This window comes from Chryseobacterium sp. Bi04 (assembly GCF_918698085.1).
Taxonomy (GTDB): domain Bacteria; phylum Bacteroidota; class Bacteroidia; order Flavobacteriales; family Weeksellaceae; genus Chryseobacterium.
In genome coordinates, this window is record NZ_CAKKLP010000011.1 from 1 (window position 1) to 115,343 (window position 115,343).

Consider the following 115,343-nt stretch of genomic DNA (forward strand, 5'->3'; position numbering starts at 1 on the left):
GTATAATGTATAATGTATAATGTATAATGTATAATGTATAATGTATAATGTATAATGTATAATGTATAATGTATAATGTATAATGTATAATGTATAATGTATAATGTATAATGTGATCATTAAACACTATTTTCTGCATCAATAGGAACGGACTTTAGTCCGTTCACTTTATAAATCAGCCAATCTGGCTTTAGCCAAAACCTAAAAATAAAATTTTTTCAAAAAAAAACATCTACGCAAAATGACAGCGTAATACTACGATTACTTTGCATCAGAAATCAGAGAGGAAGATATAGATTCCCAAATGTTTAACAAAAAACAGTAATCATGAAATTTAATTTTTTAAGAAAAGAGACTAAAGTAGTCATGAACTACGAAGGTGAAAAAGCATATATGATGACACCTGCTGAAGAATTATATAGTGCTGTTGTTACAACAGGACTGTCCAATACAACCTATGAGAAAGGAAATGACAGGTTGGAAAGAATCCAATCTCTGATTAAAAAAAATGATCCGGAATTCGTAGCGAAATTAGCGGTCTATGCAAGAAGAGATATGTACCTGCGTTCCATACCATTGGTTTTGACGACTGAGCTGGCAAAGCAGACTTCAGGTACGGATTTAGTAAGCCGGACAGTAGAGGGCATTGTTCAAAGAGCGGATGAAATCACAGAACTGTTGGCTTACTACCAACTTGCGAATGAAAGAACAGAAACAAAAAAACTGAATAAATTATCAAAACAGATTCAGAAAGGGTTGGCAAACTCATTCAACAAATTTGATGAGTATCAGTTTGCAAAATACAATAGAAAAGCTGAGATCACACTGAAAGACGCGTTGTTCCTGGTTCACCCAAAAGCTAAAGATGAAAATCAACAGGCTGTTTTCAATAAGATTGTAAATGGTACTCTGGAAACTCCTTATACTTGGGAAGCTGAACTTTCTGTCTTAGGTCAGAAGAAATTCATTAATGACGAAGAAAGAAAAGTGGCCTTCAAAAACAAATGGGAAGAATTGATCTTCAGTAATAAGCTGGGCTATATGGCAACCTTGCGAAATCTGAGAAATGTTTTAGAAGCAGAAGTATCATCCGCAGCAATGGATAAAGTATGCCACTACCTGGCCGATGAAAAAGCGGTTCGCAACTCAAAACAGCTCCCATTCAGATTCCTGGCAGCTTATAGAGAATTAAAAAGGACCGGTTCTCCATACCTGTCCTCTCTTTTGGAAGCACTTGAAAATGCAGTAATGATAAGTGCAAAGAATATTAAAGGCTTTGGCTTTGATACTTCGGTGGTCATTGCAGCGGATGTTTCAGGTTCAATGCAGAAACCGGTGTCTAATAAAAGTAAAGTTTTATTGTATGATATTGGGTTGCTGATGTCTATGATCTTACAGTCTCAGTATAACAATGTGGTAACAGGTATATTCGGTGACCGTTGGATGCGTGTTCCGATGCCAAAGAACAGCATTTTAAGAAATGTTGACGAATTCTATAAGCGTGAAGGAGAAGTAGGTTATTCTACGAATGGTTACCTGGTCATTGAAGATCTGATCAAAAGAAATGAAAAAGTGGATAAAATAATGCTGTTCACCGATACCCAAATGTGGGACAGCAGAGGTCTTAAAAACTCTTTTGAAGACTCTTGGAACAGGTACAAAGCTATGGCTCCCAATGCGAAACTGTATATTTTTGATTTGGCAGGTTATGGCAGACAGCCTCTGGATGTCAGAAAAAATGATGTATATCTTATTGTAGGTTGGTCAGACAAAATTTTCGATGTGCTGAATGCTTTGGAAGACAAAAAATATGCAGTAGAAATGATAAAAAAGGTAGTGCTGTAAAAGGCACTGCTTTAAATAAAAGATAATAAAAAATAAAAAACAACTGCGTAAAAAGAATGCGCAGAAGCTGCATAAATTTGTAACAAGAAATTAATAACCATGAAATCATTGCCTTGCTCAAATTATATCAAGTGTCGTTTTAGGATCATACTTCGGATTTTAATCATCGGGTCGCAGGTTCGAATCCTGCCTTCTCCCCCGAAAAGGAGAGGTAGCTCAGAAGGTAGAGCAAATGCACGACAGATCTTAAGAATATTACCTTGATTATTCTCAAAAAAGAACAATGACTATAAAAAATGTATACTCAAGTCAAGTGTCGTTTTGGAATCGGGACACGGGTTCAAATCCCGTCTCTTTCACAAAATTACGATGTGTAGTAGGAAGAGTAGCTCAGAGTTAGAGCACGACATCACTTTTTGCTTATTGCCTTGTTTTTATAAAAAGAAAAGCTGGAAGCTGTGAGGCCCCTTTGTATCATAATTTTCTACAATGTCCGTCTTTGCACTTCCAGCCTTATTGTAATAATGATTATATAAGTGTCGTTAGGAAAAATTTCATCGTTACGCAATTATGGGAGGAATAGCGAAATCGGTAACTCCGGTAAGGCTATCCGGTTCGATTCCGGCTAACGTACAGCCCGCTTTTTCCTTATCATTACCTTATAAAAATGCCGGTAGATTATTTACCGGCATTTTTCATTGTATTTTCGAGATCTTCCTCAAACATCATTCTCCATTTTGAGAGCGTGGTTCTGCTTATTTTATATTTTTTAGACATATAGCTGGTAGAATACCCGTGCTTCTTTTGATACTGAAGAAGCTTTAGCATTGTCTTTTTATCGTATGTTTTTAGCTTTTGGTTTTCTCTGGACTGTTGAAATAATTTTTCATTGAACTTCAGAACATCTTCAGACGTGTTAAGTTTTTCAAGAAGTTCTTTGATTTTAGGATCTTGTAACTTCTCAGGATGTTCCAGTTTAAGCATGTCATGGTAAATCTTTTTGTAATTCGGGCGCATTCTGTATCTGTTTATCCGTTAGTAGTATCAACCTTTTGAAGCCATCGGTGAAGTGTGCTTTTAGGAATGGAATATTCTTTAATAACATCAGTTGGGGTCATTTCTCCGGAAAGAATTCTTTTCATGATAAATTCTTTAATCTCCTGAGTATAAATATTTTTTCTGAAATAAGGAATTTTATCAGATTTCTGCTGGTTTTTATTTACTGCTGAAGGAGGAGCATATAATATTAAATGAGAACTGTACAGTCTGAAAAAATCATACTCTAATAGTTTGCTCCATCGTAGAAGAATATCTGCCTCCAGTGATTTTTTTTCGTACATCTTTTCAACAGACTCTTCATCCTTTCCCAAAAACTTGCATATTCTCTCAATAGGTATTTCATTTTCATCAACTCTCTCTTTAATAAACTTTCCTATATGGATCTCTTTATATAACATTTTTATTGAATATTATCTTGATTAAACTTATGCATTGAAAAAAATAGGTAGTATATATTAAAATAGAACCGAGTGGATTGGCTTGAATTTGAAGTCAACAGAATATTGGAGTATCATACTCCAAAAGATGTTCAAGATGAGTTAATATCTTAAAAGAATGGAGGCACTGCCACTTTAATTGATCTTAGAATATATTCCTTATTTTCATTTGGTTGATCAACTCTCTTCTCTTTCAAACCTCTTTTTTCTACCATTTGTGTAAATAATATATAACCTATTAAAGTTTCTTCATGCAATCTATCTGTTTAAGTAGTTATTTACCAGGGACTATGTGTTTTTTAGTAACGAAAACTTTACGTAAATATTCCCCATCAATGGTAAATAAATTGCTTAATTGTTTTCAAATTTAAACAAAAATTGGAAGTAAGCAGAATAAGAAGTGTAAAAAAGTTTATTTATAGTAAAATTTTAATTAAAATTAACATATTGTATAACAGTAATGTGAATTTTTTAAAAAGATCGGAAGAAAGATAAAGTAAAACAATTGTATACTATTGTACAAGTACATACCTTTGCCAATCAATGAAAAATACCATAAGTTTATTCGATTTTTCGAAGAAAATCAATTATAAAAATGAATTGCTGGCAGGCTTTACCGTAGCCATGACCATGATTCCGGAATCTCTTTCATTTGCTATTCTGGCGGGTCTTTCTCCACTTACAGGTCTGTATGCAGCTTTTATAATGGGACTGGTGACCGCTGTTTTAGGGGGACGTCCCGGAATGGTGTCAGGAGGAGCCGGAGCTACCATTGTTGTTCTGATTGCATTGATCCAATCTCATGGGATAGAATATCTTTTTGCAACCGTAGTATTGGCAGGAATATTTCAAATGCTGGTAGGCCTCTTTAAGCTGGGAAAATTTGTCAGGCTCATTCCACAACCTGTTATGTACGGATTTCTGAACGGATTGGCCATTATTATTTTTATGGCACAGGTTGAACAGTTTAAAATTATAGGCAGTAATGGTGCTGTTAGCTGGCTTCAGGGACTTCCTTTATATAGTATGGGAGGATTGACTGCCTTAACGATTGCCATAGTATATTTTTTTCCAAAGGTCACAAAAGTTGTGCCCGCTTCTTTGGTAGCTATTATAGTAGTTTTTGCAGTGGTTCTTGGCTTTAATATTCCGACAAAAACTGTGGCTGATATTGCACACATAAGTGGAAGTCTTCCCAGTTTTCATATTCCACAAATTCCTTTCTCTTTAGAAACTTTACAGATTATTTTTCCTTATGCCCTTATTATGGCCGGAGTAGGGCTGATAGAATCGCTGCTGACATTGTCTATGGTAGATGAAATTACAAATTCAAAAGGAAATGCTAACAAAGAATCTGTTGCGCAGGGTCTTGCCAATATGACCAATGGCTTTTTTTGTGGAATGGGAGGCTGTGCAATGGTGGCGCAAACACTGGTGAATCTTAATGCAGGATCAAGAGCCAGATTATCAGGGATTATCGCCTCTGTGATGATTCTGATGATCATTCTGTTTGGAGCTCCTGTTATTGAGAAAATTCCTATGGCTGCTTTGGTAGGGGTGATGATGATGGTGGCCATCAGTACTTTTCAGTGGGTTTCTATCAGAATTATTAATAAAATGCCGAAATCGGATATCGTGGTAGGAATTACTGTAGCTCTAATAACCGTCATCCTGCATAATCTAGCACTGGCAGTTTTGGTGGGAGTTATTATTTCAGCCCTGGTTTTTGCCTGGGATAATGCTAAAAGAATACGGGCAAAGAAATATACAGATGAAAACGGAGTAAAGCACTATGAAATATACGGTCCATTATTTTTTGGTTCTGCCACGGCGTTTGCAGATAAATTTGATCCAATGAATGATCCTGATGAGGTGATCATAGATTTCAAAGAAAGCAGGGTTGTAGATATGAGCGCCCTTGATGCTCTTGATAAGCTGTCAAAACGATATAAACAGGAAAATAAGACCTTATATCTTCGCCATCTGAGTGAAGACTGCCGTAAAATGCTGAAAAATGCCGAAGCAGTGATTGAGGTTAATATTCAGGAAGACCCAACATATAAAGTAATGCCTGAATAGTGAATTTTGCTTCGCAAGTGAATGGTGAATAGGCGCAGGTGAAAATTGACAAACACAGCGATTGACCATTCACTATTCTCACAAATAATTAACCAAGGACCATAAAATAGAATTATGGTCCTTGGTTTTTGCTTTGATTTCGTTCCTTAAATCATAAAATATCTTAAAACAGGGAACTAAAGTAATGCATTTATGATAAATATTTTATCTTTGGAAATAAGTAGAAAACCAAACACTTGTTGATGATTAATAAAATTTAAATCTTTTTCAAAAAAGCTAAATAAAACTTTTAACTAAAACATATTGAAAACAGATATCGACATTCATAACCACTGTCATTTTTCCTTTGACCTGTGGCTCACATTAATCAAATCTCATCCTGAATTTAAAACAAAAAGAGTTGAGCTCTTCTCCTCGTTTTTTAATGTCAGCAAACCCATAGAGGATGTTGCCAAAACTGTAAAATATTACGATGATCTTTGTAATACAATTAATGAAGTAACAGGAGGGAATATCGATACCTTTGAAATCTATCTGATGATCTTGGGAGCATTGGATGTTGATGTAAAGCTTTTAAATAAAGAAAAACTGAATGAATTTTATCTTAAAAGTGAAGAGCTTTTTTTAGAATACAAACCGGTAATTATTTTTGAAAATATCCATGATTTTTTTGACGATATCAAAAATCAGGGTAAAACTATTAATATTCTAAGCAACACCGGATTTATCAAAGGGAAAACGATGAGAAAGTTTCTGATTCATGAAAATCTGGATCAGTATATAGATTTTCATATCTACTCCGATGAGATAAACTTTTCTAAGCCGAACCCACTTGTTTTTCAGGAAGTGAAAAACAAGATTAACGATCAGGATATTCCGATGCATCAGATTCTGCATATTGGAGACAATCCTGTAGCAGATTACAAAGGAGCGAAAGACTTCGGTTTCAGTGCACATTTACTTAAACACTAAAATAAACATGAGTACAAGATACAGCTTACACCACATTCATTCCGCAGATGAGTTTACTTTCTCACCGGCAGAATACAGCTATTTCAAATATGGCGATAAGTCGTATGCAGAAAAATTTGCAAAAGAATTATTCGAAGGGTTTATCTCTCAGAATAAGGAGATTTTAGATACAGATAAAGAAATTGTGGTACTGCCAAGCCCCTATATGGCAATTCCTACCGCTTCCAATTTTTTATGTTTCTTCTTTAAAAAATACCTGGATTTTTATCTTTTTCAAAAAGGAAAAAAATCAAGTGTTTTGTCTAAGATCAACAGGAACCATACCTATATTACAGATTATGGGAATCTTAATTTTGAAGATCGTAAAAATCTGATTGCCAATGATACTTATTATATAGATAAAGATTTTTTAAGAGGAAAACTTTGTATTTTTATAGACGATATAAAAATTACAGGAAGCCATGAATATACAGTGAACAGAATCCTGAATGAATATATGGTGGAAGCCGATTTTATGTTCCTGTATTATGCTGAGCTGATTAATTTTGACCTTGATCCTAAGATTGAAAATTATTTCAATTACTATGCAGTACAAAATGTACAGCATATTGCAGAAGTGATGGGGAAATCAAGTTTTGAATTCAATACAAGGATTGTAAAATATATTTTAGGCCTTAATTCAAGTAATTTTGATTATCTTACGTCTAAAGTAAAAAAAGAACAGATGGACCTTCTTTTAGAGCTGGCCATCAGTAACAATTATCATTTAATAAAAGAATACGAAAATAACATCAATACTTTAACGCAAACGGAATTATATTATGGCTATTAACTTACAAAAAGGACAAAGAGAAAATATTAACGCACCTAAATTTACTGTAGGTTTAGGATGGGATATCAATAATACTTCTACAGGAACAGCATTTGACCTTGACGCTTCATTATTTTTATTGGGAGAAGACAAAAAATTAGTGTCAGACAGCCACTTTATTTTTTATAACAACCTTGAATCTCCGGATAAATCAGTAATTCACACCGGAGATAACCTTACAGGAGAAGGCTCAGGTGATGATGAGCAGATTAAAATCGATCTTACAAAAATTGATCCTTCGATTCAGGAGATTACAGTAGTAGTCACTATTCACGATGCTGATACCAGAAAGCAGAACTTTGGACAGGTAAGAAATTCTTTCATTAGAATTTTTAATACAGATACGAATGAAGAGATCTTAAAATATGAATTGGATGAAGATTTCTCAATCGAAACCGCTGTAGAATTCGGAAGAATCTACAACAGAAACGGAGAATGGAAATTTGAGGCTGTAGGAGCAGGACAAAGAGACGGCCTTGAGAAGTTTGTATCAATTTATCAGAAATAAGTATGGATAATCAGGAAAATCAACCCATAGATCCGCTAGGATCAATTGAACCTCTTAAAACATTTGAACCTACGCCAATGACTCCACCAAGTCAGCCTGTTCAAAATGCAGCACCGGCAGTTCTTGTAGACAGGGAAGGAAATGTAAGCCTTAGTCAGTTACAGCCGGAGGAACGTCAGAAGTATGAACTTCTTGCCAACTCCATTGACGAAGCTAATCCGGGATCTATTGTGAATTTTGGAGCTGAGCTTCAGAAAACATTATCGAACCAGAGTGACAGTTTCTTAGGAAATGTAAGAAGATCAAACTCCGGAGAAGTAGGAGTACTTATCAATGATCTTTTGGTAGAACTTAATTATGTAGACGTAGAAGAGCTTAACGGAAATAAAGTAAAGAGTTTCCTTAGCAAACTGCCTTTTATGAAAAAGATCATGACTCAGGTGGAAAACTTATTTACGAAATACGATAAGATCATCAACAATATTGAACAGATCTCTTATAAAGTAAATGCGGGGATTATTACTTCTACAAAAGATAATGCTGTTTTGCAGACTATTTTTGAAAGTAACGTAAACTCCATTAAGCAAATTGAAGAGCTGGTAATTGCAGGAAATGTAAGAATGGAAAGAGCTGCAGGAGAACTATCCTTGATGGAAGCCAGCCCTGAAAGCTATCAGGACTATCAGATTGCGGATAAAAGAGATTTTATTGCCAGATTAGACAGAAGAATGGCTGATCTTAAGGTAGTACGTGTCATCATGATGCAGTCGCTGCCACAGATTAGATTAGTACAGAATAATAATGTTTCTATTGCTGAAAAAGCACAAACAATTCTTACCACTACACTTCCGGTATGGAAAAATCAGCTTTCTCTGGCTGTTGCTATGTACAGACAGCAGCAGAATATTGAAATTCAGCAGAAAGTATCTTCCACTACTGAGGCTATCTTAAAAAAGAATGCAGAACGTCTTGGTCAGAACTCAGTGAATGTAGCCAGAGCCAATGAACAGACAATTGTATCTGTAGAAACATTGAGAGAAACAACTTCAATGCTTATCAATACACTGAATGAAGTGAAACAGATCCAGAAGCAAGGTGCTGATAACCGAAGAAAACTGGATCAGGATCTTCAGACATTGGAGCATGAATTAAAAGCTAATGTCAGAGGTTAATTAACAGGGTACCAAGGTGGGGGATGATGCAGCAACCATATTGTCGCAAAGCAAAAGAAGGTTAACAAAGCTTAAACTTCTGGCTAATTTTTTTGAACATATTGACATAATATCCATTTACATCAAAACAGATATTATCCACAATCTGTTCCAGGAGAATACTGCTTTGGATTATAGCAAGCTGGAACTTTTTCACCTTCAATATACCGACAGCCTTATAGAATTGCTCACCAAGATCAAAAGACAGAAGGAAAATGATATGCTGACTGTCATTAATGAAATTGGTATTAATAAAAAATATATTTCAGGTTTTGAAGAAAGAAGAGTAGACAGTTTTCAGACGGACAGGAAAATGTACAGTGGTGTATTTTCTCAACATTTGAAAACACTGTATAAAGATCTTACAGAAGATGTTTTTACAGCCAATTGGGATAATGTACTGTATTTCCACAAGAAATATGCTCAGGAGTTTTACAGGACCGAAGCAGACGAATCTCTGCTCAAGGCCGATTCTTTTCCTGGTTATAAGTACCTGGACTATTCTATTGAAAGAAAACTTTTGGGAAGACTTAATATACAGGGATTTAAAGTCCGTTTTGTTTGTGGTTACCTTATGGGAATTCATGAGTATGAACTTTTTAAGATCTTTCAGTCTGATGATTATTTTATTTTCAGTGTAGACGAGAAGAAACTTTATCTTTTTGATAAAGAACTGGATCAGCTCGATATTTCTGAAAATCAGTCGAATCAGGGAACTATTATAGATCAGCTGAAAAGGAAAAATGAATACCTGGAAAATACTATGAACGAAAGAAAACGCAGTATACCCACAGAGGTGGAAAGTGTTTTGAAAGACTATTTAAAAAACCTGGAAAATATAGATATTATGAGCAAAATATTTGATTTCGATGAAGAAACAAATATCCTGCGGGCAATGCTTAATTTGAATTTGAATAATAACTGATACGAAATTTGAAAAGTGAAAAAGCAAATCTGCTCTTTCACAAAAAAAGTAAATAACAACTAAACATACAAAGATGGCTATCAACTTACAAAAAGGTCAAAGAATAAACCTTAAAAAAGAAAACGGCGCTGAACTTTCCCAAGCTTGTGTAGGAATCAACTGGGGAGCAATTGAAAAAAAAGGCCTTTTTGGAACTAAAAAAGAAGCAGTAGACTTAGACGGAAGCTGTATTTTATATGATTCAAATAAAAATGTAACGGAAGTAATTTATTTCGGAAACCTGAAATCCAGAAATGGAGCTGTAAAACACAGTGGAGATGATCTTACAGGTGATATCAATGGCGATGACGGATTGGACAACGAAGTCATTACTGTAGATTTCAGCCAATTGGAACCCAATATCGAACATGTTGCAATGGTTTTAAATAGCTACCAAGGCCAGGATTTCGGAACAATTCCTTTTGCTTCTATCCGTATTTATGAGGGATCTCCTACCAACGTAAGAGAAGTTTTTGCTAAATATGATATTGCAAACGACGCTTCTTTCAAAGGACATGTGGCTATGGTAATGGGAGTATTCTATAAGAGAAACGGAGAATGGAAGTTCAATGCTATCGGAGACCCTACAGCAGATAGAAAACTGGAACAGACCATTCAGACTGTACAGCTGAATTACTTATAATCAATTATCAATCAACAGATAAATAAAATAGCAATATTTGTACCTTGTACACTTATTGCTTTTATCATATAATAACATATACAAGTGGAACATCAAAGTATTTTAGAACTACACCCTGGCCTGGTCTGGGGATTTGCGATAACGGTTGTTATCATGCTGCTCCTGGATTTAGGAGTATTCAATAAAAAAAGTCACGAAGTCTCGTCCAAAGAAGCCACCATCTGGTCTATTGTGTGGATCTCACTTTCCATGATCTTTTCAGGAGTCGTGTATTGGGTTTTCAATACAGACGGAACACCGGAAAGCCATGGTATTGCCGTAGAGAAATTTACACAGTATCAGGCTGCCTACTGGATAGAGAAAGCCCTTTCTGTGGATAACTTATTCGTATTTATCCTTGTTTTCGGATTTTTTAAAGTTCCGAAATACCTTCATCATAAAGTACTGTTCTGGGGAATTATCGGTGCACTGATATTCAGAGCCATATTTATCTTTGCTGGAGTAGGACTTATTAACCTTACTTACCTTCCTGAAATGAACGTTTTCGGAAAACCTGTACAGATCAATGTAGTAATGGCCCTGTTCGGACTGTTTCTCGTGTATGCAGGGATTAAATCCTGGGGCGACGGAGCTGATGATGACGATGAAGATTACAGCAATACAGCTGGAGCAAGGCTGATCAAAAGCTTCTGGAAAGTTTCGGATAATTATGATGGTGACAAATTTTTCACCATTCAGAATGGGATCAAGATGGCAACACCTCTTTTAGTAGTGGTAGGAGTTATCGAATTTACAGACGTTCTTTTTGCCGTGGATTCTATTCCGGCGATCTTTGCGATCTCAAATGACCCTTTCATTCTTTATACATCAAATATCTTTGCTATTTTAGGGCTTAGATCATTATATTTCCTGCTGGCAAACTTTATTCACATGTTCAGCAAACTTCCATATGGTCTGGCCATTATCCTTTCATTTATTGGAGTTAAAATGCTTATAGCACCGTGGATTCACATTCCATCTCCTGTTTCTTTAGGAATTGTAGGAGGAGTATTGGTGATCTCGGTTCTTTTATCCATTATATTCCCTGAAAAAGAAGTAGCGGAAAAAGAAAAATTAGAAGAAGAATAATCATCATTAAAATAAAAAGGAAGCCTCTGGAATTGTAATTCTGGAGGCTTTTTTGTTAATAAGTTTTTTTGTTGGAAAACGCAATGATGCAAGAAATATAATCATAATTCCTGCTTTTAGGGCACAAGAAAATCAAAGATTTTCAGCAAGGATACTTATTAATTATTTACCTTATTCAGAATCATATTATTAGAGATATTTAAATTTTATCGGAGATAAAAATTCTTGCGTCTTTAATACATGGCATTAGTAAAAATTTTGCGCTTTTGCGTTTTCCAAAACTCTCAAAGGGAAAAATTTTAAAATAAAATAGACAGATCAGTCTGTTCGTTATTTTTTTTCATACATTTGTTTCATAAAAGAAAACAATATGAAATCTCCAAGAGAAAGAATAATAGAAACCACCTTTCAATTGTTTGCGAGACAAGGCTATAACTCTACCGGAATTAATCAGATTATTTCCGAAGCAGAAGTTGCCAGAGCCAGTTTCTATCAGTATTTTAAATCAAAAGAAGATTTGTGTGCGGAATTTCTGAAGGTAAGACATGAATATTGGTTCAATGAACTCCATAATTTTTTAACGAAAGAAAAAGAGTCAAAATATAAAATCATCAAAGCTTTTGATTTTTTAATCTATATGAATCAGAAGGAAAATTTCAGAGGATGCAGCTTTCTGAATATTTTATCAGAAATTCCAATGGATAATGTCAAAATACTCAGTGTAATCCAGTCGCATAAGGCTGACCTTAGAAACTACTTTTTAGAATTATTGGCGGATGATATGCTTTCAGACCATATTTATATGCTTTTTGAGAGCAGTATCATCGAAAGTCAGCTTTTTAAGTCTGATGAATCGATTGAGAAAACAAAAAGAATAGTTATCAATTTAATACCATAAACAATGGAACAGAAACATCCGCTTCCCCCTTTCACTTTTGAAACGGCATTGGAAAAAATTCAAATGGCAGAAGATGCCTGGAACAGTCAGGATCCTGAAAAAGTATCAAAAGCATACACTATAGACAGTGAGTGGAGAAATAGGGATACCTTTATCAATGGCAGAGAAGAGATTGTTGTATTTCTTCGTAAGAAATGGGAAAAAGAACTCCATTATACGCTCAAGAAAGAATACTGGGCGCATACTGATAACCGTATTGCGGTTCGTTTCGAATATGAATATCAAACAAAAGACGGCAGCTGGTTCCGAGCGTACGGAAATGAAAACTGGGAATTTGATGAAAACGGACTCATGCAGAAAAGATATGCAAGCATCAATGATCTGGCTATCAAAGAAGAAGATCGAAAGTTTAAATAAAGTAAAAGACTGTTGTTGAGACAGTTTTTTGTTTTATAGACAAAAGAAAATCTCTACTGATATTGCCATGAATATAATGGATATCAACAAATTTTATCGAAGATAAATCTTTGTGCCCTAAAAGTATAACGTTTGTCAGAAAATTTTGCGTCCTTACGTTTCCAAAATTATAATTCATCTTTTATTTCCCATGCAGCAGCTTATTAATTTTCCTCCTCGTCTGTACAGAAACTTTATAAGCTTCATCACGCAGTTTTTGTATTTTTCCTACAGGCTGAAAAATAGTTTTGCTTTCAAAAGGATTGAATGAAAGGAGTTCATTGGTACAGGTTTGCGAATTAAGCAAAGCACCTTTATTGATCTTCAGTTCGCCAATTTTAATATAGGGTGAGTTTTTCCATTCTACATTCAGCTTATTAATAGGCTGATCTTTTAAATCATAGCAAAACTGGATTAAAACATCCGCTGTGAAATCATGAGTCTGAAAATAAGTTTTCAAGGTGTCTTTTATTTTTTGATTCTTACCTATATTCCTGTCTACAGATTTGGGAGCTAATTTTATTTTGATCATATAATCCCCCAGACGGTAGGCTCCTACCGAATGATAATCAAAAGACAAAATAAAATCATTTTTCTTGCGCAGAAGCTTTACAATATTTTTCAAAAAAGAGCCCGATAAAACCGTAGGAATTGTTTTAATTGCCTGGGCGAGTATGGGAAATATACCGCTCCATTTTTTCAGATATGATCTGTTGATAGCGGTAAATAGCTTTAAAAAGGTGGAAACAGAATTGACGGGAAATAAAGGAAAATTGACCAATGGATAATTGGCGAGAATACCTCCATTTTCATCTTTAATCTGTACTGCCATTCCATAAGCAGGAATATCTTTTTTAGCATTATTAATGGTGAGCTGAGCATTGGAAAACCTGATGATAAGATCAAATTTCTCTTTATCAAAAAAAGCATGAAGAGGTTCAGGAATATTGGGATTAATCCATAATGTTCCTTCAGCTACAGCATAGGTTTTTGCATGAGCATTTCTTGTAGCATAATTGACATCACTGATAGAAGAGGATTGCTCAACAAAATCTGCAATCGATTTTTTATTGATCTCCAGAAGCTTCTTTTCCTCTTCATTGAGTTCATCAAATTTCTTATTATATTTTAGTGGCTTTGGCATTTAGTTTTTAAATTCAATTATAACGCCAAGTTTTGGAAATTGTGTTAACTGAGTATTACAAATGTTTGAATTTTACTGAGATAACGGGACGAAAGTGGATATATTGAATGCTATAAAGTATCCGGATTAGAATACATACTTTAAGTACTTGATTAATAATACTTCCTGTTTCTGATTCCCAACTTCCGGCAACAAATCTTATCTTTGCAAAAAAAATTAAAGTATGGGAGTAGCAGATTTGTTATTTAAACGCAAAAAAGAATTGGCAGAAAAAAACCTTAACGACGGTAAGGAATATATGGTAGAGTACGGTAAAAGAGAAAGTGTTGTACAATTGCCAAGCGGTTTGCAGTATGAAATTATTACTGAAGGGGATGGTGCAAAGCCAGGACCTAAATCTACTGTAAAATGTCATTATCATGGAACTACTATTTCAGGTAAAGTTTTCGATAGCTCTGTAAAAAGAGGTACTCCAGCATCTTTCCCTTTAAACAGAGTAATTTCAGGATGGACAGAAGCGCTTCAGCTTATGGCTGTGGGAAGTAAGTGGAGATTAATCATTCCTCCGCATTTAGCCTATGGAGATCAGGAAATCAGCAAAGAAATCGGACCTAACAGTACACTTGTGTTTGAAGTTGAATTACTGGATATTAAATAGTCCTTTTTAAAATAGATTAAAAAATTTACCTGAACTCAGGTAAATTTTTTTATTTGTATTATATTCGTATAAATGAATCATCATAAAAACAGAACAGCTTCACAACTGTTAATCATGATTATGATCATCCAGATACTGCACAAACTTATAAATGAATGAAAAATCTATTCTACCTTTTGGCTATTTTTAGCTTATTGACATCTTGTGTTTCCAGGAAAAATCAAACTATTCAACAGAATATATTGACCCTGAAGGATAGTTATTGTAAGGCACCATTTAAATATGACTTTATTAATAAACTTCCGTCGTATAATTCTGATTCCATTCTGACAGCTAATAAAGAGCTTAAAAATGTACTTTCTGAGCAAAGTATCCTGATCCTGAATGCCCTGAATAATTTGGATGAAGTATATAAAATTATAGCACTCAAAAAAGACTCTTCTATTGCTTCTCAACTTAAAGTTTTACAGCTAAAAGGAAAAATCAACAACAAAATTGCTATTTCCTTAACAGAATTAGATGCGGTAGCAGCAGAGTTTGACTGTGAAGGAGAAAGGGTAGAGCAAATTGAAAATTATGTGAATGATCTTAATAATTCCAGAAATAACAAGATGATTTTGTATTCTATTATAACAGGAGCCGCTGCTTCCATAGCAGGGGGTATTATAAAAAGTGATGGATGGAGCAATGCAATTGATATTGGTGGTGGAGCTTTAGGAGCGGGTTTTGGACTGGCAACACTTAATCCGAAAGGTAAAAAAGTGGAATTTATCCATAAAAGAAATCTGCTGAGAGATATATGGAGAGGAAAACTGGAATCGTCAAATTTCCCACCGTTCATCTGGTACATGTACACGGAGAGAAGGTTTTCAAGCATGGAAACAAAATCTATTATCGCCAATATAAAAGAGATATGGCTCAATTATCAGTTCGATGGTAATAAAGAAGCTGCAGACCAGTCGGTGATCTTCAGTGACGGGGGGATCTACAGAGCTGATGATCTGCACAGCCGAGCATCGATGCTCAACCAGATGCAGTCTGCTACCCGGAAGATCAATCAAAATATCAGCTATCTTCTGTTAGATCTGGACCGTCTTATACTCTAAGAAAAAATAATTGTAATAAAATTTGTTACAATTAAAAAAATGCTTATCTTTGCCATGTAATTACAATGAACAATACAAGATTTGCTACGGCAGTACATATTATGACCTTATTGGCGAAAAGTCCTCAGGAGTGGCTCACTTCCGAATGGATTGCTGGAAGTATCAATGTAAACCCGGTTATTGTCCGAAAGGAGATGAGTGTATTAAGAGAAGCGGGCCTTATTATGAGCAGACAGGGAAAAGAAGGAGGAAGCCAGCTGGCAAAGAATGCTGAACTGATTAGCATTTCTGAAGTGTACAAAGCGGTAAAAAATACAGAAGTATTAGGCAAAAAAAATCAAAACCCCAATCCTGCATGTAGTGTGGGAAAGGAAATCAATGTTCATTTAAATACATTATTTGAAGAAACAGATCAATTGGTAGTTAACTTTTTAGGAGATAAATCATTGAGAGAATTCGCTGATCAGTTCGAATAAAATTTTTTTAACTATAAATGTAACAAATTTTATTACAATTTAATTTAAAATATAACATTATGAAAAAAGTAGCAGTAATTGGTGCAACAGGATTTGTAGGAGCACGCATAGTAACAGAATTAACTGAAAGAGGATATGCTGTAGAAGCTTTAGTAAGGGACGCATCGAAGGTAAAAACACAAGAGAATGTAACAGCAAAAAGCGTTGACGTAAACAATGTAGATGAATTGGCAGAAGCCTTAAAAGGAAGTGACGCTGTAATTAGTGCTTTCAATGCCGGATGGACGAATCCAAACCTTTACAATGACTTCTTAAATGGTTCCGTAAACATTGAAAAAGCAGTAGGGCAGGCAGGAGTAAAAAGACTTATCGTAGTTGGGGGAGCAGGAAGCCTATACACACCAGACCACGTACAGATTGTAGATACTCCTGATTTCCCGGAGGCATACAAACCGGGAGCAACAGCGGCAAGAGATTATCTGAACAAGATCAAAGAAAATAATACATTGGACTGGACTTTCTTCAGCCCGGCAGTAGAAATGAACCAGGCTAATGTAGGAACAAGAACTGCACAGTACAGAACATCATTGGAAACTCCGGTATTTGACGAAAACGGAAGAAGTCGCCTTTCTGTTGAAGATGTAGCTGTAGTTTTAGTAGATGAATTGGAACAGAATAATCACATCCGCGAACGTTTTACAGCAGCTTATTAATTATAAAAAATAACAAAAATGTTTAAAAAGAAATTATTATCCTTGGCAGTAATGCTTGGTTTCGCAAGTCTTGTATGGGCTGGGAATCTTAAAGTAAAAGTTTATAATCCCGGATCTAAAGCGATTTTTTCCATTACCTCAACAATCATTTATGGAGATAAAGATGCCATGCTTGTTGATGCTCAGTTTCAGAAGCAATATGCGGAACAATTGGTAAAAGAAATAAAAGCGACAGGCAAAAACCTGAAAACCGTCTATATCTCACACAGTGACCCCGATTTTTATTTTGGATTGGATGTGATCAAAAAAGCCTTTCCCAATGCTAAGATTATTTCAACAGCTCAGACTGCTTATTTGATATCTGCTTCAAAAGATGATAAAATGGCTGTCTGGAAACCGCAGATGAAAGGAGATGCTCCTTTAGAAATCATAATTCCGGAAGCCGTTACTGCAATTCCTGATCTTGAAGGAAATAAAATTGAGTTCAGACAGAATTCTGAAGACCCTGCCCATAGTTTTCTTTGGATTCCGTCTTTAAAAACAGTAGCGGGAGGGATCTCGGTTTCTACGGGTTCACATCTTTGGATGGCTGATACTCAAAATCTAAAAGCTATTGATCAGTGGATTGCACAGATTGATGCTATGAAAGCTTTACAACCTCAACAGGTGATTCCTTCTCATTTTTCAGAACAGTCTCTTTCTCCTCAGTCTCTGGATTTTGTTAAAGGCTATCTTGAAAACTATAAAAAAGCAGTTACAGAAAATAAAACAAGTTCTGCCATTGTAGATTTTATGGTGAAAAAATATACCACCCTTCCCGGAAAAGAAGAATTGGAAATGGGCGTGAAGGTTTTTATGGGAGAAATGGCCTGGGATTTAAAATCACCCTATCCGGCGATTGGAAATAAAGTAGAGGTAGATTTTGGAACAACAAAATTCATCCTGGATTTTAAAGATAACAAAACCATGTCGTTCCTAGGAACAGCCGGACCTTCGAAAGATGCCAAAGATACGGTGCAGTATACTGCAGTGGAAGTGGCTAAGAATGTCTTTATGGTATATTGGCATGAACCACACCTAGGTTTCAATGTAACCCATATTCAGGATTATAATAAAAATATAATATATTCAAATATTGCAGGACCTGATGGTACATTTACCCATCCGAAGGGGACTCTGAAGATTTTAAAATAAAAAAAATCTGCCTATTGATTCTATCTTTTAGCACCTTTAAGATGAAGATATAAACAATAAAACCTAGTATGAAATAAATATCAATTTCATAGCTCACAAAGTTTTTAATTGAATATAACAAGAAAAAGGCTGTTCCATCGGACAGCCTTTATTTTTATAGATTCATAAACAGCTTCGGATTAACCGGAGTATTGTTTTTGTGTACTTCATAGTGAAGATGAGGTCCCGTAGAACGGCCGGAATTTCCGGATTTAGCAATTACCTGGCCTACTTTTACCTTATCATTTACTTTTGAAACAAGCTGTGATAAATGTCCGTATAGAGTAGCTAATCCATTTCCGTGAGAAACAATAACGCAGTTTCCGTAGCCTCCTTTCTGCCCGGAGAAAATGATGGTTCCTGCAGCGGCAGCTCTTACATCAGAACCATAGGCCACCGCAATATCTAATCCTTTATGAAACTGCATCTGATCAGCTTCAGCAGGCGGGTTATTTTTTTCAGCAGTTGCGATGGTATTAGAAGAAGAAGCGGTTCCGGCAACAGCTTTTGCAGCTGTGGGAGCTGGAGTTGCAGCAGCAACTGGAGCGGCTTTTGGAGTTACCATTACCTTGATCTCCCTTTTAATACCATAACTGTCTGTCACTTCAATAATTTTTTCTACAGGTTCAGCTTTTACTTCCGGCTTTGGAGCTGCGGCCACTACAGGCTTAGACTCTGTTGCAGCATTGGTTTTTACAGAAGCATAAACGGTTTTATAGGGAATAGGATTTTTTCTAATTCCAAAGTTAGATGAAATATATCCGTCAGTAGGCATTCCCAGGGGAACCTGCATCAGTTTTTTCTGCAGATCCATTAAATACTGACTATATCGGTTGGCCTGTTTGGCGAGATAAACAGAATTTGAAATGCTGTCCTGGCTGAGAACCATTAGTTTTTCGTTGGAAATGTCTTTAGATTTCAGGAAAGAATTGAGCTGTGAAACAGTCTGATCTACAAGATTAAGATCTGTTTTCATTTTCAAATAATCTACACTGTCCCTTTCAGTGTTTATTTTTACAAGGTTGACTTCGTAGTTTTTGTCATCCTTCTCTGAGAATAACTTGGCAATACATATCCCTTGTGCAAAAACTACTAGTAAAAGCCCTCCGAGGAGAATGTTTACGTTCTTCTTGCTGTTTAGAAAATTTTTCATATTTCCTCTCTTAGTAAGTTTAAAACGGTTTGAAGCTGCAAATTTAATTAAAATTAATCTTTATGACTTATTTTTAATTAAAACTCATGATTTTCTGTATTTAACGTTTAATTAGATATTTAATTGTGTTGAAGTGTTAATTTTTTCAGAAAACGGCTTTTATCATTGTTTCAAAAGCGTTGTTACGTCTATGTTTTAATATCTTTGCATTTCACATTCCAATTATGGCTAAAAAGAAAATAATGTCAGAATCTTCTCATCCAAAAAAGAATAAAAAGGATATTTCTGTAGGAGTAGTAGGAAGCGGAAGTTTTGCAACCGCTATCGTAAAAATGCTTGTTGAAAACTGTAAAGTTGTACACTGGTGTGTAAGAAGTGAGTTTGTAAAAGGAGCTATTGAGCTTCGTGGACATAACCCCACTTATCTTACAGCAGCTCATTTTAATCTTAAAAGTTTAAAACTAACCACGGACATCAATGAATTGGTTTCTGCCTGTGATGTTATCGTTTTGGCAACCCCGTCTATTTACCTGTCTGATACATTAGAAAAAATGACATGTGAATATTCAGAAAAAATCTTTATATCGGCTATTAAAGGGATTATTCCTAAAGTAAATGATGTGGTAGCGCATTATCTGCGTGATGAATTTAAAATAGGTTTCAGAAATCAGGCGGTTATTGCAGGACCATGTCATGCAGAAGAAGTCGCAATGGAAAGACTTTCTTATCTTACGATTGCCACGGTAGAAGATGAAACTTCTGAAAAATTAAAAGAAATTTTCAGTTCAGATTTTATTAAGGTTCAAACCAGTAAAGATATTTTAGGAAATGAATACAGTGCTATTCTTAAAAATATTTTTGCCATTGGGGCCGGTATAGCAAGTGGGTTGGGATATGGAGATAACTTTACAGCTGTTTTTGTATCCAATGCGATCCGTGAAATGGAAACCTTCCTGGAAGCCATTTATGAAGCCCCAAGAGATGTGAATGAAAGTGCCTATCTGGGAGATCTTTTGGTAACCGCCTATTCACTCTTTTCAAGAAACAGAAACTTAGGAAACCTTATCGGGAAAGGATATACCGTAAAATCCGCAATACAGTCGATGAATATGGTGGCAGAAGGATATTACGCTGCAGATTCCATCTATAAAACAGCAAAGCAGAAAAAACTTAAATTACCAATTATTGATACGGTGTACGCCATTCTTTATGAAGGTAAAAATGCTGAAAAGCAGTTCAAAAAACTGACAGCGAAACTGAATTAAAAAAAGAAGGTTGCATAAACCTTGTTTTAATATATTTGAATCCAAGCTTCCCAGCTTGGTTTTTTTTATGGGTTTATTTCTGTGATGATCAAAGGTATTCGCTGAGACCGGGAACTGTATTTTTGAGTTTTTACCTATTTGAGTTGTTGCTATTATCAATCATTTCAATGAAAACATATCGAAATTTTCCATGATTTTTTGTTGTATACTAAAGAAGTCTTTTTCCAAGCAAATTAACGTGTTAAAATCGTTTCTCTTTTTAAAACTTTTCCCGAAATTTGAAGTAAAATTTAAAAATATGCCACAATCGCTTACAAGCAGAACACCGAAACCTAAATATGACGTTGTACTGATAGGCGGCGGAATCATGAGTGCTACTTTAGCAACGCTGCTTCATGAATTTGATCCCAATCTTGAAATTGCGATCTTCGAAAGGCTAGGAAGATTTGCCAAAGAAAGTACAGCAGCATGGAACAATGCCGGAACAGGACATTCCGCTTTTTGTGAACTAAACTATACTCCTGAAAAACCGGATGGTACCATAGATATAACAAAAGCAGAAAGTATTGCTGAACAATTTGAAATTTCAAAACAGTTCTGGGCTTATCTGATTACAAAAGGCTATATCAAAGAGCCTAAAGAGTTTATCAATTCATGTCCGCACATGAGTTTGGTTTTTGGTGAAAAAGATGCTGCCTATCTTAAAAAGCGTCATGATAAAATGGAAAAATCAGTTCTTTTTTCCGGAATGGAATTTTCTTCCGATCATGAGAAGCTCAGAGAGTGGATTCCTTTGGTAATGAGCAAAAGAAATCAATCTGAAATAATGGCAGCCACGAAAATGGATATGGGAACAGATGTCAACTTTGGAACGTTAACCAGAAAAATGGGAAGACACCTGCTTGAAGATTCTAATGTAGAGGTCTTCTTATACCATGAAGTGAAGGATATTGATCCAAGAGAGGATGGGAAATGGGAAATGAAGGTAAAAGACAGAATTCATAGCCACAAACAGGAGGTTGTTGCTGATTTTGTATTTATCGGAGCTGGAGGATATGCCCTTCAGCTACTAGACAGCTCAGATATTAAAGAAAGTGAAGGCTACGGAGGTTTCCCTGTTTCCGGACAGTGGCTGGTAAGCCATAATCAGGAGCTGGTGGAAAAACATCAGGCTAAAGTGTATACTCAGGCAACAGTGGATGCTCCACCAATGTCTGTTCCGCACCTTGACCTTAGAATTATAGATGGTCAGAAAGCTCTTCTTTTTGGACCTTTTGCCGGGTTTTCAACAAAGTTCCTGAAAGAAGGAAGTTATCTTGATCTCCCTGAAAGTGTTAATACAAAAAATTTAAAATCATTATTTGGTGCCTGGTGGCATAATATCCCGTTGACAAAATACCTTATTCAGCAGGTAGCCATGACGAAGTCTCAGAGAATGCAGCATTTGAGAGAATTTGTAAAAGATGCCAAAGAAGAAGACTGGGAACTGAAAGTGGCAGGACAGAGAGTTCAGGTTATTAAAAAAGACGAAAAAGAAGGGGGTAAACTTGAATTCGGAACTGAAGTGGTGGTAAACAAGAGCGGTACTATTGCTTCTCTGTTAGGAGCTTCACCGGGAGCCTCCACAGCGGTATATGCTATGCTTAATGTTCTTGAAAAGTGCTTCCCGGAAAAACTTCAGGGAGAATGGAAAGATAAATTGCTTGAAATGGTGCCTTCTTACGGGAAGAAATTGGCAGAACATCCGGAACTTACCCAAGAGGTAAGGAATTATACAAAAGAGAAATTAGAATTAGAATATTAACATCAGTAGTGAGCAATGGGTAGTAAGCAATACAAGCAGAATTACTCATTGCTTATTATTTATTACTTATAAAAAAGGTGGAAGAAGTCGTTGTAAAGCCGCTCATAGCAAAAGAACTCCTGGAGTCTCTTCAGACAAAAATAGAAGAGGAGAAACAGGTGATTATACACTGTTGCTTCCCGGCATCACCATTCTTAGGGAATCTGATAAGAATCTGGCATTCCACTTATCTCTTTGATAATCAGTCTGAGCATAGAAGCAAGATGATTCATGCAGAAAACATCTCAATTTCCCCTTATTGGACACCGGTTCCTTTCATGAAGGATTTTTGGTTTACCCTGATATTTTCAGGGCTTCCGAAAGACTGTAAAAGTTTTGATTTAAAAGAAGTGATTCCTGAAGAAGGTGGTTTCTTTGTAGAATCCATTAAGAGAAATTCTTCAGATGTGTACCGTGTAAAAATATCAGAATCCTGATCAATATGAAGCTAAGAGAGAAAAAGCTGGAACAAATTATTCAGTGGGCTGAAAATAATCCCGATATCCGGGCTGTTCTTCTGACCAGTTCATTGGTGAATCCTTATGCTCCGGTAGATGACCTGAGTGATCTTGATGTAGAACTGGTTTTTGAAAGCCGAAAAGACTATGAAACTGATAATAGCTGGCTTCAGCTTTTTGGAGACCCCATTTCTATGATTGAGGAAGATGATACTGTTTTTGAGGGAAAACATGCCATGAAAATGGTCTTGTTCAGGGATCATGTGAAAATTGATTTTAAGCTGTACCAGGTATCTGAATTTATACAAGAAATGCAAAAAGAAACGCTTCCTGAAGATTGGGACGTAGGGTATAAAGTGCTTATTGATAAAGATGGTCTGACAAAAGATCTGAAACCTCCAACTTATCAGTCAATTATGATTCATAAGCCTGATGAAAAAGAATTTCAGCAGCTGATGAATGATTTCTGGTGGGATACTACCTATGTAGCAAAATGTCTGAAGCGGGGTGATATTTTTTATGCTAAATTCATGTCTGAAAATATCCTGAGAACAGAATATTTGGTTAGTCTGGTTGAATGGCATATTGGTAACGGCCATAACTGGGATAACATTACCACTAATAAGCATGGAAGGCTTTTTAAAAAATACCTGTCTGAAGATCTATGGAGTAGAGTGGAGGCTACATTTTCCGGAAGTTCCATTGAAGAAAACTGGACTGCCCTATTTGCTTTCGCTGACCTGTTTCATGAACTTGGAACTTTTTTAGCTCAAAAACTGAACTTTACGTACCCTTCTCAACTTGAAAGTGACATCCGGACTTATCTTCTTGAAGTAAAATCAATGCCGTGATTTAAGCAAATTCATTCCCTTTGATCAGGTTTTCAATACAGTATTCTGCAATGGCAGTAATGGTAACAAAAGGATTTACTCCAATTGTTCCGGGAATTAATGATCCATCTAAAACATAGAGGTTTTCATGTTCCTTTAGTTTACCATATTCATTAGTTGTTTCACCCAAAACACATCCTCCGAGCGGATGATAGCAGATATCTGCTCCAAAACCATTATTAAAAAGGAAATGACTTCTGGTTCCTCCATTGGCTTTATTCATTTTTCTGACAAAGTATTGGGCATTTTCCTTCATTTTGACCGTATGACTTTCATCCCAATTCAGCTTAAGAGACCGATTGATGGTATCATACGTTACTTCTCCTTTTTTATCAACCCGGTTAATTAATAAATATAAGGCCGTGGCCACATCCATTCCCATAGGCAAAGGAGCAATCTCCGTGAAGAAAGGATGCTCCTTATCATCCCAGTTGTCTATGCCACCCACCGGAATGGTAGATTGCTTTGCTCCCGTGCCTCCGGACAAAGGCTTTACCCAGTTTCTTCCGGTCATAAAGTTACCATTGTTACCCCAGTTTTTTCCGATACCTTCATGAAGAGGCAATCCGTTTACAGCATGGGATCGTAACAGAAGCTGTAAAGTTCCCATTGTGCCTGCCGCAAGAATAAGTTTTTTACAGTGGAACTTTTTATCAGCAATTAAAGCTCCTGATGTATCAGTTTGCTGTACGTTTACGGTATATGTTTTATCATCATTCAGTGTTATATCGTCTACCCGGTGAAGATCAAGAATTTCAAGATTTCCCGTTTCCAGTGCTTTTTTGATATAGGTTTTGTCTAAACTGTTTTTACCATGATTGTTTCCATAGATCACTTCAGTATTAAGAGCAGAGCGGGGAACTTCATTCAGAAATTCTTTCTCCATGTATTTAAAATCATATACATTGGGAACTCTCATTGTTTTAAAACCTGCTTTATGAGCTTCTCCTTCTCCCACCCGTGTAAATTTGTAATAAGGACAGGTTTTTAAAAATTCCTCATCAATCACGTTTACTTTAAGTTCTTTTTGTACCAAAGGAAAATAATGGTTATAGAACTTTTCTGCATCCAGATGGGGGAAAACCTCTTTGAAATAGCTCTCTTTAGGAGTTACGGCCATTCCTCCGTTAACGAGCGACCCGCCGCCAACACCCCGTCCAACCCAGATATTAATATGATCAAAATCCAGACGGTCCAGGGTCCCGGTAAAAGGAGTCAGAGAAAAAATATTCATGAACGGAGCAATGCTTTTCTTTTTAAGCCATGCAGAGCTTTTTCCAGGTTTTAGCAGGTTAGAAAAAGGAATACCTGCCTTTTCCCAGTTGAGCCCCATTTCCAGCAGCACTACTTTTTTCCCGGCTTCACAAAGACGTAAAGCAGATACAGCACCTCCATATCCACTGCCAATGATAACAATAGGAGCTTCTATAATTTCGTTTTGCTGATCGTCTTTCCGTTCCGCAGCCCGGAATAGATCAGATTGAAGAAAATAAAAGCCTGATACCGCTAATACACTTGTCTTAATGAATTGTTTCCTGTCCATGAGCTTTGCTTTTCAAAAATTATGCTAGATTCATGAATGGGTGTTTTATTTAAAACAGATTATACTTTTTTATTATAATTTTAACTGTTTATACCCTGAAAAATTCATAGTTTTACTTATAATTTATAGTATTTATGAAAAAGATTTTATTGTTCTTTTTGATCCTTCCTCTTTGGGCTTTTCCCCAAAAAACGACTTCTAAAGAAGTGATGGATGTGAAAAAATTTCAGAAAGAACTCAATGCTGAATATCTGAATCCGAAAGAAACGCCTTTACGGGGAGATGATTTAAAAAATTTTAAAGAACATCCTTTCTTTCCGATTGATACAAAATATAGAATTACGGCAAAATTTATTAAATCAAAAGATACAAAGCCTTTTGATCTTCCCACTTCTTCAGGGAAAACAAAGTCTTACCAGGAATATGGAAAGGCAAGCTTTGAGCTGGATGGAAAACCTTATACCCTTACTTTATACCAAAGCCTGGATTTAATTAAGCAGAAGAAATATCAGGACTATCTTTTTCTTCCCTTCCGGGATGCTACCAATGAAAAAGAAACCTATGGCGGTGGAAAATATATGGATCTGAAAATTCCGAAAGGAAATACAATCGTACTGGATTTTAATCAATCCTACCATCCTTATTGTGCTTACAATGCCTACGACTATAATTGTCCTATTGTGCCTGAAGAAAATAAACTTCCTGTGGAAATACGTGCAGGGGTAATGTACGAAGATATCTATCATCACTAAATTTGACTATGGTAAGCTTAGCATTTTTTAATCCGGAACATCTTTCAGCCATTACATATACGCTGGATGAAAAGCAGTCACAATTTACAGCAGTAGCGGGAGAAGCCTTGCAGAGAATAGCAGAAAGGGATGATCATGATGCATTTCCTGTTACCATTTTCGAGGATGGGAATCCTGTCGGTTTTTTTGTGCTTGATTTTGGACAGGATAAGTTTGAATTGACTGATAATAAAAATTCTGTTTTGGTGAGATCTTTGTCTGTAAATCCTGAAATGCAGGGAAAAGGAATAGGAAAGACAGCCATGATGAAAGTGGATGATTTTGTCAGAAGTCATTTCAAAGATTGCAATGAAATTGTACTGGCTGTCAATCAAAAAAATGAGTCAGCCTATCAGATTTATCTTAAAACCGGATATTCTTATGAAGGTAAAATGAGAATCGGAAGGAGCGGGCCTCAATACCTCATGTACAAAAAACTTTAAGAAAATTTTAAATTCAAAATTCCTGCCCTCCTGATTTCTTTCCATAACTTTGAGTAACATCAAATTACAAAACATGGAAATATCACTTCATAATCAGGTGGCTGTGGTTACAGGAGCATCCAGCGGAATAGGTTCAGGAATTGCAAAATCTTTGGCTGCTGCAGGCGCTTCAGTGGTTGTGAACCACTCTTCACAAAGATCTTTAGAAGAAGCACAGGCTGTTTTAAAAGAAATTACAGATGCAGGAGGGAAAGGTATCACCTACCAGTGTGATGTTTCTAAAGAAGACCAGGTAATGACAATGTTTCAGGATGTTGTCTCTCAATTAGGCACAGTGGATATACTGGTCAATAATGCAGGCATTCAAAAAGATGCTCAATTTACAGAGATGACAATGGACCAGTGGAATGCCGTGATAGGTGTCAACCTGACTGGGCAATTTCTCTGTGCAAGGGAAGCAATCAAAGAATTTTTACGTCGGGGCATTGATCCATCACGCTCCATTGCCTGTGGTAAAATTATTCATATCAGTTCTGTTCATGAAATTATTCCCTGGGCAGGACATGCCAACTATGCATCGAGTAAAGGGGCTATCAGAATGCTGATGCAGACCTTAGCCCAGGAATATGGAGCGGATAGGATCCGGGTCAATTCTATTTGTCCGGGAGCGATTCAGACTCCTATAAATAAAGCTGCCTGGGAAACTCCTGAAGCACTTCATTCACTTCTTACCCTTATTCCTTACAACAGAATCGGGCAACCACAAGATATAGGAAACTTAGCAGCATTTCTTGCCAGTGACCTCGCAGATTATATTACCGGAACCAGCATTTTTGTTGATGGGGGAATGACTACGTTTGAGAGCTTTTCAACCGGGGGATAGATGAGTAGGTAAGAGTTAAGAGTTAAGAGTTAAGAGTTGAGAGTTGAGGGTTGAGAGTTGAGGGTGATGGTTGAGGAGGAAAAGGTTTAAAATAAAGAGCATTGGGAAAGAGAAGATCATACATTAATGCTTGTTTTTTATAATTACTAATGATTTCACTATGTCAGAAAAAGAAAGAATTTCAGATATTTCATGGAAAAAATGGGGACCTTATGTAAGTAACCGGGAATGGGGACTTGTACGTGAGGATTACAGCGGGAACGGTGATGCCTGGAATTATACCAATCATAATACCGCAGAAGCTAAAACATACAGATGGGGGGAAGAAGGGATATGTGGGATCTGTGATGACGTACAGCAATTGGTCTTTTCTGTCGGATTCTGGAATAAAAAGGATGAAATGGTAAAAGAAAGGTTCTTTGGGCTTACCAACGGACAGGGAAATCATGGTGAAGATGTGAAGGAATATTTTTATTACCTGGATTCTACCCCTACCCATTCTTATATGAAAATGCTGTATAAATATCCGCAACATGTTTTCCCATATGCAGATCTTGTGAAAACCAATGCAGAAAGAGGGAAGACAGAACCTGAATATGAGCTCATTGATACAGGGATTTTTGATACTAATGAATACTTTGATATTTTCATTGAATATGCTAAAGAAGGCCCAAATGATATTTTGATAAGACTTACCATTATCAATAAAGCTGAAAAAGAAGCTGCTCTTGTTATACTGCCTACCGTCTGGTTCAGAAATACCTGGAATTGGGGCTATGACGATTATCAACCACAGCTGAGCGCTAATGAAGCTGACTGTATCAGAATAAATCATAAAGACCTTGAAGTAAAAAATATCTATGCAAAACAATCTATAAATACCTTGTTTTGTGATAATGAAACCAACAACAAAAGACTTTATCAGTCACCAGATAAATCAGAATACTGTAAAGACGGAATTAATAATTTTATACTGACAGGGAATTCACAGTCGGTTAATTCCCAAAATGTAGGCACAAAAGCGTCGTTCTTTATTGATGAGGATTTTAAAGGTAAAGAATCAAAAACTTTTGAATTCAGGATGACGGATAAAGAATTGAAAGAGCCGTTCAGTGATTTTGAATCAATTTTTGATCTGAGATGCAAAGAAGCAGATGAATTTTATGCTGAAATTCAGAAGGGAATTCAGTCGGAAGATGAAAAGATGGTGCAGAGACAGGCATTTGCAGGAATGCTTTGGAACAAAATGTTCTATCATTACAATGTTGAAAAATGGCTGAAAGGGGATCCTGCAGAAATGTCACCACCAAAATCCAGGGATAAAATAAGAAATTATGACTGGAAGCATCTTAATAATGCCCATATTATTTCCATGCCTGATAAATGGGAATATCCATGGTATGCAACCTGGGATCTGGCTTTCCATGCCATTAGCTTTTCGTTAATTGATCCTGATTTTGCCAAGCATCAGTTGAAACTCTTCTTGTTTGAATGGTATATGCATCCTAACGGGCAGCTTCCTGCTTATGAATGGAATTTCAGTGATGTTAACCCTCCGGTACATGCATGGGCTGTTTTCAGAGTATTTAAAATTGATGAATATATTCGAGGTAAGCCGGATCTTGAATTTCTTGAAAGTGCATTTCAGAAACTGCTGATGAACTTTACCTGGTGGGTGAATAAAAAAGATAACAATGGTAACAATATTTTTGAAGGAGGATTTTTAGGACTTGATAATATTGGTGTCTTCGACAGAAATTCTGCGCTTCCCAATGGGGAGCAGCTGGAACAATCCGACGGAACAAGCTGGATGGCTATGTTTGCCCTGAATATGATGAGAATAGCATTGGAGCTGGCATTATATAACAATGTGTATGAAGAGATGGCAATGAAGTTTTTTGAACATTTCCTGTCTATTGCGCACTCGTTGGATAATATGGGTGATGAAAACTTCAGCCTTTGGGATGAGGAAGATGAGTTTTTTTATGATGCGATTGCTTCCAGTGACAATACCCATATGTATTTAAGATTAAGAACAATTGTAGGATTGATACCCATGTTTGCTGTTGAGGTGATAGATGACGAAATGATTGAAAACCTTCCCAACTTTAAGAAAAGAATGAAATGGGTACTGGAAAATAAACCGGAACTCGCATCTCTGGTTTCAAGATGGGAAGTTAAAGGACAGGATTCCAAGCACCTTTTATCTTTACTTCGGGGCCACCGTTTAAAAAGACTGTTAAGCAGAATGCTGAACCCAGAGGAGTTTTTAAGCGATTACGGAGTCCGGGCTTTGTCGAAAGAATATGAGCATAATCCATATACTTTACAGCTTAATGAAACGGATTATTGTGTGAAATACACCCCTGCAGAAAGTGATAGTGGGCTCTTTGGCGGAAACAGCAACTGGCGTGGGCCCGTTTGGTTTCCTATTAATTTTCTCATTATTGAAAGTCTCCAACGTTTTTTCTTTTACTACAGTCCGGATTTTATGGTGGAATACCCTACAGGAAGTGGAAACTATTCTAATCTGGATCAGATTGCGGATTCTTTAAGTAAGAGGCTTTCGAAAATATTTTTAAAAGACGAAAATGGAAAACGTCCTGTGAATGGCCAATACGAAAGATTCCAGACGGATCCTGATTTTAAAGATTATATTTTATTTTACGAATATTTTCACGGTGATAATGGCCGTGGGGTAGGAGCTTCTCATCAGACAGGCTGGACGGGGCTGATCGCAAAAATTCTGCAGCCAAGATTTACCAAAAAAGAAATAGCAGAATCTGAAACTGAAATGCCGGAGGAAGCGAAATAGCTAAAAGTAAAGTTGCAGACTGGCTTTATTTTATTCAAATATCTGCTGGATGATTTCCAATGAGGTGGGTGTCTTAAAATCGGTAATGTGATAATGGTAATACACCAAAATACTATCCAGGAAATCTTTCCTCACAGAAGAATAGATTTTAGTGGTATAAAGGTTTTCGGCAGTGAGCGCTGTTTTCCACAGTAATGAAATTTCTTCATTGAAGATCTGATGGGTGGAACCGGCTGAAAAAGTACCTGTTTCCGGATCTAAAAATTTTCCTTCACCAAGTAAAGGAGCAACACCCTGAATCTTTAAAACAGCAAGTAAGAAAAGAAGATGTGACTGATAATTTTTGTTGATAAGCTGATCAATAAATTCATCAATACTAAAAAATATATTGAGATTTTTGTTTTCAAACTTAAGAATCTGACTTAGGAAATCTGAAATAAAAAAAATAACGGTATTTACTTTTATATCATTATAAATATCATTGTTTTTTACCAGTTCAAATTTTGAAACCGATGGTATGCCGTTACCCCTCACCGGGTTTATTGAAAAACTGAGTTTGCTCAACGGCTGCAGCAGGGCTTTCTTTTTATTTCTTTTGGAATAAACCCCTTTAAGAAAATAAGTCTGGAAGCCCTCCTCTTCTGTAAAACAATGCAGTACAGCATCATTTTCCCCGTACTTTATAAATGAAAGTAAAAATCCGTTTTGTGAATTCATTAATTGACTACCCCTATTTTGGCTGTAGCTTTATCAGAACCGTCTTCATTAGTCATTAATACAAAATAAATACCTGAAGCTACACGGGCTCCTTTTTGATTATTAAGATCCCATTCATAGTAACCTCCCCTTGCAACAGCTGAATGAACTACATTTCCTGCTGCATCTACAATTCTTATATTTGTTTTTTCTGCCAGCCCTTTAATGGTAACCTTTCCTTTGAAGTTAGAATACACTACAGGATTCGGGTAAACCAATACATCTCCAAAATTTGAATTGACATCGGCAACATCTCCCTGATAAGTTACAATACCGTTATAAGTAACGAAATATACTTTACCGGTTTTTTTATCTACCTTGATGTCTGTAACACTATTGGTAGGAAGCGGTGAGTTTTCTTTTGTAAAATGTTTTATGGTCTTTTCTCCATTAGAAGAAAGATAATATACACCACCTCCTTCTACAGATACCCACTTATAATCTCCTGCATCTACTTCAATCTGGAGAATCTGTGAATCTCTGAAAAGTTCTTCGGCAAGCCCGTTTTGTTCTATAATAATAGGGGATGCTGCAGGACTTGGTGTTTTTATTTCGGAAGCTGCATTAGCAAGGATCCTTAACCCATTATCACTACCAATCCATGCATCTCCGGATTTATCAAATGCTACAGATAAAGTTCCTTCACCTGCAATTCCGTTAGATTCTTTTAATAGATAATCGGTGTCATCAGAAAGATTGGCTGCATTTTTATAGTCATATACCCAGAAGTTATTTGTTCTCGGCAGCGGTGTCCAAAGCATGTTTTCATAAAAAATGGGTTTTTGTACCCCTGAACTTGAAATAGTATTCTTTTTTATGGTAAAATCATCTGCTGCTTTATCGTAAATTCCTATTGAAGGGTTTCCGTTGTCTGTAAATGCAATGGAAACAAAAAGGTTGCTTTGGGCATCTGTAGCAAAACCTACAGGACGTCTATAAAATGGTTGTCCTCCTATGTTATAATATTTTGCAAGCTCAAAGTCTTTACTGCCTGCATTGTATTTCATTTTGTAGACCCCATTGTTAAACATCGTATAATTGGTGAAAAATACTTCATTATTGTTGATAGGGCTCATAACTGCATCGAGCACATTGACTTGTCCTATATCCACTTTACTAAAATAAGAAGGATATATCCATTCTGTACCGTTAAAATAATAGAATCCTGGTTTTTTAGGATTTTCTACCGGAAAGTTATAAATATCGGCCCTTGCTCCACTGGAAACAAGCATCTGGTTGTTATCGTAAAGATTTATTTTGTAGGCAAAGTTAAAATATGGGCCAGAGGGTTTATAGGTGTTGTTGCCTTCATCCTTTATTCCGGATAATACAGTTCCACCCAGCACCTTTCCACCGGCCATGGTGGCCGTATTACAATCTTCACCAAGGCTTATCGCATTTAAAGAAATACCATTAAGACCAAAGGTATATATTCTGTTATCGGTTACTATAATGTTATTTGAGGTAATAACCACATCCTGAATTTTTGCAAAGCTTGCAGGAAGCGGAGTTGGAGTACCATTATTATACATGAATGCAGATGTGGCAGATGCAAATACCAATTCAGATTCAGCATCTATATTTTTAAATGATCCGGGAACTTCCGTTGTCCATGTAGAAAATACAGGGAATGTAGTATTGATCTCATGGCTTTTCAATCCAGTATTGGTTACAGAATAAATCTTGTTTCCAAATATTGTTGCTTCGTTACTGGCTTCATATATACCTCCGCTAAGGAAAAATGCAGAATCTCCAAACTCTTTCTTTTTAAGATCAAATATAGATACTCCATACCCTACAGAAATAACTGCCTTATCTCCTGTAATAGAAATATGGTTGACTTTTTTATTTCCGTTATAACCTGTGGCAATAGGAATGTCAACGATGTACTTAATTTCCTGAGGAGTAATGACATCCATAGATCCGTCAGAATAACCGATAAGACCTGTCTTGGTTTGTGAGTTATAATCAAAGGCGGTGATCCCGATATTATGGAGTCCGTTAGCTTTAGACAGCTTTGTAATCTCTCCACTTCCTATAGTATAATAGAATAATCCGTTTTCTGTGGCGGCTATTATTTTTCCATTGTCTTCTTTCATGGCCAGGACATTATTGTAGGAAAAAAGATCTGCCCATTTTTTTGATGAAATGACCTGCGCTTTTGTAAACTGCAGGGATGCTAAAATACCAAGAGAAATTAAAGAGAGTTTTTTCATATTATGCTATTATGCTGCTGTCTATTACCTGATTGTTCCAGGAGATATGCTGTACGTTTTTATTTGTATCAAAGTGAAAATCTATTCTACCCAAAAGAAGTCCTGCCCATCCAACCTGGTTCACCAGGACATTTTTACCTTGTCTGTTGGTGAAAGTTTGAGGCTCAGGAAGGAAAGTATGGGTATGGCCACCTAAAATAATATCAATATTTTCTGTACTGGCGGCTAAGATTTTATCACTTATTTTATTGGGTTCGTCTTTGTAATCATACCCAATATGGGAAAGACAGATTACAAGATCACATTGTTGGTCTTTTTTCAAAAAGTTCGAATAATGCTGTGCTACATCAACGGGGTTAGAATATACGGTTTCTCCATATTGTTTTTTACCTACAAGACCGTCCAGTTGGATTCCTACTCCAAAAATCCCTACTTTAATACCGTTTTTATTAAAGATTTTATATGGAGAAGTTTTTCCGTCAAGTATTGTATTTTTGAAATCATAATTAGAACAGATAAATGGAAACTTTGCTGTGGGAAGAACCTTAGAAAATCCATCTAAACCATTGTCAAAATCGTGGTTTCCCATAGTAGAAGCATCATACTTCATCATAGACATTAGTTTAAACTCCAGTTCGCCTCCGAAAAAGTTAAAGTACGGTGTTCCCTGAAAAATATCTCCGGAATCAAGAAGTAATACATTAGATTCCTGATTTCTGATCTGTTGAATTAAGCTAGCTCTTCTGGCAAAACCTCCCTGATTTGGGTTTTTGGTATAACTTGCATCAAAAGGCTCTATTCTGCTGTGCTGATCATTGGTATGAAGAATAGTTAGTTTATTTGCGGACTGTAAACCAGGAATAGCTAATCCTTCCGCCTTCATCATATTAGGAGCTAAAGCCATTGCTAAAGTTCCACCACCTATTGCTTTTAAAAAACTTTTTCTATCCATTACTTTTTACCGATAAAATTTAAACGAACATCCGTATTAGGCACTACTTCCGGAGTTTTTTTGAAATATTCAATGAATAAATCTCTAAGTTTTATCCCTGTCGGAATTGATTCTCCTTTGGCAAAGAATTTCATATTATCTCCACCCAAAGCAAGATAGTCTGAGGTAGCAATATAATAGTCTTTATCAGTGTCTATTTTTTTTCCGTTAATTAACGATTGATTAAGTTGTCCGTCTTTTGTTTCAATATACAGATGAGAAACAGGATTGTTCACCTGGGTTTTTGCATAATAATCAAAAAGACCCTGAAGATCCGTCCCTTTCATTTTCACAATAATTACCTCATTTTCAAAAGGCATTACTTCAAAAACGTTTTTCAGCATAATGTCACCTTTTCCAATGGTAGTACGGATTCCTCCGATATTGATCAGGGCAGCATCTACATTTTTCTTAAGATTTATTTTTGCCCATTCATTTCCTCCTTCAAATGTATAATCAGCTAAAAGATTACCGAGATTACTGTTGTCTCCCTGTTTGGTAAGGTCTACACTTGTATGAGAAATTTTCTGGTTCATTTCCCGGTCCAGTTTCTCTTTATAAGGTTCAATTACTTTTACAAACTCCTCATCATTCTTTAGCTCGTTATTAATAGAAATATTCTTCTGGGTCTCTACGTTTGCAAGCTGCAGCGTGGATGCTGTTTTGCAGGCGGTAAGCGATGCCAGAACAATTCCTAGTAACAAGAATTTATTTTTCATAATATCTTTTAGTATATGCAAATATAACCATATGAATAATAAAACATTATTATTTATTACAAATTCTTATTGTAAATTATTAAATTTGACAAAAATAATTCGAACAGATGAGCATTTTAAAAGGAGTAGGTGTTGCATTGGTAACGCCCTTTAATGAAGATTTATCCGTTGACTTCGATAGTTTAACAAAACTTGTTGAATACAATATTGAAAACGGAACCAATTATTTGGTAGTATTAGGAACTACGGCAGAAGCCGCTACGCTTTCTGATGAAGAAAAGAAACAGGTAATTGAGCATATCATTAAGGTGAATAATAAACGTCTTCCTCTGGTATTAGGAATTGGCGGTAACAATACTCTTGAAGTAAAGAAACAGATTGAAGAAGCAGACCTTTCTGCATTTGAAGCAGTGCTTTCTGTATCTCCATATTACAATAAACCTAACCAGGAAGGACTTTACCAACATTACAAAGTCTTGGCTTCCACAGGAAAAAAAATAATCATTTACAATGTGCCTTCAAGAACAGGACAGAATATTGATGCAGATACTACTATCCGCATTGCAAAGGAATTTCCAAATCTGTTTATGATCAAGGAAGCTGCACCCAATATTCTTCAGTATTTTGATATTTTAAGAAAAAAGCCTGAAGGGTTTTCATTGGTTTCCGGAGATGATGAATATACACTTCCGGTAACGTTGGCTGGTGGAAAGGGGGTAATTTCTGTGATTGGACAGGGATATCCTAAAGAGTTTTCCACAATGGTGCAGTTGGCTTTTGACGGAAAGGTGAAAGAAGCTTATGAAATTCATAATAGGCTGGTGGAAATTACACGTTTAATTTTTGCAGAAGGAAACCCTTGTGGTATTAAAGTAATTCTTGCTGAAAAAGGAATTATTAAGAATCATCTTAGACTTCCTTTGGTTCCTGCTTCAGAAGGACTTTATGCAAAGATCAAGGCTGAAATGGCAACTATTTAAATTGAATACCAATCATCAGTAGTGAATTTGTATTACAATTTATGAATTCACTGTTGAAAACAGATGATAATTGATATAATCTCATAAAGTGAAAAGTTCAGGCTTTTCACTTTTTTTAATCATAAAATGAAAATAATGAAATTAATAGAAGCGACAGTAAAGGACATTCCTTTGATTCAGGATTTAGCAAAAAGATCCTGGGAAAATGCGTATGCCGATATCCTTTCGGCGGAACAGATGGAGTATATGCTTGCAGAAATGTATTCTGAAACAGAAATTACAAACCATTTCCAAAATCCGTATTATCATTATTATTTGATTCAGGATGAACATAACAGTTCTTTTGAAGGTTTTATTGGATATGAACACCATTATGAAGACCAGACAACGAAACTTCACCGTATTTATCTGGTTCCGGAAAGTAAAGGAAAAGGTTTTGGAAAAGAAGCACTTCAATTTTTGAATCTTAAAGTAGCTGAAAATGGAGATGAAAGAATTATTTTGAATGTAAATAAATATAACGCTGCCAGAAATTTTTATGAATCCCAGGGATACAACGTGTTTGGAGAAGGAGCTTTCGATATTGGAAAAGGATTTATAATGGACGATTTTCTGATGGAGTTTCTAATTCACAAATAATTGACTTAAAATCTTGTAACTTTATCTTGTAATTCTATAACAAGTGATTTCTTTTTTTGAGTCATCTTTGTTTCAGAACCAAATCACTTTTTAATAATACATTCATATGCTTGGTTTTGAGCTGATTTAGCTTTTTATCAGTATATTTTTTTCATCCTTAGTGTTTAAATTCCTGTATTCTTGAATGCAGGAATTTTTTTGTGGGTCAATTCTTGAAAAAAATAAGGCTATTTCACATTCAATTGAAATAAATCATTATATTTACTGAAAATTTGACTTACTATAATAGGATGAAAATGTATGTAAAATTTGATTTCAACACTCTCTGTAAGAAGGTGTTAGATGAAAAACTTAGAGAACACGGGCTGAAATACAGGTTGCTGAACTTTGGAGAGGTAGAGTTTTACGAGCCCCTAACGCAGGAACAGCATCATCTTTTTAAGAAACATCTTGGAGAGTATGGTATCGAAATTATTGAAAGCCAGAAAACGGCTTTAGTACAAAAAATAAAAGATGCTATCGTAGAGCTTGTTTTTTCTGATGAGATTATTCCTGTAAAAGCATCTATTTATATTTCTGAAAAGCTGAATCACAGCTATGGATATCTTTCCAACCTTTTTTCAGAAGTTGCTTTTACTTCTATCGAGAACTTTATTATTTTGCAGAAAATAGAGCACGCTAAGGTGTTAATTATACGAAATAAGCAAAGTCTCACAGAAATTGCCCACAAATTGAATTACTCCAGTGTAGCCCATTTGAGCACACAGTTTAAAAATACAACTGGCATTACGCCATCCCAGTTTCAAAAAATACTAGGGAAAAGACGCAGGGCCCAAAATACGGCCATAAACCATAAAATGCAGTATGAATAAAGAATTTCTGAACGTAATCGTAGCAGATGATAATGAAAACACACTTACTTTTTTTAAAAATATATTTAAAGAGCTAAAAATTTCTATTAAAGTTCAATGCTTTAACAGTGGAATATCCCTGATGAAATATCTGAATAATGAAGAAGCTGTTATTCCTGAAATTGTTTTTATGAAATATGAAATTCCTGACAAAAATAGCCTGGAATGGATTGAAGAAGTTCGCGAAAACCTGAAGTTTAACAATATGGTAATAGCAGTATATTCTGAATCAATCCCTGAAAATGAAGTTGAAGATCTCTTTGTTAAAGGGGGGAATGTTTATATTAAAAAGCCTGAAACGTTTGAGAAATTGAAAAAAGTACTAACGGAAGTTATCACAATCAATTGGCAGTATCATACATCAGGACTGAATAAAGAGAATTTTATTCTGAAAGTATAAACGGTAATAGTTTTTTTAATTCTATTTTTTGATAATTTAACGATATTTATTACATAGTATTCACGAATAGGTGAAAATTTTATAACTAATAACTGAAATAATATAAAAAGGTTTTCAATAAAAATTCAGACTTTTGTAGTATAGAATCAGCGACACAAATTTGATATAAATAAAAGATACAGATGAATGAATAGTAATTGTTTCACAACAAGTATTTATATAAATCACGATGTTATTTAACAAAATGAATTATATTAATTTCCAATTATAAAGCATAGAAGATCTTTAAACAAAACGGTACAATCATGAAAACTCAAAAGTAGTTGGAGACCTATTTATTCGTTTCATTCCCTCGTCTCCTTCTATATTCAGTTAGTTTTTATAATAAGCAAGTTGGAAAAATAATTCATTTTGTTTTTTTTATAATTTATTTTAATAGTTATGGTTTGAAATCTATTCAAATAATATATAAATATTTTCACACCACATCACAAAATATTAAACCTAAACTATTAAAATAAATTTTCTTTAGGCAGACAAGAAGTAATTTCTTCTAAATAACAGTTTTATAAGGGGACCGCAGGAAAGATTTTCTGCGGTTTTTTTTATGAAATTTTACTCCACTTATTCTTTCCTTTGTAATACCTGATGTAATAATTTTTGATGACAAGGTTGTCAGGTCTTGAAAGCATTGGATCAGCCTCCAGAATTCTGTCTACTGTATTTTTGGTAGTCTTAATGATTGCTGAATCATTGATAAGGTCTAATCTTTTAAAATCTACCACGCCGCTCTGCTGAGTTCCCAGGATATCTCCGGGACCGCGAAGCTGCATGTCAACTTCAGAGATTTTGAAACCATCATTGGTTTCTGTCATTGTTCGGATGCGGGTTCTGCTTTCCTTAGATAATTTATCTGAGGTCATCAGAATACAGTAGCTTTGTTCTGCTCCTCTTCCCACACGTCCTCTAAGCTGATGAAGCTGTGAAAGGCCAAACCTTTCTGAACTTTCAATAACCATTACAGATGCATTAGGAACATTTACTCCAACCTCAATAACCGTTGTTGCTACCATAATTTCTGCTTTTCCTGAAGCAAAATAAGTCATGGCTGCATCTTTTTCATCAGGTTTCATTTTTCCATGAAGCATGGTAACATTATAATCTGAGAAGTATTCCATGACATGTTCAAGCCCCTCCATCAGGTTTTTATAATCCAATGTTTCAGATTCTTCAATAAGTGGATAAACAAAATAAATCTGTCTTCCTTTCTTTATCTCATCTTTACAGAAATTGTAAACATACGACCTGTCTTTTTCACGCCTGTGAGCCGTAATTATAGGTTTTCTTCCCACCGGCATTTCATCAATCACAGACACATCAAGATCCGAATAAAAACTCATTGCCAATGTTCTCGGAATAGGAGTTGCGGTCATTACAAGAATGTGAGGCGGAATTTTATTTTTTGCCCACAGTTTCGCCCGTTGGGCTACCCCGAATCTATGCTGTTCATCAATAATAGCCAGTCCTAAATTTTTAAATTTAACTTTATCTTCCAATATGGCATGGGTACCTACCAGAATAGAAAGACTGCCACTTTCAAGTTCTGCATGAATAATCTTCCTTTCAGAAGCCTTGGTAGAACCTGTAAGAAGACGGATGTTGATATTCGTTTCCTGCAATAATTCCTTCATTCCGTTATAATGCTGCTGGGCAAGAATTTCTGTAGGGGCCATCATACAGCTCTGAAAACCATTATCCAGTGCAATCAGCATGGTCAGTAGTCCCACCATTGTTTTTCCGGATCCTACATCGCCCTGTAAAAGCCTGTTCATCTGGATGGGCTTTTTCATATCCATACGGATTTCTTTTAAAACCCTTTTCTGGGCATTCGTAAGATCAAAAGGAAGGTGATTTTCATAAAAATCATTGAAATGATCCCCAATAATAGGAAAAGGATTGCCGTGTGACTGAGTTTTATGATGCAGTTTTTTCAAGCCATAACCTAATTGAAAAAAGAATGACTCTTCAAACTTTAGTCTGAAATCTGCCTTATCAAAATGCTCCATATCTTTTGGGAAATGCACATTCAGAAAAGCATGCTGCCTTGAGATAAAATTGAATGTTTTCATTAAATATTCCGGGAAGTTCTCCCCAATAAGCTGAGGAATCTCTTTGCAGATATTTTTAAGAGCATTTTGAAAGAACTTTTGACCCAACCCCCTTTTAGTAAGTTTTTCAGAACTTGGATAAATGGGCTTCAGGCGGGTGTCACCGTCTTTACTTTCTTCAGCTTCTATTTCCGGATGCGGCATAGAAAACTGCCTGTTGAAAACATTGATCTTTCCAAATATATATACATCACGATTGACGGGAATTTGCTCTTTCAGCCATTTTGAATATTGAAACCATACAAGATCTATACTGCCTGTATGATCATTAAATTTGGCAGAAAGTCTTTTTGTTTTTCCGGTCTGAATTTCCTGTATCTGGGTGATTTTCCCTTTTAGCTGGATATCAAGATTAGTTTCCTGAAGCTGGGAAACCGTATAGATTTTACTTTTATCCAGATAACGGATAGGGTAGAAGTTCAGAAGATCTTCCACAGTGGAAAGGCCCAGCACACTTTTGATGAGTTTGGCTCTTTCAGGACCTATTCCTTTTACGTATTCTATTGAAGTATCTAAAGTCATTTAAAAAACGAGCCCTAATTTCGGTAAAATAGCTGGAATTTGAAATTTTTAATACCAGAATCTTGAGGTAAATATCTAAAAAAGGCTTTCAGATTCTGAAAGCCTTTGATTTATATTAGTCTTTGATTTTAGATTTGAACTTTCTCTGGTAATCTTCCCACTGTTCTCTGGTACGGATTTTTTTAAATAAATCCTTTGATATCAGTTCCAGGTAGGGTTCCAGTTCTTTAGCAGATAACTCTCCCTGCAGAATAGTGATAGGATCTCCATGTTCATCCAGGAAAACAGTACTTGGTACAGCTCCTACGTTCATGTACTGGGTAAACTCATGCAGGGAATTTTTTCCTTTCTTCTGTTCCGTATTTGGATTTGAAAATGTTCTTCCAAAGATTTCAATACTATTTTTTTCTTCAGCATTAAATTTTACAGGATAGTAATTCTCATTTAAGATCTGGGAAATCACGGCATGGCCATATGTTTTTTTATCCATAATCTTACAAGGCCCACACCAGTCTGCATAAAAATCAATAAGAATTTTTTTAGGATGGGTCTTCTGGGCTTTTAAAGCCTCTTCAATAGTCATCCACTTTATTTGTGCAAAACTGAAATTCAATAATAATAAGAGTACTATGCTTAAAATTTTCTTCATAATGATTTGTGATATTTATGTAAAAATAAGCATAATAGTTTATTCTTTATTTTACATCCTGCATTAATTTTTTTACAAATGGAGAAATCAAAATTAATACTACTCCGGCAATTACAGCGTATAATCCCAATTGTTTATATCCATCAGTATAAGTGATCAATTCATCATAATTGGTAGAGCCCTGTTTTGCTGTAGCCAGGCTGGCTCCGATAATCCCTGCAACATACTGCCCATAAGCTGAGGCAAGGAACCACATTCCCATCATCATCCCCTGAAGGTTCTTGGTGGAAAGCTTAGTCATGATGGATAATCCGATAGGGGAGAGGCATAGTTCTCCAAGGGTAATAATCAATAATGCCAGTGTGAAGAAATTTAATGAAGTAATCCCCTGAAGATCGGCAAACAAACGGGTAGCAAATAAAACGTAATATCCCAGTCCAAGGAAAATAAAACCTAATCCAAATTTGATAATGGTATTAGGCTCAATTTTTCTTTTGTTCAGCCAGATCCAAAGAAGTCCGATAAGTGGAGCCAGGAAAATAATGAAAAATGCACCTCCGGAGTTATTCACTCCATTCGGGTCTAATCCAAAAAGATCTTTATTCAGGTTCTTAGCGGCAAAAATACTTAAAGAGCCGCCACTTTGTTCATAAATTCCCCAGAACACTATAGAGAAGATAATGAAGACCAAGGCTGCCCAAAGCTTCTTGCGTTCTGAAGCTGTTACTTTAGACATTTCATAGAATAAATAAATTAATGTTAATGGCCCGATAGTCCACATAAAATAATCTGTATATTCTGTTTTGGCAACCATGGTCATAATGATGGGTACAAAAACCAATGATAATACGTAGACTCCATATTCTTTCCATTTTGGGATCGGTGCAGATTTGATTTCTGCTAAAGGATGCCCCGGCTGAAGTCCAATAGTTCCTAATCTCCTTTGAGTAAATATGAAATTAATTAAACTGATAACCATTACTACTGCTGCAAGTCCAAAAGCAATATGCCATCTCATTTCTTCGGATATAATATTGCTTAGGAATTCTCCTTTACCAATTGCAATACATAAATAGCCACCTAACAGCGCGCCAAGGTTAATACCTGCATAGAAAAGTGAGAATCCGGCATCTGCTCTTGAATCATTAGACTTATACAGCTGTCCAACCATTGATGAAATATTCGGTTTGAAAAAGCCTGTTCCCACTACAGTAAATGCAATACCCAGAAAAAAGAATTTATGGGGATCGGTTGCTAATATTAAACTTCCGATAATCATCAGAAGCCCACCCCAAAACAATGATTTTCTGAATCCTAAGATTTTATCTGCAAAAAGACCTCCTATAAAAGTAAAGGCATATACAAAAGCCTGGGTGGCTCCGTACTGAAGGTTGGCTTCTTTTTCATGGAAGTTGAGTTGTGAGATCATAAAGAAAACCAGCATTCCACGCATTCCATAGAAACAGAAGCGTTCCCACATCTCAGAGAAAAACAGACTCCAGATTTGTTGGGGGTATTTTCCTTTGAAATTTTGTATTTCATCTAAAGTTAAGCTCATAATGATAATATGATTATTTTTAATTAAGGGTTTTTATTTTCCTGATCCAGCTCAAAACGGATTCTATCCTGGTCAATAATTTGTTTTAATTCTTCTTCTTTTGGGAGATACAGCAAATATTTGCTGGCGAATAAATTGTTTTTATCATTGAGAACGGAGTATTTTACAATGGTCTCATCCTTTTCTGAGCATAGTAGAATTCCGATGGTTGGATTATCTCCTTCACCGCGTTTAAGGTCATCATACATTCTTACATACATATCTATCTGCCCAATATCCTGATGAGAAAGTTCTCCGGTTTTTAGGTCGATGATGACAAAGCATTTCAATATGTAATTATAGAAGACAAGATCAATATAGAAGTCTGATGTATCAGTTGAAATATGTTGTTGTCTGGCTACAAAAGCAAATCCTTTTCCAAATTCCAGTAAAAACTTTTGAATATGATCAATGATTGCTGTTTCAATTTCTTTTTCGGAAAATTGTTCATCAGATCTTAAGCCAAGAAATTCAAAAATATAAGGATCTTTTAAAACACTGTGAATAGTTTCTGTGGAAGATTTTTTATGTTTTAAAACCCGTTCGTAAGCAAGGGAATTGATTTGTCTTTTTAGATCCCTGACATTCCAGTTATTTTGTACCGCTTCATTGAGATAATAATTTCTTTTATTTTTATCATCCTGACTTGAAAGCAGTCTGTAATGAGACCAACTCAATTGTAGAGACAATGTGTCAACAATTGGGAAAGACATATAAAATTTACGCATATTAGATAAATTTGTATAGTCAAATCCTTTTCCAAACTCCAAAGTTAGCTTTTGAGATAGATTCTTTAAAATATATTTTCCATATTCTGCACGTTCTTTTCCCTGTTGTTCATCTTCAACAATCAGTTTTCCAATCTGCCAGTAAGTAAGCAGTAAGGTAGAATTCGCTATCCGAAAAACCTTTTCGCGCGATTGTCTAATAATTTCCTTTACGGATTGGAATAAAGAATCTTCGGAAATTTCCATCGTACGAAATTAAAAAAAACCTCTGACTTAGCAGAGGTTTTATTCATATTTTGTTAATGCAGTTAGTTTACACCGTGCATCATTTTCTTTAAGATAGGTGAAATTAAACCTAGAATCACAGCAGCAATACCACAAAGTACCACGAATACCATAAAGAATTCAAATAAATTATGGATTTCAAATCCTGCGAATGTAGGGTTGTGTAACGGTAGCTGAGCTTTTTCAAATGCAGCTGCCTGATCAGCAGTTAATGTTATTTTTTTATCTAAAACATCCTGAAGATTTACTCCTATTTCCTGTGCTTTTGTAAATTTATCACCTGTTGCAGGGATCAAAGCCCCTAGTGAACCTGCTAAAGCATAGCCTGCAGCATTAGAAATAAAGAAAACACCATATAATAATGAAGCGAATCTTTTTGGAGCCAGTTTACCAACTAATGATAAACCAATTGGAGAAAGACAAAGTTCACCACATGTCTGAATGAAGTACAGTAACATCAGCCATTTGATAGCCAACAGGCCAGAGTTTCCTAAATCTTTTACGTTGTGCGCTATAATAAAATAACTTAAAGCTATTAATGCAAGTCCCATTGCCTGTTTGAATGGAGATACAGGCTCTTTTCCTTTTGCTCTCAGTTTATCCCAACACAAACTGAAAGGAACGGCTAGCAGAACAACGAAAATACCATTAAAGATCTGAACCATTGAAGGTGGCATATTCCATCCAAAAATGTTTCTGTCAGTTTGGTTATCTGCGATGAATGTTAATGAAGAACCTGCCTGTTCGAAAGCTGCCCAGAAGAAAATGATAAAGAATGATACGATATAAATTACCCATATTCTCTGTCTTTCAATTTTGTTTTCAGCAGAACTCATAATAAGGAAGGCCAAAGAAATACCTGCTGAATAAATGAAAGGATAAATAATTCCTTTGATCAATTGACCCATTTCTACAGCTTTAAATCCAAGTTCTCCTACCAGTAAATATCGGAAAGCAAAGAATAAAATAACAAATATAACTCCGGTAATACCTAAAGCCATACCTGAGAATTTTGCTGTTTGCGTTTCACCTTCTTCAAAATCTGCACTGGTATTGTTTTTTGGTAATCCACCGATAGGTCTTCCTTCAGGTGTTACTACATATTTATTTTTAAGGATAAAGAATGTAATAGTTCCAATCACCATGGCAATTGAAGCGGCTAAGAATCCCCATTTGAAGGCGAAGATATCTCTTACTCCTGTAGCAGCGTCTTTTACGTCTCCTACATAAGGACAAATAAACTGACCTAAAAATGCTCCAATATTGATTCCCATGTAGAAAATAGTGAAAGCAGAATCCAGTTTAGACTTCTCTTGTTTTGGATATAAGCTTCCCACCATAGATGAGATGTTCGGTTTGAAAAATCCATTACCAAAAATAATAACGAATAAAGCCAGCCACATGATAAGCTTGGCGCTTCCAAGATCTGCAGAAAAAGTGGAAGCACTAATGAATAATAAAAACTGACCAATGGCCATTAATGATCCTCCAATGATAATAGCAAACCTGTTTCCTATATATTTATCTGCAATAAATCCGCCTAAAAGGGGAGTTAAATAACATAAGGCCAAGAAGCCACCATAGATAATAGCTGCATCAGCTTCTTTTATCAATAAGGAATTTACCATAAAGAGCGTCAAAAGAGCTCTCATTCCGTAAAAGTTGAAACGCTCCCACATTTCTGTTCCGAACAGAACCCACAATCCTTTCGGATGTCTGGAATTCTTATTCTCTACAAATTCATCCGGTTTCGGACTTATTGCTTCAATATTATCCATTTCTATTGTTAATTTTTGTTAAGACTGACAAATATAGTTTATTTTGGGTTTTTGGCAAGGTTTTAATTTTATTTTTAAATAAAAAAGCTGCAGAACCATTCTGCAGCTTTATATTCTTTATAAATACCAAGGATTAGTGCCCTTTTTCCTTCATAATTTTATTTAATCTTTTTAACATAGAAAGGCCTAATAGCGTAGCAAATATTAACAAACCGAAATTAACAAGAAAATAATTCGTCTTATTTTCGTAGTTATACCATGTACTGGCAAGGATTCCTGAAAGCTTGTTCCCTACAGAATTGGCAAGAAAGAATCCTCCCATCATCAATGCTGTAATTCTTGCCGGTGACAGTTTTGAGACAAAAGAAAGTCCCATAGGAGAGAGGCATAATTCCCCAATAGTAATTACTCCATAACTGGCTACCAGCCATAAAGGAGAAACTTTTATCGCTCCGTTGTCTCCGGCCATTACCGCTAATACCATCACCAGACAGGATAGTCCTGAAATAAAAAGACCTAACACTATTTTGGTAGGGGTTAATGGTTCTTTTCCTTTTCGTCTTAAAAGTGCCCAAAAACCTACGATAACTGGTGTTAGGGCAATTACCCAAAACGGATTAATGGATTGAAACAGCTCGGTATTATATAAATATACTTTTTGTGGTGAGGTTCCTCCCAGGTCCTTACGATCTAATTCTGAAATATTTTCGAAATAAATATCCTTTCCTATTTTTTTTAAAGGTTTTCCATTTTCATCTTTTTGGGATCTGAATTGTTCATCATAAACGGGAACCTCTTTGTCCTCATAACTCTTGCCTTCCACCATGTAGATGCTTTCAAGAGGTTTTTCTAAAGAAGCGGGAACACTTCTGTCTGTATAATAATTGGCCCATCTTGTAAGGGCTGTACCATTTTGTTTGAATACCGCCCAGAAGAACATACTGATCAGGAATACAGAAAGTAATGCTCCAATTGAAGGTTTTTCGTCCGGTTTAGCTTTGAAATAAAGAGAGGCATAAAAGTAAATAACTGGAACACATGCAAATATAAAGGCATCTGTACTGTCACTACCAAAGATATTGTTAGGAATAAACCAACCGATTGCTCCGGCAATAATAGCAGGAACAAATACTTTAAGCATGATTTCTGAAAGTTTCGTGTCTCCTTCCTGTACAGGTTTCATCTGTGCAGCATGGATATAGTGTTTTCTTCCGATCGTGAAAATAACCATACCGATCAGCATTCCAACTCCGGCGGTGATGAATGCTTCACCCCAGCCAAATTTATTACGCATAAATGCAGCAATAATATTACAGATGAATGCACCGATATTGATTCCCATATAGAAAATATTATATCCGGAATCTTTATTGGCTTTATAAGGTTCTTCAGAATAAAGGTTTCCTAAAAGAGTGGAAATCGTAGGTTTAAAAAAACCATTTCCAATGATAATTAAGGCCAAAGAAGAATAAAATAAGGGTAAATCTTTGAAAACTCCCATCCCAATGTACCCTGCAGCCATTAAAAATCCACCAAGGTAGATGGACTTAATATATCCTAACACTCTGTCTGCCAAAAATCCACCAATGAAAGGGGTAAGGTATGTAAGGGCAATATAAGTTCCGAAAATATCATCTGCGGTCTTGTCGGGCAGTCCAAGACCTCCTTTCATACCCGTGGGCTCAATAACATATAGTACAAAGATTCCAAGAATCAGGTAATATCCGAAACGCTCCCACATTTCAGTGAAAAAGAGGAAGGGTAGCCCTTTAGGATGTTTAGTCTTCATATAATCAATTTTCAAATTTCCCAAAAATAAGTTTTTAATTTCAATTGATAAAATAAATAATACTTGACGAAATGATTAATGAAATAAATAGAAATTTTTTGTTTCGGATACTATAAATCAAATTTTGCAAAACCTGATCAATATGTATGTACAACGAGTTGATATTGCACATATTTCGAAAAGAAAAAACAAAAAATATACATGATGTATTTCTCTTTATGGTGATCATTGTTTTTAGTTTTGATAGGTCAATAATGACGCAAAAGAATTTTATAGAAAGCATTATGAAAAAAATCGATTTAAAAAAATTGAAAGGAAGCTTATCCAGAAATGAGCAGAGAAAAATTAAAGGAGGCGTAAGAGAAGAAGATCCATATACTGATCTGGGATGTGCATGTACAAACGCACAGTGTGCTGCTTCACATGGAGGCAATGGAGATTCTTATTGCAACGGGACTTTTTGTTGCGGATAATTAAGACTTATTTTTTAAAATGGCAACAGGAAACTGTTGCTGTTTTTTGAAAAGTAAATGACAAAAAAAAATGACACACAAAAGTTATACTGCTGTTATCAATTATTTAGAGAATCATAAAATATATGTTGACCGGGATGAATTTGAGCTCCAGTTGGAGGGGCATCCGGATTTTCCAAGTCTTTTAGCATTTTCTGATGCGTTACACTTTTTCAATATTGAAAATTACAGCTACAGAATAGATAATGATGAAAAAGATATTTTACCGGAAGATTTTCTGGCTTTAGTGGAGGGAGAGCTGGCTGCTGTGAAAAATAAGAATAATCAACTTATCATGAACGGTTCTCCGACAAATGATTTTTTTTCAAAATGGGAAAATATAATACTTGTTATTGAAAAAGAAAGAGAACTTGCAGCTACAAAATCAAGACTTAATTATTCCTACATCAATTGGGGAATCCTTATCATATTGTTTTTATTTCTATTAGGATACAATTCTTCCAATATAATTTTACAATCAACTTTCGCACTTACTTCTTTAATAGGATTTGTATTTGCTTACGAAGCTTATAAAAAGACGCATGGGAAGGGAACATTTATTCCGGTGGGAGTGTGCAAAAGCAATTATTTGAATACGGATTGCGATTTGGTTTTTAATTCTAAAAAATGGAAAATTTTTAACAAAATAGATTTATCTGAGATTTCACTTTTGTTTTTTACCAGTCAGATAGTTTGCTTCATTTTATTTTCTCTCGCAAGAAACATTGAATTCTTTTTTACGGTCTATAAATATGCTTTATTTACATTTATTCCCATGGCTTGTTTATCTTTATACTATCAGGTATTTGTGGTCAAAAAATACTGTCCGGTGTGTATGATCATTATAACCTGTGTGTGTATCCAATTACTCACAGCTAATCTTATACCTTTTGATGCCAAGAAAATAAATCCGGGTTCTGTATTCTTATTTTTAATTGGAATTTTTGGTTCTTTAGCTGTTTTGCTGAACTTAAGAACGAAAAATGGGATTGCACAGAAAAATGAAAATAGCATCAAGAAAAATCTGAAATTCAGGAGAAACTATTTGTTTTTTAAAAACAATCTATCCATTCAAAAGAAACTAATGGATACCGATTTTTCAGGTGCTTTTGTATTTGGGAATGAACATGCCGATCAAAGTTTAACCTTTATCACCAATCCTTTCTGTAAACATTGTAAAGAATTTTATCCTGTTTTTCTAAAGCTGGTTAAGATGTATTCTGATGAACTGAGAATTAATATTTTCTTCGATATAGACCTTAACAGAGGTGACGAGGACAACAAAAAAGTTCATGTCAACCTTACCAATATTTATCTCAATAGTAGAAATAAGGCAGAATTTTTAGAGGCTTTGAGCAATTGGTATGAAGTTCAAGCGTATAGTGAAAACAAAAATGGATGGTATACAAAATATTCTAAATACTTCGGAAGTTCAGAAGCTGCTCTTAATCTATTAAGAAGGCATGAAAATTGGGTGACGGCTAATAGCATTCACTTTACACCTGATATTTTCCTCAATGATACGGAATATCCCATTCAGTATGAAAGAGCGGATCTGGAGTATTTTATCCCCGAATTTTTATCAGAAAATTAAAACCGATTATGAAAAATTTATTATTTATATTGCTGGGAACTGTGATGTTTTTTTCTCAGAACAACAGGTTCATCTATGAGGTGAAATACAAGAAAGATTCAACCTCAAAAGAGATCATCAGGGAAAATTACTATCTGGATATCACAAAAGAAGATATTGCCTACTATAACAGACTGAATTATACTAATGATTCAATATTTAATGTTACTGGAAAATATTCGCCTGGTAGGTTGACTTCTTTTCTTATCAAAAAGAACAATAATAATGTCTATCAAAGCTATGAATATATCGGAGATGTGAATTTTTATAAAATGTCTGAGGAAGCCAAGCAACAATGGACTATTACAGACAGTACAAAAGTTTCTGATAATTTCCGGCTTCAGAAAGCTACTGCTCAATTCGGAGGAAGAAACTGGATTGCATGGTTTACTAAAGATATCCCAATGCCCTACGGACCTTATAAGTTTAACGGATTGCCAGGATTGATTATGGAATTGTATGACACTCAAAAGAATTACTATTTTAATGTGATTAAGAGTGAAAAGATTCCGGATGATTATAAACGTAATTCATTAAATAATTATATACCCAGAGCAATTCCCGTTACCCGGAAAGATTTAAATACACTAATGTTGGACCTCTATTCCAACCCTTTTAAATATGTGTTGAATGGAAATCTGACTATGCGCGAAGGGCAGAAATTATTGTTGGATGACGGAACGGTTCTCTCCAAAGAACAGCTGAAGCCTGCTGAAGGTAATGAAAGGAAAAAAATAAAAGCCTTTAATAATCCTATAGAACTGGATAAAGCCGTAAAATACCCTTGATGAATATAAAAATCCCTTTCAAAAACTTGAAAGGGATCTATAGTGAGTTTAGTTTGTAAGATATGTTTTCTTATAAATTGTTTAAGATAAAATCAGTCATTTTCTGATAAAGCTGCGGTCTTGTCTGACCTCCATAAATTCCATGATTCTTATCCGGATAAGCCATAAAATCAAACTGTTTTTTATTTTGAATTAAAGCTTCGGAAAACTCCATAGAATTCTGGAAATGTACGTTATCATCAGCTGTCCCGTGGATTAACAGGAATTTGCCTTTTAATAAATTAGCATATTCTGTAGGTGAGTTTTTATCATATCCGTCAGCATTCTCCTGAGGGGTTCTCATAAATCTTTCGGTGTATACAGAGTCATAATATCTCCAGTTGGTTACCGGTGCAACGGCAATTCCCATTTTGAAAACATCTGCTCCTTTAGTCATTGCCAAACTGGTCATATAGCCACCGAAGCTCCATCCGAACATTCCGATTCTGCCCTTATCAATATAAGATTGGGTACCGAACCATTTGGCAGCAGTAATCTGATCCTCAATCTCATATTTACCTAAGTTCATATACGTTACTTTCTTATATTTTGCCCCTTTATAGCCCGTTCCACGTCCGTCTACACAAGCAACAATATATCCTTTCTGTACCAAATGATTGAACCACATAGCATTTCCATTATCCCAGGAATTGGAAACCTGCTGCGATCCCGGACCTGAATATTGGAACATGAATAACGGGTATTTCTTGCTTGGATCAAAGTTTTTAGGCTTCATGATCCATGCATTCATCTGATCGCCCACTGCATTGGGAATGGTAATGAATTCTTTTTCAGTAAAATTATCAGCTTTTAATTTTTGTAACTGATCGTTATTGTTCTGAAGTTCTTTTACTGCCTTACCATTTCCGTCTTTTAAAACATAAGTATAAGGTTTTGAAGCTGTAGAAGAGGTCTCAATAAAATAATTGTAACTTTTACTGAAGTTGGCAGAATTGTTTCCTTCAGCATTAGAAATAAGCTGAGATTTTCCGTTTTCAATATTTACTTTAGAAATTACCTTGTTGATACTTCCTTTTTCAGTAGTCTGAACGTAGATTTCTTTAGATTTTGGATTGAAGCCATAATAATCCGTTACTTCCCAGTTTCCTTTAGTGATCTGTTTTTTAAGCTTGCCATCTTTGTCATACCAGTATAAATGACGGTTTTCGTCTCTTTCTGAAGCCCAAAGGAAGGAATTGTCTTCTAGAAATTCTAAAGTAGGGCTATCCGTATCAATCCACTTGTCATCCGTTTCAGTGAATAATTTCTGAACCGCTCCTGTTTTAGTATTTACTTTTAAAATATCGGAAGCGTTTTGAATTCTTTCGGAAGTAATCAAAACAATTTCATCTGCTTTTGCCGTTTGAAAAACGTTAGGGATATAATAATTTTTAAAAGAGGCTAAATTCAATGGCATTGTTTTTCCATTATCCAAACGGTATAATTGTGCAGAAACTACAGAGTTTTTTTCGCCGGCCTTAGGATATTTGTAACGCATTTCAGCCGGATAAAGATTTTTCCCATAGATAGGAATATAGATTTCCGGAACCTGGCTCTCATCAGATTTTACAAATACAATAGCATCAGAATTTTTTGTCCATTCATACTGTCTTGCATGTCCGAATTCTTCCTCATATACCCAGTCTGCCAATCCGTTAATGATGGTGTTTTTCTTACCATCGTTCGTTATTTGTGTGATCTTTCCAGAAGCCAGATCCTGATAGAATAAATTATTATCAGAGATGAAAGCTATTTTCGTAGCATCGGGTGAAAATCTAGGCTCCTGAACAGTCTTGCCGTCATTTAGGCTGATTACCTTTCCTGATTTTAAATCTTTTACGTCAAATTTTCCAAGGAAAGAGTGTCTGTAAATAGGTTGGCTTTCCACTTGTAAAAGAATTTTAGACTCGTCATCAGAAAATTCATAGCTTTCAAATTTTCCCTCTACAAGGTTTCCTTCTTTCTGAGAAGTCTTGTAAGAATATTTTGCGATTCCTGCCGGTTCTATAACCAGATAGTTTTCACCGTTTTTCATAGATGTAATCCCGGCAATACCTTTACCACGGTAATATCCTGAATATATTTTATCTAAAGTAATTTCCTGTGCCGATACAGTTTGGAATGCCGCAGCAATCGTAAGCGTTAAAAATAGTTTCTTCATTTCTAGCATTAATGGATTTCAAAGATAATAATTTTATTAAAATGTGTAAAAAAAGCTTTTAAATAAGACTTTTGGCAGAAAAATTGAATATCATTAAGTATAATCAAATCAAATAATAATTATGGAAACGAATGCATACAACCAGAAACTGAACCGTTATGTATTGAATGACAGAATTGTTTATACAGGTTTTTCCAGCTTTAAAGATGCTGAAGAATGTGCCAATAAAAAAGGAGGAACATTGGTGGAAGTGAGTTTTAAAGATGGAAATGATAACCCTCAGATTACAGATGAAGCCGGTTTGATAGAAAAAAAACTTCACTACTATGTGTATGCAGGCGATGAATACAAATTTATCCATTCATCAGATCCCGGATTTAGAAAATATGCTGATGAATTGCAGAAAATAAAAGCGAAAATGCGTCAGGATGCTCCTGATGAAAGATATTTAGCGAATTTTGAAATTGAAAATGCTGAGGATCCGATTATTGTATTAAAAAATGACCACTTTGAATCGGTCACTTCACGAGAACGTTCAAAATATTTGAAACATGCCTGTGTTTATGAACTAGGGGTATCCCTGTTAAAATCTTAAAAAAAATCTATTATGAGCAAGACAAAATATTCAGAAAAAGCTCAGGACAAAGTAGGAAAAGTAATGCACGAATTCAAGGAAGGGAAATTGAAATCTTCTTCCGGAAAAAAAGTGACAAGCAGAAAACAAGCCGTAGCAATCGGTATTTCTGAAGCAAGAGAAAAAGGCTTAAAAGTGCCTTCAAAAAAGAAAAGCAAATAATAGTTAATGAAAAGTCCGTGAAGAATTTCTCCACGGACTTTTATATTTTAATAGTTGGAACACTCTGGCAAGTATTTTTAATCCTGGCTATTATAAAGTATTTTATAGTATTCGTCTGCCATCCTATCGCTGTTGAATTGTTCCTTTACATCATCCATTGCATTGTGCTGAATTTTTCTCCATTGATCAGGATGGTCATAATAGGTGGGAAGGATTTCGTTCTCAAGGATTTCATATAATTTGTTTAAATCATAATTATCCTGCTCATAGATGCTCATATTCAGATAATCTGCTTTAGGAACCACAAAGGAATTTTCTCCATGTTTTGCAAATTCAGGAATCCATCCGTCATCAGTGGATAAATTGACCGAACCATTCATGGCGGCAGTCATTCCGGAAGTTCCTGATGCTTCCCTTGGAACTCTCGGATTGTTTAACCATAGATCCGAACCTTGCTTTAAAGATTTACTTAAAGAAAGCTCATACCCTGTAAGCACAGCTATATTTTTATGATTCTTACTTTCCTCAACGAGTGTGTTAAAGATGGAAATAGCAGAATAGTCCATAGGATAAGGCTTACCGGCCCAAATGATCTGTACAGGATATTTAGAATTGTTCAGAAGTCTGTAAAACCTGTCTTTGTCATGCAAAAGAAGTTCTGCTCTTTTGTAACCAGCAAACCTCCTGGCCCAGACAATGGTAAAAATATTAGGGTCAAATAAATTTCCTGTTTGATCTGCAACAGTACTGAAAAGTTTTTTCTTTAAATGCTTTTTTCTATAGTCGAAAACAGTTGCATCATTTTCATCTTTAGCGTTATAAAGAAGCTTATCTGCCCAATATTTAAATTCCTGAGCATTGGTAATAGATGTGATTTCACAAATTCCCGGATATTTACTCCACATTGTTCTGGAAACTGTTCCGTGAAGCTGAGAAACCCCATTGGCTTTTCTGGCCATTTTTAAAGCACAAAGAGAATGATTAAACCGTTCATCATCTGTTCCTTCTATACTTTTTATTTCTTCCATACTGTAGCCTGAGAAATAAGACATATCATAGCACAATTTGAGGTTATGCTTTTCATTTCCTGCTTCTTCCGGAGTATGAGTTGTAAAGACTAATTTTTCTCTTACTTTATTGAGGTCTCCATTATATTTTTTTAATAAATAGAACGCAGCCGGAAGTCCATGGGCCTCATTCAGATGATATACCTCTCTTTCGATATTCATCTCTTCCAGTAATTTAGCACCACCTTTTCCTAATAAAATATACTGAGCAAGCTTTGTAGATTCATTGGCGTCATACAATTTGTGACAGATTGTTTTGGAAACATGATCATTTTCCGGAACATCTGTTGAAAGAAAAAACATGGGAGCTGTATTGAAAGTCTCAGGATCAAGGTACCATACCTTTACCCAAACCGGGGAACTGTGGATTTCAATCTGAAATTTTATCCCTGTATCCACCAGAAAGCTATACATTTTTCTTGTCCATATCGGTTGTAGCGTTTGGTCATGATTTCTTGCCTGATCATAATAACCAAATTTCCAAAGAATACCGATTCCAATAAGATCCTGCTTCAGGTTATAAGCACTTCTCATATGGGAACCTGCTAAAAATCCAAGACCTCCGGAATATATTTTCAATACCTGCTCAAGGGCAAATTCCATTGAGAAATAGGCGGTTTTTTTTGAATATTGGGGATTAACGCTGTAAGGTATTTTGAAATTCCTGAAATCCATAAATGCTGATTTGTGTTAGAAGAGGCAAAGGTATTGATTATGAAAATAAACTTTACATTAATTATTTGATAAATTAAATTGGAAAGTAATTATGGGATTGTTTTTTTACTTACCTTTAGGAGTGTAAAAAATTGATTATCAAAAACTTTTAGTGGTGAAAACCGATGACTGCATGTGTTCTTTAATTCAATAAAAAAATCACACATGAAAAAGACATTTTCTGAAGAAGATCTGATAAAGAATCTAAGTTTATATTACCTGAACAGGCATTTGAAAAAAAAGCCCATAGAAAAGTACCACCGTACAATAGATGAATCTCAGCTACATGACCGTGAAAAATACAGAAAGAAGTCCGAAATATTACTTCTCAACTCTTTTATGCATCACTTTCCCGAGGTCAAATTTGAGGATTTCACTTGTGAAAGCCCTGATTTTATTGCCAAATTAAATGATAAAAAAATTGGAATAGAGCTGACTGAAGTGATCAATCATCTGGAAATGAAAAAGGTGGAAAGTACCCTGAATAAGATATTCCGTCAGGCAGAAATATTATTGGAACAAGAGGACACTACGAAATATCGTGGTGTTTATTTTTTAGAATTTCACACTAACGTAAGATTTGATAATCTGGAACAACAGGAAGAAAATATTATCAGTATTTATAAAAGTATTAAAAGAAATAAAGCTGTTGGCTGTGTGAAAAGCGTGCGGAAATCTTTCCACCGCAGGAATGTCTTTATCACCCACGAATATAATATGAATCTTTTTGATGAACTCTGTTCGGAAAAAATCCTGGAGCTTATTGAAAAGAAAAATGAGAAATTCCCATATTATGATACTTCTGTAGATGAATGCTGGCTGGTAATAGTTTCTGATATGAATTCTATAGCCTCACGATATACCTTTATTCAGGATAAAGAACATTTAAATGAGGTGAAAAGTCCTTTTCATAAAATATTCCATCTTGAAAATCTTTGTGGAAACATCACAAGCATAAAATAATTCATTTAATGAATTCTATAATGAATTATTGTTTTTATTTATAATATTTCAAAATTATTGCAATTTTATTATTTGTAATTAAATTATAGGTATATTTGGTATGGGTTGATATCAGCCTGATTTAAACTGATTTAACCATAAAAACATATATCTATGAGGAAACTTTTACTTTTCATTCTTTTTTGTATATCTCAAACTTTTTATTCCCAGGCAGATTGTGCAACAGCATTAGCTGTCTGTGGAAACTCAGATATTACCTACAGCCCTTCAGGATATGGCAATATTAAAGAATTGGTAAACTCAGGAAGCTGCATAGATGCAGTCGGTGAACATAATTCGATTTGGTACAAAATTACCATTGCCACAGGAGGAACACTTACCTTCGACCTGGTTCCTAATAATCCGGATGCTGATTATGACTGGGCTATTTTTGGGCCTAATGTTACCTGCGGAAGTCTGGGATCCCCCATACGCTGTAATGCAGCAACAGTGATTGGAGTAGGTCCTTCTACAGGGTTAAATATGACAAGTACGCTCCTAAGTGCTATTGGTGGTTCTTCCACTCCTTACTGTAAATATATGGATGTTTTACCCGGGCAAACGTATTATTTGTTTATTGACAACTGGGTGAGCAGCACCAGCAGCACAACAGCACCGTTTTCTTTGACATGGGGTGGTACAGCTACCTTGGCATCGCCATTTACAGACCCGAATATTCAGACGTATCCATTTATCCCTCCAGGTATTGTTCCTGTAAACCCGGCTGACCCAAGAGAAGTTATTATATGTGGAAGTACTGAATTGTTTGACTTTTCTACTTTATCCTCAGGAATTCTTAATGGAAATCAGAGCTTTAGCGTGAGCTATCATACCAGTCAGAACGAAGCGTTAACGGGAGCCAATCCTATTACCGCTCCCAGAACGGTGAACACCACTACTGTTTTTTATTATAGTATCAGTTATACAGATCCTACAAATCCGGATAACCCACTTAATAAATGTAAACAGATCGGGAAATTTAAATTCAAAGACGGTTCTATCAAGGTAAAAAATGCTACTTTGACAGCTTGTAACAATAATAACGCAGGTACGGCATTGTTTGATCTTACATCGGCAGATATTATTGGAAGTACTACTGTAGTTAAGAAATACTACCATTCCATGGCTGACCTCGATGCGGGAATGAATGAGATTACCACACCAATGGCATTTATATCTGCTGAAGCTACAATCTATGTAAAAGTAATTTCTGAGTTCGGATGTACTGCTGTTGCGCAGATTACTTTAAAATTCTATCCGGCAATCATTGTCAATGATGCTGTAATAAGATCATGTTTTATTGAAACGAATCCTTCTACGGCATTATTTAACCTTACCGGAGCGAGCGTAACTGCACAGCCGGGAGCAGGGAAAAAATACTACCCGTCCCTTACGGATGCCATCAATCAAACCAATGAAATTTCTAATGCTTCCAATTATATTGCTCCAAGCGGATATGTGTATGTAAGGGTTTACAATACACAAGGCTGTTATAATATTGCTAAGATTACTCTGACAGTTATCCCGCCGGTATATTCGGATATCCTTAAAGATAAAATCATTTGTGCAGAAGATACCACTACTTTAGATGCAGGCCCTGGATTTAAAAGTTATGAATGGAGTACAGGGGCTACTACTCAAAGTATAAGCAATGTAGGAATTGGAACCTATTGGGTGAAGCTTAAGACTGGAGACTGTACTGCGATACAGAACGTAAAAGTATTGCCGTCTGATCAGCCTGTGGTTTCAGGAATTGATATTGCGAATAATACAGTTACTGTATCTGTAATGGGAGGAAATCCTCCATATAAATACTCTATGGATAATATAAACTGGCAGGATTCCAATGTTTTCAAAAATATTTCAAGAGGTGATCATACAGTATTTGTAAAAGATGCTTACAATTGTGACCCTATTGAAATTGACATTGTAGTTCCGAATTTAGTAAATGTAATTACTCCCAATCAGGATGGCGTGAATGATGGTATTGATTACTCTGCATTAGCCGGTAAACAGAACTTTGTCATGGATATTTTCGACAGATATGGAAATAGAATTTTCCGAGCAGACAAAACCAACGGTTACAAATGGGATGGTACAGAAGGAGGGAAAAAAGTTTCGACAGGAACATATTGGTATTCTATAACCTGGAATGAAAGTGATAAGAAAAATACACCTGTCAAATTTTCCGGATGGGTACTGGTAAAAAACAGAGAATAAGTGACATAAATCAGTAAATACTATAGATAGACAAAACCACTTCGTTTGAGGTGGTTCTTTTCTTGAAAAATCTTATTTTAGAAATTAAAATTAAAATTAAAAGTATGAAGCAGCTCTTTATTAAGCGTTTTGAATATTACAAATCTCTTGGTGATAAAACATTCGGACAATTGTCTGATGAACAGGTTTTCTGGCAGTATAATGAAGAAAGTAATTCTATTGCGGTCATTGTAAAACATATTGCAGGAAATATGCTTTCGAGATGGACCAATTTTTTGACTGAAGACGGCGAAAAATCATGGCGTCATCGTGATGAGGAATTTAACAACACTTTTAAAACAAAAGAAGAAGTTACCGGATATTGGGAAAAAGGATGGAAGTGTCTTTTTGATGCCTTGAACCAGATCAGTGATGATAATATATATTCTACAATTTACATTAGGGGAGAAGCCCATTCCGTTATTGATGCTGTCTTCAGGCAGCTGGCTCATTATCCCTATCACATAGGACAAATTGTATACCTGGCAAAAATGATGAAAAATGATGAGTGGAAGACACTTTCTATTGCAAGGAATAAGTCACAGGAGTTTAACACAGAGATGAAAAATAAAATTTCCGGAGAAGAATCTGGACTTAATTCATCTCCCGTATGTTTTCAAAACAGCCCTGAAGTAAGGGACGAATACAAGCAATAGATTGAATCAATCTTGGCTTCTTAGTAAAAATTACTATCTTTGCACCCATAAAATTCAGGAGTAACAAATGTCTACTTTTCACAGAACTGCCGCGTTTCACACACTTGGCTGCAAATTAAACTTTGCAGAAACATCTACTATTGCCCGTCAATTAACAGATGCAGGTTATGATAAGGTAAGCTTTGATGATAAGGCTAATGTGTATGTCATCAATACATGTTCAGTAACAGAAAATGCAGACCGTGAATGTAAACTTCACGTAAAAAGAGCAATGAAGGCTAACCCGGAAGGGCTGGTTGTTATTGTAGGTTGCTATGCACAGCTGAAACCTGAAGAGATTTCACAGATTGACGGTGTAGATCTGGTATTGGGAGCGAAAGAAAAATTCAATATCCTAAGTTACCTTGACGATCTGGAGAAAACGGAAAACGAAGGAATCGTTCACTCATGTGAAATTGAAGAAACCGACTTTTTTATTGGAAGTTATTCAATTGGTGACAGAACCAGAGCTTTCCTTAAAGTTCAGGACGGATGCGACTATAAATGTACTTACTGTACCATTCCGCTGGCAAGAGGGATTTCCCGTTCTGATACCATTGGAAATGTCCTTAAAAATGCTACAGAAATTGCAGCCAAAGATATTAAAGAAATTGTTCTTACAGGAGTAAATATTGGAGATTACGGAAAAGGAGAGTTTGGAAACAAAAAACATGAACATACTTTCTTAGATCTTATTTCTGAACTTGACAAAGTGGAAGGAATAGAAAGAATCCGTATTTCATCTATTGAGCCTAATCTTTTAAAAGATGAAAGTATAGAACTGGTTTCCAAAAGTAAAAGCTTTGTTCCGCATTTCCATATTCCACTGCAGTCCGGAAGTGATGATTTATTGAAAAAAATGAAACGCCGTTATCTTACCAAGCTCTATAATGACAGGGTAAATAAGATTCGCGAAGTAATGCCTGATGCTGCTATCGGAGTAGATGTTATCGTCGGATTCCCTGGCGAAACTGAGGAACGGTTTATGGAAACGTATAATTTCCTGAATGAACTTCCTATTACTTATCTTCATGTATTTACTTATTCTGAAAGAGAAAATACAGAAGCTGCTGATATGGACGGAGTAGTTCCTATAGCTGAAAGAAAAAAACGTAATAAAATGCTTAGAATTCTTTCTGAAAAGAAGAAAATGGCATTTTATCAGACTCAACTGGGTAAAACGCTTCCCGTACTTTGGGAGCATGAAAATAAAGAAGGAAAAATGTTTGGCTTCACAGAAAACTACGTGAGAGTCCAGAAAGACTTTGATCCTGCCTTTGTCAATCAAATAGAATTTCTAAATTTAGAAAAAATCCTGTCAGATGGCACGGTTTCTGTGCAATCTTCCTACCAAAATTTTTTAGCAAAAGCATAGGCTCTTTGCAAAAATTCTACTAAATTTATTTTTAACTTTAAATACTACATTCATGAGAGATAAGTTTTTATCTTGGGGAATTGTATTAGTAACTGCTACGTGGATTGTAGCATTACTGATCAGAGCGCACTATTGGATACCCATCCTGCTGTCCGCCATCTATGCATTAGGTGTTTACAATGCGTACCAGTCTAAACATGCTATTCTGAGGAACTTTCCTGTATTAGGGTACTTCAGGTACTTTTTTGAAAGTATTTCGCCGGAAATGCAGCAGTACTTCATCGAAAGAGAGACAGATGGGAAGCCGTTTCCAAGGAATCAGCGTTCTGCAGTATACAGACGTGCCAAAAATTTAAGTGATACTGTTGCTTTTGGTACACAGCTGGAGGTTAATCATAGAAAATATGAGGGAATTAAGCATTCTATTTATGCAAAGTCACCATCAGAAGAGCTTCCAAGAGTTTGGGTAGGTGGAGAACAATGTACACAGCCTTACCATGCTTCTTTATTTAATATTTCAGCAATGAGTTTTGGTGCATTAAGTGACAGGGCCCAGATTTCTTTAAATAGAGGCGCTAAGAAGGGGGATTTTTACCACAATACAGGAGAAGGAGGAATATCGCCCCATCATATGGAAGGAGGAGATTTATGCTGGCAGATTGGGACCGGTTATTTTGGATGCCGTGATGAAGAAGGAAAATTTAACCCTGAATTATTCACAAAATATTCAAACCTGCCGAATGTGAAAATGATTGAGATCAAATTGTCTCAAGGGGCCAAACCAGGACATGGAGGAGTGCTTCCGGGAGTGAAAAATACTCCGGAAATTGCAGCAATCCGTCACGTTACCCCGGGGATGACTGTTATTTCACCTCCATCACACTCTTCTTTTCATGATGCTGCAGGATTGCTGAGGTTTGTACAGCAACTGAGAGAACTTTCCGGAGGTAAGCCCGTCGGGTTTAAGCTTTGTATAGGAGATACTAAAGAATTTGAAGATATCTGCGTACAAATGAATGTGCTGAAAATTTATCCTGACTTTATTACGATAGATGGAGCAGAAGGGGGAACAGGAGCTGCTCCGCCGGAATTTTCAGATGGAGTAGGAATGCCTTTGGAACCTGCGCTGATCTTTGTAAACAGAACACTGAACAGCTATAATGTAAGAAATAAATTAAGAGTAATTGCCAGCGGTAAAGTGCTTACCAGCCTGGACATTTTAAGGGCTGTTGCTATGGGAGCAGATATGTGTAACAACGCCAGAGGTTTTATGTTCTCTTTAGGATGTATTCAGGCTTTACGTTGTAATTCTAATAACTGTCCTACTGGTGTTGCTACTCAGGATAAAATGCTGATTAAAGGACTGGATGTTACTGATAAAAGCGAAAGAGTATATCACTTCCACAAAAATACACTTCATACCTGTAATGAACTGATTGCTGCTGCCGGAAGAAGTTCTTACGAAGAAGTAGATGCTACCATGTTTATGAGAGGAGATGAGTTTGATCATCTTGCAGATTTATACTTCCCGGATATTCTGGGTAATGTAAAGCAAAAAGCAAGATCTTAAATGTAAAACAAGTATAAAATAAAATCCCCACAATGGTTTTCATTGTGGGGATTTTTTATTTTTATTGAGCTTAATCAGCTGCCCTTGTTATATTTTTATAGACCTGGAAGTTGAAGACAAAAGTTCTGTTTCTGAAAGAATATCCACTGTAATTGTAATGAGGATCTCTTGCAAAAGCCGCTCTGGACGGTACTATAATAACCCCTTGAAGATTGTAGCTTTCTCCATCTGCTTTATCAAAAGCTTTATATTTCTGTAAAGCCTCATTAAAGCCTTCAATCATATAATAACTTTTTTGCTTCGCTATGTCTGTAGTGGCATTTTTGATTAATTTATTGTAATCTTTAATATAGTAGAATTTTGGATCAACTACTGGAATTCCGGTTTCACTAATGGTGTTGTAATTAGTTAAAGGTGTTTTTGCTCCATATACAACACTTCCGTTGTTATCAGTGGCTACAAAAGTCAGCGCGTTCATCATGATACGTAAACTGTCTCCTTTGGTAATTGCTACCCCATTGGTGGGCTGAGCATCAGGTCTTGTAATGAAAACGGTACCTGAAGGCAATGTTTCGTTAGGAAGAGCGGATAACTTCTTTTCATTATCATCACTGGCGTCTGTTGTACTGAAAGTTCTTACATTTCCCTGCGCATCGAGATAATTTTCATCCATAAACTTTTTAATCGCCTGATCATCATAGCTGTTTTGGACGTTAATGTCTTCAGGTTCATTAATGGTATCTACTACATCATCTTTTTTACACGCCGTAAAACATAAAGATCCTGCAAGGATATATAAAAATATTTTTTTCATTTCAAAAAAGTTTAATTACTTTACAAATAATATAACGGCAAAAGTATAAAAAATTATGAGAATAGATAAATTTTTATGGTGCATTCGTTTTTATAAGACGAGAAGTATTGCAACAGAGGAAATTAAAAAGAACAGGGTTTCGATGGGAACGTCCGCCGTAAAGTCGTCAAAAGAGGTAAAAGAGGGAGATGTTATTAAAATTAGGAAAAATCAGATTGATTATAAAATAAAGGTAGTTCAGATCCCTAAAAGCAGGATAGGAGCAAAGCTTGTCTCACTTCACATACAGGACGTGACAGATAAAGAACAGTATGAATTGCTGAAACTTCGTAAAATGTCCCAGGATTATTACAGAAATAAAGGAGAAGGAAGGCCTACTAAAAAAGACAGAAGGGAAATGGATGAATATGTAGGAAATGATATTGATGGAGACTTTACAGATTGGGACGATTTCTTTGGAGAAATAAATAATGAAACCGAAAAAGAAGATTAAAAATAAAAAGCTCTAGAGATAGAGCTTTTCTATTATTTCCTTAACGATGTCCTCAGGTTCTCTAGAATCCGTACTTAAACTATACTGTGCCTTGCTGTAAAATTGATTTCTTTCAAATAGGTGCTTGGCAATGAATTCGGGGAGATCTTCATCTGTAATAGTAGCAATTATTGGTCTTTTTTCTTTCTGTTTTGAAAGTCTTTCTACCAATGTTCCTACCGATGTTCTTAAAAATATGCTCTTTGAGTTATGATTAATGATCCCCATATTATTATAATACACAGGAGTCCCTCCACCAAGGCTTAAAACCACGTTTTCTTCAGACGCCAGAATCTCTTCCAATGCCTCTCTTTCCAGCTTTCTAAAGTAAATTTCCCCCTTTTTTTCGAATATTTCAGGAATGGTTAATTTATTTCTCCTGACGATCTCTTTATCGAGGTCAATTAATTTAAAATCTATTTTTTCGCTTAATATTTTGGAAATGTGAGATTTGCCACTTCCCATGTATCCAATCAGTGAAATTATCATGAATTTTTTTTGAACAAATTTGCGAAAAAGTTTTGAGATAAAGAAAAAAGTCATATCTTTGCACCACTTAAAACAAGGGACATTACTTAAATGAAACTTGATGCATAAGTGACCGACTCGGTAGCTCAGCTGGTAGAGCAATACACTTTTAATGTATGGGTCCTGGGTTCGAATCCCAGCCGGGTCACTAGCAATAAAAATTACTTATTTTTTTGTAATTTTATTGCCTGCGTGGTGAAATTGGTAGACACGCCATCTTGAGGGGGTGGTTTCCTAAGGATGTGCTGGTTCGAGTCCAGTCGCAGGCACTGCAAAGAAAATTTAATAATTAATAATGAAGTAATTCATGTTAATTGTGGCCGACTCGGTAGCTCAGCTGGTAGAGCAATACACTTTTAATGTATGGGTCCTGGGTTCGAATCCCAGCCGGGTCACAAGTTTACTGAAAAGTAAATTTTTTTCATATTAATATTTTGTGATTTGGTGTTTCAAAGGTCTCCTCAAGAGACCTTTGATTTTTTATATTAATAATCATAAGAAGTATGAGTGATATTAGTATTGTTGATGAAAAAAAACTCTGACGTTACCATCAGAGTTTGTATTTTATAAAAATTATATAGGTGTTATATAGTTTAATCTAAATGCATATTGTCAATTAATCTTACACCATCTACAACCACTACAATAAAGGCTCTGAAATTTCTGTCTTTATAGAAGAAATCAGTTTCTTTTAATGTATTTTCATCAGCAATCAGGAAATATTCCAGGTGCATTCCTTGCTGGTTGTCAAAAATATCCTTTACCCTTTCCTTAATTTCTGTAATGGTTACCGTTCGGAACCAGTCGTTTACTTTATTCAGGGTTTCGTAAATGATTTTTGAAGCTTCTTTTCGGTCTTCATGAAGTCTTTGGTTTCTTGAGCTTAGTGCAAGTCCGTTTTCTGCTCTATAGATGGGAACTCCTGTTATTTTAACCGGAAGATGTGTTTTTTCAACCATTTTCTTAATAATGGCTAATTGCTGGAAATCTTTTTCTCCAAAATAAGCGCTGTCAGGCTTTACCTGTCTGAAAAGTTCTTCTACTACGGTTCCTACCCCGTCAAAGTGTCCCGGTCGTGATTTTCCTTCCATTTCATTCTCAAGTCCGTCAAAATCATAATGCTTGCTTTCTGCTTTTTCAGGATAGATATCTGCTACTTCGGGGATATACACAGCATCTACAAGCCCAGAGTTTTCAAGGATTAAAATATCTCTGTTAATGTCCCTAGGATACTTTTCAAGGTCTTCAGGATTGTTAAATTGAGTCGGATTTACAAAAATTGATGAAATAACAAGATCATTCTCCTTTTTTGCTTCTTCATATAGAGAAAGATGCCCCTTATGAAGGGCTCCCATAGTAGGGGCAAAGCCTATTCTTTTTCCCATTTCTTTCTGTCTTTCAATGAAATCCTGAAGGACTTTCCTATTTCTTATAACTTCCATAGTTTATTTTAATACTATTTCAAAAATACTAAAAATATCACATAATAAAGTGTGTTTTTAATAATTTGGAAAAGGGAATTTTCGTAAAAAAATGTTAATTAAAATAATGTTGGATGTTTTTTTGTAATTTTGCACATTAAAGCATTTTTACAAAAAATTAGATAGAAAGTTTATGCCGAATCAAAAAATACTGTACATTACTACAGAGATGTATCCATATCAGGAAGATACCAATATGGCTGCAGTGGTAAACAAAATGGCACTTAAGATGCACAATGAAGGCAATGATGTAAGAGTTTTTATGCCAAGATTTGGACAAATAAGTGAGAGGAAATTCCAGCTTCATGAGGTAATCCGTCTTTCAGGAATGAATATTATTATCAATGACCTGGACCAGCCCTTAATTATTAAAGTAGCGTCTCTTCCGGGGGAAAGACTTCAGGTTTACTTTATTGATAATGAAGAATACTTCAAAAGAAAGCAATACTATTTTGACGACGAAGAAAATCCTTTCGAGGATAACGACGAAAGAGCTATTTTCTTTGCAAGAGGAGTTATTGAAACCATCAAAAAGCTGAACTGGGTGCCGGATGTTATTCACCTGAACGGATGGATGGCTTCTTTTGTCCCTATTTACCTTAAAACGTATTACGAATCCGATACTTATTTCAAAGACGCTAAAATTGTTCTTTCTCTGTATAACGAGAAAGACGCTGCCTTGGATAAAAAGATTGATGAAAAATTGAAGTTTGATAATATTTCAGGATTAAAAGCGTTAGATAATCCAACAATTAAAAGCTTTGTTATCGAAAGTATGAACTACGTGGATGCAGTTGTAAAGGGAGATGAGTTTCTGGATGAAGACCTTGATCAGGCTTTCAATGAAACAGCTACCCAAAAGTCAGAATATCTTGACGTAGATTCTATAAACCAACTTTATTAAAAACACATTTTTAATGACTCATAATCTTAAAAAGACTTTCGCCATGCTTTTACTGGCGATTTTCGGAAGTGCAATTCTTTATAACTGTGAACCGGATGCAGATGCCCTTGGAGAACAACTGTTTATAAAAGATGCAGCAGATGGAAATGAAACATTATATGATCTTATTGCATATAATATTAATAATCATGATTCCATCAGAAGTGATGCTTCCAAACTTATCAGTGAGCAGAATGCTGCAGGAGGATTCACAACCGTTGGTGTTCTGGGTGCCTTTACCGAAGGTCAGTTCGGAGGCCAGAAAGCATCTTATATTACACAATTGAGAATGCCTACCGATAACTTCGATTTTACCGGACCTAACGCAAAAGTAGACTCTGTTGTCCTGGTTATAAAAACACCAAACTATATCACAGATTCAGTAAAAGCACCAGGTGCTTATGACAGAAGTGATTTCCCGGTAGGGAACGAAACAGTACCTGTTTCTATAGATAAAAAGACATACCCGGTTTTTAAATATGGTAAAATAGGAGGTCAGTATAACTCTATGACCATAAATGTACATGAAGTGACAACTTTCCTGGATGCTAACGCTAAACCTTTCACCCGTTCAAATGTAGATGTGAGTACGGGCGGATTATTAGGTTCAGCAGTATTTGACGGAAGAGTAAGCACGGTAGCAGTGACTAAAAAATCTGATAATACCGCGTTATTCAATTCTACTAATGACTTTAGAATGAAGTTGGACAAAGACTTCTTCCAAACCAGAATTGTAGATAAAAAAGGAATGCCTGAATTGCAAAATACAGCTAACTTTATCAGATACTTAAGAGGAATTAAAATTTCAGTAAGTGAAACGGATAGATACCTTTTCCAGTTTTCACCTAATGATATGGAGCTTATTATGTACTATAAATATGATAAAACAGATAATGGTACAACGACAAGACCACAAACTACGCTTAAATTTAATTTAGGAGGAGGTAATGTTCACATAGGTCAGTATACTTATAACAGAACAGGATCTCAGGTTGAATCTGCATTAGCAGCAAGCAATGAAACCACTGGTGATCCGAAGCTTTATGCTCAGGGAATGGGAGGTCCTTCTATAGGAGTGAAAATTCCGGAAGAGGAGATTAATAAGCTTAAAAGTTTATATGCAAAAGATAAAGCAGGAATTATAAGTGCAAAGATCAGAGTTTATGTAGATCCATTGACATGGTCTAATAAGCATTCAAAATTTGGAGACAGCAGATTTACACTTCTTCCTGTAAATAAAGACAAAGGAAAAGACGGAGAATTCGTTTCGCCAGGCTTTACTGCAGATTTAACAGCAGGATTCCCTCTTTATCTGATCAATGAAAAACCATTATATTATGACTTTGTGGTAACAAAGACTATTAAAGGTATTGTTGAAGGACCTTCAGATGGTATTAAAATTACTACGGATAATGAGTATCAGTTTAAAAATAATCTATTAATTATCAATCAGGGTGCATTTGCAAGAGTTGTAAGTTCAGGAGCCTATTTTGGACCAACATTTACAACAAGAGCATTTGATATGAACAGAACGATATTGACCGGAAGTGACAAAAGTGCGAATAGAATTCAGCTGAGAGTTACATACGGTACAAAAAAATAAACAACAAACATAACACTAGACAAAATAAAATATGTGCGGAATAGTAGGATATACAGGTTTTCAAGATGCTTACGAAATAGTAATCAATGGTCTTAGAAGATTAGAATACAGAGGATATGACAGTGCAGGAATTGTTTTAGAAAATACAGAAAAGAAATTTTCAGTAGAAAAAACAAAAGGTAAGGTTGATGATTTGGTGAATATTTCAGCAGAATTGAAAGGAACAGCCAAAATTGGGATGGGACACACACGTTGGGCAACTCACGGGGTTCCAAGTGACAGAAACTCACACCCGCATTTGTCAAATAATGGAAAAATAGCTATTGTGCATAATGGGATCATTGAGAATTATGATACTATTAAAAAAATGCTTACTGAGAAAGGGTATACTTTCCAATCAGAAACTGATACTGAAGTATTGGTGAATCTTATTCAGTATTTCATGGAACTGAATCCTGAGATTGATTTCCCGACAGCGGTGAGATATGCATTGAATGAGGTATATGGAGCTTATGCAATTACTGTACTCCATGAAGATTATCCTGGAGTATTGGTAGTGGGAAGATTAGGTTCACCTTTAGCAATAGGAATCGGAGAAAATGAATACTTTATTGCTTCAGATGCTTCTCCTTTTGTAGAATTTACAAAAGAAGCAATTTATCTGGAAGAAGGACATATGGCTATTATTTCTCTTGAGAACGGAGTGGATATTAGAACAATCAATGAAAACTCTAAAATCGAGCCGGAAATCCAACAGCTTAAACTGAGCCTGGAGCAGATTGAAAAAGGAGGTTACGAGCATTTTATGCTTAAAGAAATCTTTGAACAGCCAAAGTCTATCCATGATACCATGAGAGGGAGACTTCTTGTAGATGAGGGAGTTATTAAAATGGCTGGGATCTGGGATCATGTAGAAAGATTTAAAAATGCCAACAGGATTATTATAATTGCTTGTGGTACTTCTTGGCATGCAGGTCTTATCGGAGAATACCTTATTGAAGAATATGCAAGAATTCCTGTTGAAGTAGAATATGCTTCAGAATTCAGATATAGAAACCCTATTATTACTGATAAAGACGTGGTTATTGCAATTTCTCAATCCGGAGAAACAGCAGATACAATGGCTGCTCTAAAACTGGCAAAAGAAAAAGGTGCATTTATATACGGTATATGTAATGTGGTAGATTCGTCTATTGCAAGAATTACAGATGCAGGTTCATACACCCATGCAGGTCCTGAGATTGGAGTGGCTTCTACAAAAGCATTTACAGCTCAGCTTACCATTCTTACCCTTATTGCATTTAAATTAGGTAAACATAACGGAAACTTGGGGAATGCTGAATTTATGAGCTTAATTGCTGAATTGGACGCTATTCCTAAGAGAATTGAAGAAGTTTTAAGTGCTACCCATGAGCAGGTTCAGGAAATTGCAAAAGATTTTGTAGAAACTACCAATTTCCTTTACTTAGGAAGAGGATACAACTATCCTGCGGCCTTAGAAGGAGCCTTAAAACTAAAAGAAATTTCTTATATCCATGCAGAAGGATATCCGGCAGCAGAAATGAAGCATGGCCCTATTGCTTTGATTGATGAAAACATGCCAATTGTTATTATAGCACCTAAAAAAGGTCATTATGATAAAATTGTAAGTAATGTTCAGGAAATTAAAGCTAGAAAAGGGAAAATTATCGCTGTAGTCAACAAAGGAGACCGTCAGGTAAGTGAAATGTCAGATTATGTGATTGAAATTCCTGAAACTTCAGAATGTTTCTCACCAATCGTTGCATCAGTGCCCCTACAGTTACTTGCTTATTATATTGCAGTTTATAGAGGCGCAAACGTTGATCAGCCAAGAAACTTAGCAAAATCTGTTACTGTTGAATAAAAAGTTGTTGTAAATAAAATAAATTTAGATTTCTTCCGTTATTTCAAAAAAAATCTTAAAAGTTTCTTAAAAAAATTATATATTTACGGCTTAATTATAAAAATTAACATGAAAAGGATATTTCTTTTATTATTGTCTGCATCGGTAGCATCGGTATCTTGTTCAGGTGGTGGCAGCTCTTCTGTAGGGAAGCCTGGAACAAAAGGAGAATTGATACCAAGAGAAAAAACGAAATCATTTGTTGCGGAAAGACCATACGGAATGGTCGCAATTCCTGCAGGTTCATTTGTTGCTGGTCTCGCAGATCAGGATCCAACACATACACCTGAAAAAACAGCATTGAAAACCGTTACTGTTTCTTCTTTCTTCATGGATGAAGCAGAAACTACCAACTCAGAATACAGGGTATTTATCAATTATGTAAGAGATTCTATTGCGAGAACTTTACTTGCTGAAGCTGCCGGAGAAGGTGGTGATGAAGGCGGAGGTAAAGGAGCAAGCATAGGAGATTATGCATACCTTGCTAAAAAAGAAGAGAATTTAACGCCTTATCAGGAATATATGGAAGGCCAGGGAGGCCGTGAAGATGGAACCTATGATGCCAGCAAAAGATTAGATTGGAAAATTCCATTACATTGGAGTACTTCAAAATATCCGGATGTAGAGTATGCAGAGGTTTTAGAAGCATTATACTTGCCTGCATCTTCCAGAATTGGAAACGAAAGAATTTTAGATGTTAGTAAGCTTAAATATACTTACCGTTGGGGAGATATGGATGCTGCACTTGCTGATAACGAAAGAGGAGTTAATTACCTTAAAAGCGAAAGTATCGCGATTTATCCGGATACTACAGTTTGGGTAAAAGATTTCCACTTTGCTTACAATGAACCATTATTTGAACAATATTTCTGGCACAAAGCTTACAAAAACTACCCGGTAGTGGGAGTAACCTGGGATCAGGCAAGAGCTTATTGTAACTTCAGATCTAAATTGAAAACAGATTACAACGAAAGTTTAAAAAGAAAAAAACAAAGACCATTGCAGTTCCGTCTTCCAACAGAAATTGAATGGGAATATGCTGCAAGAGGCGGTATGCAAAACGCCACTTACCCTTGGGGAGGTCCATATTTGATGGATGACAGAGGTTGCTACTTAGCAAACTTTAAACCTAAGAGAGGTAACTACATGGAAGACGAGAAAAAAGGTACTTATACATATACAGCTCCAGTTAAGAAATTTAAGAAAAATGGATTTGGGTTATTTGATATGGCTGGAAACGTTTCTGAATGGACAGAATCTGCATACAACAATTCTTCATATGGATTCTCTTCTACATTAAATCCTTCTACAAAAGATAAAAAGGATACTAAGAAATCTGTAAGAGGTGGATCTTGGAAAGATATAGGATATGCATTGATGACAGGGGCAAGAGATTGGGAAAGAAAAGATTCTGCTAGAAGCTATATCGGATTCAGAACTGTTCAGGATATTCCTGAAGCAGCTGTGAAACCAAGAAGAGTTAACAGATAACGAGACAATTATTTTTCAAAACAATTTTATTTAACATAAAAAAACTAACTCAATATGTTTAAGACTAAAGATGCTTGGATGAATTTCTTTTATTCATTCGGTGCTGCAATTGTAATTCTTGGAGCTTGGCTTAAAATTACTCACATTACCTTGGGACCCATTAATGGTAATATCGCTCTTACTGTAGGGCTTATTACAGAGGCAATTATCTTTATCATTTTTGCATTCGACCCTCCAAAATCTGAAGAGTCTTATGCATGGGAAAATGTTTATCCTGAACTATTAGATAAGCATGCTAACCCAAACCCTTTACATTCTAATGTTTCTTCTAGAAATAACAATGCTGCAGCTCAATTTGCCGAATTGGAAAATTCTCTTTCTAAGAAATTGGATAAAATGCTTGAGGATGCTAAATTGGATGTTCAGTTATTTGACAGATTAAGAACAGGAATTGATAAATTTTCAAATTCTGTAGATCAAATCAACCAAACTGTAGATGTATCAGCTTCTACTCATAAATATAATGATCAGTTGAATAAAGCTGCTCAGCATATGGAAAGTATGAATGCTTTATATACTATGCAGCTTGAGAATGGTAAAAAACAATCTGAGTACGCAAACAAATATATTGCTGATATGCAGAAATCTGCAGAGCAATCTGAAAAATTCAACCAAGAGCTACAAGGTTTAACCTCTAATCTGAATAATTTAAACAGAGTTTATGGTGGTATGCTAACTGCTATGAAGTCTTAATTCCTAAACCATTTCTAAATAACTATTTAATCTAAAAAAAGAAACAGAGAATGGCACAAGGAAAACAGACCCCTCGTCAGAAGATGATCAACCTGATGTATCTGGTGTTCATCGCGATGATGGCCCTAAACATTGATGCAGAAATCATCAGATCATATTACGACTCTACCAGAGCATTAAATGAAACCAGAACTTTAACAGAAAGAAAGAACGAGAAAATCTTTGAAAAGACGCTTGAAGCTAAAGCTCAGCAGGTTCCCGATACTTATGCACAGCCTTGGGCACAGTATAAGGTATTGAAAACCAAGATTGATGCGTTGGTGAAATCTTCTCAGGATATCAAAGATCTTCTGAAAAGACAATCTGAGTTTCATGACAAAGATAAGGATGGAAAAGATGTTGATGTAAGTGAGAACTTTGCGGCACTTAACAATAATGAAGCAACTACAGAATATTTCTTTAAAGAAGGAGATGAAAATGCGCCTTCTAAGAATGCATTAGACCTAAAAGCTAAAATTGATGATGTAAGAAATTACATTAACGTTACTTTTGGGAACAATGCTCAGCTTAAAGATTTAGTAGAAAGAGCTAACAAATCTCTTATTGCAGAATATCCTAAAGGAAAATCTCCAAATGATAAGACTTGGTTTCAGAATAAATTCTATCACCAGCCTTTAATTGCAGCTATTTCCAATTTAGAGATTATCCAAAATGATGCCAGAAATGTTCAGTCTGATGCACTGGCATTATTGCTTCAGGAGAAAGTAGATGCAAGCATTAAGTTTACAAGTTATGAAGCTATTGTTGCAGGTCCGGTGGATATCCAGGCTGGTAAGCAGGCTGAAGTAAAAGTAATGTTGGGTAACTATTCTAACAGTAACAAAATCAGTATCTCCGGTGTAAGTAAATTGGAGAATGGAAAAGGTATTATTCCTATCTCTGGTTCTGGTATCGGTGAACATAAATTAGGAGGAATGATTACATTAACAGATGCTACAGGTAAAGCGCAAAACTTCCCTTGGACGCATACTTATAATGTAATTGCAGGACCTAGAGAAGTAAAACTTGAAAAAGGACTATTACTTTCTGCTGACAAAATGAATGTAATGTATAGAGGACTTGAGAACCCTGTTTCAGGATCAATCTTAGGTGCAGACAATGCTAAGCTTTCATTATCAGCTCCGGGAGCAGCTGTGAAAAGTACAGGTCCTGGAAAGTGGAATGTAAAACCTGGTGCAGGTACTACAGTGAAGTTAACATTATCAGGACTTGATCCTTATGGTAAATCAGTATCTCAGGTATTTGAATATAGAATCAAGAATGTACCGCCACCACAAGGTCAGATGAGAGGACAGAATATATTATCTATGCCGGCAAGTTCTATCCCGAATCAAACGGTACAGGCAACTATTCCTGACTTTGACTTCCCAGTATCGTTCACTGTTACTCAGTTTATGGTAAGAGTACCTGGAAAAGCAGCATTGCTGATCCATGGAAATTCTTTAGGCGAAGCAGCTGGACTGGTGAGAAACTTAAGATCAGGAGATGTATTTTCAATATTTGATATTAAAGCAACAGCTCAAGGTTTGGAAGGGCAACAGATTAAAAACATTACTCCTATATTAATTAATGTTCAATAGGACTAAAATTGTAACTTATTATGAAGAAATATATTAGCACCCTTTTAGTATTAGTTTCGGGATTTGCTTTGTCCCAGACTATTCTGAATTCATCTTCTCCGGAAGAGTTCAGAAAGATGAGAGAGGAGAATAAACAGAAAGTTGGTGATACTATTATTGATAAAACAGTAAAGCCTCTTGAATATGGTTTTGTAGAAGATAAAGATATCCTTAAAAGTATGTTTGTTTGGGAAATCATTGATATGAATGATAAGATCAATCAGCCATTCTATTATGATAATCCGGATGGCCTTCTTTCTACTCCTACAAGATCTTTATATAAATTATTGCTTGATGCTGCTTTAAGCGGTAAAATTGAGCAGGTTTATAATGATGAGAATTTTGTAGATAAACTTACTCCGGAAGGAATTAAGAAAAGGTTGGTTAATGTTAAGATCAGTGATGCTGCAATTGATATCCTGAACTCTGGAAGACAATTAACTGAGCAGGAGAAAAAAGAATATACTGATATTATTGAGACTACAACTGATAAAGTGAAAGTTCTTAAAATAATGGGTATGTGGTTCATAGACAAGAGAGACGGACAGATGAAATACAGACCTCTCGGTATTGCTGCTATGGGTCCAGACCCTGCAGTACAGGGAGTTATAGGCCCTGACGGGAAGCCAATTGCCAGCAATGACGAATTGATTGATTTATTCTGGATTTTCTATCCGAATGCAAGAGATGTCTTAGCCAACAATTATGTTTTCAACAGAAAAAACTCTTCAGCTGATTTATCTTTCGATGATATCATCAATGCAAGAAGATTTTCTTCTATAATCTACAAATCTTCAGCCGGTTTAGGAGATGGTACTATTAAAGACTATATTCCTAGAGATGCTGATGATCAGCTGGACGAAAGCGACAGAATCAAGACGCAGATCCTTGAAATGGAAAATGATATGTGGAATTACTAAATTTCACTTGATATTTATAGAAAACCTGAGTACTTTTACTCAGGTTTTTTTATTATGAGAAATGTAGATTATATTATAGTGGGTGATGGTTATGCAGGACTTTTCTTCGCTCACCAGCTAATTAAAAATAATAAGTCCTTTGTAATATTCTCAGAAGGAAGAAAAAGTGCTTCTCAAATCTCAGCTGGTATCATTAATCCTGTTGTCCTTAAGAAGTTTACAACTTTCTGGAAGGCGCAGGAGCAGATTGATTTCCTTAAAGATACTCTTGAAGAAATAGCATCATATACAGGCGAAAATTATCTGGTTGAAAAATCTATCCATAGAATTTTTCATGATGAAAATGAACAGAAGCTATGGCTGAAGAAATCAGAGAATGAGGATTTGTCAGCTTTTCTCGATAAAAAATTTGAGTCTTTAAATGTGGTAAAAAACGATTATCTCAGCGGAAAGGTGTCTCAGTCAGCCAGATTGAATGTTAATGGATTTTTTGCGGGTTTATTCAGTTATTTTGAAAAAAATGACCTTTTGGTAAAAGAAAAATTCGATTATGAGAAACTGAATCCTTCGGAAGCTACTTATACAGATTTTAGTTTTAAAAATATTGTTTTCTGCGAAGGAATGGGAGTTACCCAAAACCCATATTTTTCAGATGTTGCTGTTATTCCAAATAAAGGACATCATATTAAGGTAAAACTTTCTGAGGCTGTTCCTGATATCACAATCAAAAAGAAACATTTTTTATTTCCTGCCGGCAACGGGCTTCATTTCTATGGTGGAACCTATGATAGAGAACAATTGCACCATCATATAGATGAATCTGCAGTAAAACAATTGGTAAGTGGTCTTTCAGAGTTTTATTCCTATGATTTTGAAGTGAAGGAAGTTCATTTTGGCTTCCGCCCGACAGTAAAGGATAGAAGACCTATTATTGGCAGGCACGAATCATTAAAAAACCTGTATGTCTTTAATGGGATGGGAGCAAGGGGAATTCTGAACGGATGTTTTTTTTCAAAAAATCTTTATGATTTTATTGAGAAAGATATGCCTCTTCATGAAGAAGTTTCTGCGAACAGGTTCAAATCATAAGAGTTTTCTTTATATTAACGTTCTTTTATTTCTTAACAACAGAATCATGAATGAAAATATATTAGGAATTATTGCAGGGATTTTAACTTCTGTTTCTATGATTCCTCAACTCGTAAAAGTCATCAGAGAAAAAAATGTGGAAGACATTTCCCTGCTTATGCTTCTTGTTCTCATTGTTGGGCTTTCTCTATGGGTTTGGTATGGTTTTATGAAAGATGAACTGCCCATTATTATTTCCAACTCGTTTGCAGTTTTGGTTAATCTAAGTCTTTTAATCTGTTATATATTGTATAATAAAAAGACATAAAAAAGACGCTTTGCAACTGCAGAGCGTCTTTATATTTTTATTGTGATTCAATTTACTGAAGTACAAATTTAGCTAAAGGTGCCATTCTTGCTTTGTTTAAAGTCAAAGTATTTCCGTTTACAGAATAGTTATCTGCAGAAAGCAAAGCTTTTGTAAATTGGTTTTCAATATCCAGATCTTCACATGCCATCATAGTAGACATTCCCTGGTTGAATTTAATTCTCATGATGTCAGGCTTTATTTCAAAAGTACCTCCCAAACCGTTACATCCTGCATGTCCTTCATATCTCATACCATTGGTGTCAAGTTTAAAATGAGGATTATTCTTAGGGTTCTTTAACTGAATTGGCTGTCCGTTAAGTTCAACAAGTTTCCATGTTTTTCCTGTTATGTCTGCAGATTTCTGTACGGCAGGAGTTTTACAAGCAACAAGAAATACAGCAAGGAAAAGAGCTGATAGGTAGTAATACAAGTTTTTCATAAAGTTTAATTTAAATGTATGTTTAACTCTTCAACTAATATGATGCCATTTTAGCCGGTCCTGATTCTTTTCTCTCCTTTTTATGATGGAAAAGAACCATGTCTACATTTTTCTTTAAAAAAGTAATATTGCCTTTGATTTCAGAATACTGATACTCTTCATTTGAAGCAGTATATTCTGGCAGTGCATCACTTTTTTTGAGATCATATGTTTTGCCATTCAAATGTACTGTGGCTGTATTTTTAGTAGTGTTTATGGTAACTTCTATTTTTTCTCCATAGCTATCTACATAAACATTTTTGGAAATTTCATCTTTGTTCTCCGGCGCAGCAGTAATAACTTCAGCTTCTTTACCAGGATGTTTACACGCTGTTGAGGAAAGGATTGCCAATCCTAAAAGGATTGATGGTAATAAATTTTTCATAGTGATAAGTGATTTTAAAGTGTTTCATGAATTATGGTGTTAATACTATATAAATTTACAAATATTTTTAATAAAAATATGTTAGTTTATGTAAAATTAACAATGTGTTTTTATCGAGGCGCGTTTCTTTGCTTGTTAAAAACAGACCTTTAAAACAGAACAATAGGAATTAATTGATGTAGAATTTAAAACATAACTCTAAAAGCAGAGGAGTATATTTTGCTCATTTTAAATGAGATAAAGTGTAAATTTCTTATGTTGCATTTGTTGTTTAATTTTCCGGCAAAAATAATTCAAATAGAAGAGAATAACAATAGACTTTTATAAATAATTGGAAATCATGATAAAAGTTAGTTTTTTGTAATGATTTCACACCTTACCAGAAAATGTGCCGCCAGCCTATCCATCAATAAAAAGAAGCCGTCTCACAACTAAACGATGTGGGTTGAGAATCATTTAAACGAAAACCCTTCTCATATAGGGGTACAGGAAAATTTCATAAAAAAGGCCGTTTTCACGAGTTGTGAGACGGCCTCTTATGGATCATATGAATCAGTTTAAGCCGATTAAGGAGCTTTAACCTGGTCTATGGTGAAAAATGCTTTCGTTGTGTTGCATATGCCACCCGGACATGTTGTAGCATTTCCTGCACTGGCCGGGGTAGAAGAACCCATCATAAAATACATTTTGTAGAAAACCTTGTCATTACCATCAGTTGTCGTCCATGAATAGAGTCTTTGCTCCGGAACACCACTGGCATATACACCCGGATCTCCCCAATATGGATTGGTAAGAGCAGTTTGAATTCTGGCTCCGGTTGTTGCATCAATAAGTGCCTGTGAAGTGGTTGCATTGTCACCAGCCCATACTGCAGATGGTAATCTGAGCTGATTTTGCTGATATCCTCCCGCTCCGGACCATAGATAATGTCCGTTTGAAATGATATCTACCGTGGGAATACCATTATTTCTGATCTGTAAATTAACATCAGCAAACAAACTTCCTGTAGGAATAAAACAGCGTACCGAAAATCTGCCGTCAGGTGTTGTTACAACAATTGCGTAGCCGGCTCTGCCATTATCTGTAGTGGCTGTCAGAGGTCCCATTACAGCTTTCGTCTCTACAGTGGCATTACCACCGCTGTTATCTGTTGTAGAGTCTAATTTTTGCCATTGTATGCCATCCCAAAAGTAATACCCTGCTTTTAATGGAGTTGACGACGTATTGTAAACTAATAGTCCGGTAGCATTAGGATTGGCGCTAAGCTGCATATTAGCAGAAGTGAGAACCACTCTTGGAGGTAAAATTCCTTTGTTGGGGGAATTGACTTCCAACATAGCAGAGGGATCAGGGGTGGCCGTTCCTATTCCTGTACTTCCACTGGAAGTTACAATGAGGTCATTGGCTTGCTGAGTGAGTGAAGGAGCTCCTGTGGCGGGATTATCCTTTGCCCCATCCACATGGAATGTATTTTGAGGATTGGAGGTATGTATACCTACCTGCGCGTAAAAGGTTGAAACAAAGACCAATCCCAGTAAAGATAAATTCTTTCTCATAAGTAAAGTATTTTAGGTGTTGTGTGTAGCGTTTGTTAAAATAAATGCCAAAAATTGGGAAGCTTATTTTCACAGTACTATAAAAAACATAGGCTTTTGCGGGCAAGAAACCTGTAGGTAAATATAAATTTGAAAAAAAGATAGTACTACATAAAGTATAAAAGAAAAAGATATTTGCTAAAGTATAGAGCCCCTTATAACCCTTAGTAAAATCAGGGTGAATTTCCTTGATGTATTTAAAAATATAAACTAAATTACTCATTTTTAGTTGTTATTTTTATAAATATACTAATTATTGTGATTAATTAACTGTACAATTGCTTTTAATGTGTAATATGTAATTTTAAGATATGTTGAGATAAATTCAATTGATAGTGAACACTATAGATGACGAAGAGAATACAGTGTAATTTTTGATTTCAGGTTATTTAAAGGATCGTTAAATTTTGTTAATCTACTATGATTATATCATAATCTAAATGTACATTTGCCACTTCAAAATGAGAAACTTTATAGTATATTTTTTAACAAGCCTTTTTCTGCTCTTTATAGTGGAAAGCAAGCTTAACGTTAAAACGCTGCGAAATGACTATTCTGGTCATGTTTCTCATCACATTCCTAAAAGAGCTAACCGTCTGAACCAGACTTTTGAAAAGCTCTCCGTTCAGCAGAAAGCCGACAGTGTAGACAATTCTACCCTGGAACTTATCGAAAATGATTTTCAGTTGTCTGATGTATTTCAGGCTATTGTTGTTTTTGCCGGCATTTTCAGCTTGGTTTATATTTTTGGATTAAAAAGTTATAAGCAGTTTAAGCCGCACATTCATGGTTTTGTTTTTGGCCTTTCTACTAAAAAATTTCTTTTAATCCGTTCCATCAGAATTTAAAATTTCATTTTTCCGTTTATTTTCTACCTGTTTTCAGGTGGAGATTTTCCTTGCGTTGTGACCTTCTGGTAATCATCACATCGTAGCATTCCCGATTACCATTCTTATTTCTATTCAAACATTAACGATTTATATAAAACTCTAGAATTATGATAAAAAGAGTTGCCTCAGGCATTGCTTTAAGCATTCTGCTGCTGGCTGTTGGCTGTACCAAGAAAAAAGAGGAAAAAGAAGAAGCCTCAATTTATCCGGTAACGTCCCCGGTAGTTATGGATACTGTAATTAATAAAGAATATGTTGCTCAGATCCAGTCAGTGAAAAACATTGAGATCAGGGCACAGGAAAAAGGTTTCCTTGAAAAGATCTTTGTAGACGAGGGACAATATGTACAGGCCGGACAGACTTTATTCCGGATTATGCCTAAACTGTATCAGGCAGAGCTTTTAAAAGCAAAAGCAGAAGTAGAACAGGCGTCTATCGAATTGAAAAATGCCAGTACACTGGCCAATAACAATATTGTGTCTAAAAATGAAAAAGCAATGGCAAAAGCTAAATTGGATGCTGCCAATGCAGAAATGAAGCTGGCACAAATCCATCTGTCATTTACAGATATTAAAGCTCCGTTTTCCGGGATCATCAACAGAATACCTTTAAAACTTGGAAGTTTAATAGATGAAGGAGATCTTCTTACTTCACTGTCGGATAATACCAACATTTATACCTATTTCAATGTTTCAGAACCGGAATATTTAAGCTACCAGACGCATGTTGCTGACCGTGGAAGCAATGAGGTGGCTTTGATTACTGCCAATGGCGAAACGTATACCCATAAAGGAGAAATTCAGACTATTGAAGGAGAATTTGATAATGAAACCGGAAATATTGCTTTCCGCGCAAAGTTTCCGAATCCTGATAAACTGCTGAGAAATGGGGAAACCGGAAAAGTTCAAATGGTAATGCCGGTTCATAATGCACTGATTATTCCTCAAAAAGCAACCTACGAGATTCAGGACCAGAAATATGTATTTGTTATTGATAAAAACGGAACTGCAAAATCCCGGAATATTAAAATTGCTTATGAACTTCAGGACCTCTATGTAGTAGGTTCAGGGCTTTCAAAAGGGGATCAGATTCTTCTGGAAGGAGTTCAGAAAGTAAAAGACGACCAAAAGATAAAAACAAAATTCCAGGATCCTAAAAAGGTTCTTCAATCATTGAAATTAAAAGCAGAGTAGTCTATTCTAAAAATGAAGAAGTATGTTTAAGAAATTCATTCGCAGACCTGTTCTGTCTATTGTAATCTCATTGATTATAGTATTTTTAGGGATCTTGTCCCTAGTGAAGCTTCCTGTGACGCAGTTTCCATCCATTTCACCGCCTAAAGTAAATATTACGGCAGAGTACCCGGGAGCCAACAACGAACTATTGATCAAATCCGTAGTGATTCCGTTGGAAAGAGGATTGAATGGTGTTCCAGGTATGAAATATATGACCTCGGATGCAGGAAATGATGGGGAAGCCTCTATTCAGATTGTATTTGACCTCGGTACAGATCCCAATGTTGCTGCAGTCAACGTTCAAAACCGTGTATCTTCAGTAGTGAACAAATTACCTCCGCTGGTAGTGCGTGAAGGAGTGAAAATTACCCGTGAAGAACCCAATATGCTGATGTACATTAACCTGTACAGTGATGATCCCAAAGCTGACCAGAAATTCCTTTTCAACTACGCAGATATCAATGTAATGTCTGAATTGAGAAGGGTAAGTGGAGTAGGTTTTGCCGATATCCTGGGTACCCGTGAATATGCAATGCGTATCTGGCTTAAGCCGGATAGGCTTACCGCTTATAATATTTCAGCGGATGAAGTGATGGAATCACTGAATGAGCAGAGCTTAGAAGCTTCTCCAGGAAAAACAGGAGAAAGCTCAGGAAAACGTTCTCAGTCTTTTGAATATGTGTTAAAATATCCGGGACGTTTTAATAATGAAAAAGATTACGGAAATATTATTCTTAAGGCGAAGCCTGATGGAGAATCTGTAAGGCTAAAAGATGTCGCAGATATTGAGTTTGGAAGTTCTATGTATGATATTTATTCTACATTGAATGGAAAACCTTCTGCAGCAATTACTGTAAAGCAGTCCTATGGATCTAATGCAAGTGACGTTATCAAAAATGTAAAAACATTGATGAAGGATCTTGAAAAGAATAACTTTCCAAAAGGAATGCACTATGATATCAGCTATGATGTTTCCAGATTCCTGGATGCTTCTATGGAAAAAGTGATACACACCCTGTTCGAAGCATTTATACTGGTAGCCATTGTTGTATTTCTATTCCTTGGAGACTGGCGCTCAACGCTTATTCCTGCATTGGCGGTTCCGGTTTCATTAGTAGGAACATTTGCCGTAATGTCTGCCTTTGGAATTACACTGAATATGATCTCACTCTTTGCCCTGGTAATGGCAATTGGGGTTGTAGTAGATGATGCCATTGTAGTGATTGAGGCCGTCCATGCCAAGATGGAAGAAAAACACCTTTCTCCTTTAAAAGCAACTGAAGAAGCGATGCATGAGATCAGTGGTGCTATTATCGCCATAACGTTGGTAATGGCATCCGTATTCATCCCGATTGCATTTATGTCCGGTCCGGTTGGGGTATTTTATCGCCAGTTCTCTATTACCATGGCATCGTCCATTATTTTATCCGGGATTGTAGCGCTTACCCTGACGCCTGCATTATGTGCATTAATTCTGAGAAATAACCACGGAAAAGTTAAAAAGAAAACTCCGATTTCCATTTTCCTGGATAAGTTCAACAATATTTTCACAAAAGGGGCCGGAAAATATGAGAAGATGCTTAATAAAACGGTTACGAAAAAAACAATTACGTTACCATTATTGCTGGCTTTTTGTGCCTGTACTTATTTTCTCAGCAACTCTCTTCCTTCAGGATTTATTCCCGCGGAAGATCAGGGGATGATTTATGCAATTATCCAAACTCCTCCGGGATCTACATTGGAAAGAACCAATCAGATTGCAAAAGAGCTTTTAAGAGAATCAGAAGATATTGATGGGGTACAGTCTGTTTCGTCGCTGGCAGGATATGAAATTCTGACCGAAGGAACGGGATCTAACTCGGGAACTTGTCTGATCAACCTTAAAAGCTGGGAAGAACGTAAAGAATCGGCCTCTGAAATTATTGAGAAACTTGAAGAAAAGGCTAAAAATATTCCGGGAGCCAATATTGAATTCTTCCAACCACCTTCAGTGCCGGGTTATGGTGCGGCAGGAGGTTTTGAGCTCCGTTTGCTGGATAAGGCAGGAAGTGGGGATTATCATAAAATGGAACAGGTAAGTAATGATTTTGTAAAAGAGCTTAAAAAACGTCCTGAACTTGGATCGGCATTTACGTTTTATTCTGCGAGTTTCCCACAATATATGCTTAGAATAGATAATGACCTTGCGGAACAGAAAGGAGTGACCATTGAAAAAGCGATGGATAATTTATCAACCCTTATCGGTTCCAACTATGAGACAAGTTTTATCCGTTTCGACAGGCCTTATAAGGTGATTGTACAGGCAGGGCCTCAGTATCGTGCACTACCAACAGATCTGTTGAAATTATATGTTAAAAATGATAAAGACCAGATGGTACCGTATTCGGATTTTATGAGACTTGAAAAGGTGTATGGTTTATCTGAAATTACAAGACATAATATGTATAACTCGGCAGAGGTAAGTGGAACTCCGGCTGCTGGATATAGCAGTGGGCAGGCTATTAAAGCCATTCAGGAAGTTGCAGATAAAACCCTTCCCAGAGGTTTTGGTATAGACTGGGCTGGGATTTCCAAAGATGAAGTAAGCCGTGGAAATGAAGCTGTATTTATCTTCCTTGTGTGTTTAGGATTTGTTTATTTGATTCTTTCGGCGCAATATGAAAGCTTCATTCTTCCTTTACCGGTGATTCTATCTCTTCCGGTAGGTATTTTCGGGGCATTCCTATGCTTAAAGCTTTTAGGATTGGAAAACAATATCTATGCACAGGTAGCCATGGTAATGCTTATCGGGCTTCTGGGTAAAAATGCGGTACTGATTGTAGAATTTGCAGTACAGAAGAAAGCTGAAGAAGGTATTCCTGTGGCAAAAGCGGCTATTGAAGGTGCAGCGATCCGTTTCCGCCCTATCTTAATGACCTCATTTGCATTCGTTGCCGGGTTAATTCCATTAGTAGTTGCAACCGGACCGGGTGCAGTGGGTAACCGAACGATTGGAACGGCAGCAGCAGGAGGAATGCTGATAGGAACCATTTTCGGTTTGATGATTATTCCGGGGCTATATTATATTTTCGGAACGATTGCTGATAAATCGAGACTGGCAAAATATGAAGAAGAAAATCCTTTAACAGAACAAACTGAACCTTATGAACATGATGGAAAATTTGAAGACTAAAAATATAATCACAGCCATTGCTTTATCTCTTGTTCTGGCAAGCTGTAAAGCTCCGATGGCGACAGTCATAAAAGATGAGGTTAAAGAGAATATACCTCAGAATTTTAACCAGGAAGAACAGCAGGACGCCAATAATAACAGCGGAACAACACCCTGGAGGCAATTCTTCACTGATCCTAACCTTGTAAGCCTGATTGAAACTTCTCTAAAGAACAATCAGGAACTTCTGATCACGCTTCAGGAGATTGAAATTGCCAAGAGTGGAGTGTTGGCTAAAAAAGGAAAACTGAGCCCCACTGTTTCTGCCGGTATAGGTGCAGGGCTGAAAAAAGCAGGGCGCTATACCAGTGAAGGGGCAGGGGATGCTACTACGGAAATAGAACCGGGAAGAGAAATGCCGGATCCATTGGGGAATTTTGAAGGAGGATTAATGGCGAACTGGGAGATTGATATCTGGAAAAAGCTCAGAACGGAGAAAGAATCAGCTGTCGCTCACTACCTTTCCACAGTGGAAGGGAAAAATTTTGTATTATCCAATCTTATAGAAGAAGTCGCAGATAGTTACTATGAATTGCTGGCTCTTGATAATCAGCTGGATATCATACAGCAGTATATCAAACTTCAGCAAAAAGCTTTGGAAATCTCTAAGATCCAGAAGGAAGCTGCTGCGGCAACAGAACTGGCGGTGAAGAAATTTGAAGCTGAACTGGCCAAGTCAAAAGCTGCAGAATACACAATCCGTCAGCAAATTACTGAGAAGGAAAACGGTATCAATGCTTTGTTGGGAAGGTACCCACAGCCGATTGTAAGAACAAAAGAAAGTTTTATGTCTACCATTCCGCAGACAGTTTATACCGGCATTCCGTCACAATTGCTTGCTAACCGTCCGGATATCAAACGTGCAGAATTGGAATTGAAATCTTCAAAATTAGATGTGGAAGCGGCAAGAAAAGAGTTTTATCCTTCACTGGAAATATCCGCAACCTTAGGATTGGAAGCCTTTAAGCCTTCCTATTTGGTTAAAATGCCGGAATCCATTGCCTATAACCTTGTTGGAGAGATGGCTGGCCCCCTGATCAATAAGAGTGCTATCAAGGCCAACTTCCAAACCGCTGATGCAAGACAGGTTCAGGCATTGTATGAGTATGATAAGACGATTTTAAATGCTTATCTGGATGTTGCCAATATGATGTCCAGAATCAAGAATATAGATCAGTATTATCAATTAAAATCCCAGGAAACAAAAGCTTTGGATCAGTCCATAGATATCGCCAACCAATTATTCCGCAACTCCAGAGCAGATTATCTTGAAGTTCTTTTGAACCAAAGAGACGCATTGGATGCTAAAATGGAGCTGATTGAAGCTAAGCAGAAACAGCTGAGTACAGTAGTAGATATCTATAAAAGCCTAGGTGGAGGCTGGAAATAAAAAATATCATAATTCAGTAAACAGTTAATGTTTGGGGTCAATTCTTTTTTGAATTGGCCCTTTTTGTGTTTTAAGGTGATGATTTTACAGGTATTTTGACAATGTATAATCTTGGATAAATTGAAAATTCATGCCCTAAATGAGAGATTCAGGTGCTTTTATCTCTACTTTCTATTATTAAAATAAATATGATTCAAAACTTACTTTATAAAATCTTATTATGTTGTAAATCAGTAGGGAAGATGATGTATTTTTTTAAGTTTTTTAAGTTTTTGGGTCTTCTTTTTTAAGTTTTCAACCCTCTGTAGCCTTCCTGTTTTGGTATTATTTCAGGATAATAACTAATTTAGCTTCAGCGTTAGAGCAGATGGTAAAACCCATAAGGGAAATAGAACCATTTTAAAATAAGGACACAGTTTACATTAACAACATATTAATCATTTTTTAATTCATTATCCGTAGCGATTATATCGCTTTCCAATTCTTTATTGGAATTAAGCTTTTTCAAGAAAAATGAAGGGGAAACCCCGAATTTTTCTTGAAATTTTTTTGAAAAGCTTTGCGAATTGCTGAATCCTGCTTTACTTGCAATATCCTGTATAGAGTATCTTCTGCTCTTTTTACTTCCCCGCCAAAGATTCATAACATAATTAAGTCTTAAATCATTGAGATAGGTTTTGAAATTTTGCTTTTTATAATGGTTGATAATTTTGGATAGATAGGCGGTATTGGTTCCGCACTGTAAAGAAAGACTTTCCAGATTTACTTTTTTCTTTAAAAAGTCTTTATTCTTTTCAAACAGATCAAGCTCTTTAAGAACATTATCCACAAGTTTCGGATTAATGTCAATATCATCAATGTCATCCAGGATATCCGGTTCATTATCAGCATCGGAATCCATATCATAAGCATCTATGACTTCTGCAGCCACGGGATCTTCATCAGGCAGTTCTTCATCTAAATCTTCACTGCTTTTGATACTGATAAACTCTTTGTAGAGTTTCTGGTATTTATTTCTTTTCTGAATTCCTTTATAGATAATAGATATCAGGAAAATAATCAGTCCAATACCAATAGCAATACTGATCTTATAGATAATCTTACCTTTTTTTATCCTGTTTTCTAATATTGTTTTGGTTTCGATTAGTTTTTTATTATCAAACTCTTTGTGCATAGTGGAAAACAATAGTTTGTAGTCCTTCTCATATTTGGCATCAATTGATAATAATTTCTTTACGTATTCCAGCTCTTTGTCTTTATCGCCGGTTTTCTCATAGTACTTAATCAGCATCTCAAACGCAGATCTGAATTTTGGGTCTATTTTCCCTGTTTTATCATAAGCATCATCTATCTGTTGCAAAAAAGTATAGGCCTGCTTGGTATTCCCCTGTTCCCAATAGCTAAGGGCAAGATAGAGCTTATCTGTTAAGTGCTGAAATTGGTCTGTGTATAGCTTTTCTGCAGCAGTTATTTTTTTGATCGCTTCACTATAATTTTTATTGTAATATTGATCAACACCTTCCGCTGCAAGGAAATAAGGATAATACCCCGATTGATTGGTATTTTTGATAAAATCCATTCCTTCTTTTACCAAAGCGCTGTTATCATCTCTTTTCAGATACCAATTGGTTTCAATAAGAGCAAGCTGTCCATAAGTAAAATATAAGTGGGATTCTTCTGTGTTTATTGATTTTAGGTTTTTTAAGGCAGGTTTTAGAAGGTTGTAGGCTCCATCATAATCACCCATATACAATTTAACCCTTGCCAGAAAGGTAATTGATTTGTTGATAGCCAGCTGATTATTGGTTTTTGAAAGCATACCATATGCATTGATATAGTTATCTAGCGCTTCAGGGTAGTTTTCTATACTTTCACCATTCATGCCCAGCCACATATAAGCTTCACCAATAAGCTTGTCGTCTTTCAGCTGTTTTGCGGTAATCAAAAGACTATCTAAATAGTTTTTCTGATTTTTTGCTCCCATTAAAGCCGCATTTTCATAAGCATCATAAAGTTTCTTAAATTCTTTATTTTTTTTGGAATTCTTTATTTGTAGTGAAATTTTTTTCCATTTTTCTTCATCACTGAGCGAATCTTTCGCTTTTCCCATTTTTTGTCCTTCCATTAATGAAGAGCAAAAAATACTCAGTAGTAAGCATAATTGAAAAAGTGGTAGAAAATATATTTTTTTCATTCTAGAAAATTACAAAAATCACAAAAAAAACTCTAACAAAAATAGTGATTAATCTTTTAAAAACATAAAAAAGTAAAACATTGATATTTAAATACTTAACATAATTGTTTGATTGATTTTTTTATGATTTAATAAATTTTTTTTAAGAAATGACTCTTGTTGATTATTTAATTTGTAGTTTCGGCCACTTAGATTACATAAATTGTATAAAAAAACTGTTATGACAAAAAGGATATTTCTATTAAGCGTATTATACGCATCTGCTATTGCATTGTTAGCTGTTTCATGTAGACAGGATGATGATCAGGACCTCTCTGCACCAACTGCAAAAATGAAGCCAACAAGCAATTCTGAAAAATTACAGAGAGGAGGTCCTGTAAGTGAGACAGACACTTTAATTATGAAAAATACTTGGGAAACCTCAACGGAGGCTGCTTATGATGGAGGACCAAAATCTCCGCCAATTCCCCCAGTAAAAGTTCAGTAAGCTTAAAAAAAACTAATAACTATACGATGAATTACCTATTTCTACCCTTTCTTTTGTTTGGGGTTATTTTTTCTTGTTTTTATATACAAAAAATGACAGAATTAATTACTCATACAAACCGTTTACAACAGTCTTTAAAATTCTTTTAAACGTCAATAAGGTTACTTATCCGGACCTTGTTATCTAATGTGAAATTGCCAATCAAAATGACCCTTACAATGAGGGGGAATTGTTGAACAAATTAATCAACAGATATACAACGTTACGCTGGTTATACAATCAGCAGCATCATAACCAAAACAAACACTATAATAATTGCTCATTTTATAAATGAGGGGCGATTGCCATGTCCTTACTGATGGTATTTTATTAATCTTAAATTTTTTTTATGAAAAAAAGAGTTAAACTAGTTTCAAACTTAGAGCACAAAAGCATTTTAAAGGAGACTATTAAATCTTCAGGTACAGAGAAGATGGATCTGTACAAAGCTGTTTTCGGAGGAATTGGTATCATCAATCCCGGAACCGGAATTGGAACGGGAACTGATAACTGCAATGTAGCCATTGAAGGTGGCGGCGGATCTGCTGCTTACAGTAAATATGATCCATTTTTAAGAGTATAAGGACTCTTTACTATTCTCCATTAGCTACAAACCGGCTAATGGAGAGTTTCTTTTAAATAAAATGTATGGAAAATATTGTCTCATTTGTTTTAAAGGTTGCAAGTAGATGTAACCTCAACTGTTCTTACTGTTACATGTATAATCTGGGTGATAAAACCTATCTCTCTCAGCCTAAATTCATGTCTATGGAAACAATTACAGTTTTTGCCCAAAAACTACATGCATATTGCAGGGAAAAACAGGCAAAATATGTCCAGATTGTATTTCATGGCGGGGAACCTCTGTTGTGGGGTAAAGAAAATTATAAACAGGCCATCGAAATTTTTACAACTGTTGTTAAAGATGTGAATTTTGGCTTTGCAATGCAGACAAACGGTGTAAGCCTTACCCATGAATGGTATAAACTGTTTAAAGAACTTAATATACGGATAGGAATCAGCATGGACGGCCCCAAAGAGCATCATGACAGATACCGTGTATTTCATAATGGAAAAGGATCATATGAAAAAGTAGTAAAGGCTATTGAGCTTGGAAAACAATATGGGATGAGTAATATCCTGTCCGTTGTTAATCTGAATATCTCTCCCTCAGAATTTTATCAGGAAGTGAAAAATTTAGGAGTACCAAGTTTTAATCTGTTATTACCGGATGGTCATTATGATAATTTACCCGATAGTTTCGAAAAATTAAAAGTAAATACATTGCATCATACTCCCTATGCTGACTGGCTGATTGAAATTTTCGAGATATGGAAAATGGATAGCGACAGACCTATGATCCGGTTTTTCCGGACATTGATTGAACTGATCATGGGAGAGCAGACAGGAGATCAAATGGTGGGAAGACTGAACAACGGTGTTGCTGTTTTGGAAACAAACGGAGCACTGGAAGTGTCGGATTCTATCCGGGCCTGCTATGAAGGGATAACAAGAAACGATCTCAATATTCATACCCATTCTATTGATGACCTGAATAATGATCCGTTATTTGAGGTTTTCTTTCACAGTCATAATATGGTTAACGATATATGCCTGAGCTGCCCGATATATGATATATGTGGCGGTGGATTCCTGGGGAACCGCTATTCTAATGAAGAGGGCTTTGATAACCCTACCATTTATTGCCATGATATGATAAAACTGGTTTCTCATATTCAAAATGATATCGTAAACAGCCTTCCGGAAGAAGTCTATGCTTCTTTGGATGCAAGCGAGGCTCATTATGAAGAAATCGTAGAAGAGCTAAAAGAAGAATCACTTATAAAAGCTCATGATGAAATAAAAAACAAATTAAAATCATTTAGTTTAGTATGTTAAGAAAAGGACTTCAATTATACAATAGCGGGATTGATAATATCGGACAGCAGATCTTAATCAATACCGGTACTGAATCGGCAGAGCATATTACAACTGTTGAATACTCCGGTAATGCTTTTATTCCCAAAAAAAGCTGGAGACCACTTACCCCAAAAGAGCACAGTATTATCATGACCAATGATCATTTTAATCCGCTGTCCAAATCAGTTTCTATTGGAATAATTCCTCAAAAAGTAATTAATCTTATTAAAAAGTTACAATTATCAGAATGTAAAAGTCTGTTTGATATTGAACCCAAATTTCAGGAGAACGAAGAACTGGTTATTAAGATCAATAAAGAACTGGATGAGTTTTTGAAAAATAAATCTTCGGTTCAGCATTATAAATTCCATCGTATTGCCAAAGCCCAGCCTAACAGAGAAACGACCACTTTTCATTTTATAAATAAAGAATATATTCGATATACAGGTCTGCATATTGATGAGAGCAGGAAGTTTACTCCTCATACTGCTTATAAATCGGATAACAGGATATCGATTAATATCAGTAGCGAATCCCGCTATCTATACTATATCAATCTGAGTTTAAGACAAATTTATAAACTATACCACAGAAGAAAAATTACCACAGAAAATATTGTAGAAAATTTCTTACATGATTTTCCCGATTATCCTGTAATCAGATTAGAAATAAAGCCTTATCAGTATTACATTGCCCCCACGGATAATTTTATCCATGACGGAAGTACATTAGGAAATAAAGAATTTGATATCACCATTGTTTACACAGGAAAATTTGATAACTATTAATATTATGGAAGTAAAAAGCGGCATAAAGATTTTTTGTAAGGATAAGGAATTTGAAGAAACCGTAACAATTAATACCGGCAGCCATTCCGGTAAATACAGACAACCCACAAAAGTTTTATTTGGAGAGGCAGACTTCGAACCACAATATGAAGACGAAGCTTATCTTCCCAAAAGAGATTGGAAAAAAGTAGAGGGGCCGATTGTATCCAGGATTCGGACGACCCGCTTTCTAAAGGATTATAATACTGCTGCGATCGGAAAAATTCCTGCAAAGCTGCAAAATTTATGTAAGCAGCTTAACCTTCATGTTGCTACCAGTGAAAAGGAAGTTCTTGAATGTTTTTACAATAACAAAGAAATCGTAGCACAGCTGAATGAAGGATTAAATGATTTTTTACAAAACCTTTCCGCGGATTACTCCTTTCACTGCATTGCAGCCGGTTATCCTAACTGTGAGACTACTTCGGTAGACAGAAGAAATCTGCCGGAAGGATATCAACCCCATCAGATGAGGTTCATCGGTCTTCACAAAGATTCTTCCGACAGGAAAATGACGATTGGATCATCTCACAAACATGGTAATCGTCTCACCATCAATCTTGGTCAGGAATCAAGATATTTCTTATTTATCAATCTGACCATGATCCAGATTTACAATATGCTGAAGAAAAAAATTGACGTAAAAAAAGAGAATATCAGTAATAAAAATATCATTGAGTATTTTTTTAAATATTTTCCTGATTATCCAGTACTTAAAATAGAACAAAAACCCTATGATTTTTATATAGCTCCAACGGATAATTGTATTCACGACGGTTCTACATTAGACGCAAAGACTTTAGATATTACCATGGTATTTCTGGGACATTTTACCATGTCATAAAATAAGGGATTAGAGTTTTAGAAGTGACATAAGCAATTGGTTTTTCATTTTCTCTGATTTCCGATATCTCACTGGAATTATTGCCGTAGCAAAAAGACTTTCCTATATTTATAGAACCAAACCATCATACAAAATCAGTTGATCATGAAAAAAGTTCTTCTAATTATTTTAGGTATTCTTGCTATCCTAGTTGCTGTATTACTTATTAAAACTTATACCTATCCGTTTAAGAAAAACACAGATGAAGCCAGAGAAGGATGGAAGCCTGTAAAAAATGATTCTGCCCTAATAAGATTTTCCAACGGAATAAAAATTCCAACAGTATCAACCGGGAGTTTGGGAGAATTTAACTATACACCCTTTGATGAGTTTAAAGAATACCTGAAAATATCATATCCACTGGTGTATCAGAATACGGAGAACTTTGAAGTGAATAAATATGGATTGGTATTCAGGTTGAAAGGAAGTAATCCTGCTCTGGAGCCTATCCTGTTTCTTTCCCATATGGACGTTGTTCCTCCGGGAGACGCTGACGTGAAAAACAAAGAAGAAAATATATTCCGTCCCGATGATAAAGTATTGCCACCTGTTTCAAAAGTTGCTGAAGATTGGGATTATTCCCCTTTTGCAGGAGTCGTTGCCAATGGCAGGATTTATGGAAGAGGAGCAATAGATATGAAAGGTATGCTCTTCTCTCTGATGGAGTCTGTGAACAATTTGATTAAAAGTAAACAAACTCCACAACGGGATATTTACCTTGCCTTCGGTTTTGATGAAGAAGTAGGCGGCCAAAAAGGAGCCATTCAGATTGCTGATTATTTTAAGAAAAAAGGATTGAAGTTTGATGCCGTATATGATGAAGGAGGGTTGATTATGCAAAAAGGAAGCGTAGCTGGAATAGATTCAGATGTCGCCGTGGTAGGATGTGCTGAAAAAGGATTTCTTTCTGCAAAAATAAAGGTAAAAGGGCTCGGTGGGCATTCATCCATGCCTCCCATGGAAAGTGCTATTGGAAAAGCTGCTGTTATTATGCAGCGCCTGGAAGATGATCAGATGAAGCCTGTCATTACCCCGCTAATTAAAGAGTTTTTTGATAATATCGGAGGTGCTATGCCGTTTACCAGCAGGCTTGCTATTGCCAATCAATGGCTTTTAAAACCTGTACTGTTATCTCAGCTTACTAAAAACAATACCACCAATGCATTGGTACGAACTACTACAGCTTTAACGATGATGAAAGGAAGCGACGGAACGAATGTTCTTTCTCCGGAAGTTGAATTTGTAGTTAATTTCAGGCTCCTTCCGGGAAATACGGTAAAAGATGTCAGAGAACATATTGCAAAAGTTACACAGGGTTTTGATGTTGAGGTGGAAGAAATTGATAATACGAGAGAAGCTTCAAAAATATCACCTACCAATACCAAAGCATACCAACTGATACAGGCTGGGATCAAAGAAATTCATCCTGGAGCTATTGTTACTCCTTATCTTACAATGGCAGGTACAGATGCTGCCAAATATGAGATTGTGAGTAAAAATGTATATCGGTTCATGCCCATCAAAATCAATAGCTCAGAGCAGCAAAGCCTTCATAGTACCAACGAATATCTCAGTATAGAAAACTACCTGAAGATGATCCACTACTTTGAATTTATGATGAAGAACTATGACAAGTAATTCTTGTTGCAAATGGCTGCCATATTGCTATTTTATCTTTTTTATTTTACCGGGATTAACATATAAACTGCCCTCCTGACTTCCATGGGTGTAAAGATTCATGGTCTCAAAATCAAGTACAGCAGATATACCCAATCCGCTTTTTTCAATCCACGAAATGAAAATCTTATTCTTATCTAATTGAGAATATACATATGTATCGGTTTCTTCAGTGGCACCGGGATAATCCCCTTTAATTAATTTCCAATGGACTGTAGAATCTGAGGTTAATGTGATATGATAAGTATATTCCTTATACTTCCATTCGTAAGTGCTGCCAATTAAATCCTGGATATTTACAGTATTGCGGGTTTTATTCGGTAATTCTTGCCTCTCATCAGTTTTTTGTTTCTCTGTACATGAGTTTGATAGCAGAGGAATGATCATCATTAAAAATAGGGTTAATAAATTCTTATTCATCAGATTTGTTTTCATTGTTTTTCTTTTGTATCTCTTTATCAAATATCTGAAAGTTTAACCAAGCAAGCAAATAAAAGCTAATTTACTCTATTATATCATTGTTTTTAATGTTTTTATTATCCCTTAATTGTTGAGAAATTCAAAATATTTTTAAATTAAAACAAGGCAAATATTCTGATTCATTTCTATAGAAGATAAAAAGGTTTATTATTTTAATGAAGCATTTTTTCGAAGAACTGAATGTCGGTTAGAGAATATGAAAAACACGTCAAGTTCTGTCGTATTCATCATATATATTTGTAAGACAAATTACAATATTATGATTTATACAGAAGATTTTTTCGCGCAAAACAGTCCTTATCCAAATGATGATTTGGTGCAGTTAGTTGATAATTTAACCAAGGAAAATGTCAATTACAAAAAAGTTACCGCTTGGATGAATGGTACTCCCATCAACTCGTCTAACGAAGCAAATTTAATTGATGGAAAAATTTATAGAAAAAAGGGAACTGATTATTATGTGAATACGCTCATTTTATCAGGTTCAGAATTGAATGCCGGTCTTTTTGGAGTAAAAGCTGATGGGGTTACGGATGATTCCGATGCATTACAAAAAGCTTTTGATTTTTGTGGCAAGAATGGATGGAAGCTGAAGCTGCCCATCGGGGAAATTGTTATAACAAAAAATATACAATGTGACATGCCTGCAAATCCCGATAAGGCTAATAAATTCCAACTCATCGGATCTGGTGTTAATGTAACAGTTCTAAACTCTATTGGTACAACAGGAGGTTTACGGTTTGTTTCAAATAGTAGTGGAGGATCCAGTTATTTAACAATTTCTGGTCTTACGATCAGAAGACCTTTTCCTAACAGTCCCGCTGCTGGAGGAGTTGGCATATATGTGAGTAATGTTATGGAAATTACAATAAAAGACGTTGAAGTATTCAAATTTAATTTAGGAATGCAAATAATGGATACATGTTCATCTCTTTTTGAAAATGTAAAAACCCATTGGGGCGATACAGGTTTCTATGGTGGGATGAGCAATATTACGCCTCCCAATTTGTTGACCTTCATCAATTGTCATTTTAATTCAAATGCTGTTAAAGGAGTAGAATTATATAGTGTACATAATGTGAAGTTCGATGGATGCGGGTTTGAAGGTAATTATGGAAATGCCTTAGAAGCCTCATTTGTAGGAGCTAATGGAAAGGTTGGGTTAAACTTAATCAACAGCTATTTTGAAGGAACTTCTAATGGTGTTGATATTTATTATACTTTAAATAGTGGGGGAACAGCGAATTTTATTGGTAATACATTTAATAGATTGACCAGCAGCATTTATACTTCAGTTTTTGTTCTATCAAATACTGCTGAAAAAAGTTACCTTAACTTTGTAGGAAATGGGTTTTTGAATGGAGGTAAATTTATTCCAAACGGAGATAAACCTGCTGTTTTAATAACCGGAAATACAGCCAATATTCATTATACAGATACTAATTATTATGAAACAGCTTCAGATGAGCTCATCTGCCTTCCATAATATATAATGTAAAGAATATTCAAATATTTCTCAACTGTAAACCAGATCATTGATCTGGTTTTTTCTGTAAAAAAGATAAAAAGGATCATTATTTTGACACCGGTTTTGGAAAGAACTGAATGTCGGTCAGAGAATAAAATAAAAACACGTCAAGTTTTGTCGCATTACCGCAATAGCTTTGCCTTATCAAAATTACAGAGCTATGGAATTGCCATTTTACTTAAACTTTAAAGACTTTGAAAGTTATTATTACGACAACCTTGAAAAATGGTTCGAAGAATATCATAATACGAGTGAAACAGATTATCTGAAAGCCTTTGCAGCCTTGTATAGTCCTTATATCTATTACAATTTTGCAGAAGACAGGGTACAGGCAGATGCTTCCATTGAGATTAAAGACTGTTTTTTTCCTTATCATGAAAAAATTGGAATCTCTTTTTGTACAAGCTATGATAATGGGAAATCCCCTAAAAAAGGAATGAGCCATGTATTTGAATGGAAAACCATTTCGATGATGGAATATGCTCAGCATATTTTGGATAAAATAAACAGATATTGCTCAAAAAACAGCAAAGCCCTGAATGGCGGTAAAAATATCCTGGATTATATCAATGATTACGAAATTATCACTTCGAGGGAAGGAGCTGGATATTGTGTCAATTACAACAAACACCAGACGGCTGTTCCTTTCCTGAAAGCTTATCTTCCTTATTATGGGCAAACGGTTAATATGGCGGTATATCGGGATTTTATTTTCTCTCTTGTAGAAATAGCAGAATTTATCGATCAGAAACTGAAAACAGTACTGGCCTTTGAACATACCATCTACGCACAGTCAAGATCAGAAGCTAAATTTAAAGTACAGATGAGCCGGCAGTTTCTTACCATATGCAATTAAATTTAAACCAAACATTCATACTAATTATATTGTTGAAAGACCTTGAGGTTTTTCAAACAAAGATCCCGGTCAGGAATGATCGGGATTTTTTTATGATATCAAATAGATTAGTTCTTATGATAAGGTATATTCCAGATAAGATCCGCAGCAAGATAATGAACTCCACCATGGTGAATGCTCCTGCTGTCTCTGATGAGATCATTCATATAGCCCACGTCTACTGTAAAAGGAGTATTTGGAATATTAAACATATAATAGGCTGCAATACGCATTTCACGATATCCAAAAGAAGTCCACTGTGGATCCGGTTCATTAAGATGGCTTATAGAAAATAAGGCTTCGGCACTTACTGCTAATTTCTGGTTGTTCTTTGGTGATAAATTATACGTCAGCTGGCTTTTAATACGGGTTCTCAATTGGAAATCTTCTTCCACCTTGCTGAAATCAGCAGCGAAAAATTTTCTGAATTCCTGTCGGACCGTATTTTTTAATTTCCACTTTTTTCCAAGATCAAAAGTATAGGCATATCTTCCGTAGATCCTGAATTCCTGTTCTGTATTTTCTTTTTCGTAAGGAGCACTGCTTTCATATTGAGGCTGACGGCGGTAGCTAAGGGCATAGCTGTATTGCTGATGAGGTGCAAAAGAATGGTAGACCTCATGGTTTACAACAAGAATAGCCTGTTTAGAAAGTAGGTTGTTATTGTCCGGACTGCTTTTACGTCCTATTGCAATATAACTTAAAGCCTGTTTTTTTCCTAATGAGTCCAGTTGGCGCTTTACTCCAAAAGCTGTCCATAACGCTGTATTGGCATCACCCAGCCCCGGTGGACTGATCTGTGCCTTTAATAATACATTTCCTGTAAAACCTATTAAAAATAAGGCTGCTAAAATTTTCTTTATACTAAACATCATGAATAACTTCTTCACTATTGATTGTAATTTTTGTGAGAACCTAAGAATAAATGATTTCCGGAAAGAGTATTTCATAGTACAAAATTATGATGTTCCATGTGCTCACTGCTTACTTAGATTCCCTTAATACTATTTAAAAACATGACAAAATTAACAGGTGATTTAGGAATAATTTAGGAATCCGGGATCTGTAAAAATTTTTATTCAATAGAAATTTTCTCTCTGGAACAGTCTATATACAGGCAGTTTTTTAAAAAGATTTTATTACCCAGCATTCCTGTCATGCCGGAAAACTTCATCAGCATATATTGTATCTGGGAAAATCCTTCTACGTGAGTGACTTCACTTAAAGAAATACTCTTGTTTTTAAAACGGATATTAAGATTAGTTTCAGCGGTGTAGGTGGTTAAAATATGAGGTCTTGACTGGGCCTTTTCTATGATCACTTTTGAATGAGGTAATTTTAAATCCTGCCAGTTTTGTTTGTTAGTCAACAGTTCATAGGCACTTGTTCCGGAATCGAACAGAAATTTTTCCTCTTTCCCTTTTAAGATTCCCCGGATAATAATTTTCCTTTTTTTAAATGTAAAATCTATAAGGTTATTTTTAAATTCGACAGGCTCCCGGGTTATATTGAAGACAATAAAGTTCTTTTTAAAATTAATAACCGTTTTTCTGTCTTCAAGAATGTCTGCTCCCAGCGTCCCGATTATTTTAATAGAATCTGTTGTATCCGGCTTTTTTCCTGTTGCTAAAATTTTAATGTGATCAGAAGCGATTTTTGATTTTCCTATATAGAACAAAGATGCAGCTAACTTATTACGGACTGTAATTCCCTTCAAATTCTTTATTGAATGGCTGTAAAATTCTGTACAGGCAGCTCCGGTATCAAACTGCAGATAATAAATAATAGAATCTTCAGGAAAATGAATGGGTACAAGCAATACAGACTTATTGTTTCCCAGCCAGGTTATCGGAATGTTTCCACTTTCATTTTCGATTTTTAGATAGTTCTTCTCCGGAGTGAATTTTTGATCAAAATAGAAGTAGCCACCCAATAATAATGCAGCGATGATTCCTAAAATGATCCCTACAATTTTTTTGATAATTTTCATGTTGTTTTTTGTGCAAGATTCGGAAATACAAATCTCTTTTTACACAAAAACAGGCCGACAGTTTTACGACAGTTCTATGATTTTTATTATAAAAAATAGGTTTTCAGCTTGATATGTATATCATGTTTTTTGTTTAAACTGATACCATTACTGATGATGATTAATGTTTTTACAGAAAGGAACACCATGATAACAATGATGAAAAGTGGAAACCTCAGGGATAAATACTTTTGTATAAACGGACTGATGATTAATGAGACTGAAAAAATGAATGCCAGTATAATTTGAATGCATACCATGCTTTTTCCCAATTCTTTACTTGTTGAATCCTTTGTTTTATATGTTAAAATGAGGGGTAGGATGACGCCACCAAAAGGAATGATAAGACCGGATAAGGCTGAAAGGTTAATTACTTTTGCCTTGTGAATATTTTCCAGGTCTCTTGTTTGGATAACAAGATGTTCAGGATTGGTATTCAATGCCTGGGCAAGGGCTTTTAATGTAAAACCTTTTAATATACTTCCGGCTTCTACTCTTTGAACTGTTCGCAGAGAGAGACCCGATTGCTCAGCAAGCTCATTTTGGGTCATATTTCTTGTTTCCCTCAACATCTTAACCTGATTTTTCATGATCTATATAATTGTAGATTTTTACAATATTTTGCTAAAGTAGTGAAAAATGAATATTGATAAGCATTGGGCTGATTACAAAGTGTGTTTTTGTGGAAAACTTGTGGAAAACATATTGGCTGTTTGTGTATAACCTTCTGTTTCCTATTATTATTATTATTATTATTATTATTATTATTTGTAATGAAAATAAAGTAAAATATTGTATGTCAGGTTGTTTTTGGAATGACGTCTAAATACGAATTGCCGCAGTTTTTTTGCAGGTGCAACATGTAGGATTGAAATCCACATCTTGATAGTACAAAAAATACTGCGGCAATTGGGGAATATGAAATAGTTATTAATTTCCTGTTTTGCACATGGCATCCCAGGTTGTCCAGAAATGTGCATTAATAGCACCAATAAATGGATGGGTGCTGTCGGCAACAATACCCACCATTGAAGCACAGTTAGAATTGCATCCTATTTCATTGTGGCTTCCGGCCTGAGGAGGAATCTGTCGCCAGGTGCCTGTTGAGCCACTTAATAGTTCTACTTTAATGTCAAAGATCCCTGAAAGGTTAGGAGTCTGAATTTGTTTGGTAGGATTTTCACTTGAGATAGAATCGCTCCAATTTCCCTGTGAGAATGTTACACGCCATGTAGTGATCATTGCAGAGGTGTCGTTTTGAGGCGAGATATATACCCAGAACTGAGCACCGCCACCAAGTTGAATCTGGCCGGATGAATTTACGTTTACGCTGGTTGTTGTCATGGTAATTTAAGTTTGGTTGGTTATTTCTATTTCAAAGTAACAAAGAAGAAAACGAATGGTGTAGAGTACAAATAACCAATTGTGACTTTGAGTAGAAATACTTATACATTAAGTGTGTAAACCAGCAAGGCTCTGACTTTCCCAAAGATGTCAGCATAGATTGTCAGGCTGCTTACTCCATGTTCTTTTGAATAAGCTGTAGTATAGCACTATTAAATGAAGGCAGTTGGGTCCCTAATATGTCAAAAAAATCCAGATCTGCATTTTCTACTTCAATGATTGCTTTCTGCAATATTTTCTCACCGGTAGTTGTTAACCGGACGATTTTTGCTCTTGTGTCAGTTTCATGTTCTTGTCGGGTTAAAAACCCCTTTTCTTCCAAGGTTCGTAAAACTTTTGACACCATCATTCTATCAGCATTACTCTGTGTGGCAATATCAACCTGGGTAACGGCATCACTTTTTTTTAAGCCAGCCCTATTCAGGTTTATTGAGCAAACAACAAATTGACCTTATTAAAGTCAAAGAAGCAGGCCAATGGAGATGATCTGAGAGCAATTGCAGACTTAATGTCGAAAAATATCATCAGGCCCCATATTGCAAAATTATATCCTTTCACTGAAATGTCAGAAGCTCATACTCAGGTTGAAACCCGGCGGACTGCAGGCAAAGTTGTACTTACAGTTTAGTGGTTATTTATCCAATAAAACAATTTGGATAATCATAATAGGCAATACAATTTTACAAAATTTATATACCTTTATCATAACCAATAATTACTCTTGTAATGATTTTTGAATTTACAACGGCACCCGGTTTTGACTTTATCAGTTTGTTTGCTAAACAGATAAATGTTTCTGTAAGGGATAATTTGTTGGAGATTCCCAAGACAATGGGCGAAGGTTATGTCCGCAGAGTGGCGTTTGGCCCGGATTTCAAATTAACAATTCATCGGTATAATTTAAAGGAAGATCTTATTGTAAAGCGAAACCCTGCCGGGAAGCCCAATAATGTACGTACTATCTTCTTTTATAATAATACGGAAGAACGTGAACTCAAATATTACAGCGAAGAGAATATACCGTTTGCACAGAGAAATGATGCCTTTGTGCTTTTATCGACTAATGATTTGAAAACAGAGATCCGTTTTCCTGCTGGAAGCGATATTCATTATATGGTTGTAGGGATTACAAGCGAAAGACTTCACTCAATTCTGTCGATTGAAAAGCCTAACAATACAATAGAAAAGATAGTTGCTGAAGATGCTTCCTTTCTATTCTTTGAAAATTTTGATGCAGAACTGCAATTGATTTTAAAAAATATAGTGGCTGTTGATATGCATAATTCGTTAAATAATTTTTATGTTCAGATAAAGGTATTAGAATTAATGTATTTGCTCTTTAGCAAATTATCAATCAGGGAAAATACCATAGTCAAAAATATAAATAGTAATGACGCAGAGAAGCTTTTGCTGATACGGAATGAAATTTTAAATGACCTCGGTACACCTCCTATTTTAAATGAGCTGGCTGGTATCGCATCAATGAGTGAAACCAAACTTAAGCAGCTCTTTAAGCAGACCTTCGGAGATACAATATACAACTATTATCAGCGGGCAAGAATGGAAGAGGCTGCGTTTCTTTTAAAACAGGCGAAACATTCAGTTTCTGAAGTCGGTTATGAATTGGGGTTTTCAAATCTGAGTCACTTCAGCAAATTATTTGAGAAGCATTACGGCATTACTCCCAAAAAATTTTCCAATACCAGGTAGCAACGTATATTTTTTAGTCTCCTGTATATCTGTCGGATAGAACTATTCTTTTGTCTTTTCTGGTTATTTTAGCCTTGCGATAACTTATACATTTGCTCATATTAATAATGTGATCAATGAAAAAGCTATTGACTCCTTTCAGAAAAGTATCATTGCAGCTAAAAAGTCACGTGGTAATGGCTCCGGTGGCTGGAAACAGAGTAATTGGAAATCTGCCTAATAAAATGATGGCAAATGCAGGGCTTATCATTACTGAAGTATTCCATATTAAAATCCGTAAATATTTAAAAATTGGATCATCTATTGTAATGAAAGTGCTCCAGAATAATCAGGAATACCTCATTACCATTGGCCGTAGCTTTCTTACGAATCCGGATTTTGCCAACCGCATTAAAAAGTATGTTTCGCTTAATGGTGTTGATCTCAATACACTATCTACAGAACCTGAACAGGTTTATATTAATTCTACACTTAATAAATAAAAATAATGAAAGCAATTCAATACAAAGAATATGGAAAATCAGATGTCATTACATATGTTGAAGTTCCAAAACCTGTTATCACAGATGAAAACCAAGTTTTAATACAGGTTAGAGCTGTGGGTGTTAATCCGATTGATATGAAAATACGGATGGGCTTTATGAAGACAGCTCGTCCCGTGGAGATGCCATTTATCCCTGGTGGGGAGGCTGCCGGAGTAGTTGTTGCCATCGGTAGAAATGTTTCAAAATTTAAAATAGGTGATGAAGTTTTTGGGATTACAAAAATGCACGCTTATGCAGAATATGTGACTGCAAATGAAGGCTCTGTTTTATTAAAACCTGAGAGCCTGTCCTTTGAAGAGGCTGCGTCACTAAGTGTTAACATGGGTACAGCACAATCAGTTTTATTTGCAGCGGGGAAATTGAAAAAGGGACAAAAGGTATTGATCCAGGGTGGAGGTGGTTCCGTTGGTGGTGCCATGATCCAAATGGCAAAAGCTTGTGGTGCATTTGTTATTGCCACTGCATCAGGAAATGGTGTTACGTTGGCAAAAAGTCTTGGTGCGGACGAGGTGATAGATTACAAGCTGCACAATGTTGCCAATAGTGTAAAGGATATAGATCTGGTTGCAGATACTGCGGGAGGTGAGGCTCAGGTAAAACTCTTTCAGGTTTTAAAGCAAGGGGGAACATTATTGAGTATCGTGATACCGCCATCTCAGGAATTGGCCGAACAATATAAGGTCAGCGCTGGCTTTGTTGCTTCCGATATAACGGCAGAAACCTTGAAATATGGTATTGATCTTTTAAGCAGAGGGAAGTTCCGGACAATCGTTTCCAAAACCTTTCCCCTTAGCGATGCCGCAATTGCCCAGGATTTTTTATCAGCAGGTGGGGTTAATGGAAAGGTTGTACTTACTATTGAACATGAGCAATACATATTCAGAATATAAACAGTAAAAAAATATCGTTGCGGGGGCCCCAGACATGCTGGCAGTCAGATTGTGAAAGAGTTGCTGAAATAAAGGTTGGGAGGTTACTGCAATGATCCGAACCAATAGTAAAAGGAATAGGCTAATCAAGATCGGATGAAAAATATTTTAGTTGCACAATATAAAGAATCAATAACTTATAAATAAAGAAATTATGAAATTATTAGAAAAAGTAAAGCTAGGTAATCAGACGTTGAACAATGCTTTAGCAATGGCACCAATGACAAGAAGCCGTGCGAACGTTGAAGGTGTAGTATCAGATCTAACCACTTTATACTATACACAGCGAGCAGGTGCAGGCCTTCTTATAACAGAAGCAGTCAATATTTCTGAACAGGCAATAGGTAGCCCGCTGACACCGGGACTGTATCACCCTGAGCAAGTAGAAGCATGGAAGAAAGTAACAGCGGCAGTGCACGAAAAAGGAGGGGTGATCTATGCCCAGTTGTGGCATACCGGACGTGTTGGGCATTCCGTGGATAAAAACGGTCAGCTTCCTGTTGCTCCTTCAGCTGTAAGTATAAAAGGACAGCAGCACTTCACGTCTCAAGGAATGAAAGATTATGAAGTACCTCGGGAATTGTCGTTCGAAGAAATCCAACAAATTGTAAAAGATTATGGCCAGGCAGCGAAAAATGCCATTAAGGCTGGCTTTGATGGAGTAGAGCTGCATGCTGCATTTGGGTATCTGCCTAACCAGTTTTTATCTGAAAGCGCAAATCTCCGAACCGATGAATACGGAGGCAGCATTGAAAACAGAAACCGTTTTGTGCTGGAAGTAATGAAAGAACTAGTTCGCGCAATAGGTAGTGGCAAAGTTGGTATTAAACTATCACCGACTATTTATTACAATAATATTGAAAATAGTGATCCCCAGGAACAGTTCAAGCCATTAATTGAATCATTAAATGAACTGCCATTGGCTTTTGTTCATTTGATGAACGGTATGTTTCCACTAGATAATTATCCAAACTATCCTAAGGATGTTATAGATACATTTGGAAGGATAAGTAAACATCTGATTATTGCAAATGCTGGATATGATAAAGAAACCGGTGAAACGGAGCTTAATAAGGGGATAGCTAAAATAATTTCCTATGGTTCATTGTTTCTTGCAAACCCTGATCTGGTCAAAAGGTTTGAAGTAGGCGCTGGATTCAATCAGCCAGATAAAGCTACTATGTACGGAGGAGAAGAACATGGCTATACGGACTATCCATTTTTGGAAGATTGATCAGTATGACGGTATTTCCCTAAGCTTCCAGGTACAATCTTTATTGTGTAGAAATTATGCAAAAAGGATTTAAATATCCATACTTTGTACCCAATAAAGCTAGTAAAAATAAAAGTATAACTGGAATAAAAAAGAAAAAGCGCTGACAATCAGCGCTTTTCTTGCAGAAAGGAAGGGATTCGAACCCTCGATACAGTTACCCGTATACTACCTTTCCAGGGTAGCTCCTTCAACCACTCATGTTACCTTTAATTAAATGTACTCCTATTTATATGCCTTTTTCTTATATTTGTCCAACCCTATAATAAAATGGACATTGGACATTTATGTTCCTGTGTAATTATGTTATTAATTCTATATGTAAATCATGATTGAAACTAATAGTTATTCTGCTTTAAATCTATTCAATTTTAAACATGAAGAATTACCTAAGCTTTTAGACCCTCTGTTTCCAAAGATTGGGCTTGCTTCTTTAGTTGGTTCTTCTGATACTGGTAAAAGTACTTTATTAAGACAACTGGCAATCTCTGTCTCATTAGGCTTAGATGAATTCATTGGATATAAGCTCTTCCCCCAGCATCAAAATGTAATTTTCATCAGTACAGAAGATGATCCAACTTCTACCAGTATTTCAATTAAGAAACCTATTTCAAAAATTATTCAAGATACTGATAAAGATATTAATCTATTAAATCATCTCAGGTTTATTTTTGAAGTAGACACTAATCTAACAAATCCTGACAATATTTTCAATGTGCTAGAAAAAGACCTGAAAAACAATCCAACAGACTTAATTGTAGTTGATGCTTTTACTGATATTTTTAGTGGTGATATTAATTCCAGTACAAAGGTAAGGGAGTTTTTAAACCAGTTTAGTAAAATAGCTAAAACTTACAACTGCCTAATTCTCTTTCTTCATCATACAGGAAAGAAAGCCAGTAAATTTTCTGCTTCCAAAGACAATGTATTAGGTTCACAAGCATTTGAAGCTAAAATGAGAGTAGTTCTTGAACTAAAACCATTTCCAAATGATGAAAATCTAAGAACTCTGACTATTACCAAAGGTAATTATATCTCTTCTAAGCTAAAGAAATACTCTAAAATCCTTTCTTTTGATGAAGATACTTTACTGTTTTCTGATACTGGTAAGGAGGTTCTAAGTGATTCTATAAGTTCTTTAGCATATACTAATCCTAAGAAGGATTCCATGCTACCTATTATCCAGAAACTGCATGCTGAGGGTAAATCTGTAAGACAAATAGAAACAGAGCTAAAAAGCCAAGGATATAAAGTAAGTAAATCCTCAGTATCCAATTATCTCAAAGAACAAAAAAATGCTAACATAATAGAGGAAGAAATTGATAATATTGATTATAGCCAGAATATTGATAATGATGAACCTGTAATGTTATTATAGGTTTTTTCTTTTCTGATAACTGAGTACAATTCTCTTTTCCTTTTCTGGCTTTTTTAATATCAGATAGTACTTCCCTAAGTACCAGGAGCAAAAGTAAGTATTGTTAATAAGCTTCTGCTCATAAGCAACTCCTATAAATTGCTCTATCCACACTTTTAATTTAGTATATAAATGAGGTTTGAAATAGTAGTCTATCTTAGTTAATACATCGGCATTATAATACAGCATTATCTTTTCAACTTTCAAGTCAAATAAATGTTCATGATCTGCCTTATCAAACTCATATACTTCATAACAATACTTTTTACAGCAGTATTCCTCTTTATAAAAAAGCTTAAACTCATGTTTACATTGTTCTTCACCAATCCTAAATTTTAGATGCTTATATATCTCATTTTTCATTTGGTTTACAGCTATAAAAAAACCACCTTATTTATGGTGGCTAAATATTAGTTTTATATTACTCTTAACTCATGATAGAATCCCATAAGTATTAATCTATTTATGGCTATTTCCTATAACATAAAAAATAACTCCAAAAACAATGTACATAACTGTTTTAGTGAGCAATATCTTTCTATCATAAATTAATTCAGAAGGATATAATCTAAATGCAATAAAAGGCGTTACTAAATACAAGCAGATAATATTGCTTATAATAAGTACCAACCAATGCAGGTTAATACCCTTATATAAAGGGAATAATGCAATAATAAATCCACTGGCAAATACCAGGAAAAGAAGTAATGTATTTTCACTTAATTTGCCATTTTCAAGCTCATAGTTAAAAGCCTTATCTGGATTATACTTCTGCATTCTTTTAAGTCTTCTAATTGTGTCTTGATAAGTTGCAAATGGTAGCTGAAATAATACTGCTGAAATGATAAATAAAAAAGTACCCATTATTCTTTAGTAAATTTAAATTGATTGCTTCCAACATTTAAAGTCATTACAGAGCCTGAAATTGTGCCATTATTTAGAGGACTAAAAGTAGCTCCAGATTCATAGTTCAGTTTTATTGTACCAGTAGATGAATATGTGTAAGTCCCATTATATGGTCCACTATTAATAATCCATTGATTCTGTGAGTTCTTTCCATATCCATACAGCTTAAAACTGTTGTTTTCTTTAAATTGAACTTGTACCTTCTCATTATCCCAATTCATGGTGTTATTGGTCATGATTTTAATTTCAGTAGAAGAGAATACTCCTGACCATGCTGTATTATCAAGCTTTACTAAGGTAGAATTATCATTGTTATTGTCATCATTACTACAAGATACTGTTAGTGTTAATAAAGCAATAAGTAATAAAATTGATTTTCTCATAAAATGTAAGTTTTAAAATTGAACAAATATATTAAAGTTATCATTATTGATAACCAAAAATTATCATTTATGACCACTTTTGGCTATTAATATAAAAGAGTGGATAAGAAAGAGTTTCAGATTGCTATTGGTAAGAGAATAAGACAACTTCGTGAAGAAAAGAAAATATCACAAGTTGAGCTTGCTGCATTCTGTAACTTTGAAAAGTCCAATATGAGCAGACTTGAAGCTGGAAATACTAACCCTACAGCTTATACATTATATGTTATTGCTCAAAAGTTAGAAGTTGAAGTCTTTGAACTTCTTGACTTTAAACCTTTAATTAAAGGATGAATTGGCTATTAATACCTATCTCAATAAATAATTGAGTTCAGATCATTTTAGATTAACTGGCATATGAGTGTAGATTCATTTATATTTATTTCCTGGTATTTTACAGTCCTTTTTAGATAAGTGTAATCTGAAAATATAAAAATCATATATTTTCCCTAATCATATATAATACTCAGGAAAATATATAGTTTTTCGATTAAAAAAATCCAAATCTTACTGAAATCTATATATGATCTTACAGTAAAATTTGGATATTATGTTGTTAGATTAAGCAAACTCTATGTGCTTTCCATTCTTAGAGAAAGACTCCATATCAGTAGCAAAGCTATCGCTTACCTGTTGCTTAACAGTATTCTTTGCTCCTGGTTCCTGTGGTGAGTATACAAATCTGTGATGAAGAATAATTACTTCACCAGTGTCTTTAACAGTATACTCATAAGGCTCACATTCTTGTTTAATGATACTACCTTGCATTTGAGTTCCTATAAGAGCTTGGCAAGTAAGTTCATCAAATGTTGATGAAATGGAAGCCTTTTTGGATGTGGCATAGAACTGATTTGTAGTTTGTCTCATAACCATTTCAATACCTCCTTGAACTTCTAGTACATAGAATATAGAACCATCTTCTTTTTGTCTTTGTTTGTAGTTAATAATTGTTACCATTGTTTCTTGATTTTTGAGTTAGATAAAGTACCAGGAACAAAAGAATTGTGAGCAATAGTACGTCAGCTATCACCTTGATTGTATTACTGCCTGCGAATTTTTTTCTCTATTCTTACTGGTGGGGGGATGTTTTCTGTTCCCAAGGATGGGTGGGGGTCTTTACAGGGGGAATTCAGGTGTGAATAAATTTTCAGAGGTAAAAATTTTTCAGAAAAAAATCTGTAAATTTGAGAAAAGCAATCCCAAATGATAAAGGACCTAATTGAAGACCTAACTTTTGATAAAATAACTCTTTCACAGGCTCTTACTAGAGCAAAAATAATTTCATATAAAATCAATAATTCTGACTTTAAGGATTGGTTACAATCTGAAATTAATGGATATAAGAATGTACCGCTCCCAGAGTATAGGAATATAAGTTGTGAGGTTTTTGCAGAGATTTCTGACCTAATGAGAGGTGGAACAAGGACAATTCCAATGGATGTTTCAAATCTGGAAAACACTTTAGGTACAGAGTATTCTTTTTATAATATGAGAATGACACAAAGCATTGGAACACTTGAGATGGGATTAGAGAAAGATAAAGGTAAGGGAAGCAGTTATGGATACATTTACTTTCCTTCAGAATTTGCTAAAACTTTAGCTAGTATGTCTCCTGATGGGCAGTTTATTACTGCTGTTAAAAGAAGGGTGCATCTTAGTGAAATAGATTATATTTTGGAGCAAACTAAACAAAAATTATTAGACACTCTTTTAGAGCTTAATAATACTTTCCCTGACTTAGAAAATACATTTTCTAATCAAAATAAAGTTGATGATCAGAAAGTCCAAACAATAGTTAATCACAACATTTATGGTAATTACGCTAACTCAAACATTGGAGTTGGGGATAATATAAAGCAAGATATTAATGTAAATAATAACATTCAAGAACTTGTTAAAGAATTAGAAAGAATTGGTGTTGAAAAAGAAGATATAACTGAGGTCGCAAAAATTATAAACACAGAGACCAAAGAGAATGTAAGTAAAAAAATCTTTAGTTGGGTTGGCAAAATTGCAACAAAAGCTGTAGAAAAAGGAATTGATTTACAAGTGCCTTTATTGATTGAAACTGTTAGTAAGTATATGTAAATTAAGCTAGTTAAGATGAAAGAATTTATTAATTGTTATGGTGATGAAAATAAAAAAAAACTGATTGAGGATTATCTAATTTCTCCTGTTTTATATTTAGGACTATTACCTAATCAATCTAAAAATGGTTGCTGTGGTAAGCTGACAACAAATTATTATATTTTTAATGCTATTAATAAAAAAACTAAAGAAGAGACCTCATTCTATGCAGGAAAGCACTGTGCAGAAGAAATATTAAGGCTAATCCAAAAGCCTAAATTGGAGTTGTTTAATCCTTTGAGTATAAATTCATCTAAAAACCAGAGTAATAAGGGTCAGTCAATAACTATAAGCGATAATTTAGACCCTACAAACAATGAGTTAATAAATGCTATAAATATAATTTCAGTAGCTTGGTCTTCAATTCCACCTGTTTTCACTTTAAAAATTATAGAATATACTTTAAGTAATCCAAGGCATATTAACTATCGAGGTGTTGAATGGGTAAATAAGTCTATTACTCGGGATTATAAAAACAGAACACTTACACAGATAGTACAGGATTTAAAAGATGAGAATTCAGATTTAAGAAATTTCACTTTTGAAAGATTGAAACAGGTAATGTCTGAAAAATTCCCGAAAGAAAATAATCGCTTTTAATTTATTCACATGATGATGTTTCTTAAAGTATGGTATCAGACATAGTGTAAGCCCAATTGAAGACTTACCCTTTTGGTAGCCTTCCCTATTTATTAAATATTGCTAATCAGAGTATACATTATTTATGTAGGGTAATATTAAATTTCTTTATAACCTTGTTAATCTTTTCCTGTTCTTCTGGTATTGTGTAATTAACGAGATCCATCTTTTTATCAAAAAGGAGAAACCATTGATAAGGGTCATAAGAAACATTATCATAAGGTTTTATAAATTCAATCTTTGAACTATTTGATACTACTTTATCTATAATGATCTTTTTTAAAAACTTAATGTCTTTGGTTGTTTTTCCTTGTAATAATAAGTCGAAGTTTTTATATTTAAAAAATTCTAAATTTTCTGATTTCTGATTTACCATTATAGATTTAATATTATCTCTTGTTATGGTAATCATATACCCTTTGTCTGTATAGTAAAGACTTGATATATGAATTAACGATAAGTCAGGTTTAAAGTTTTCACCATTATTTGTATAGATAAATGCGTCAATAAAATTATTGATGTTGTAGTTTTTTACTAAACAAGGGACTTGTGAAAACATTAAATCAATTACAAAAAATAATATTAGAAATGCAATTTTATTTTTCATTATACCTTATCAATTAAAGTATTAAAGATTAATATTACAGTCATATGGATAGCATTTTTCTAATTTGCCATTTGAGTCAAAATTCAATATCCATGTTTTAGGGTCATAATAGTTATTAGAATCAGTAGAGTGTGATTCTGAAACCTTATTTATTTTTATGGATTTTAAAAAAGTAGCTTTACTATCCTTCTTGAATATACAGAATATGTTACTTCTTGTCTTGTAAACATTGAAGTTTTTTACAAATTCATTTATTTGATATTCATTCTGAAATTTATAAATAATTACTGTAAAACCTTCATATTTGTTTTCATTAGAAGTGTTATTTTTAACTTCTGTTACTAAAGGCATTTCTTGGAAATATATTGCAAAAGTAGATTTATAAGAATCTGTATTGATTTGTTTAGAAAATTGATTTGTTAGATTTTGAATTAAATTTTTATCATAGATTGTATTAATCTTTGTTTGAGCTTTACATGAATTCAATAAAATAAAGCATATAAGTAATATTAAGTTTTTCATCTATTTAATTTTCCTTCATTAGTTATTGAAATAATTTTTTCACTGTCAAAACGTATTCTAAGTGCCCCATCTTTATAATATGGTGAATATAGGATAAATTTGGTAGCAGGATTGTTACCAGCTGCTTTAATGTCACCTGTAGGTAGTCCCTTACTGTAAGTGAAATTTCCTGTATCCTTAAAATAATTAACATTAAAACCACTTGGCCAAAAGGTAAGAGGGTCGGGATGACTATGTTCACTTTCAACTAAGTTGGCTCCTAATTTTACAAGAGGAACCATATCCTCAAGATGTGCTGTTCCTACAAAACTAAAATTATCATTTTTAGAATTGGTAAATAAATTTCTATTAAATTCAACATTTGAATTAGAAGATAAATAATCAAAAACATTTTGAGCCTTTTCAGTATTACCTCCAAATTTAATGTAATCATAAGTAACAGTTTTAAGGCTTCCAAAGATTTCTGCTGTTACTTGCTCTGAAACAGAGTTTTTAGCTATGTATCCTTTCTCTCCAACTTCAACTCCTCCATCATTATTAGCTTTAAGGTTTCCATTCTTATCAAAATTCTTTTCAGCATAAATAACATCTGTTTTGGATTCAGCCATCCATGTGAGATTTCCAGATTTGTCTAGTTTATAAATATCTGTTGCTTGTCTACCATCAGGGTCAATAAATCTTAATGGATTGTTCATAGCATAGTTGTAAGGAGACCACCTTCTAAACTCTTCACTCAGTGGATCAGGAGAAAACCACCTCCCTGCTGTGTCTAAGTATGGTTGAGCATCAGGATCACTCAAATCTATCTCTCTGAACTCTGTAATCTCTTTGGTTTTTCTGTTGTACTTTACAGAACCAATATTAACCACACTATCCATATCATGGAATTCTAAATACTTTCCTTTGCTCAGGGTAGCAATCTTAGGGTAGTAACCATATTTTTTAAAAGGATTCCCAACAGCAATATTCTTTCTTCTTCTTTCAGCTTCCTCAGGAGTTAAAGTATCTCTAGTTTTTAACACTTCATCCATATAAGGTCTGCTTCTTTCTTCCTTAGTCAGCTTAACTGGATTTACCCAAGGTTTTTCAGCTTTTGGCTTAGCTTGGGTTTTCTTGACCTGAGCCTGTGTCATTCCTGTGAGAAGTACAAAACCAGTAAGTATAATTCTTTTCATAGTCATTTGGTTTATTTGCTAAAGTTATTCATTAATTTTTTATTCTCATATTTATCTCTCTCAGTTCTCAGAGAAACTAGCCAATCAAGATACATTTCTTCTGGCATCTGCCTATAGCCTATTTCATATATATGTCCATATTCCTTTGTCATAAACTCCATGAGTTCCTTTGCCTTAGTATCTTGCTGTTGTACAAGCTTTATGTTTTCAGAAGTGTCAGTTTTGAGATTATGCTTATCCATAAGCTTTGTAAACTGCTCTTTGTGAGTTTCAGCTTTCAAGATAAGGGCTTTAGCAAAGTTGGGATAAACCTCTAATGCTCTGTTTACAGCTTTTAATACAAATTCTCCATCATTACCAGGAAAATTCCTATTGTAAGCCTGTGCTAAGTCAAACAGACATAAGGCTAAACTTTCCTTATCATTCAAAGCTTTCATAAACACCCCATTTTTAATGGCATCCAAGTGTATATACCCAGAAGCCATAAGCCATGAATCCTGTGGAAACATACCACTGGTAAGCTCTGTATTATACCAGCCATCAGATTTAATTTGATGTTTGATGTACACATGATTAGGAGCTAAAGCTAAATTAGCTGTTTCTCCTAATTCCTCTGCTAATATCTTATACAAGTAAGGCATAGAATTGCAGTTCCCTTTCTTAGTAGCTAATAATTTTGATACAAATAAGTTGGTTATATCATTATGTCCAAATACATCAGTAAAGTCATAATTAAAAGGTTTATACTGTATTACAGTATCTTTTATAGCAATAGGTAGAGTCTGGCACATAATAGAATATACTGCTGCATATTTACTTACCCTGTCTTTATCAGACTGTTTGTAGGTTAAGTTTCTATTGATTACAATAGCTTTAGCAAACTTTGTTAAAAACCTGATTTCATTATTAAGCTGTACAGTGTCTAACTTTCCTTGTAAATAAGCATTCTCCACACTGAATACAGCATCCTTAAAACTATATTTCTGTTTATTATTCAGCATGTTATCAATAGTCTGATAAGCATCATTATAAAACTGATTGTTTTGAGCTTTAACTATTCCTGAACTCAGCCATACAAACAGCAAAGATAAAAGGGCTAAGTTTCTATAGGGTAAATATCTTTTCATTATTTTATTATAAATGTTTTGGGTCTATAGGGAAATACTGGGCTTTCTCTTTAGACTGCTGAGATTCTTTTTTCTTCTGTTCCTGTGCTTTTCTTAAAGTTTCCTGTTGTTTCTGCCTTTGCTTCTCTGCATTAATCTGTCTCATTCTTTCAGCAATAGCTTCACTTTTCTGTCTATTGGCTTCACCCTTCATATTTCCTAACCACTCTTCATAAGCCCCCTCTGGCATGGTTACATAACCAAGATTATCAATATTGTTAAACTGAGCTTTTGTTTCCTGCAATAGAGCTAATGCTCTAGGATAGAACCTTATGTTTTGTAATTCCTCAGGGTTTTCAAGGTCTTTAATACCTAACTGCCCTGCTACATAACCTAACTTAGCCTGTTGGTAGGTAGATTTAAGTAGGTTGGCATAAATGTTATTAGGTGAGTATTCCAGAGCTTTGTCTAAAGTTTTCCCTACAAACTCATCCAGTCCATACTTATGAGCATAGCCATTAGCTAGATCAGCATATAGCTGTCCCATAAGTTCCTTTTTACTCAAACTGCTCATATAAATATCATTCTGCAAAGCTTCTGATTTGATATAGCCAGATTCAAGGATAATTGAACTTGTTGTAAATATTCCATTGGTAAGCTCTGCATTCTGCCATTCTCCCTCTTCATCCTTAAACTTAATATAAGTGTGATTTGGGGCAAAGGCTAGATGAGCTTCTGCATTCATTTCCTCTGCTAACATTAGATAATACAAAGGCATGGAATGGCATTGACCAGAGCCTGTTTTAAGGAGTTTGGAAACAAACATCTTGCTCCAATCCTTTGCACCCATATAATCCTCAAAATCATATTTGATGGCTTTATGGTGAACTCCTCCCAGCTTCATACCTTTTGAGAGGTATTCAAATATCATTAGGTTTTTATCTGTATTATTTTCAGTGTCCTGCTTCCTCTCTTTCATTTTCTGTAAGAGTTGTTTTGCTGTTTTCTGAATATCAGATTTAAACTGATTATAATTTTGTTTGTCTCCATAGTAAGCATTCTCCACAATGAAATTAGCTTCACTTACAGAGAAGTTATCACTATCAAGTCCAGAAAGTTTATTAAAGGCATCATAGTAGGATTGTGTTCCTGTCTTTCCTGATAATGTAGGTAGGTCATAATAAGAATCCTCTAAAGCTTGTTGCCTGTTGTAGTTTTCCTGTTTATTTCTAAGTTCTTGCTCCTGAGCTACTTTCCTGAAGTCTTCTTCCATCATTCTCGCATTCTGCTGTTGAATCTGTGAACTCCTTTGATTGTATAAACCACCATGAGGAACAGATGGAACATTAGACCTAGCTGGACTTCCATAATTCTGATTAGAATAATTATGAAAACTACTGGCATTAGGTCTTGATGTAGTAGGTAGATTAGGAATTTGTCCCAATCCACATATACTGATACACAACAAAGGCAAAGTCTGTAGCTTTTTCATCATATAGAATATTAATATTTCTGTGTTTTAGTCATGTTGCAAGTTAAGAAAATTCTCTAATACAAGATAAATTAGTTATCATTTATGATTATTGAAATTTGATTACTGGATTTCATGTTGTTTTTAGGTTTCTAAGACAAAGCTATATCATAATTGCGCCAAAACTTGACGCATTAAATTTTGGTTATAAGAAATTAAAACCACCCCACAAGTGTAGGGTGGCAGTAACTAACTCAAAAACCAATGATAATTAGAATTATCACTGAGTGTTTTCTGAACCCCTTTAGTAAATTCAAAGGCATTCAAATTCCTGTCTAGGAAAGTATCTATATAACTACTCTTATTAGCTTGTGTAAAGAGATTATATACATTCCATAGATTAATATCTCCATTATCAGCCTTACAAAAACTCTCATCTTCGTAGTAGTCTTTAGCTATTGTATTTAACTGGCTATCATTGAAAGTTAATTGAGGGATATTTAATCTCTGTTTTTCAGTTTTAGATATATGTTGATATAGCCTAGTTCTTCCCAATAATTGAGCAAACTGATGCTCAGTTAAGTAATGGTCTGAAAATTCTTTCATTTCCAATAGAT

The 115,343-nt window shown here is 35.3% G+C and carries 109 protein-coding genes and 4 tRNA genes (1 of these 113 running past the window's edge); 72 read left to right on the top strand and 41 right to left on the bottom strand.

Annotated elements, in window-relative coordinates; genetic code table 11:
• The first annotated feature begins 327 nt into the window (after positions 1–327).
• Positions 328–1,845: a TROVE domain-containing protein gene (locus LQV47_RS15990; protein WP_230038583.1), complete on the top strand. Its 1,518-nt coding sequence runs from the start codon at positions 328–330 to the stop codon at positions 1,843–1,845.
• 678 nt (positions 1,846–2,523) lie between these two features.
• On the opposite strand, the gene LQV47_RS15995 is transcribed toward LQV47_RS15990, so the two are convergent.
• Both LQV47_RS15995 and LQV47_RS16000 read right to left on the bottom strand, forming a co-directional pair.
• On the bottom strand, positions 2,524–2,862 hold the full coding sequence (locus tag LQV47_RS15995; RefSeq protein ID WP_230038585.1) for a helix-turn-helix domain-containing protein: 339 nt from the start codon (positions 2,860–2,862) through the stop codon (positions 2,524–2,526).
• An 11-nt stretch (positions 2,863–2,873) separates the two neighbouring features.
• Positions 2,874–3,302 carry a transposase gene (locus LQV47_RS16000; RefSeq protein ID WP_230038587.1) on the bottom strand — a complete coding sequence of 143 codons (429 nt, stop codon included), beginning with the start codon at positions 3,300–3,302 and terminating at the stop codon, positions 2,874–2,876.
• A 582-nt stretch (positions 3,303–3,884) separates the two neighbouring features.
• Here LQV47_RS16000 and LQV47_RS16005 point away from each other — a divergent pair.
• The 10 genes from LQV47_RS16005 (at position 3,885) to LQV47_RS16050 (ending at position 13,032) form a co-directional block, all read left to right on the top strand.
• On the top strand, positions 3,885–5,420 hold the full coding sequence (locus LQV47_RS16005; protein WP_230038589.1) for a SulP family inorganic anion transporter: 1,536 nt from the start codon (positions 3,885–3,887) through the stop codon (positions 5,418–5,420).
• Between the two features lie 303 nt (positions 5,421–5,723).
• Positions 5,724–6,392: an HAD family hydrolase gene (locus LQV47_RS16010; RefSeq protein ID WP_230038592.1), complete on the top strand. Its 669-nt coding sequence runs from the start codon at positions 5,724–5,726 to the stop codon at positions 6,390–6,392.
• A gap of 7 nt (positions 6,393–6,399) precedes the next feature.
• Positions 6,400–7,224, top strand: a complete 825-nt coding sequence (locus tag LQV47_RS16015) for a phosphoribosyltransferase family protein (protein ID WP_230038593.1) — start codon at positions 6,400–6,402, stop codon at positions 7,222–7,224.
• Positions 7,214–7,771: a TerD family protein gene (locus LQV47_RS16020; RefSeq protein ID WP_230038595.1), complete on the top strand. Its 558-nt coding sequence runs from the start codon at positions 7,214–7,216 to the stop codon at positions 7,769–7,771. Before LQV47_RS16015 ends, LQV47_RS16020 begins: the two co-directional genes overlap by 11 nt.
• 2 nt (positions 7,772–7,773) lie before the next feature.
• A complete protein-coding gene (locus tag LQV47_RS16025) occupies positions 7,774–8,943 on the top strand; it encodes a toxic anion resistance protein (protein WP_230038597.1) in 1,170 nt (389 codons plus the stop codon).
• A 16-nt stretch (positions 8,944–8,959) separates the two neighbouring features.
• Positions 8,960–9,907: a hypothetical protein gene (locus tag LQV47_RS16030; protein ID WP_230038599.1), complete on the top strand. Its 948-nt coding sequence runs from the start codon at positions 8,960–8,962 to the stop codon at positions 9,905–9,907.
• A gap of 73 nt (positions 9,908–9,980) precedes the next feature.
• Positions 9,981–10,589 carry a TerD family protein gene (locus LQV47_RS16035; RefSeq protein WP_230038601.1) on the top strand — a complete coding sequence of 203 codons (609 nt, stop codon included), beginning with the start codon at positions 9,981–9,983 and terminating at the stop codon, positions 10,587–10,589.
• Positions 10,590–10,673: 84 nt separating this feature from the next.
• The gene (locus LQV47_RS16040) at positions 10,674–11,717 is read left to right on the top strand and encodes a TerC/Alx family metal homeostasis membrane protein (RefSeq protein WP_257191423.1); all 1,044 of its coding nucleotides are present in this window, start codon (positions 10,674–10,676) and stop codon (positions 11,715–11,717) included.
• A gap of 370 nt (positions 11,718–12,087) precedes the next feature.
• Positions 12,088–12,615: a TetR/AcrR family transcriptional regulator gene (locus LQV47_RS16045; RefSeq protein ID WP_230038603.1), complete on the top strand. Its 528-nt coding sequence runs from the start codon at positions 12,088–12,090 to the stop codon at positions 12,613–12,615.
• A 3-nt stretch (positions 12,616–12,618) separates the two neighbouring features.
• Entirely contained in the window at positions 12,619–13,032 is a 414-nt protein-coding gene (locus tag LQV47_RS16050) for a nuclear transport factor 2 family protein (protein ID WP_230038605.1), read from the top strand.
• A 181-nt stretch (positions 13,033–13,213) separates the two neighbouring features.
• On the opposite strand, the gene LQV47_RS16055 is transcribed toward LQV47_RS16050, so the two are convergent.
• The gene (locus LQV47_RS16055; RefSeq protein ID WP_230038606.1) at positions 13,214–14,215 is read right to left on the bottom strand and encodes a catalase; all 1,002 of its coding nucleotides are present in this window, start codon (positions 14,213–14,215) and stop codon (positions 13,214–13,216) included.
• Positions 14,216–14,438: 223 nt separating this feature from the next.
• Between LQV47_RS16055 and LQV47_RS16060 the strand changes: the two genes are divergently transcribed.
• The 5 genes from LQV47_RS16060 (at position 14,439) to LQV47_RS16080 (ending at position 18,362) form a co-directional block, all read left to right on the top strand.
• Positions 14,439–14,873, top strand: a complete 435-nt coding sequence (locus tag LQV47_RS16060; RefSeq protein ID WP_230038608.1) for an FKBP-type peptidyl-prolyl cis-trans isomerase — start codon at positions 14,439–14,441, stop codon at positions 14,871–14,873.
• A 155-nt stretch (positions 14,874–15,028) separates the two neighbouring features.
• Positions 15,029–15,979, top strand: coding sequence for a hypothetical protein (locus LQV47_RS16065; protein WP_230038610.1), 951 nt, complete (start codon positions 15,029–15,031; stop codon positions 15,977–15,979).
• Between the two features lie 65 nt (positions 15,980–16,044).
• Positions 16,045–16,455: an Rrf2 family transcriptional regulator gene (locus LQV47_RS16070; protein ID WP_230038612.1), complete on the top strand. Its 411-nt coding sequence runs from the start codon at positions 16,045–16,047 to the stop codon at positions 16,453–16,455.
• A 59-nt stretch (positions 16,456–16,514) separates the two neighbouring features.
• Positions 16,515–17,168: an NAD(P)H-binding protein gene (locus LQV47_RS16075; protein WP_230038614.1), complete on the top strand. Its 654-nt coding sequence runs from the start codon at positions 16,515–16,517 to the stop codon at positions 17,166–17,168.
• A gap of 18 nt (positions 17,169–17,186) precedes the next feature.
• Positions 17,187–18,362: an MBL fold metallo-hydrolase gene (locus LQV47_RS16080; RefSeq protein ID WP_230038616.1), complete on the top strand. Its 1,176-nt coding sequence runs from the start codon at positions 17,187–17,189 to the stop codon at positions 18,360–18,362.
• A gap of 154 nt (positions 18,363–18,516) precedes the next feature.
• On the opposite strand, the gene LQV47_RS16085 is transcribed toward LQV47_RS16080, so the two are convergent.
• Positions 18,517–19,554: a M23 family metallopeptidase gene (locus tag LQV47_RS16085; RefSeq protein ID WP_230038618.1), complete on the bottom strand. Its 1,038-nt coding sequence runs from the start codon at positions 19,552–19,554 to the stop codon at positions 18,517–18,519.
• A 242-nt stretch (positions 19,555–19,796) separates the two neighbouring features.
• Here LQV47_RS16085 and LQV47_RS16090 point away from each other — a divergent pair, with 242 nt between their 5' ends.
• The 4 genes from LQV47_RS16090 to LQV47_RS16105 all read left to right on the top strand — a co-directional run bounded on the left by LQV47_RS16090 (position 19,797) and on the right by LQV47_RS16105 (position 23,971).
• Positions 19,797–20,819, top strand: coding sequence for an NAD(P)H-dependent glycerol-3-phosphate dehydrogenase (locus tag LQV47_RS16090; RefSeq protein WP_230038620.1), 1,023 nt, complete (start codon positions 19,797–19,799; stop codon positions 20,817–20,819).
• A 298-nt stretch (positions 20,820–21,117) separates the two neighbouring features.
• A complete protein-coding gene (gene mqo / locus LQV47_RS16095; protein ID WP_230038622.1) occupies positions 21,118–22,623 on the top strand; it encodes a malate dehydrogenase (quinone) in 1,506 nt (501 codons plus the stop codon).
• A 77-nt stretch (positions 22,624–22,700) separates the two neighbouring features.
• Entirely contained in the window at positions 22,701–23,099 is a 399-nt protein-coding gene (locus tag LQV47_RS16100; protein ID WP_230038624.1) for a hypothetical protein, read from the top strand.
• 5 nt (positions 23,100–23,104) lie between these two features.
• Positions 23,105–23,971, top strand: coding sequence for an AadS family aminoglycoside 6-adenylyltransferase (locus LQV47_RS16105; RefSeq protein WP_230038626.1), 867 nt, complete (start codon positions 23,105–23,107; stop codon positions 23,969–23,971).
• Between the two features lies 1 nt (position 23,972).
• Here LQV47_RS16105 and LQV47_RS16110 read toward each other — a convergent pair whose 3' ends face one another.
• On the bottom strand, positions 23,973–25,553 hold the full coding sequence (locus LQV47_RS16110; RefSeq protein ID WP_230038628.1) for a GMC family oxidoreductase N-terminal domain-containing protein: 1,581 nt from the start codon (positions 25,551–25,553) through the stop codon (positions 23,973–23,975).
• Positions 25,554–25,687: 134 nt separating this feature from the next.
• Here LQV47_RS16110 and LQV47_RS16115 point away from each other — a divergent pair, with 134 nt between their 5' ends.
• The 4 genes from LQV47_RS16115 (at position 25,688) to LQV47_RS16130 (ending at position 30,485) form a co-directional block, all read left to right on the top strand.
• Positions 25,688–26,305 carry a DUF1684 domain-containing protein gene (locus LQV47_RS16115; RefSeq protein ID WP_230038630.1) on the top strand — a complete coding sequence of 206 codons (618 nt, stop codon included), beginning with the start codon at positions 25,688–25,690 and terminating at the stop codon, positions 26,303–26,305.
• An 8-nt stretch (positions 26,306–26,313) separates the two neighbouring features.
• Entirely contained in the window at positions 26,314–26,787 is a 474-nt protein-coding gene (locus LQV47_RS16120) for a GNAT family N-acetyltransferase (protein WP_230038632.1), read from the top strand.
• A gap of 73 nt (positions 26,788–26,860) precedes the next feature.
• Positions 26,861–27,670: a glucose 1-dehydrogenase gene (locus LQV47_RS16125; RefSeq protein ID WP_230038634.1), complete on the top strand. Its 810-nt coding sequence runs from the start codon at positions 26,861–26,863 to the stop codon at positions 27,668–27,670.
• A 160-nt stretch (positions 27,671–27,830) separates the two neighbouring features.
• Complete coding sequence (locus LQV47_RS16130; protein ID WP_230038636.1) at positions 27,831–30,485, top strand: glucosidase; 2,655 nt, start codon at positions 27,831–27,833, stop codon at positions 30,483–30,485.
• A 30-nt stretch (positions 30,486–30,515) separates the two neighbouring features.
• Here the strand turns inward: LQV47_RS16130 and recO are convergent, their stop codons facing one another.
• Genes recO through LQV47_RS16150 form a run of 4 tightly spaced genes read right to left on the bottom strand, consistent with a single transcriptional unit; the run spans position 30,516 to position 35,167 of the window.
• Complete coding sequence (recO, locus tag LQV47_RS16135) at positions 30,516–31,202, bottom strand: DNA repair protein RecO (RefSeq protein ID WP_230038638.1); 687 nt, start codon at positions 31,200–31,202, stop codon at positions 30,516–30,518.
• Entirely contained in the window at positions 31,202–33,457 is a 2,256-nt protein-coding gene (locus LQV47_RS16140) for a hypothetical protein (RefSeq protein ID WP_230038640.1), read from the bottom strand. Before LQV47_RS16140 ends, recO begins: the two co-directional genes overlap by 1 nt.
• Position 33,458: 1 nt before the next feature.
• A complete protein-coding gene (locus tag LQV47_RS16145) occupies positions 33,459–34,409 on the bottom strand; it encodes a metallophosphatase (RefSeq protein ID WP_230038642.1) in 951 nt (316 codons plus the stop codon).
• Positions 34,409–35,167 carry a 5'-nucleotidase C-terminal domain-containing protein gene (locus tag LQV47_RS16150; RefSeq protein ID WP_230038643.1) on the bottom strand — a complete coding sequence of 253 codons (759 nt, stop codon included), beginning with the start codon at positions 35,165–35,167 and terminating at the stop codon, positions 34,409–34,411. Before LQV47_RS16150 ends, LQV47_RS16145 begins: the two co-directional genes overlap by 1 nt.
• A 107-nt stretch (positions 35,168–35,274) precedes the next feature.
• On the opposite strand from LQV47_RS16150, the gene dapA reads away from it, so the two are divergent.
• From dapA to LQV47_RS16170, 4 genes are all read left to right on the top strand, one after another.
• A complete protein-coding gene (gene dapA, locus LQV47_RS16155; protein WP_230038645.1) occupies positions 35,275–36,147 on the top strand; it encodes a 4-hydroxy-tetrahydrodipicolinate synthase in 873 nt (290 codons plus the stop codon).
• 135 nt (positions 36,148–36,282) lie between these two features.
• A complete protein-coding gene (locus LQV47_RS16160) occupies positions 36,283–36,786 on the top strand; it encodes a GNAT family N-acetyltransferase (RefSeq protein WP_230038647.1) in 504 nt (167 codons plus the stop codon).
• Between the two features lie 290 nt (positions 36,787–37,076).
• The gene (locus tag LQV47_RS16165) at positions 37,077–37,658 is read left to right on the top strand and encodes a helix-turn-helix transcriptional regulator (RefSeq protein WP_230038649.1); all 582 of its coding nucleotides are present in this window, start codon (positions 37,077–37,079) and stop codon (positions 37,656–37,658) included.
• A complete protein-coding gene (locus LQV47_RS16170) occupies positions 37,651–38,097 on the top strand; it encodes a response regulator (protein WP_230038651.1) in 447 nt (148 codons plus the stop codon). The genes LQV47_RS16165 and LQV47_RS16170 overlap by 8 nt, the downstream gene beginning before the upstream one ends.
• Positions 38,098–38,702: 605 nt before the next feature.
• Here the strand turns inward: LQV47_RS16170 and recG are convergent.
• The 6 genes from recG to LQV47_RS16200 all read right to left on the bottom strand — a co-directional run bounded on the left by recG (position 38,703) and on the right by LQV47_RS16200 (position 47,613).
• Entirely contained in the window at positions 38,703–40,787 is a 2,085-nt protein-coding gene (gene recG / locus LQV47_RS16175; protein WP_230038653.1) for an ATP-dependent DNA helicase RecG, read from the bottom strand.
• 115 nt (positions 40,788–40,902) lie between these two features.
• A complete protein-coding gene (locus LQV47_RS16180) occupies positions 40,903–41,436 on the bottom strand; it encodes a thioredoxin fold domain-containing protein (RefSeq protein WP_230038655.1) in 534 nt (177 codons plus the stop codon).
• Positions 41,437–41,482: 46 nt separating this feature from the next.
• Complete coding sequence (locus LQV47_RS16185; protein WP_230038657.1) at positions 41,483–42,994, bottom strand: peptide MFS transporter; 1,512 nt, start codon at positions 42,992–42,994, stop codon at positions 41,483–41,485.
• A 23-nt stretch (positions 42,995–43,017) separates the two neighbouring features.
• Complete coding sequence (locus tag LQV47_RS16190; RefSeq protein ID WP_230038659.1) at positions 43,018–44,007, bottom strand: PDDEXK nuclease domain-containing protein; 990 nt, start codon at positions 44,005–44,007, stop codon at positions 43,018–43,020.
• 62 nt (positions 44,008–44,069) lie between these two features.
• Positions 44,070–45,824 (bottom strand): peptide MFS transporter, encoded by a 1,755-nt coding sequence (locus tag LQV47_RS16195; RefSeq protein WP_230038661.1) that lies wholly within the window; start codon positions 45,822–45,824, stop codon positions 44,070–44,072.
• Positions 45,825–45,957: 133 nt separating this feature from the next.
• Entirely contained in the window at positions 45,958–47,613 is a 1,656-nt protein-coding gene (locus LQV47_RS16200) for a peptide MFS transporter (RefSeq protein ID WP_230038663.1), read from the bottom strand.
• Between the two features lie 284 nt (positions 47,614–47,897).
• Here LQV47_RS16200 and LQV47_RS16205 point away from each other — a divergent pair, with 284 nt between their 5' ends.
• The 3 genes from LQV47_RS16205 to LQV47_RS16215 all read left to right on the top strand — a co-directional run bounded on the left by LQV47_RS16205 (position 47,898) and on the right by LQV47_RS16215 (position 50,546).
• The gene (locus LQV47_RS16205; RefSeq protein WP_230038665.1) at positions 47,898–48,086 is read left to right on the top strand and encodes a hypothetical protein; all 189 of its coding nucleotides are present in this window, start codon (positions 47,898–47,900) and stop codon (positions 48,084–48,086) included.
• Positions 48,087–48,156: 70 nt separating this feature from the next.
• Positions 48,157–49,719 (top strand): vitamin K epoxide reductase family protein, encoded by a 1,563-nt coding sequence (locus LQV47_RS16210; protein WP_230038667.1) that lies wholly within the window; start codon positions 48,157–48,159, stop codon positions 49,717–49,719.
• An 8-nt stretch (positions 49,720–49,727) separates the two neighbouring features.
• Complete coding sequence (locus LQV47_RS16215; protein WP_230038669.1) at positions 49,728–50,546, top strand: GLPGLI family protein; 819 nt, start codon at positions 49,728–49,730, stop codon at positions 50,544–50,546.
• Positions 50,547–50,616: 70 nt separating this feature from the next.
• Here the strand turns inward: LQV47_RS16215 and LQV47_RS16220 are convergent, their stop codons facing one another.
• Positions 50,617–52,746: a S9 family peptidase gene (locus LQV47_RS16220; protein ID WP_230038671.1), complete on the bottom strand. Its 2,130-nt coding sequence runs from the start codon at positions 52,744–52,746 to the stop codon at positions 50,617–50,619.
• Between the two features lie 121 nt (positions 52,747–52,867).
• Here LQV47_RS16220 and LQV47_RS16225 point away from each other — a divergent pair, with 121 nt between their 5' ends.
• Together LQV47_RS16225 and LQV47_RS16230 are read left to right on the top strand one after the other, a co-directional pair.
• Positions 52,868–53,341 (top strand): hypothetical protein, encoded by a 474-nt coding sequence (locus tag LQV47_RS16225; RefSeq protein ID WP_230038673.1) that lies wholly within the window; start codon positions 52,868–52,870, stop codon positions 53,339–53,341.
• 12 nt (positions 53,342–53,353) lie between these two features.
• Complete coding sequence (locus tag LQV47_RS16230) at positions 53,354–53,542, top strand: DUF6496 domain-containing protein (RefSeq protein WP_002984739.1); 189 nt, start codon at positions 53,354–53,356, stop codon at positions 53,540–53,542.
• 77 nt (positions 53,543–53,619) lie between these two features.
• Here LQV47_RS16230 and glgP read toward each other — a convergent pair whose 3' ends face one another.
• Positions 53,620–55,284, bottom strand: coding sequence for an alpha-glucan family phosphorylase (gene glgP, locus LQV47_RS16235; protein WP_230038675.1), 1,665 nt, complete (start codon positions 55,282–55,284; stop codon positions 53,620–53,622).
• 204 nt (positions 55,285–55,488) lie between these two features.
• Here glgP and LQV47_RS16240 point away from each other — a divergent pair, with 204 nt between their 5' ends.
• The 5 genes from LQV47_RS16240 to LQV47_RS16260 all read left to right on the top strand — a co-directional run bounded on the left by LQV47_RS16240 (position 55,489) and on the right by LQV47_RS16260 (position 62,224).
• Positions 55,489–56,286 carry a hypothetical protein gene (locus LQV47_RS16240; RefSeq protein ID WP_230038677.1) on the top strand — a complete coding sequence of 266 codons (798 nt, stop codon included), beginning with the start codon at positions 55,489–55,491 and terminating at the stop codon, positions 56,284–56,286.
• Positions 56,287–56,439: 153 nt separating this feature from the next.
• Positions 56,440–58,545 carry a T9SS type B sorting domain-containing protein gene (locus LQV47_RS16245; protein WP_230038679.1) on the top strand — a complete coding sequence of 702 codons (2,106 nt, stop codon included), beginning with the start codon at positions 56,440–56,442 and terminating at the stop codon, positions 58,543–58,545.
• A gap of 104 nt (positions 58,546–58,649) precedes the next feature.
• Positions 58,650–59,240 carry a DUF1572 domain-containing protein gene (locus tag LQV47_RS16250; RefSeq protein WP_230038681.1) on the top strand — a complete coding sequence of 197 codons (591 nt, stop codon included), beginning with the start codon at positions 58,650–58,652 and terminating at the stop codon, positions 59,238–59,240.
• A gap of 67 nt (positions 59,241–59,307) precedes the next feature.
• Positions 59,308–60,654, top strand: coding sequence for a tRNA (N(6)-L-threonylcarbamoyladenosine(37)-C(2))-methylthiotransferase MtaB (mtaB, locus tag LQV47_RS16255; RefSeq protein ID WP_230038683.1), 1,347 nt, complete (start codon positions 59,308–59,310; stop codon positions 60,652–60,654).
• Between the two features lie 52 nt (positions 60,655–60,706).
• A complete protein-coding gene (locus LQV47_RS16260; RefSeq protein WP_230038685.1) occupies positions 60,707–62,224 on the top strand; it encodes an FMN-binding glutamate synthase family protein in 1,518 nt (505 codons plus the stop codon).
• Between the two features lie 70 nt (positions 62,225–62,294).
• Here the strand turns inward: LQV47_RS16260 and LQV47_RS16265 are convergent, their stop codons facing one another.
• Positions 62,295–63,038 (bottom strand): hypothetical protein, encoded by a 744-nt coding sequence (locus LQV47_RS16265; RefSeq protein WP_230038687.1) that lies wholly within the window; start codon positions 63,036–63,038, stop codon positions 62,295–62,297.
• Between the two features lie 55 nt (positions 63,039–63,093).
• Between LQV47_RS16265 and LQV47_RS16270 the strand changes: the two genes are divergently transcribed.
• On the top strand, positions 63,094–63,531 hold the full coding sequence (locus tag LQV47_RS16270) for a S4 domain-containing protein (protein ID WP_230038689.1): 438 nt from the start codon (positions 63,094–63,096) through the stop codon (positions 63,529–63,531).
• A gap of 12 nt (positions 63,532–63,543) precedes the next feature.
• Here LQV47_RS16270 and LQV47_RS16275 read toward each other — a convergent pair whose 3' ends face one another.
• Complete coding sequence (locus LQV47_RS16275; protein WP_230038691.1) at positions 63,544–64,059, bottom strand: shikimate kinase; 516 nt, start codon at positions 64,057–64,059, stop codon at positions 63,544–63,546.
• A gap of 114 nt (positions 64,060–64,173) precedes the next feature.
• Between LQV47_RS16275 and LQV47_RS16280 the strand changes: the two genes are divergently transcribed.
• The 3 genes from LQV47_RS16280 to LQV47_RS16290 all read left to right on the top strand — a co-directional run bounded on the left by LQV47_RS16280 (position 64,174) and on the right by LQV47_RS16290 (position 64,493).
• A tRNA-Lys gene (locus tag LQV47_RS16280) sits at positions 64,174–64,246 on the top strand.
• Positions 64,247–64,284: 38 nt separating this feature from the next.
• Positions 64,285–64,367 (top strand) — tRNA-Leu (locus LQV47_RS16285).
• Between the two features lie 53 nt (positions 64,368–64,420).
• Positions 64,421–64,493 (top strand) — tRNA-Lys (locus LQV47_RS16290).
• Positions 64,494–64,691: 198 nt separating this feature from the next.
• On the opposite strand, the gene panC is transcribed toward LQV47_RS16290, so the two are convergent.
• Positions 64,692–65,540, bottom strand: a complete 849-nt coding sequence (gene panC, locus LQV47_RS16295; protein ID WP_230038693.1) for a pantoate--beta-alanine ligase — start codon at positions 65,538–65,540, stop codon at positions 64,692–64,694.
• A 172-nt stretch (positions 65,541–65,712) separates the two neighbouring features.
• Between panC and LQV47_RS16300 the strand changes: the two genes are divergently transcribed.
• The 9 genes from LQV47_RS16300 (at position 65,713) to LQV47_RS16340 (ending at position 76,288) form a co-directional block, all read left to right on the top strand.
• On the top strand, positions 65,713–66,483 hold the full coding sequence (locus tag LQV47_RS16300; protein ID WP_230038695.1) for a glycogen/starch synthase: 771 nt from the start codon (positions 65,713–65,715) through the stop codon (positions 66,481–66,483).
• 13 nt (positions 66,484–66,496) lie between these two features.
• On the top strand, positions 66,497–68,125 hold the full coding sequence (locus LQV47_RS16305; RefSeq protein ID WP_230038696.1) for a DUF4270 family protein: 1,629 nt from the start codon (positions 66,497–66,499) through the stop codon (positions 68,123–68,125).
• Positions 68,126–68,156: 31 nt separating this feature from the next.
• Positions 68,157–70,010, top strand: coding sequence for a glutamine--fructose-6-phosphate transaminase (isomerizing) (gene glmS, locus LQV47_RS16310; RefSeq protein ID WP_230038698.1), 1,854 nt, complete (start codon positions 68,157–68,159; stop codon positions 70,008–70,010).
• A 108-nt stretch (positions 70,011–70,118) separates the two neighbouring features.
• Positions 70,119–71,540 carry a gliding motility lipoprotein GldK gene (gldK, locus tag LQV47_RS16315; RefSeq protein WP_230038700.1) on the top strand — a complete coding sequence of 474 codons (1,422 nt, stop codon included), beginning with the start codon at positions 70,119–70,121 and terminating at the stop codon, positions 71,538–71,540.
• A gap of 54 nt (positions 71,541–71,594) precedes the next feature.
• On the top strand, positions 71,595–72,293 hold the full coding sequence (gene gldL, locus LQV47_RS16320) for a gliding motility protein GldL (protein WP_230038702.1): 699 nt from the start codon (positions 71,595–71,597) through the stop codon (positions 72,291–72,293).
• Positions 72,294–72,343: 50 nt separating this feature from the next.
• A complete protein-coding gene (locus tag LQV47_RS16325) occupies positions 72,344–73,933 on the top strand; it encodes a GldM family protein (protein WP_230038704.1) in 1,590 nt (529 codons plus the stop codon).
• Between the two features lie 20 nt (positions 73,934–73,953).
• Entirely contained in the window at positions 73,954–74,892 is a 939-nt protein-coding gene (gene gldN / locus LQV47_RS16330) for a gliding motility protein GldN (protein WP_230038706.1), read from the top strand.
• A 54-nt stretch (positions 74,893–74,946) separates the two neighbouring features.
• Positions 74,947–75,981 carry an FAD-dependent oxidoreductase gene (locus tag LQV47_RS16335; protein ID WP_230038708.1) on the top strand — a complete coding sequence of 345 codons (1,035 nt, stop codon included), beginning with the start codon at positions 74,947–74,949 and terminating at the stop codon, positions 75,979–75,981.
• A gap of 46 nt (positions 75,982–76,027) precedes the next feature.
• Positions 76,028–76,288, top strand: coding sequence for a SemiSWEET transporter (locus LQV47_RS16340; protein WP_230038710.1), 261 nt, complete (start codon positions 76,028–76,030; stop codon positions 76,286–76,288).
• Positions 76,289–76,340: 52 nt separating this feature from the next.
• On the opposite strand, the gene LQV47_RS16345 is transcribed toward LQV47_RS16340, so the two are convergent.
• The 3 genes from LQV47_RS16345 to LQV47_RS16355 form a co-directional block, all read right to left on the bottom strand.
• The gene (locus tag LQV47_RS16345; RefSeq protein ID WP_230038712.1) at positions 76,341–76,769 is read right to left on the bottom strand and encodes an META domain-containing protein; all 429 of its coding nucleotides are present in this window, start codon (positions 76,767–76,769) and stop codon (positions 76,341–76,343) included.
• 34 nt (positions 76,770–76,803) lie between these two features.
• A complete protein-coding gene (locus tag LQV47_RS16350) occupies positions 76,804–77,193 on the bottom strand; it encodes a hypothetical protein (protein ID WP_230038714.1) in 390 nt (129 codons plus the stop codon).
• A 566-nt stretch (positions 77,194–77,759) separates the two neighbouring features.
• Positions 77,760–78,749, bottom strand: a complete 990-nt coding sequence (locus LQV47_RS16355) for a hypothetical protein (protein WP_230038716.1) — start codon at positions 78,747–78,749, stop codon at positions 77,760–77,762.
• A gap of 500 nt (positions 78,750–79,249) precedes the next feature.
• Between LQV47_RS16355 and LQV47_RS16360 the strand changes: the two genes are divergently transcribed.
• From LQV47_RS16360 to LQV47_RS16375, 4 genes are all read left to right on the top strand, one after another.
• Positions 79,250–79,636 (top strand): hypothetical protein, encoded by a 387-nt coding sequence (locus LQV47_RS16360; protein ID WP_230038718.1) that lies wholly within the window; start codon positions 79,250–79,252, stop codon positions 79,634–79,636.
• A gap of 149 nt (positions 79,637–79,785) precedes the next feature.
• The gene (locus tag LQV47_RS16365) at positions 79,786–80,871 is read left to right on the top strand and encodes an efflux RND transporter periplasmic adaptor subunit (RefSeq protein WP_230038720.1); all 1,086 of its coding nucleotides are present in this window, start codon (positions 79,786–79,788) and stop codon (positions 80,869–80,871) included.
• A 22-nt stretch (positions 80,872–80,893) separates the two neighbouring features.
• Positions 80,894–84,085, top strand: coding sequence for an efflux RND transporter permease subunit (locus LQV47_RS16370; RefSeq protein WP_230038722.1), 3,192 nt, complete (start codon positions 80,894–80,896; stop codon positions 84,083–84,085).
• Positions 84,057–85,514 (top strand): TolC family protein, encoded by a 1,458-nt coding sequence (locus tag LQV47_RS16375; protein WP_230038724.1) that lies wholly within the window; start codon positions 84,057–84,059, stop codon positions 85,512–85,514. Before LQV47_RS16370 ends, LQV47_RS16375 begins: the two co-directional genes overlap by 29 nt.
• Positions 85,515–85,947: 433 nt before the next feature.
• Here the strand turns inward: LQV47_RS16375 and LQV47_RS16380 are convergent, their stop codons facing one another.
• Entirely contained in the window at positions 85,948–87,624 is a 1,677-nt protein-coding gene (locus LQV47_RS16380; protein ID WP_230038726.1) for a helix-turn-helix transcriptional regulator, read from the bottom strand.
• 304 nt (positions 87,625–87,928) lie between these two features.
• Here LQV47_RS16380 and LQV47_RS16385 point away from each other — a divergent pair, with 304 nt between their 5' ends.
• The 6 genes from LQV47_RS16385 (at position 87,929) to LQV47_RS16410 (ending at position 93,502) form a co-directional block, all read left to right on the top strand.
• Positions 87,929–88,195, top strand: coding sequence for a hypothetical protein (locus LQV47_RS16385; protein ID WP_230038728.1), 267 nt, complete (start codon positions 87,929–87,931; stop codon positions 88,193–88,195).
• 388 nt (positions 88,196–88,583) lie between these two features.
• Positions 88,584–88,817 (top strand): hypothetical protein, encoded by a 234-nt coding sequence (locus LQV47_RS16390; RefSeq protein WP_230038730.1) that lies wholly within the window; start codon positions 88,584–88,586, stop codon positions 88,815–88,817.
• A gap of 65 nt (positions 88,818–88,882) precedes the next feature.
• Entirely contained in the window at positions 88,883–90,133 is a 1,251-nt protein-coding gene (locus LQV47_RS16395; RefSeq protein ID WP_290368671.1) for a radical SAM protein, read from the top strand.
• Positions 90,127–90,942, top strand: a complete 816-nt coding sequence (locus LQV47_RS16400) for a hypothetical protein (RefSeq protein ID WP_230038731.1) — start codon at positions 90,127–90,129, stop codon at positions 90,940–90,942. Before LQV47_RS16395 ends, LQV47_RS16400 begins: the two co-directional genes overlap by 7 nt.
• A gap of 4 nt (positions 90,943–90,946) precedes the next feature.
• Positions 90,947–91,825, top strand: a complete 879-nt coding sequence (locus LQV47_RS16405; protein WP_230038733.1) for a hypothetical protein — start codon at positions 90,947–90,949, stop codon at positions 91,823–91,825.
• A gap of 144 nt (positions 91,826–91,969) precedes the next feature.
• On the top strand, positions 91,970–93,502 hold the full coding sequence (locus LQV47_RS16410) for a M20/M25/M40 family metallo-hydrolase (protein WP_230038735.1): 1,533 nt from the start codon (positions 91,970–91,972) through the stop codon (positions 93,500–93,502).
• A gap of 27 nt (positions 93,503–93,529) precedes the next feature.
• Here LQV47_RS16410 and LQV47_RS16415 read toward each other — a convergent pair whose 3' ends face one another.
• Positions 93,530–93,976, bottom strand: coding sequence for a hypothetical protein (locus tag LQV47_RS16415; protein ID WP_230038737.1), 447 nt, complete (start codon positions 93,974–93,976; stop codon positions 93,530–93,532).
• Positions 93,977–94,280: 304 nt separating this feature from the next.
• Here LQV47_RS16415 and LQV47_RS16420 point away from each other — a divergent pair, with 304 nt between their 5' ends.
• Both LQV47_RS16420 and LQV47_RS16425 read left to right on the top strand, forming a co-directional pair.
• Entirely contained in the window at positions 94,281–95,507 is a 1,227-nt protein-coding gene (locus LQV47_RS16420; RefSeq protein ID WP_230038739.1) for a right-handed parallel beta-helix repeat-containing protein, read from the top strand.
• Between the two features lie 202 nt (positions 95,508–95,709).
• Positions 95,710–96,405 carry a hypothetical protein gene (locus tag LQV47_RS16425; RefSeq protein WP_230038741.1) on the top strand — a complete coding sequence of 232 codons (696 nt, stop codon included), beginning with the start codon at positions 95,710–95,712 and terminating at the stop codon, positions 96,403–96,405.
• Between the two features lie 107 nt (positions 96,406–96,512).
• Here LQV47_RS16425 and LQV47_RS16430 read toward each other — a convergent pair whose 3' ends face one another.
• The 5 genes from LQV47_RS16430 to LQV47_RS16450 form a co-directional block, all read right to left on the bottom strand.
• Entirely contained in the window at positions 96,513–97,319 is an 807-nt protein-coding gene (locus LQV47_RS16430) for a DUF2490 domain-containing protein (protein ID WP_230038743.1), read from the bottom strand.
• A 200-nt stretch (positions 97,320–97,519) separates the two neighbouring features.
• Positions 97,520–98,434, bottom strand: coding sequence for a hypothetical protein (locus LQV47_RS16435; RefSeq protein WP_230038745.1), 915 nt, complete (start codon positions 98,432–98,434; stop codon positions 97,520–97,522).
• An 86-nt stretch (positions 98,435–98,520) separates the two neighbouring features.
• Positions 98,521–99,063 (bottom strand): helix-turn-helix domain-containing protein, encoded by a 543-nt coding sequence (locus LQV47_RS16440; protein WP_230038747.1) that lies wholly within the window; start codon positions 99,061–99,063, stop codon positions 98,521–98,523.
• Between the two features lie 340 nt (positions 99,064–99,403).
• Positions 99,404–99,817, bottom strand: a complete 414-nt coding sequence (locus LQV47_RS16445) for a hypothetical protein (RefSeq protein ID WP_230038749.1) — start codon at positions 99,815–99,817, stop codon at positions 99,404–99,406.
• Positions 99,818–99,989: 172 nt separating this feature from the next.
• A complete protein-coding gene (locus LQV47_RS16450) occupies positions 99,990–100,307 on the bottom strand; it encodes a MarR family transcriptional regulator (protein WP_354961115.1) in 318 nt (105 codons plus the stop codon).
• 15 nt (positions 100,308–100,322) lie between these two features.
• Here LQV47_RS16450 and LQV47_RS16455 point away from each other — a divergent pair, with 15 nt between their 5' ends.
• The 5 genes from LQV47_RS16455 (at position 100,323) to LQV47_RS16475 (ending at position 104,295) form a co-directional block, all read left to right on the top strand.
• Positions 100,323–100,505, top strand: a complete 183-nt coding sequence (locus tag LQV47_RS16455) for a zinc-binding dehydrogenase (RefSeq protein ID WP_230038753.1) — start codon at positions 100,323–100,325, stop codon at positions 100,503–100,505.
• Positions 100,506–100,603: 98 nt separating this feature from the next.
• Positions 100,604–101,587 carry a helix-turn-helix transcriptional regulator gene (locus LQV47_RS16460; RefSeq protein ID WP_230038755.1) on the top strand — a complete coding sequence of 328 codons (984 nt, stop codon included), beginning with the start codon at positions 100,604–100,606 and terminating at the stop codon, positions 101,585–101,587.
• A gap of 116 nt (positions 101,588–101,703) precedes the next feature.
• A complete protein-coding gene (locus tag LQV47_RS16465; protein ID WP_230038757.1) occupies positions 101,704–102,069 on the top strand; it encodes a hypothetical protein in 366 nt (121 codons plus the stop codon).
• Positions 102,070–102,074: 5 nt separating this feature from the next.
• The gene (locus LQV47_RS16470) at positions 102,075–103,022 is read left to right on the top strand and encodes an NADP-dependent oxidoreductase (RefSeq protein ID WP_230038758.1); all 948 of its coding nucleotides are present in this window, start codon (positions 102,075–102,077) and stop codon (positions 103,020–103,022) included.
• A gap of 193 nt (positions 103,023–103,215) precedes the next feature.
• Positions 103,216–104,295 (top strand): alkene reductase, encoded by a 1,080-nt coding sequence (locus LQV47_RS16475; protein WP_290368672.1) that lies wholly within the window; start codon positions 103,216–103,218, stop codon positions 104,293–104,295.
• A gap of 164 nt (positions 104,296–104,459) precedes the next feature.
• On the opposite strand, the gene LQV47_RS16480 is transcribed toward LQV47_RS16475, so the two are convergent.
• Positions 104,460–104,545 (bottom strand) — tRNA-Ser (locus tag LQV47_RS16480).
• Between the two features lie 117 nt (positions 104,546–104,662).
• On the opposite strand from LQV47_RS16480, the gene LQV47_RS16485 reads away from it, so the two are divergent.
• Positions 104,663–105,712, top strand: a complete 1,050-nt coding sequence (locus tag LQV47_RS16485; protein WP_230038762.1) for an AAA family ATPase — start codon at positions 104,663–104,665, stop codon at positions 105,710–105,712.
• Here LQV47_RS16485 and LQV47_RS16490 read toward each other — a convergent pair.
• From LQV47_RS16490 to LQV47_RS16500, 3 genes are all read right to left on the bottom strand, one after another.
• Complete coding sequence (locus LQV47_RS16490) at positions 105,707–106,114, bottom strand: hypothetical protein (RefSeq protein WP_230038764.1); 408 nt, start codon at positions 106,112–106,114, stop codon at positions 105,707–105,709. The two genes, LQV47_RS16485 and LQV47_RS16490, sit on opposite strands and share 6 nt — an antisense overlap.
• 96 nt (positions 106,115–106,210) lie before the next feature.
• Positions 106,211–106,615 (bottom strand): hypothetical protein, encoded by a 405-nt coding sequence (locus LQV47_RS16495; protein WP_230038766.1) that lies wholly within the window; start codon positions 106,613–106,615, stop codon positions 106,211–106,213.
• The gene (locus LQV47_RS16500; RefSeq protein WP_230038768.1) at positions 106,615–107,040 is read right to left on the bottom strand and encodes a hypothetical protein; all 426 of its coding nucleotides are present in this window, start codon (positions 107,038–107,040) and stop codon (positions 106,615–106,617) included. Before LQV47_RS16500 ends, LQV47_RS16495 begins: the two co-directional genes overlap by 1 nt.
• A gap of 99 nt (positions 107,041–107,139) precedes the next feature.
• Between LQV47_RS16500 and LQV47_RS16505 the strand changes: the two genes are divergently transcribed.
• On the top strand, positions 107,140–107,373 hold the full coding sequence (locus LQV47_RS16505; RefSeq protein WP_230038770.1) for a helix-turn-helix transcriptional regulator: 234 nt from the start codon (positions 107,140–107,142) through the stop codon (positions 107,371–107,373).
• 267 nt (positions 107,374–107,640) lie between these two features.
• Here LQV47_RS16505 and LQV47_RS16510 read toward each other — a convergent pair whose 3' ends face one another.
• The gene (locus tag LQV47_RS16510; RefSeq protein ID WP_230038772.1) at positions 107,641–108,036 is read right to left on the bottom strand and encodes a hypothetical protein; all 396 of its coding nucleotides are present in this window, start codon (positions 108,034–108,036) and stop codon (positions 107,641–107,643) included.
• Positions 108,037–108,282: 246 nt separating this feature from the next.
• Between LQV47_RS16510 and LQV47_RS16515 the strand changes: the two genes are divergently transcribed.
• Positions 108,283–109,167: a hypothetical protein gene (locus LQV47_RS16515; RefSeq protein ID WP_230038774.1), complete on the top strand. Its 885-nt coding sequence runs from the start codon at positions 108,283–108,285 to the stop codon at positions 109,165–109,167.
• Between the two features lie 15 nt (positions 109,168–109,182).
• Positions 109,183–109,806, top strand: coding sequence for a hypothetical protein (locus LQV47_RS16520; RefSeq protein ID WP_230038776.1), 624 nt, complete (start codon positions 109,183–109,185; stop codon positions 109,804–109,806).
• 118 nt (positions 109,807–109,924) lie between these two features.
• Here the strand turns inward: LQV47_RS16520 and LQV47_RS16525 are convergent, their stop codons facing one another.
• The 6 genes from LQV47_RS16525 to LQV47_RS16550 form a co-directional block, all read right to left on the bottom strand.
• Positions 109,925–110,452 carry a hypothetical protein gene (locus LQV47_RS16525; RefSeq protein WP_230038778.1) on the bottom strand — a complete coding sequence of 176 codons (528 nt, stop codon included), beginning with the start codon at positions 110,450–110,452 and terminating at the stop codon, positions 109,925–109,927.
• Between the two features lie 21 nt (positions 110,453–110,473).
• On the bottom strand, positions 110,474–110,974 hold the full coding sequence (locus LQV47_RS16530) for a hypothetical protein (protein WP_230038780.1): 501 nt from the start codon (positions 110,972–110,974) through the stop codon (positions 110,474–110,476).
• The gene (locus tag LQV47_RS16535) at positions 110,971–112,149 is read right to left on the bottom strand and encodes an RHS repeat-associated core domain-containing protein (protein ID WP_230038782.1); all 1,179 of its coding nucleotides are present in this window, start codon (positions 112,147–112,149) and stop codon (positions 110,971–110,973) included. The genes LQV47_RS16530 and LQV47_RS16535 overlap by 4 nt, the downstream gene beginning before the upstream one ends.
• An 11-nt stretch (positions 112,150–112,160) precedes the next feature.
• Positions 112,161–113,276, bottom strand: a complete 1,116-nt coding sequence (locus LQV47_RS16540) for a hypothetical protein (RefSeq protein WP_230038784.1) — start codon at positions 113,274–113,276, stop codon at positions 112,161–112,163.
• A 7-nt stretch (positions 113,277–113,283) separates the two neighbouring features.
• On the bottom strand, positions 113,284–114,750 hold the full coding sequence (locus tag LQV47_RS16545) for a hypothetical protein (RefSeq protein WP_230038786.1): 1,467 nt from the start codon (positions 114,748–114,750) through the stop codon (positions 113,284–113,286).
• A 225-nt stretch (positions 114,751–114,975) separates the two neighbouring features.
• Positions 114,976–115,343, bottom strand: partial view of a DUF3871 family protein gene (locus LQV47_RS16550; RefSeq protein ID WP_230038788.1) — the 3' end only. Its footprint extends 814 nt past the window's final position; only the last 368 of its 1,182 coding nucleotides appear in the window; the start codon falls outside the window, past its right edge; it ends in the stop codon at positions 114,976–114,978.

Bases quoted from the DNA above. Each gene is read 5' to 3' on its own strand.
- LQV47_RS15990 (WP_230038583.1), top strand. From the start codon at position 328: ATGAAATTTAATTTTTTAAGAAAAGAGACTAAAGTAGTCATGAACTAC.
- LQV47_RS15995 (WP_230038585.1), bottom strand. From the start codon at position 2,862: ATGCGCCCGAATTACAAAAAGATTTACCATGACATGCTTAAACTGGAA.
- LQV47_RS16000 (WP_230038587.1), bottom strand. From the start codon at position 3,302: ATGTTATATAAAGAGATCCATATAGGAAAGTTTATTAAAGAGAGAGTT.
- LQV47_RS16005 (WP_230038589.1), top strand. From the start codon at position 3,885: ATGAAAAATACCATAAGTTTATTCGATTTTTCGAAGAAAATCAATTAT.
- LQV47_RS16015 (WP_230038593.1), top strand. From the start codon at position 6,400: ATGAGTACAAGATACAGCTTACACCACATTCATTCCGCAGATGAGTTT.
- LQV47_RS16020 (WP_230038595.1), top strand. From the start codon at position 7,214: ATGGCTATTAACTTACAAAAAGGACAAAGAGAAAATATTAACGCACCT.
- LQV47_RS16025 (WP_230038597.1), top strand. From the start codon at position 7,774: ATGGATAATCAGGAAAATCAACCCATAGATCCGCTAGGATCAATTGAA.
- LQV47_RS16035 (WP_230038601.1), top strand. From the start codon at position 9,981: ATGGCTATCAACTTACAAAAAGGTCAAAGAATAAACCTTAAAAAAGAA.
- LQV47_RS16045 (WP_230038603.1), top strand. From the start codon at position 12,088: ATGAAATCTCCAAGAGAAAGAATAATAGAAACCACCTTTCAATTGTTT.
- LQV47_RS16050 (WP_230038605.1), top strand. From the start codon at position 12,619: ATGGAACAGAAACATCCGCTTCCCCCTTTCACTTTTGAAACGGCATTG.
- LQV47_RS16055 (WP_230038606.1), bottom strand. From the start codon at position 14,215: ATGCCAAAGCCACTAAAATATAATAAGAAATTTGATGAACTCAATGAA.
- LQV47_RS16060 (WP_230038608.1), top strand. From the start codon at position 14,439: ATGGGAGTAGCAGATTTGTTATTTAAACGCAAAAAAGAATTGGCAGAA.
- LQV47_RS16065 (WP_230038610.1), top strand. From the start codon at position 15,029: ATGAAAAATCTATTCTACCTTTTGGCTATTTTTAGCTTATTGACATCT.
- LQV47_RS16070 (WP_230038612.1), top strand. From the start codon at position 16,045: ATGAACAATACAAGATTTGCTACGGCAGTACATATTATGACCTTATTG.
- LQV47_RS16075 (WP_230038614.1), top strand. From the start codon at position 16,515: ATGAAAAAAGTAGCAGTAATTGGTGCAACAGGATTTGTAGGAGCACGC.
- LQV47_RS16080 (WP_230038616.1), top strand. From the start codon at position 17,187: ATGTTTAAAAAGAAATTATTATCCTTGGCAGTAATGCTTGGTTTCGCA.
- LQV47_RS16085 (WP_230038618.1), bottom strand. From the start codon at position 19,554: ATGAAAAATTTTCTAAACAGCAAGAAGAACGTAAACATTCTCCTCGGA.
- LQV47_RS16090 (WP_230038620.1), top strand. From the start codon at position 19,797: ATGTCAGAATCTTCTCATCCAAAAAAGAATAAAAAGGATATTTCTGTA.
- mqo (WP_230038622.1), top strand. From the start codon at position 21,118: ATGCCACAATCGCTTACAAGCAGAACACCGAAACCTAAATATGACGTT.
- LQV47_RS16105 (WP_230038626.1), top strand. From the start codon at position 23,105: ATGAAGCTAAGAGAGAAAAAGCTGGAACAAATTATTCAGTGGGCTGAA.
- LQV47_RS16110 (WP_230038628.1), bottom strand. From the start codon at position 25,553: ATGGACAGGAAACAATTCATTAAGACAAGTGTATTAGCGGTATCAGGC.
- LQV47_RS16115 (WP_230038630.1), top strand. From the start codon at position 25,688: ATGAAAAAGATTTTATTGTTCTTTTTGATCCTTCCTCTTTGGGCTTTT.
- LQV47_RS16120 (WP_230038632.1), top strand. From the start codon at position 26,314: ATGGTAAGCTTAGCATTTTTTAATCCGGAACATCTTTCAGCCATTACA.
- LQV47_RS16125 (WP_230038634.1), top strand. From the start codon at position 26,861: ATGGAAATATCACTTCATAATCAGGTGGCTGTGGTTACAGGAGCATCC.
- LQV47_RS16130 (WP_230038636.1), top strand. From the start codon at position 27,831: ATGTCAGAAAAAGAAAGAATTTCAGATATTTCATGGAAAAAATGGGGA.
- recO (WP_230038638.1), bottom strand. From the start codon at position 31,202: ATGAATTCACAAAACGGATTTTTACTTTCATTTATAAAGTACGGGGAA.
- LQV47_RS16140 (WP_230038640.1), bottom strand. From the start codon at position 33,457: ATGAAAAAACTCTCTTTAATTTCTCTTGGTATTTTAGCATCCCTGCAG.
- LQV47_RS16145 (WP_230038642.1), bottom strand. From the start codon at position 34,409: ATGGATAGAAAAAGTTTTTTAAAAGCAATAGGTGGTGGAACTTTAGCA.
- LQV47_RS16150 (WP_230038643.1), bottom strand. From the start codon at position 35,167: ATGAAAAATAAATTCTTGTTACTAGGAATTGTTCTGGCATCGCTTACC.
- dapA (WP_230038645.1), top strand. From the start codon at position 35,275: ATGAGCATTTTAAAAGGAGTAGGTGTTGCATTGGTAACGCCCTTTAAT.
- LQV47_RS16160 (WP_230038647.1), top strand. From the start codon at position 36,283: ATGAAATTAATAGAAGCGACAGTAAAGGACATTCCTTTGATTCAGGAT.
- LQV47_RS16165 (WP_230038649.1), top strand. From the start codon at position 37,077: ATGAAAATGTATGTAAAATTTGATTTCAACACTCTCTGTAAGAAGGTG.
- LQV47_RS16170 (WP_230038651.1), top strand. From the start codon at position 37,651: ATGAATAAAGAATTTCTGAACGTAATCGTAGCAGATGATAATGAAAAC.
- recG (WP_230038653.1), bottom strand. From the start codon at position 40,787: ATGACTTTAGATACTTCAATAGAATACGTAAAAGGAATAGGTCCTGAA.
- LQV47_RS16180 (WP_230038655.1), bottom strand. From the start codon at position 41,436: ATGAAGAAAATTTTAAGCATAGTACTCTTATTATTATTGAATTTCAGT.
- LQV47_RS16185 (WP_230038657.1), bottom strand. From the start codon at position 42,994: ATGAGCTTAACTTTAGATGAAATACAAAATTTCAAAGGAAAATACCCC.
- LQV47_RS16190 (WP_230038659.1), bottom strand. From the start codon at position 44,007: ATGGAAATTTCCGAAGATTCTTTATTCCAATCCGTAAAGGAAATTATT.
- LQV47_RS16195 (WP_230038661.1), bottom strand. From the start codon at position 45,824: ATGGATAATATTGAAGCAATAAGTCCGAAACCGGATGAATTTGTAGAG.
- LQV47_RS16200 (WP_230038663.1), bottom strand. From the start codon at position 47,613: ATGAAGACTAAACATCCTAAAGGGCTACCCTTCCTCTTTTTCACTGAA.
- LQV47_RS16205 (WP_230038665.1), top strand. From the start codon at position 47,898: ATGAAAAAAATCGATTTAAAAAAATTGAAAGGAAGCTTATCCAGAAAT.
- LQV47_RS16210 (WP_230038667.1), top strand. From the start codon at position 48,157: ATGACACACAAAAGTTATACTGCTGTTATCAATTATTTAGAGAATCAT.
- LQV47_RS16215 (WP_230038669.1), top strand. From the start codon at position 49,728: ATGAAAAATTTATTATTTATATTGCTGGGAACTGTGATGTTTTTTTCT.
- LQV47_RS16220 (WP_230038671.1), bottom strand. From the start codon at position 52,746: ATGAAGAAACTATTTTTAACGCTTACGATTGCTGCGGCATTCCAAACT.
- LQV47_RS16225 (WP_230038673.1), top strand. From the start codon at position 52,868: ATGGAAACGAATGCATACAACCAGAAACTGAACCGTTATGTATTGAAT.
- LQV47_RS16230 (WP_002984739.1), top strand. From the start codon at position 53,354: ATGAGCAAGACAAAATATTCAGAAAAAGCTCAGGACAAAGTAGGAAAA.
- glgP (WP_230038675.1), bottom strand. From the start codon at position 55,284: ATGGATTTCAGGAATTTCAAAATACCTTACAGCGTTAATCCCCAATAT.
- LQV47_RS16240 (WP_230038677.1), top strand. From the start codon at position 55,489: ATGAAAAAGACATTTTCTGAAGAAGATCTGATAAAGAATCTAAGTTTA.
- LQV47_RS16245 (WP_230038679.1), top strand. From the start codon at position 56,440: ATGAGGAAACTTTTACTTTTCATTCTTTTTTGTATATCTCAAACTTTT.
- LQV47_RS16250 (WP_230038681.1), top strand. From the start codon at position 58,650: ATGAAGCAGCTCTTTATTAAGCGTTTTGAATATTACAAATCTCTTGGT.
- mtaB (WP_230038683.1), top strand. From the start codon at position 59,308: ATGTCTACTTTTCACAGAACTGCCGCGTTTCACACACTTGGCTGCAAA.
- LQV47_RS16260 (WP_230038685.1), top strand. From the start codon at position 60,707: ATGAGAGATAAGTTTTTATCTTGGGGAATTGTATTAGTAACTGCTACG.
- LQV47_RS16265 (WP_230038687.1), bottom strand. From the start codon at position 63,038: ATGAAAAAAATATTTTTATATATCCTTGCAGGATCTTTATGTTTTACG.
- LQV47_RS16270 (WP_230038689.1), top strand. From the start codon at position 63,094: ATGAGAATAGATAAATTTTTATGGTGCATTCGTTTTTATAAGACGAGA.
- LQV47_RS16275 (WP_230038691.1), bottom strand. From the start codon at position 64,059: ATGATAATTTCACTGATTGGATACATGGGAAGTGGCAAATCTCACATT.
- panC (WP_230038693.1), bottom strand. From the start codon at position 65,540: ATGGAAGTTATAAGAAATAGGAAAGTCCTTCAGGATTTCATTGAAAGA.
- LQV47_RS16300 (WP_230038695.1), top strand. From the start codon at position 65,713: ATGCCGAATCAAAAAATACTGTACATTACTACAGAGATGTATCCATAT.
- LQV47_RS16305 (WP_230038696.1), top strand. From the start codon at position 66,497: ATGACTCATAATCTTAAAAAGACTTTCGCCATGCTTTTACTGGCGATT.
- glmS (WP_230038698.1), top strand. From the start codon at position 68,157: ATGTGCGGAATAGTAGGATATACAGGTTTTCAAGATGCTTACGAAATA.
- gldK (WP_230038700.1), top strand. From the start codon at position 70,119: ATGAAAAGGATATTTCTTTTATTATTGTCTGCATCGGTAGCATCGGTA.
- gldL (WP_230038702.1), top strand. From the start codon at position 71,595: ATGTTTAAGACTAAAGATGCTTGGATGAATTTCTTTTATTCATTCGGT.
- LQV47_RS16325 (WP_230038704.1), top strand. From the start codon at position 72,344: ATGGCACAAGGAAAACAGACCCCTCGTCAGAAGATGATCAACCTGATG.
- gldN (WP_230038706.1), top strand. From the start codon at position 73,954: ATGAAGAAATATATTAGCACCCTTTTAGTATTAGTTTCGGGATTTGCT.
- LQV47_RS16335 (WP_230038708.1), top strand. From the start codon at position 74,947: ATGAGAAATGTAGATTATATTATAGTGGGTGATGGTTATGCAGGACTT.
- LQV47_RS16340 (WP_230038710.1), top strand. From the start codon at position 76,028: ATGAATGAAAATATATTAGGAATTATTGCAGGGATTTTAACTTCTGTT.
- LQV47_RS16345 (WP_230038712.1), bottom strand. From the start codon at position 76,769: ATGAAAAACTTGTATTACTACCTATCAGCTCTTTTCCTTGCTGTATTT.
- LQV47_RS16350 (WP_230038714.1), bottom strand. From the start codon at position 77,193: ATGAAAAATTTATTACCATCAATCCTTTTAGGATTGGCAATCCTTTCC.
- LQV47_RS16355 (WP_230038716.1), bottom strand. From the start codon at position 78,749: ATGAGAAAGAATTTATCTTTACTGGGATTGGTCTTTGTTTCAACCTTT.
- LQV47_RS16360 (WP_230038718.1), top strand. From the start codon at position 79,250: ATGAGAAACTTTATAGTATATTTTTTAACAAGCCTTTTTCTGCTCTTT.
- LQV47_RS16365 (WP_230038720.1), top strand. From the start codon at position 79,786: ATGATAAAAAGAGTTGCCTCAGGCATTGCTTTAAGCATTCTGCTGCTG.
- LQV47_RS16370 (WP_230038722.1), top strand. From the start codon at position 80,894: ATGTTTAAGAAATTCATTCGCAGACCTGTTCTGTCTATTGTAATCTCA.
- LQV47_RS16375 (WP_230038724.1), top strand. From the start codon at position 84,057: ATGAACATGATGGAAAATTTGAAGACTAAAAATATAATCACAGCCATT.
- LQV47_RS16380 (WP_230038726.1), bottom strand. From the start codon at position 87,624: ATGGGAAAAGCGAAAGATTCGCTCAGTGATGAAGAAAAATGGAAAAAA.
- LQV47_RS16385 (WP_230038728.1), top strand. From the start codon at position 87,929: ATGACAAAAAGGATATTTCTATTAAGCGTATTATACGCATCTGCTATT.
- LQV47_RS16390 (WP_230038730.1), top strand. From the start codon at position 88,584: ATGAAAAAAAGAGTTAAACTAGTTTCAAACTTAGAGCACAAAAGCATT.
- LQV47_RS16395 (WP_290368671.1), top strand. From the start codon at position 88,883: ATGGAAAATATTGTCTCATTTGTTTTAAAGGTTGCAAGTAGATGTAAC.
- LQV47_RS16400 (WP_230038731.1), top strand. From the start codon at position 90,127: ATGTTAAGAAAAGGACTTCAATTATACAATAGCGGGATTGATAATATC.
- LQV47_RS16405 (WP_230038733.1), top strand. From the start codon at position 90,947: ATGGAAGTAAAAAGCGGCATAAAGATTTTTTGTAAGGATAAGGAATTT.
- LQV47_RS16410 (WP_230038735.1), top strand. From the start codon at position 91,970: ATGAAAAAAGTTCTTCTAATTATTTTAGGTATTCTTGCTATCCTAGTT.
- LQV47_RS16415 (WP_230038737.1), bottom strand. From the start codon at position 93,976: ATGAAAACAAATCTGATGAATAAGAATTTATTAACCCTATTTTTAATG.
- LQV47_RS16420 (WP_230038739.1), top strand. From the start codon at position 94,281: ATGATTTATACAGAAGATTTTTTCGCGCAAAACAGTCCTTATCCAAAT.
- LQV47_RS16425 (WP_230038741.1), top strand. From the start codon at position 95,710: ATGGAATTGCCATTTTACTTAAACTTTAAAGACTTTGAAAGTTATTAT.
- LQV47_RS16430 (WP_230038743.1), bottom strand. From the start codon at position 97,319: ATGATGTTTAGTATAAAGAAAATTTTAGCAGCCTTATTTTTAATAGGT.
- LQV47_RS16435 (WP_230038745.1), bottom strand. From the start codon at position 98,434: ATGAAAATTATCAAAAAAATTGTAGGGATCATTTTAGGAATCATCGCT.
- LQV47_RS16440 (WP_230038747.1), bottom strand. From the start codon at position 99,063: ATGAAAAATCAGGTTAAGATGTTGAGGGAAACAAGAAATATGACCCAA.
- LQV47_RS16445 (WP_230038749.1), bottom strand. From the start codon at position 99,817: ATGACAACAACCAGCGTAAACGTAAATTCATCCGGCCAGATTCAACTT.
- LQV47_RS16460 (WP_230038755.1), top strand. From the start codon at position 100,604: ATGATTTTTGAATTTACAACGGCACCCGGTTTTGACTTTATCAGTTTG.
- LQV47_RS16465 (WP_230038757.1), top strand. From the start codon at position 101,704: ATGAAAAAGCTATTGACTCCTTTCAGAAAAGTATCATTGCAGCTAAAA.
- LQV47_RS16470 (WP_230038758.1), top strand. From the start codon at position 102,075: ATGAAAGCAATTCAATACAAAGAATATGGAAAATCAGATGTCATTACA.
- LQV47_RS16475 (WP_290368672.1), top strand. From the start codon at position 103,216: ATGAAATTATTAGAAAAAGTAAAGCTAGGTAATCAGACGTTGAACAAT.
- LQV47_RS16485 (WP_230038762.1), top strand. From the start codon at position 104,663: ATGATTGAAACTAATAGTTATTCTGCTTTAAATCTATTCAATTTTAAA.
- LQV47_RS16490 (WP_230038764.1), bottom strand. From the start codon at position 106,114: ATGAAAAATGAGATATATAAGCATCTAAAATTTAGGATTGGTGAAGAA.
- LQV47_RS16495 (WP_230038766.1), bottom strand. From the start codon at position 106,615: ATGGGTACTTTTTTATTTATCATTTCAGCAGTATTATTTCAGCTACCA.
- LQV47_RS16500 (WP_230038768.1), bottom strand. From the start codon at position 107,040: ATGAGAAAATCAATTTTATTACTTATTGCTTTATTAACACTAACAGTA.
- LQV47_RS16510 (WP_230038772.1), bottom strand. From the start codon at position 108,036: ATGGTAACAATTATTAACTACAAACAAAGACAAAAAGAAGATGGTTCT.
- LQV47_RS16515 (WP_230038774.1), top strand. From the start codon at position 108,283: ATGATAAAGGACCTAATTGAAGACCTAACTTTTGATAAAATAACTCTT.
- LQV47_RS16520 (WP_230038776.1), top strand. From the start codon at position 109,183: ATGAAAGAATTTATTAATTGTTATGGTGATGAAAATAAAAAAAAACTG.
- LQV47_RS16525 (WP_230038778.1), bottom strand. From the start codon at position 110,452: ATGAAAAATAAAATTGCATTTCTAATATTATTTTTTGTAATTGATTTA.
- LQV47_RS16530 (WP_230038780.1), bottom strand. From the start codon at position 110,974: ATGAAAAACTTAATATTACTTATATGCTTTATTTTATTGAATTCATGT.
- LQV47_RS16535 (WP_230038782.1), bottom strand. From the start codon at position 112,149: ATGAAAAGAATTATACTTACTGGTTTTGTACTTCTCACAGGAATGACA.
- LQV47_RS16540 (WP_230038784.1), bottom strand. From the start codon at position 113,276: ATGAAAAGATATTTACCCTATAGAAACTTAGCCCTTTTATCTTTGCTG.
- LQV47_RS16545 (WP_230038786.1), bottom strand. From the start codon at position 114,750: ATGATGAAAAAGCTACAGACTTTGCCTTTGTTGTGTATCAGTATATGT.